The sequence below is a fragment of the Chryseobacterium sp. JUb7 genome, assembly GCF_024806495.1.
GTDB lineage: Bacteria > Bacteroidota > Bacteroidia > Flavobacteriales > Weeksellaceae > Chryseobacterium.
Genome location: NZ_JANUFF010000002.1, coordinates 1 through 115343 on the forward strand (window position 1 = coordinate 1; position 115343 = coordinate 115343).

Annotated in this window: 93 protein-coding genes; 38 read left to right on the top strand and 55 right to left on the bottom strand. The window is 35.9% G+C overall.

Annotated elements, in window-relative coordinates; translation table 11 throughout:
- Positions 1-327: 327 nt before the first annotated feature.
- The 8 genes from M2373_RS03645 to M2373_RS03680 form a co-directional block, all read right to left on the bottom strand.
- Entirely contained in the window at positions 328-519 is a 192-nt protein-coding gene (locus M2373_RS03645) for a hypothetical protein (protein ID WP_259107621.1), read from the bottom strand.
- A gap of 174 nt (positions 520-693) precedes the next feature.
- Positions 694-1935: an MFS transporter gene (locus tag M2373_RS03650; RefSeq protein ID WP_259107623.1), complete on the bottom strand. Its 1242-nt coding sequence runs from the start codon at positions 1933-1935 to the stop codon at positions 694-696.
- Between the two features lie 79 nt (positions 1936-2014).
- Positions 2015-3583 (bottom strand): ribonuclease Y, encoded by a 1569-nt coding sequence (gene rny / locus M2373_RS03655; RefSeq protein WP_259107625.1) that lies wholly within the window; start codon positions 3581-3583, stop codon positions 2015-2017.
- A 228-nt stretch (positions 3584-3811) separates the two neighbouring features.
- On the bottom strand, positions 3812-4099 hold the full coding sequence (locus M2373_RS03660; protein WP_259107628.1) for a cell division protein ZapA: 288 nt from the start codon (positions 4097-4099) through the stop codon (positions 3812-3814).
- Positions 4099-4401 carry a hypothetical protein gene (locus tag M2373_RS03665; RefSeq protein ID WP_259107631.1) on the bottom strand — a complete coding sequence of 101 codons (303 nt, stop codon included), beginning with the start codon at positions 4399-4401 and terminating at the stop codon, positions 4099-4101. The genes M2373_RS03660 and M2373_RS03665 overlap by 1 nt, the downstream gene beginning before the upstream one ends.
- A 138-nt stretch (positions 4402-4539) precedes the next feature.
- Entirely contained in the window at positions 4540-5322 is a 783-nt protein-coding gene (locus M2373_RS03670) for a porin family protein (protein WP_259107633.1), read from the bottom strand.
- A gap of 3 nt (positions 5323-5325) precedes the next feature.
- Positions 5326-6057: a bifunctional demethylmenaquinone methyltransferase/2-methoxy-6-polyprenyl-1,4-benzoquinol methylase UbiE gene (ubiE, locus tag M2373_RS03675; RefSeq protein WP_259107635.1), complete on the bottom strand. Its 732-nt coding sequence runs from the start codon at positions 6055-6057 to the stop codon at positions 5326-5328.
- Positions 6058-6060: 3 nt separating this feature from the next.
- Positions 6061-6630, bottom strand: coding sequence for a hypothetical protein (locus M2373_RS03680; protein WP_259107637.1), 570 nt, complete (start codon positions 6628-6630; stop codon positions 6061-6063).
- Positions 6631-6732: 102 nt separating this feature from the next.
- Here M2373_RS03680 and M2373_RS03685 point away from each other — a divergent pair, with 102 nt between their 5' ends.
- Both M2373_RS03685 and M2373_RS03690 read left to right on the top strand, forming a co-directional pair.
- The gene (locus M2373_RS03685; RefSeq protein ID WP_259107640.1) at positions 6733-7800 is read left to right on the top strand and encodes a 3-oxoacyl-ACP synthase III family protein; all 1068 of its coding nucleotides are present in this window, start codon (positions 6733-6735) and stop codon (positions 7798-7800) included.
- Between the two features lie 68 nt (positions 7801-7868).
- A complete protein-coding gene (locus M2373_RS03690; RefSeq protein ID WP_259107643.1) occupies positions 7869-9074 on the top strand; it encodes a metallophosphoesterase in 1206 nt (401 codons plus the stop codon).
- A 177-nt stretch (positions 9075-9251) separates the two neighbouring features.
- Here the strand turns inward: M2373_RS03690 and M2373_RS03695 are convergent, their stop codons facing one another.
- Both M2373_RS03695 and M2373_RS03700 read right to left on the bottom strand, forming a co-directional pair.
- A complete protein-coding gene (locus M2373_RS03695) occupies positions 9252-10004 on the bottom strand; it encodes a polysaccharide deacetylase (protein WP_259107645.1) in 753 nt (250 codons plus the stop codon).
- Between the two features lie 85 nt (positions 10005-10089).
- Positions 10090-11055 carry an NAD-dependent epimerase/dehydratase family protein gene (locus tag M2373_RS03700; protein ID WP_259107648.1) on the bottom strand — a complete coding sequence of 322 codons (966 nt, stop codon included), beginning with the start codon at positions 11053-11055 and terminating at the stop codon, positions 10090-10092.
- A 92-nt stretch (positions 11056-11147) separates the two neighbouring features.
- On the opposite strand from M2373_RS03700, the gene ggt reads away from it, so the two are divergent.
- The 9 genes from ggt (at position 11148) to M2373_RS03745 (ending at position 19627) form a co-directional block, all read left to right on the top strand.
- Positions 11148-12833, top strand: coding sequence for a gamma-glutamyltransferase (gene ggt, locus M2373_RS03705; RefSeq protein WP_259107652.1), 1686 nt, complete (start codon positions 11148-11150; stop codon positions 12831-12833).
- 91 nt (positions 12834-12924) lie between these two features.
- A complete protein-coding gene (locus M2373_RS03710) occupies positions 12925-13353 on the top strand; it encodes a DUF4268 domain-containing protein (protein WP_259107655.1) in 429 nt (142 codons plus the stop codon).
- Between the two features lie 152 nt (positions 13354-13505).
- Positions 13506-13820 carry a hypothetical protein gene (locus M2373_RS03715; RefSeq protein ID WP_259107657.1) on the top strand — a complete coding sequence of 105 codons (315 nt, stop codon included), beginning with the start codon at positions 13506-13508 and terminating at the stop codon, positions 13818-13820.
- 149 nt (positions 13821-13969) lie between these two features.
- Positions 13970-14788 (top strand): DUF2314 domain-containing protein, encoded by an 819-nt coding sequence (locus M2373_RS03720; protein WP_259107659.1) that lies wholly within the window; start codon positions 13970-13972, stop codon positions 14786-14788.
- Between the two features lie 92 nt (positions 14789-14880).
- Positions 14881-15450, top strand: coding sequence for a Crp/Fnr family transcriptional regulator (locus tag M2373_RS03725; protein ID WP_259107662.1), 570 nt, complete (start codon positions 14881-14883; stop codon positions 15448-15450).
- A 171-nt stretch (positions 15451-15621) separates the two neighbouring features.
- Positions 15622-16359 (top strand): SDR family NAD(P)-dependent oxidoreductase, encoded by a 738-nt coding sequence (locus M2373_RS03730; RefSeq protein ID WP_259107665.1) that lies wholly within the window; start codon positions 15622-15624, stop codon positions 16357-16359.
- 172 nt (positions 16360-16531) lie between these two features.
- Positions 16532-17371 (top strand): SDR family oxidoreductase, encoded by an 840-nt coding sequence (locus M2373_RS03735; RefSeq protein WP_259107667.1) that lies wholly within the window; start codon positions 16532-16534, stop codon positions 17369-17371.
- Between the two features lie 423 nt (positions 17372-17794).
- The gene (locus tag M2373_RS03740) at positions 17795-18709 is read left to right on the top strand and encodes an AraC family transcriptional regulator (RefSeq protein WP_259107669.1); all 915 of its coding nucleotides are present in this window, start codon (positions 17795-17797) and stop codon (positions 18707-18709) included.
- 39 nt (positions 18710-18748) lie between these two features.
- The gene (locus M2373_RS03745) at positions 18749-19627 is read left to right on the top strand and encodes a hypothetical protein (protein WP_259107672.1); all 879 of its coding nucleotides are present in this window, start codon (positions 18749-18751) and stop codon (positions 19625-19627) included.
- A gap of 49 nt (positions 19628-19676) precedes the next feature.
- On the opposite strand, the gene gldG is transcribed toward M2373_RS03745, so the two are convergent.
- From gldG to kbl, 4 genes are all read right to left on the bottom strand, one after another.
- Entirely contained in the window at positions 19677-21347 is a 1671-nt protein-coding gene (gene gldG, locus M2373_RS03750) for a gliding motility-associated ABC transporter substrate-binding protein GldG (protein ID WP_259107675.1), read from the bottom strand.
- Positions 21348-21351: 4 nt separating this feature from the next.
- Positions 21352-22080, bottom strand: a complete 729-nt coding sequence (locus M2373_RS03755; protein ID WP_259107677.1) for an ABC transporter permease — start codon at positions 22078-22080, stop codon at positions 21352-21354.
- Between the two features lie 102 nt (positions 22081-22182).
- Complete coding sequence (locus M2373_RS03760; protein WP_259107680.1) at positions 22183-22734, bottom strand: CopD family protein; 552 nt, start codon at positions 22732-22734, stop codon at positions 22183-22185.
- A gap of 205 nt (positions 22735-22939) precedes the next feature.
- Positions 22940-24136: a glycine C-acetyltransferase gene (gene kbl, locus M2373_RS03765; RefSeq protein WP_259107683.1), complete on the bottom strand. Its 1197-nt coding sequence runs from the start codon at positions 24134-24136 to the stop codon at positions 22940-22942.
- Positions 24137-24298: 162 nt separating this feature from the next.
- Here kbl and M2373_RS03770 point away from each other — a divergent pair, with 162 nt between their 5' ends.
- Positions 24299-25177 (top strand): cupin-like domain-containing protein, encoded by an 879-nt coding sequence (locus M2373_RS03770; RefSeq protein WP_259107686.1) that lies wholly within the window; start codon positions 24299-24301, stop codon positions 25175-25177.
- Positions 25178-25313: 136 nt separating this feature from the next.
- Here the strand turns inward: M2373_RS03770 and M2373_RS03775 are convergent, their stop codons facing one another.
- The 3 genes from M2373_RS03775 to priA form a co-directional block, all read right to left on the bottom strand.
- Positions 25314-27239 (bottom strand): M1 family metallopeptidase, encoded by a 1926-nt coding sequence (locus tag M2373_RS03775; protein ID WP_259107689.1) that lies wholly within the window; start codon positions 27237-27239, stop codon positions 25314-25316.
- A gap of 81 nt (positions 27240-27320) precedes the next feature.
- Positions 27321-28793 (bottom strand): D-alanyl-D-alanine carboxypeptidase/D-alanyl-D-alanine-endopeptidase, encoded by a 1473-nt coding sequence (dacB, locus tag M2373_RS03780; RefSeq protein WP_259107693.1) that lies wholly within the window; start codon positions 28791-28793, stop codon positions 27321-27323.
- A 160-nt stretch (positions 28794-28953) separates the two neighbouring features.
- The gene (gene priA, locus M2373_RS03785; RefSeq protein WP_259107696.1) at positions 28954-31401 is read right to left on the bottom strand and encodes a primosomal protein N'; all 2448 of its coding nucleotides are present in this window, start codon (positions 31399-31401) and stop codon (positions 28954-28956) included.
- A gap of 104 nt (positions 31402-31505) precedes the next feature.
- Here priA and M2373_RS03790 point away from each other — a divergent pair, with 104 nt between their 5' ends.
- Positions 31506-31976, top strand: a complete 471-nt coding sequence (locus M2373_RS03790) for a hypothetical protein (RefSeq protein WP_259107700.1) — start codon at positions 31506-31508, stop codon at positions 31974-31976.
- Here M2373_RS03790 and M2373_RS03795 read toward each other — a convergent pair.
- From M2373_RS03795 to M2373_RS03815, 5 genes are all read right to left on the bottom strand, one after another.
- Positions 31973-32881, bottom strand: coding sequence for an AEC family transporter (locus M2373_RS03795; protein ID WP_259107703.1), 909 nt, complete (start codon positions 32879-32881; stop codon positions 31973-31975). The genes M2373_RS03790 and M2373_RS03795 overlap by 4 nt on opposite strands.
- A 197-nt stretch (positions 32882-33078) precedes the next feature.
- A complete protein-coding gene (locus tag M2373_RS03800) occupies positions 33079-35562 on the bottom strand; it encodes a glycosyl hydrolase 2 galactose-binding domain-containing protein (RefSeq protein WP_259107706.1) in 2484 nt (827 codons plus the stop codon).
- Between the two features lie 162 nt (positions 35563-35724).
- Complete coding sequence (locus M2373_RS03805; RefSeq protein ID WP_259107708.1) at positions 35725-36387, bottom strand: copper homeostasis protein CutC; 663 nt, start codon at positions 36385-36387, stop codon at positions 35725-35727.
- A 115-nt stretch (positions 36388-36502) separates the two neighbouring features.
- Positions 36503-37498, bottom strand: a complete 996-nt coding sequence (locus M2373_RS03810; RefSeq protein WP_259107711.1) for an isoaspartyl peptidase/L-asparaginase family protein — start codon at positions 37496-37498, stop codon at positions 36503-36505.
- A gap of 35 nt (positions 37499-37533) precedes the next feature.
- Positions 37534-39789: a glycoside hydrolase family 20 protein gene (locus M2373_RS03815; protein WP_259107714.1), complete on the bottom strand. Its 2256-nt coding sequence runs from the start codon at positions 39787-39789 to the stop codon at positions 37534-37536.
- A 105-nt stretch (positions 39790-39894) separates the two neighbouring features.
- On the opposite strand from M2373_RS03815, the gene M2373_RS03820 reads away from it, so the two are divergent.
- Positions 39895-40698 (top strand): DUF4197 domain-containing protein, encoded by an 804-nt coding sequence (locus M2373_RS03820; RefSeq protein WP_259107717.1) that lies wholly within the window; start codon positions 39895-39897, stop codon positions 40696-40698.
- 339 nt (positions 40699-41037) lie between these two features.
- Positions 41038-41307, top strand: a complete 270-nt coding sequence (locus M2373_RS03825) for a hypothetical protein (RefSeq protein WP_259107719.1) — start codon at positions 41038-41040, stop codon at positions 41305-41307.
- Positions 41308-41361: 54 nt separating this feature from the next.
- On the opposite strand, the gene M2373_RS03830 is transcribed toward M2373_RS03825, so the two are convergent.
- Positions 41362-42015 (bottom strand): CoA transferase subunit B, encoded by a 654-nt coding sequence (locus M2373_RS03830; RefSeq protein ID WP_259107721.1) that lies wholly within the window; start codon positions 42013-42015, stop codon positions 41362-41364.
- 122 nt (positions 42016-42137) lie between these two features.
- Here M2373_RS03830 and M2373_RS03835 point away from each other — a divergent pair, with 122 nt between their 5' ends.
- From M2373_RS03835 to M2373_RS03845, 3 genes are all read left to right on the top strand, one after another.
- Entirely contained in the window at positions 42138-43940 is a 1803-nt protein-coding gene (locus M2373_RS03835) for an ABC transporter ATP-binding protein (protein ID WP_259107722.1), read from the top strand.
- A 16-nt stretch (positions 43941-43956) separates the two neighbouring features.
- A complete protein-coding gene (locus M2373_RS03840) occupies positions 43957-44091 on the top strand; it encodes a hypothetical protein (RefSeq protein ID WP_259107724.1) in 135 nt (44 codons plus the stop codon).
- A gap of 93 nt (positions 44092-44184) precedes the next feature.
- A complete protein-coding gene (locus M2373_RS03845; RefSeq protein ID WP_409013181.1) occupies positions 44185-44637 on the top strand; it encodes a hypothetical protein in 453 nt (150 codons plus the stop codon).
- 158 nt (positions 44638-44795) lie between these two features.
- On the opposite strand, the gene M2373_RS03850 is transcribed toward M2373_RS03845, so the two are convergent.
- The gene (locus M2373_RS03850) at positions 44796-45497 is read right to left on the bottom strand and encodes a CoA transferase subunit A (protein WP_259107725.1); all 702 of its coding nucleotides are present in this window, start codon (positions 45495-45497) and stop codon (positions 44796-44798) included.
- Positions 45498-45671: 174 nt separating this feature from the next.
- Between M2373_RS03850 and M2373_RS03855 the strand changes: the two genes are divergently transcribed.
- The 3 genes from M2373_RS03855 (at position 45672) to M2373_RS03865 (ending at position 47642) form a co-directional block, all read left to right on the top strand.
- Complete coding sequence (locus tag M2373_RS03855; RefSeq protein ID WP_259107727.1) at positions 45672-46163, top strand: DoxX family protein; 492 nt, start codon at positions 45672-45674, stop codon at positions 46161-46163.
- 178 nt (positions 46164-46341) lie between these two features.
- Positions 46342-46719: a hypothetical protein gene (locus tag M2373_RS03860; protein WP_259107728.1), complete on the top strand. Its 378-nt coding sequence runs from the start codon at positions 46342-46344 to the stop codon at positions 46717-46719.
- Positions 46720-46955: 236 nt separating this feature from the next.
- A complete protein-coding gene (locus M2373_RS03865; protein WP_259107729.1) occupies positions 46956-47642 on the top strand; it encodes a DUF3667 domain-containing protein in 687 nt (228 codons plus the stop codon).
- Positions 47643-47896: 254 nt separating this feature from the next.
- Here M2373_RS03865 and M2373_RS03870 read toward each other — a convergent pair whose 3' ends face one another.
- Entirely contained in the window at positions 47897-50638 is a 2742-nt protein-coding gene (locus M2373_RS03870; RefSeq protein ID WP_259107730.1) for a fibronectin type III domain-containing protein, read from the bottom strand.
- Positions 50639-50932: 294 nt separating this feature from the next.
- On the opposite strand from M2373_RS03870, the gene rplS reads away from it, so the two are divergent.
- Positions 50933-51289: a 50S ribosomal protein L19 gene (rplS, locus tag M2373_RS03875; RefSeq protein WP_007846341.1), complete on the top strand. Its 357-nt coding sequence runs from the start codon at positions 50933-50935 to the stop codon at positions 51287-51289.
- A 294-nt stretch (positions 51290-51583) separates the two neighbouring features.
- Here rplS and M2373_RS03880 read toward each other — a convergent pair whose 3' ends face one another.
- The 5 genes from M2373_RS03880 to rpsA form a co-directional block, all read right to left on the bottom strand.
- Positions 51584-52579 carry an alpha/beta fold hydrolase gene (locus tag M2373_RS03880; RefSeq protein ID WP_259107734.1) on the bottom strand — a complete coding sequence of 332 codons (996 nt, stop codon included), beginning with the start codon at positions 52577-52579 and terminating at the stop codon, positions 51584-51586.
- 84 nt (positions 52580-52663) lie between these two features.
- Complete coding sequence (locus tag M2373_RS03885) at positions 52664-53644, bottom strand: DMT family transporter (protein WP_259107736.1); 981 nt, start codon at positions 53642-53644, stop codon at positions 52664-52666.
- A gap of 133 nt (positions 53645-53777) precedes the next feature.
- Positions 53778-56384 carry a T9SS-dependent M36 family metallopeptidase gene (locus M2373_RS03890; protein WP_259107738.1) on the bottom strand — a complete coding sequence of 869 codons (2607 nt, stop codon included), beginning with the start codon at positions 56382-56384 and terminating at the stop codon, positions 53778-53780.
- A gap of 173 nt (positions 56385-56557) precedes the next feature.
- Positions 56558-57994: a T9SS type A sorting domain-containing protein gene (locus M2373_RS03895; protein ID WP_259107740.1), complete on the bottom strand. Its 1437-nt coding sequence runs from the start codon at positions 57992-57994 to the stop codon at positions 56558-56560.
- A 155-nt stretch (positions 57995-58149) separates the two neighbouring features.
- Entirely contained in the window at positions 58150-59940 is a 1791-nt protein-coding gene (gene rpsA, locus M2373_RS03900; RefSeq protein WP_259107742.1) for a 30S ribosomal protein S1, read from the bottom strand.
- Positions 59941-60496: 556 nt separating this feature from the next.
- On the opposite strand from rpsA, the gene M2373_RS03905 reads away from it, so the two are divergent.
- Complete coding sequence (locus M2373_RS03905) at positions 60497-61804, top strand: DEAD/DEAH box helicase (protein WP_259107744.1); 1308 nt, start codon at positions 60497-60499, stop codon at positions 61802-61804.
- Positions 61805-61914: 110 nt separating this feature from the next.
- Here the strand turns inward: M2373_RS03905 and M2373_RS03910 are convergent, their stop codons facing one another.
- A complete protein-coding gene (locus tag M2373_RS03910; protein WP_259107746.1) occupies positions 61915-62808 on the bottom strand; it encodes an SMP-30/gluconolactonase/LRE family protein in 894 nt (297 codons plus the stop codon).
- Between the two features lie 266 nt (positions 62809-63074).
- Between M2373_RS03910 and ccoG the strand changes: the two genes are divergently transcribed.
- A complete protein-coding gene (gene ccoG / locus M2373_RS03915; RefSeq protein ID WP_259107748.1) occupies positions 63075-64517 on the top strand; it encodes a cytochrome c oxidase accessory protein CcoG in 1443 nt (480 codons plus the stop codon).
- Positions 64518-64537: 20 nt separating this feature from the next.
- On the opposite strand, the gene M2373_RS03920 is transcribed toward ccoG, so the two are convergent.
- Positions 64538-65419: a helix-turn-helix transcriptional regulator gene (locus tag M2373_RS03920; protein ID WP_259107750.1), complete on the bottom strand. Its 882-nt coding sequence runs from the start codon at positions 65417-65419 to the stop codon at positions 64538-64540.
- A 145-nt stretch (positions 65420-65564) separates the two neighbouring features.
- Between M2373_RS03920 and M2373_RS03925 the strand changes: the two genes are divergently transcribed.
- The 3 genes from M2373_RS03925 to M2373_RS03935 all read left to right on the top strand — a co-directional run bounded on the left by M2373_RS03925 (position 65565) and on the right by M2373_RS03935 (position 68516).
- Positions 65565-65909 (top strand): MerR family transcriptional regulator, encoded by a 345-nt coding sequence (locus M2373_RS03925; RefSeq protein WP_259107753.1) that lies wholly within the window; start codon positions 65565-65567, stop codon positions 65907-65909.
- Positions 65910-66185: 276 nt separating this feature from the next.
- Positions 66186-66995, top strand: a complete 810-nt coding sequence (locus tag M2373_RS03930) for a C-type lectin domain-containing protein (RefSeq protein ID WP_259107756.1) — start codon at positions 66186-66188, stop codon at positions 66993-66995.
- Positions 66996-67256: 261 nt separating this feature from the next.
- On the top strand, positions 67257-68516 hold the full coding sequence (locus M2373_RS03935) for a helix-hairpin-helix domain-containing protein (RefSeq protein ID WP_259107758.1): 1260 nt from the start codon (positions 67257-67259) through the stop codon (positions 68514-68516).
- 310 nt (positions 68517-68826) lie between these two features.
- Here M2373_RS03935 and rluF read toward each other — a convergent pair whose 3' ends face one another.
- From rluF to M2373_RS03965, 6 genes are all read right to left on the bottom strand, one after another.
- Positions 68827-69549 (bottom strand): 23S rRNA pseudouridine(2604) synthase RluF, encoded by a 723-nt coding sequence (rluF, locus tag M2373_RS03940; RefSeq protein WP_259107761.1) that lies wholly within the window; start codon positions 69547-69549, stop codon positions 68827-68829.
- Entirely contained in the window at positions 69549-70121 is a 573-nt protein-coding gene (locus M2373_RS03945; RefSeq protein ID WP_259107765.1) for a hypothetical protein, read from the bottom strand. Before M2373_RS03945 ends, rluF begins: the two co-directional genes overlap by 1 nt.
- Positions 70121-70819, bottom strand: a complete 699-nt coding sequence (gene truB / locus M2373_RS03950; RefSeq protein WP_259107768.1) for a tRNA pseudouridine(55) synthase TruB — start codon at positions 70817-70819, stop codon at positions 70121-70123. The genes M2373_RS03945 and truB overlap by 1 nt, the downstream gene beginning before the upstream one ends.
- A gap of 41 nt (positions 70820-70860) precedes the next feature.
- The gene (locus M2373_RS03955) at positions 70861-71679 is read right to left on the bottom strand and encodes an undecaprenyl-diphosphate phosphatase (RefSeq protein WP_259107771.1); all 819 of its coding nucleotides are present in this window, start codon (positions 71677-71679) and stop codon (positions 70861-70863) included.
- Between the two features lie 90 nt (positions 71680-71769).
- On the bottom strand, positions 71770-72069 hold the full coding sequence (locus M2373_RS03960; RefSeq protein WP_259107772.1) for a DUF3098 domain-containing protein: 300 nt from the start codon (positions 72067-72069) through the stop codon (positions 71770-71772).
- Positions 72070-72071: 2 nt separating this feature from the next.
- Positions 72072-72971 (bottom strand): ABC transporter permease, encoded by a 900-nt coding sequence (locus tag M2373_RS03965; RefSeq protein WP_259107774.1) that lies wholly within the window; start codon positions 72969-72971, stop codon positions 72072-72074.
- 92 nt (positions 72972-73063) lie between these two features.
- On the opposite strand from M2373_RS03965, the gene rsmA reads away from it, so the two are divergent.
- Entirely contained in the window at positions 73064-73834 is a 771-nt protein-coding gene (rsmA, locus tag M2373_RS03970) for a 16S rRNA (adenine(1518)-N(6)/adenine(1519)-N(6))-dimethyltransferase RsmA (RefSeq protein ID WP_259107776.1), read from the top strand.
- Positions 73835-73924: 90 nt separating this feature from the next.
- Here rsmA and M2373_RS03975 read toward each other — a convergent pair whose 3' ends face one another.
- The 9 genes from M2373_RS03975 to M2373_RS04015 form a co-directional block, all read right to left on the bottom strand.
- On the bottom strand, positions 73925-76306 hold the full coding sequence (locus tag M2373_RS03975) for a choice-of-anchor L domain-containing protein (RefSeq protein WP_259107779.1): 2382 nt from the start codon (positions 76304-76306) through the stop codon (positions 73925-73927).
- A 148-nt stretch (positions 76307-76454) separates the two neighbouring features.
- Positions 76455-80036 carry a choice-of-anchor L domain-containing protein gene (locus tag M2373_RS03980; protein ID WP_259107781.1) on the bottom strand — a complete coding sequence of 1194 codons (3582 nt, stop codon included), beginning with the start codon at positions 80034-80036 and terminating at the stop codon, positions 76455-76457.
- Between the two features lie 170 nt (positions 80037-80206).
- The gene (locus M2373_RS03985; protein ID WP_259107783.1) at positions 80207-82810 is read right to left on the bottom strand and encodes a choice-of-anchor L domain-containing protein; all 2604 of its coding nucleotides are present in this window, start codon (positions 82808-82810) and stop codon (positions 80207-80209) included.
- 182 nt (positions 82811-82992) lie between these two features.
- The gene (locus M2373_RS03990; protein ID WP_259107786.1) at positions 82993-84843 is read right to left on the bottom strand and encodes a choice-of-anchor L domain-containing protein; all 1851 of its coding nucleotides are present in this window, start codon (positions 84841-84843) and stop codon (positions 82993-82995) included.
- A 280-nt stretch (positions 84844-85123) separates the two neighbouring features.
- Entirely contained in the window at positions 85124-85654 is a 531-nt protein-coding gene (locus tag M2373_RS03995; RefSeq protein ID WP_259107789.1) for a DUF1003 domain-containing protein, read from the bottom strand.
- A 9-nt stretch (positions 85655-85663) separates the two neighbouring features.
- Positions 85664-86434 carry a TIGR02757 family protein gene (locus tag M2373_RS04000; protein WP_409013182.1) on the bottom strand — a complete coding sequence of 257 codons (771 nt, stop codon included), beginning with the start codon at positions 86432-86434 and terminating at the stop codon, positions 85664-85666.
- Between the two features lie 7 nt (positions 86435-86441).
- Positions 86442-87356, bottom strand: coding sequence for a ribonuclease Z (locus tag M2373_RS04005; RefSeq protein ID WP_259107792.1), 915 nt, complete (start codon positions 87354-87356; stop codon positions 86442-86444).
- Positions 87357-87484: 128 nt separating this feature from the next.
- Positions 87485-88072, bottom strand: a complete 588-nt coding sequence (gene rdgB / locus M2373_RS04010) for an RdgB/HAM1 family non-canonical purine NTP pyrophosphatase (RefSeq protein WP_409013183.1) — start codon at positions 88070-88072, stop codon at positions 87485-87487.
- A 94-nt stretch (positions 88073-88166) separates the two neighbouring features.
- Positions 88167-88997, bottom strand: coding sequence for a CPBP family intramembrane glutamic endopeptidase (locus M2373_RS04015; protein ID WP_259107795.1), 831 nt, complete (start codon positions 88995-88997; stop codon positions 88167-88169).
- Between the two features lie 110 nt (positions 88998-89107).
- Here M2373_RS04015 and M2373_RS04020 point away from each other — a divergent pair, with 110 nt between their 5' ends.
- From M2373_RS04020 to M2373_RS04040, 5 genes are all read left to right on the top strand, one after another.
- Positions 89108-89803 (top strand): hypothetical protein, encoded by a 696-nt coding sequence (locus M2373_RS04020; protein ID WP_259107797.1) that lies wholly within the window; start codon positions 89108-89110, stop codon positions 89801-89803.
- Position 89804: 1 nt separating this feature from the next.
- Positions 89805-90530 (top strand): hypothetical protein, encoded by a 726-nt coding sequence (locus tag M2373_RS04025; protein ID WP_259107800.1) that lies wholly within the window; start codon positions 89805-89807, stop codon positions 90528-90530.
- 112 nt (positions 90531-90642) lie between these two features.
- On the top strand, positions 90643-91827 hold the full coding sequence (locus M2373_RS04030) for an MFS transporter (protein ID WP_259107803.1): 1185 nt from the start codon (positions 90643-90645) through the stop codon (positions 91825-91827).
- A 265-nt stretch (positions 91828-92092) separates the two neighbouring features.
- Positions 92093-93688, top strand: a complete 1596-nt coding sequence (locus M2373_RS04035) for a peptide chain release factor 3 (protein ID WP_259107805.1) — start codon at positions 92093-92095, stop codon at positions 93686-93688.
- A gap of 184 nt (positions 93689-93872) precedes the next feature.
- Entirely contained in the window at positions 93873-94691 is an 819-nt protein-coding gene (locus M2373_RS04040) for a methyltransferase domain-containing protein (RefSeq protein WP_259107808.1), read from the top strand.
- 73 nt (positions 94692-94764) lie between these two features.
- Here the strand turns inward: M2373_RS04040 and M2373_RS04045 are convergent, their stop codons facing one another.
- Both M2373_RS04045 and M2373_RS04050 read right to left on the bottom strand, forming a co-directional pair.
- Entirely contained in the window at positions 94765-97032 is a 2268-nt protein-coding gene (locus tag M2373_RS04045; RefSeq protein WP_259107811.1) for a reprolysin-like metallopeptidase, read from the bottom strand.
- A gap of 4 nt (positions 97033-97036) precedes the next feature.
- Positions 97037-97411: a hypothetical protein gene (locus tag M2373_RS04050; protein ID WP_259107814.1), complete on the bottom strand. Its 375-nt coding sequence runs from the start codon at positions 97409-97411 to the stop codon at positions 97037-97039.
- A 431-nt stretch (positions 97412-97842) separates the two neighbouring features.
- Here M2373_RS04050 and M2373_RS04055 point away from each other — a divergent pair, with 431 nt between their 5' ends.
- Positions 97843-98805 carry a DUF4349 domain-containing protein gene (locus M2373_RS04055; protein WP_259107816.1) on the top strand — a complete coding sequence of 321 codons (963 nt, stop codon included), beginning with the start codon at positions 97843-97845 and terminating at the stop codon, positions 98803-98805.
- Positions 98806-99080: 275 nt separating this feature from the next.
- Here the strand turns inward: M2373_RS04055 and M2373_RS04060 are convergent, their stop codons facing one another.
- A complete protein-coding gene (locus tag M2373_RS04060) occupies positions 99081-100220 on the bottom strand; it encodes an acyl-CoA dehydrogenase (RefSeq protein WP_259107819.1) in 1140 nt (379 codons plus the stop codon).
- Between the two features lie 276 nt (positions 100221-100496).
- Between M2373_RS04060 and M2373_RS04065 the strand changes: the two genes are divergently transcribed.
- Together M2373_RS04065 and M2373_RS04070 are read left to right on the top strand one after the other, a co-directional pair.
- Positions 100497-102278: a long-chain fatty acid--CoA ligase gene (locus tag M2373_RS04065; protein WP_259107820.1), complete on the top strand. Its 1782-nt coding sequence runs from the start codon at positions 100497-100499 to the stop codon at positions 102276-102278.
- 111 nt (positions 102279-102389) lie between these two features.
- On the top strand, positions 102390-104108 hold the full coding sequence (locus tag M2373_RS04070; RefSeq protein WP_259107823.1) for a WG repeat-containing protein: 1719 nt from the start codon (positions 102390-102392) through the stop codon (positions 104106-104108).
- Positions 104109-104191: 83 nt separating this feature from the next.
- Here the strand turns inward: M2373_RS04070 and M2373_RS04075 are convergent, their stop codons facing one another.
- Complete coding sequence (locus tag M2373_RS04075; protein WP_259107826.1) at positions 104192-104968, bottom strand: zinc ribbon domain-containing protein; 777 nt, start codon at positions 104966-104968, stop codon at positions 104192-104194.
- A 3-nt stretch (positions 104969-104971) separates the two neighbouring features.
- Entirely contained in the window at positions 104972-106069 is a 1098-nt protein-coding gene (locus M2373_RS04080; RefSeq protein WP_259107829.1) for a Nif3-like dinuclear metal center hexameric protein, read from the bottom strand.
- A 62-nt stretch (positions 106070-106131) separates the two neighbouring features.
- Between M2373_RS04080 and M2373_RS04085 the strand changes: the two genes are divergently transcribed.
- Both M2373_RS04085 and M2373_RS04090 read left to right on the top strand, forming a co-directional pair.
- Positions 106132-106959 (top strand): ion transporter, encoded by an 828-nt coding sequence (locus M2373_RS04085; RefSeq protein ID WP_259107832.1) that lies wholly within the window; start codon positions 106132-106134, stop codon positions 106957-106959.
- A gap of 44 nt (positions 106960-107003) precedes the next feature.
- Positions 107004-107162 (top strand): hypothetical protein, encoded by a 159-nt coding sequence (locus M2373_RS04090; protein ID WP_259107835.1) that lies wholly within the window; start codon positions 107004-107006, stop codon positions 107160-107162.
- A 59-nt stretch (positions 107163-107221) separates the two neighbouring features.
- Here M2373_RS04090 and M2373_RS04095 read toward each other — a convergent pair whose 3' ends face one another.
- From M2373_RS04095 to M2373_RS04105, 3 genes are all read right to left on the bottom strand, one after another.
- Positions 107222-109183, bottom strand: coding sequence for a T9SS type A sorting domain-containing protein (locus tag M2373_RS04095; RefSeq protein WP_259107838.1), 1962 nt, complete (start codon positions 109181-109183; stop codon positions 107222-107224).
- A gap of 134 nt (positions 109184-109317) precedes the next feature.
- Positions 109318-111981 (bottom strand): fibronectin type III domain-containing protein, encoded by a 2664-nt coding sequence (locus M2373_RS04100; protein ID WP_259107841.1) that lies wholly within the window; start codon positions 111979-111981, stop codon positions 109318-109320.
- A 176-nt stretch (positions 111982-112157) separates the two neighbouring features.
- Entirely contained in the window at positions 112158-115328 is a 3171-nt protein-coding gene (locus tag M2373_RS04105) for a T9SS type A sorting domain-containing protein (RefSeq protein WP_259107844.1), read from the bottom strand.
- Positions 115329-115343 lie beyond the last annotated feature (15 nt).

The following is a 115343-nucleotide window of genomic DNA, read 5'->3' on the forward strand; positions in this document are numbered from 1 at the left end:
CCACCCCCCCCCCCCCCCCCCCCCCCCACCCCCCCCCCCCGCCCCCCCCCCCCCCCCCCCCCCCCCCCCCCCCCCCCCCCCCCCCCCCGAAACCCAAAAAAATAGCGAGTGCGGAAAGCGGGAAAAAGCTTCTGGAAAAGAAGAAAGTTCTGGATTTTTATTTTTTTACCATCCCGTCAAAAATTCTTTGAATTTTCGCCCCCTCCAGAAGAGGAAAATTTTGGAACAGCAAACAGAATTCTATAAATTACAAAAACCTTTTGGAAGGTCCCAAAAGGCTTTTGCTTATTAAATGTGGAAATGTTTATTTCTAATTGAAATAATTTCTTATACAACCGACTGATCGCAAGTATATACCTGTGGGCAACCAATGTATTTTCCGCAATACATAGGACCTGTTACAGCACCTGCGCAATCACATCCGCATTGAGATAAATCCGGGTTTCCGCTTATCCCTCCCGTAATGTTTTTAAGATCGGCTTTTTTTAATTTTGTCGCGTTTTTCAAAAAATTTTGCATGTGAATTTTGGTTTTTGAGATTATAAATATAGTTTTTGTTACTTTTCAAAGTTAAACAAATATTAATTATACAACACATAATTAATTATTATTTTTTATAATTTATTTGTTTTGTTACACTTAATGTTTATAAAACGGAAGATATAATTTAAATATTTCTTAAACAAGTTATAATTATTCTGTAAATTCAAGATCTTTGTTATGGGTCTCAGATATCGTTAATGAAGAATAAAAAGCCAGCCCAAATACGATTACTCCTACAATGGCAGCACTTATAATAACCGAAAAATCATTCTTAAAAAAATCAAAACCGAAAATCATCACCGGCACCAATCCACGCACCATATTCGGAACAGTAGTGGTAGCGGTATTTCTGATATTGGTCCCGAACTGCTCTGCCGCCAGTGTTACAAACATCGCCCAATAACCTGTCCCTAAGCCCAGCCATACACAAAAAAGATAATATTTCGTTTCCGTATTTGTATTTCCGAACAGCATTAAAGCAACTCCGATAATTGTTGTGACCAACATATAAAAAATCGCCATCTTACGGGATTTTAAGGCATGAGAGATAAATCCACTCGCTAAATCTCCGACAGAAATTCCTACATAGGCCCACATAATTGCCTTTCCGGGACTTATTTCTTTAATTCCCAGTTCAGGAGCAAACTGATTGGCTAAAACTGCCAGAATTCCGATACAATACCAGGTCGGCAATCCTATGGCAATACATTTTAGATACCGTATCAATCGGTCTTTATTGGTGAAAAAAGAGAGAAAATTACCTTTTGAAACCGACTGAGTTTCAATATTCTTATAAATCCCTGATTCTGAAACACTGATTCTTAAAAACAGTAATAAAATCCCAAGAACACCTCCGATGATATAAGAAATATTCCAGCCCCCTGCCAGCTCCACCGTTAATTGAGCAACCACAGCTCCCATTAATCCGAATCCGGCAACAACAGAGGTTCCTATTGCTCTTAAATTCTTTGGCAGGCTTTCCGAAACAAGGGTAATTCCGGCCCCAAGCTCTCCGGCAAGACCAATTCCTGCAATGAATCTTAAACCGGCGTATTGATACACTAAATGTTCTTTAGGAAAATAAGGTAAAAATCCACAGGCAATATTGGCCAGTGAATAGACCAGAATAGAGCCGAATAAAACCGAAAGCCTTCCTTTTTTATCCCCGAAGACACCCCAGAAAATACCTCCGAGAAGAAGCCCTACCATCTGAGCATTGAGAATAAAAGTCCCGTCGACATCCGGATTTAACCCTAAAGCCTTTAAACTTGGAATCCTTACAATACCGAACAAAAGCAGGTCGTAGATATCTACAAAGTAGCCTAAAGCAGCTATGACAACGGGAATAGAAAAAATAAGTCTCATTTTTGAGGACAAAGAAAGTTCTTGCATCTGAATTTTTAAATTTTGATAAAAATAAAAAACCTTTCAATTACTTGAAAGGTTTTTATAAAATATCTTGATTTGATTATTATCTTGCAATATTCACAGCTCTCGTTTCTCTGATTACTGTTACTTTTACTTGTCCCGGATAAGTCAATTCATTCTGAATTTTTTCTGAAATATCATACGATAACTGAGAAGCTACTTCATCATTCACTTTTCCGCTTTCTACCATTACTCTTAATTCTCTACCCGCCTGGATTGCATATGCAGAAGAAACTCCCTCAAAACTCAATGCAGCAGATTCAAGATCTTTCAGTCTTTGAATATAAGATTCCAGCACCTGGCGTCTTGCTCCCGGTCTTGCTCCTGAAATCGCATCTGCTACCTGAATAATCGGTGATAATAATGATGTCATTTCAACTTCGTCGTGGTGAGCTCCAATGGCATTGATAACTTCAGGATTTTCACCATATTTTTCGGCCCACTGCATACCTAGCAAAGCGTGAGGAAGTTCAGACTCCTGCTCAGGAACTTTACCGATATCGTGTAAAAGACCTGCTCTTTTTGCCAGTTTCACATTCAATCCTAATTCAGCAGCCATGGTTGCAGCAATATTCGCTACTTCTCTTGAGTGCTGTAATAGGTTCTGTCCGTATGAAGAACGGTATTTCATTCTACCTACGATTTTAATAAGTTCCGGGTGTAGACCGTGAATTCCTAAATCAATGATGGTTCTCTTACCTACTTCAATGATTTCTTCCTCGATTTGTTTTCTGGTTTTTTCTACAACTTCTTCAATTCTTGCAGGGTGAATTCTACCATCTGTAACCAATCTGTGAAGTGATAATCTTGCAATCTCTCTTCTTACAGGATCAAAACATGAAAGCAAAATAGCTTCCGGAGTATCATCAACAATAATTTCCACTCCTGTTACAGCTTCTAGGGCACGGATGTTTCTACCTTCTCTACCGATAATTCTACCTTTTACTTCGTCAGATTCAATATTGAAAACAGATACTGAGTTTTCAATAGCCTGCTCTGTTCCGATTCTCTGAATGGTTTGGATAACGATCTTTCTCGCTTCACTTTTAGCATTCAGCTGAGCTTCTTCCATGATGCTCTGAACATGTGCCTGAGCTCTGGTTTTAGCCTCTGCTCTCATGGTTTCCACCAATTCAGCTTTGGCTTCCTCTGCAGTATAATTAGAAATTTTTTCAAGGATCTCAACCTTTTTGGCCGTTGCCGTATCCAATTCCTGTTGTTTTCTCTCTAAAATCTCTGTTTTCTTCGCATAATCTGCAATCTGCTTATCAAGGTCTTTTTCAAGTTTTCCTATCTTGCTAAGCTCATCATTCAGCTTATGCTCCTTGTCTTTCGTTCTTTTTTCAACCTCCTGCATTTTCTTTTCACGAGACTGAATGTCTGCATCATGCTGAGATTTTAATTCAAGAAATTTTTCTTTAGCCTGTAGGTTCTTTTCTTTTTTTATGGATTCAGCTTGTACGTTAGCTTTTTCTATAAGGTTTTCGGCATTCTTTTTTGCATCATCTATAATAAATTTCCCCTTAGTATTCAGTGAGCTTTTAGAGAAAAGTATCCCTATCACTGCACCGATTACAAGGCAAATAACGCCGACTATAATGGCTGTTGTCATAATCTATATTGAGTTTTAATTGTCTTTACAATGTTAATAAAAAAAGCCTACAACAATTCAGTGATATAGAGTAAACTCCTAATCAACACGATTTGAACTGATTTCCACTGTCTGTAATCCGGAGAACCGGCGCGCCATTCAATGGACATTTGTTCGGTAATTGTTTAGCGTTGAGTTTACCTTTAATGTGTTAGAATTATTGTAGGCAGGTTTTTTCGGGAAAAAAATCTATTTCCCAATTTCATTCAGCGACTGATTAATCTGTATTAATCTTTCGTTGGTAGAATTTATATTTTTTTCGTAGTTCATAGACGTCACTTCAGCATTCGTTCCCAATTTCAGGGCACACATCGCCAAAGCATCTTGTTTGTCTCTCACATCGAAGTTCTGTTCAAAATCTTTAATCATATTCTCTATCTGCTTCCCCACTTTACGCAAAGTCTCTTCCTCTGCTGCCGGTACGTTCAGCGGATATACTCTTCCGGCAATGTTGATGGTTATTCTTCTTACCTCCATTATAATCCACTGTTTTGAAGCTGTGCAATACAGAAATCTATTTCTTTTACCAATCTGTTGATGTGGTTTTTCATCAATCTGTTATGTTCAGGATTTCCTGATATTGCTGAATAAAGTTTTATATTTTTTTGTTCTTCTGCTAATACCTGAGTTCTTTTTCTTTCGTCATCATACCTCTTCTTCAGCTCTTCATGTTCAATACTTAATTCTGAGAACTTTTCAGTAAGATTTTTATAATTTTTTTGTAAAAGCAAAATCTTTTTCTCTAATTCTGAAAAATTGTTTTCTAAATCTTGAAGCATTTCAGGTTTGTATATTCTAACTATTAGCAAAAATAACAAAATATTAATACTAACAAAAATAAAACTCCCTATATTTTAATAGTGCAACAAAAAAGGAGATACAAAAGCATCTCCCGTTTATCTTTAAAAAGTATTTTCTTATTCAAATTTCAATACGAAAAATACCGCTCTTGTCTGTAATGTAGACATTGCAGAGGCCCAATAAGGCGGTGTATTGGCATTATCAGCCACTTTCTCATTATTCATGATAAATGTGCCTCTGATTGCCGGTGTCAATTTAAATTTGTTGAAATAAAACTGAACACCCATTTCCGCAGACCAAGCAAAATTGTGTGTTGTAGATCTGAAAACCTGCTGCATATTGTCATCCGTAGAATCCGAATTTGACTGAAGGTTTACAATATAGTTTACCCCACCCGCAATATAAGGTCTTGAGTTATACCATCTTTGCCCATGGAACTCCAGCAACACAGGAATATCCACCAAAGTAGACTTCACCTCTCTTACTTTATCTTTTTCGGTCAATGGAATTGGAATAAACGGATCATTCGTTAAAGAACCTGCCGCGTATTTATCATTTGATTGGGTATTAAAAGTCAACTGCCTCTGAGCAAATTGCAAGCCTGGTTCCAATCTTAAATCTAAATAATCGTTAAGTCTCCATTTACCGATCAATCCGGCTCCGAAACTATAACTTTCTTTAGAAGTAACAAGATTTTGGTTACCTTCCATACCGTATCTTGGATCTAAAACAATACGGTAGTCTAGTTTGTTCCCGTTCAAATAAAAACCCCAACTGAATGTCTGTTGATCAAACTCCTCCAACTTATCCATTCTGTTTCGGGTTCTGAATTGCGCATCTGCAAAAAACGCAATATTTACTGAGGCTAAAACCAGTGCTTTTAATAAAAATTTATTCATAGGTTACTTTGTTGCTTTATAAATTGTGGCTATACCTAAACTTAGTTTTTTATATTCAACTTTTTTAAATCCTGTATCTAAAAGAATTTGCTTCATCTTTTCCCCGAAAGGAAACGCATTTACAGAATCCGGAAGGTATGTATACGCCCTATTATCTTTAGAAACCAGTCTGCCGATGGCAGGTAATATATTTTTGAAATAAAACATATAAAATGGCCCCAAGAACCCCTCAACCTTTGAAAACTCCAGTATATAAACACTCTTGTTATCTTTAACTACTCTTCTTAACTCTGCTAAACCTTTTTTAAGATTTTCAAAATTCCTTACTCCAAATGCAACGGAAACAGCATCGAATCTATTGTCCTCGAAAGGTAAATTTTCTGCATCTCCCTTTTGCATGGAAATTTTGCCGTCTAAATTAAGTTTTTTTATTTTAATAACGCCAACATTTAACATTTGTTGCGATAAATCTAAACCAATTACTTTTGCATTGGTTCCTTTTTCAATCGTGATGGCAAGATCTCCCGTTCCAGTAGCCACATCCAGCACTTCCTGAGGGTTGTCATTTTTCATCATTTTCACCAATGTATTTCTCCATAAAACATCAATTTTCATGGATAAAACATGATTCAGTAGATCATATTTTGGTGCAATATTGTCGAACATATCCTCTACCTGACTCTTCTTCGTCGCCTCAGAATTGTAGGGAGTAACTTTGGTAATATCTTTTGTCAAAACTTAAAACTTGTAATATTCTTTATAATAATTAAGGTAATCCTGTTTTCTGAAGATCTTAGACCTTGATTCAACCTGCTGTATATTTTTGATCATTTTATCATAATCTTCATCTACATTATAGTAAAAATCATCCGTGTACAGCTTGTTAAAATGTCTGGCTCCTCCTAAATACGGTTTCCCGTCAATAATGGTTTTATCCAACGCCAAAAGTAATGAATCTTTTTTAAGATTGTATCCATAATATTGATCGTTGATATAGTAATCCTGATGGGCAATATTAATAAGCCCACGAATTTTTTTCACTTCGAATGCAGAATCAAACAGCATCTTTTTATTCTGATCAAAAACTTTGATAGAGTTTTTGCCGGTGTTCAGATCTACCGAAACGGTCTGCCCTGCTGCGATCGTCCCCTCAGATCCGTTATTAATTTTATAGTAATATGTATTGGGAGTAGGATTATCTACTACATAATAGTTTTTTTTGGCTAAAAAAAAGAAGTAAATCCCAAAAGCGACGATAAACGCCACAACTGCAATGAGTAAGCCCTTTAAAGAAGGATTGTTTTTCATAAGACTGTAAAGTACAATTTTTGCAAATTTAATAATATTTTTAATTCTTTCTTATTAAGATTAATTATTAACTTTGCATCTTTAAAAAAATCATTTAAACGAATGCCGAATACGATCATAATTGGTTCTGGATCTTATCTTCCTAATAGGGTTATTGGTAGAGACTTTTTCTTAGGTTCAGAGTTTTATTCAGAAGACGGGGTAAAGATTGAGAAACCTGCCGAAGAAACTATTGCAAAGTTTGTAGAAATTACAGAGATAGAAAACAGGAGATTCATTGAGGACGACCTTTCAAATTCACAAATCGGTTACGAAGCTGCAAAAATTGCTATCGAAGACGCAAAAATAGATCAGGAAGAATTAGACTATATTATCTACGCCAGTAATTTCGGAGAAGTTACGGTAAACGGATACGCTGATTTTATGCCGACTATGGCTGCAAGAGTGAAAAATAAACTGGGTATTAAAAACAGAAAATGCATTACTTATGATATGCTTTTCGGATGCCCGGGCTGGGTAGAAGCTATGATCTTAGCGGATACTTTAATTAAAGCCAAATCTGCAAAAACTATCCTGGTAATCGGAGGTGAAACATTAAGCAGAGTGACAGATCCTTATGACAGAAACAGAATGATTTTTGCTGACGGAGCCGGAGCTGTAGTGGTAAAAGCTACTGACGAAGAAAATGTGGGTATTATCTCTCATAATACAATCTGTGACAATGGTCCCGAGCTGGATTATCTTGCCAATGGCTCATCGATCAATAAAGAATCTGACCAGACCCGTTTATTCGTAAGAATGCAGGGAAGAAAAATTTATGAGTATGCGTTGAAAAACGTTCCTGCTGCTATTAAAGAAACCATTGATAAAGCAGGTCTTTCTCTTGAAGATATCAATAAAATTTTAATACACCAGGCGAATGCCAAGATGGATTACGCCATGATCGACAGACTTCATAAGCTTTATGATGTCAAAGATTATGACCATAACGTATCTCCTATGACTGTTCAGGACTTAGGAAATACTTCTGTAGCAACGATTCCTACCATGTTTGATTTAATAATTAAAGGAAAAATGCAGGGTCAATCGTTTAAAGATAAAGGTAACATTGTGATGACTTCGGTAGGTGCCGGAATGAACATTAATGCTATCGTTTACAGATTTCCTTAATTAATATTTAATTTAAAATATAAAAAAGCACAGGGAAACTATTCTTTGTGCTTTTTTTACACTTAATTATGCAAAGAAATTTTTTAATTATTGCAGCGATCTTTTTGTTTTTAGAAATCTATATCTATCAGGCAATAAGAACCTTAACAGACAATTTCTGGATCAGAATCGGCTATTGGACGGTTTCACTGATTATTTACGGAGTTTTCGCTTATGAAGTCACGCATTTCAACCGAGCGGACAAAAGCATGGTGAGAGCACAAATCATGATCTCATTATTTTTGGTTTTCATTTTACCCAAAATATTCGTAGTCTTATTTCTGCTGATTGATGACATTTTCAGAACCGGAGGCTACTTAATCGGATTAACACGCCCGACAGAGAACTTTTTCCCGGAGAGAAGGAAATTCTTAAGCTTGGTAGGCTTAGGATTGGGAGGTGTTCTTTCTGCCCTTTTTATCGATGGAATTACATTTGGAAAATACCGCCACAAAGTAAGAAGAGTAAGAATCAATTTTGCCAATCTTCCCAAAAGCTTTAAAGGCTATAAAATCGTACAGATTTCAGACGTTCACAGCGGCAGTTTTTCGGATCCTAGCAAATTGGAGCACGCAATCAACCTGATCAACGAACAAAATCCCGATCTTGTTTTATTTACAGGAGATATGGTGAATAATGTAGCGGATGAGTTCAAGCCTTTCATTCCTTTATTTTCAAAAATAAAGGCCAAGGATGGTAAGTTTGCGGTACTCGGAAATCATGATTATGCAGATTATGTAACCTGGACTTCATTAGATGCCAAAAAGAAAAATCTTGACACATTAATAGATTACGAGAAACAGGCCGGTTTTGACATGCTTCGAAACGAGCACAGAGTAATAGAAAAAAACGGTGAAAAATTATATATTCTAGGAGTTGAAAACTGGGGCTTAAAGCCTTTTCCGCAATTCGGAAGACTGGATGATGCCCTTAAAGGAGTGCCTGAATCGGCAACTAAAATTTTGATGAGCCACGATCCTACCCATTTCGATTACGTGGTAAAAAAACACCCTGGAAATGTTCATTTAACTCTTTCAGGACATACACACGGAATGCAGTTTGGTCTGGATCTGAAAAACGTAAAGTGGTCGCCCGTACAGTATAAATATCCAAAATGGGCCGATTTGTATGAAAGCGAAGGAAAAATGCTGTATGTCAACAGAGGCTTTGGTGTATTGGGATACCCAGGAAGAGTGGGTGTATTGCCGGAAATTACGCTTTTTGAATTGGCTTAATTTTTTATCTCACAGATTTACACAGATGTTCGTGGAATAATTTATAGATAGGTTTTTGGAATTTATGTTGAAATTATTTCTCGCAGATTTTGCAGATTAAGCGGATTTTCATCATATCAATCTGAAAAATACACACAATCATCTGTGTAAATCCGTGAAATCCGCAGGAGAAAAAACCTAAAAAATATAATCTTTCATACGGGAAGTAGCCATTTCTTTCTCGTTGATCCAAGTAAGGAGGGCATCCAATTTGTCCTCCATTTTTTTACCCGAATTCATCCTTCGGTAAAAAGGAATTTCAAAGGCATATTTACTGAAGTCCGTGAATTGCCATGTGTTGAGATAAATCAGCACAAAGTCATCATTCTTTAATGTTTCAAAAACCATATTCTGGTAGTATTTCATTGGCAGAAGCTGAAATACAAAATCGTTATACGGCAACTGGCTGTACGGAGAAATACTTTCGGGAACGACACTCAATCCATCCTCTTCAGTGATTTCCGTATCTCGTTTTAAACGCTTAAAAGGAAAAAGAATATTGGCATTGTCAATATTCGACACGTAATTAAATTCCAGAAGCTTTAAATCCTCCTGTGGAAGTTTATGATCCTTCTGGCGAATTCCTCTGATTTGTTTTTCTAACAATTCCTGAATGAATTTCTTTGAATCATCAATTTCCTGAAGACTCGAATTTTTGTTGTAAAAAGCAATTTCATGCCCTTTGGATGAAATTGCTTTTATAAGATTCTGAAGTTTTTGAGCGATAGAAATTTCAACAAAAAAACTTCCTTTAACATCATGAATATCTAAAATTCTCAAAATTGCTTTTGTATTACCTTCTGAAATCTTCAGTCTTTCTTCATCGGAAATCTGAACCTCATTTTTAGTATCAGCTTCAATATTTACGATGTTAAAAGTGAATAATATCATTTAAATTAAGTTTTAGATAAATTTTATAAAAAATTAAAAATCAGATGTTAATAAGTATTTTAATTAAAGTTTAACTTTAGATAAATTAATTTTTATCCAATTTTACTTTAAGATTCTTAATCATATCTTTTGTCATTTCAGAAATTCCAAAATCATAGGTCAATCCCCAGTCTTTCTTTGCTACAGAATCGTCAATTGATGCCGGCCATGAATCTGCAATTTGCTGTCTGAAATCAGGCTTATAATCAATCTCAAATTCAGGAATTTCTTTCTTAATTTCTTCCGCCAGTTCTTTTGGAGTGAAAGACATTCCACCCAAATTATAAGACGAACGAACCGTCAGGCTTTCCTTCGGAGCTTCCATTAATTTTAATGTTGCATTAATTGCATCATCCATATACAACATCGGCATTCCTGTATCCTCAGAAATAAAACTTGTATATTTCCCCTCCTCTATCGCTTCGTAGAAAATCTCTACGGCATAATCTGTTGTTCCACCACCTGCAGGTGTTTTCCATGAAATAAGTCCCGGATATCTGATACTTCTTACATCTACTCCATACTTGTCAAAATAGTATTCACACCATTTTTCACCAGCCATTTTAGAAATTCCGTAAACAGTAGTAGGATTCAATACAACATCCTGTTCTACATTTTCTTTTGGAATTCCTTTTCCAAAGACAGCGATTGAACTTGGCCAGAAAATCTTTTGAATAAGTCCTTCTTTTGCCATTTCACAAAAATGAAGCAAGGGCTCAAGATTTAATTTCCAGGCGAAAATAGGCTGCTTTTCTGAAGTTCCTGATAATAATGACGCTAAGTGATAAACTGTGGTGATTTCATAATCTTTTATAACCTGCTTAACCAGTTGAGTATTGGTAACGTCCATTCTTTCGTAGTGTCCTGCGGAAGTGATTCCTTTTTGCCATCTGTCAAGCCCTGAAGCCACCACATTATCGGCTCCGTGAATTTCAACAAGTCTGTTTGTAAGTTCGGTGCCTATTTGTCCCAAAGCACCGGTAATGAGTATTCTTTCCGTATAAGATTCCATTTTGTCTTATTATTAAATTGATCAAAAGCAAAAATAAATATTTTAGACCCCATATTAAAACAAAATTGTAAATTCGACTGTAAATTTTGCAGATGAAAAAGATTATTATTTCGCTTGTACTGTTTTCACAGTCGTTTTCAGCACAATACACAGATATCAATATTGTAAAAGAAGTTAAAGTAAAAAACAAAGGTGTCGTAGTTTCTGCACATCCGCTTGCCAGTGAAGCCGGAGCCAAAATTCTTAAAATGGGCGGAAATGCCTATGATGCAATTACAGCAACACAGTATGCACTCGCTGTTGTTTATCCTCAGGCCGGAAATATTGGTGGTGGTGGTTTTTTAGTCGGTGTAAAAAATACCGGTGAAAAATTCACTATTGATTATCGTGAAACAGCCCCAAAAAAGGCTTCAAGAGATATGTATCTCGATAAAAACGGTAAAGCCAATACCGATTTATCCCAAAACGGAAGACTGGCAGTAGGTATTCCGGGAAGTATTGCAGGTTTTTATGCTACTTTAAAATATGGTAAGCTTCCGATGGATCAGCTAATCCAGCCTGCTATTGATCTTGCGGAAAAAGGGTTTGCGATTACCGAACTGGAAGCTGAAATGTTAAATTCCCAAAAAGAGAAGTTTCAGAGACATAATAAATCAGCTATTGTTTTTGTAAAAGATACACCTTGGAAAGCAGGCGATATTTTAATTCAGAAAGAATTGGCTGAAACCTTAAAATTAATTCAAAAACAAGGGTTAAAGGGATTTTATGAAGGAAAAACAGCAGATCTTCTGGTTTCTGAAATGAAAAAAGGAAACGGAATCATCACTCTGGAAGATCTGAAAAACTATAAGGTTGCAGAAAGAAAAGCCTTAGAATTCGATTATAAAGGGAGCCATGTTGTTTCTATGCCGTTACCTTCCAGCGGAGGAATTCTTCTGGCCCAAATGCTGAAAATGGCCAGCTATGAAAATCTAGAAAAATATCAGCAAAATTCTACTCAGGCAGTTCAGATCATGGTAGAAGCAGAGCGAAGAGCTTATGCAGACCGGGCAGAATATATGGGAGATCCTGATTTCATTAAGGATAAAACGACTTATTTACTATCGGATGATTATTTAAAAAACAGATGGAAAAGTTTCAGTTTTAACAAAGCAACTCCAAGTTCTGAAGTCGGAAAGATCATTAAACAACCTAACGAATCAACAGAGACAACTCACATTTCTGTTCTTGACAAGGATGGAAATGCGGCAGCAGTAACGACTACTCTTAACGGTTTATACGGAAGCAAAGTGGTAGTTTCCGGTGCAGGATTCTTTTTAAATAATGAAATGGACGATTTTTCCATAAAACCGGGTGTTCCGAATATGTTTGGAGCTGTAGGCGGGGAAGCCAATGCTATCCAGCCTAATAAAAGAATGCTATCATCGATGACTCCAACGATCATCCTGAAAAACGGAAAACCTTATATGGTTGTCGGGACACCGGGCGGAACAACAATCCCAACGTCTGTTTATCAGTCGATTGTAGATGTTGTTGATTTTAAACTGAATACCAATATTTCTGTTAATGCTCCAAAATTTCATCACCAATGGCTTCCCGAAACAGTAGCTTTTGAAAAGAATTTCCCAGAAGCAACCATTAAAGATTTGGAAAAACTAGGATATAAAGCCGAAAGATGGGATCGTATCGGAAAAACAGAAATGATTACCATTGATGACAACGGAACCATCCATGCAGTTGCAGACGGCCGTGGGGATGATTCTGTGGCGGTAGAATAATTTATCTTCATTCTAAATGGTCATTTAATAAATGACCATTTTCACTACATACTCATTTGCCTTTTTGCTTTCAAATTATTAAGTTTGTTCCATGTTCAGTAAACAAGAAGCACAGCAATTAAAAAAAGAATTTTGGACGGCTTTTGGAAAGTCATTTCCGAGAAAGTGGTTATTATATGACACCAAGATAAAAGATTTTTCATTCAAGTTTTATGCAGATAATAAAAAAGCTGAAGTTTCTTTGGATATCGAAATGAAAGATGAAATTTTCAGAGATGCTTATTATAACAAAATCTGGTCGCTGGAAGATATACTGAAAGATTTTATAGGAGACTTCAACAAGGAAGAATCTTATACATTGGAAAGTGGAAAAGTAATCAGTAGAATCTGGGTTGAAAAATACGGAGTTTCGATCTTCAATAAAAATACCTGGCAGGAAACTTTTGAATTTTTTGTTGAAAAAATGGATGGATTTGAGAGGTTCTATTATGAGTATGAAGACTTTATAAAAGATATTTAAATAATAAAGATTGTAATACCTTTTTAATTTTAGTTTCTTAAGATAAATTTCCCAATCAAAATCTATAGTGTTCATCCATTAAAAGCACGACAAATCGAGCTTGATTCTTTTTTAAAAGAATTTAAGAATTCATAAAAATTAAAAAATACATCATGGAAATCAAATATTGCTGGCGATGCAGAATGGATGTTCCTATGCTTGACAAAAAAGAAGGGGAAATTGCGTCAAATCTATTAGCGGAAGGGTTTCAGGAAGCAAAAAAAATGATGAAAAACCCAATTTCTGAAAACTTCAGGAAACTACTCGATTATTACAAAGATGTAACAGGTTTTGAAGAAACCAACCCAAATGCAATTATGCATCATTTTATAGATCTTTATGGTCCTGACTGTGAAAACTGTGGCAAGCCCTACAGAACAAAAGCAGCTACCTACTGCCCAAAATGTGGCAATAAAAGAAAACTTTAAGAATATTTTACACAATATTCAAACCCTTGTTTAAATATTTTCCGTATTTTAGTCAAACCAAAAGTATCAGATCCTGTTTATTCATCATGCTTTTAGCAAAATAATTCTGATATTTTCTTTAAAACTAAATCACAAAATATTTAAATACAATGGAAAACAATCCAATATTTTTTGCGGATGGTGCAGATTCAAAAATGATTGCAGCTTATCAAAAAGCTCAGGAAACATTCAAATATTTCTGGAGAGAACAGTCTTGGGAATACAGAAGAATTATCCCGGGGCTGAATGTTTCATGTGTAAAAATTGCTTTTACTCAGGAAGATTCAGGATCCGAACATCCAATCGTTGAACATATGTGGATCAATAAAATAGATTTTGACGGAGATCATATAAAAGGCTACCTTATCAATGAACCTAATGAACTGACGAATATTCAGGTTGGAGATTATGTAGAAGTTCCTCTGAATGAGATCAGCGACTGGCTTTTTGCCATCACTCCAAGTACAAAAAAAGCAACCGGGCTTTCAAAATTATTTTCATCTTCTGCAGATCCTTTACCAAAAACGTACGGTGGATTTACCATTCAGAAAATGCGATCCGATATGTCTCCGTCAGAGAAAAAAGACCATGATAATGCCTGGCAGCTTGATTTTGGTGATTTTAATGACATTGAAGTCGTTCACGAGCAAAAAGAAAACCCCGAAAATCTGTTGGAACATCCGATGAGTAAAAACATGCAAGAAAATTTAGTTAAGTTTTTACAGGATCATCCTGATGAACTTATCAATGCTGACGATAACGGATTAACCTTACTTCACAAAGAAACGATTGCCGGAAACAGGAGCTGTGTAGAGACTATTCTGGCGGCAGGAGCTGATAAAAACAAGCAGACAAACAAAGGAAAAACGGCTTTAGATTTTGCGAAACAACTGAACTGGGAACATCTTATTCCCATTCTGGAAAATTAATTATACGGAGAAACTTCACGGTTTCTCTTTTTTATTGTTCTTTTTTACCAAATGGCAAATGATCTACTGCTAACTTTAATTAAATTGCGTTCATGAAAGAACTATTTGATTTTATTTTACGATTCGGGAATCTGAATCAACAGCAGATAGATTTTATTGCAAGCAAAACAACAGAACTGAACCTTTCTAAGGAAGAGTACTTTTCTGAAGCCGGAAAAATTGCAAAACAGGTAGGATTTGTAGTCGACGGGATTCTTAGAGTTTGCTATTACAACAACAAAAGCGAAGAAATTACAAAATATTTTATCGAAGAAAATAATTTGGTGGTAGATCTTGAAAGTTTTGATAATCAAATTTGTTCAAGTGCTTATGTTCAGGCTGTGACAGATTGTAAGATGATCATCTTTCAAAGAAAAGACTGGCTGGAGCTTTTACAAACCATTGTTGGTTTTGATGCGATTGTTCATAAAATTATTTCACGGGCTTTAATGCAAAAAGTGGAAAGAAGAAGTCCACTTGTTTCGGAAGACGGAACAACCCGTTATCTTAAGTTTCTGGAGATCTACCCTACTGCAGTGAACAGAATCCCACTCTCTTATGTTGCTTCTTATTTGGGAGTTACGCAATCTTCGTTAAGCAGAATCAGGAAAAACATTAAATAGTTTGACTGGAAGATAGAAGTTTGAAGTCAATTCTAACTGCATATTTTCCGATCAGTAGTAAACTTCCAGCATCCATCTTCCAACTTCCTTCCAAAAAGCTCTCTTTTTGCCAAATGACAAATGCCACCTTATTTAATTGATGCAATTTTACATCATCAATTAAAACAAAAAATGAAAACAGTATTAATTACAGGAGCCAACAGAAGTATTGGCCTTGAAACAGTAAAACAGCTTTCAGCAAAAGGATTATTCGTTTATTTGGGAAGCCGTAATCTTGAAAATGGAGAAACCGTCGTAAGAGATCTTAAGAAAGACGGATTTCAGAATATTAAGGCAGTTGAAATAGACGTTACCAATCCTGAATCTATTTCAAATGCTAAAAATATCATTGAAAAAGAACAGGGAAAACTGGACATTTTAATCAATAATGCCGGAATTTTAGGTATAAATCCACAAACTGCATCTGAAACTTCCATTAAAGACATTCAACAGGTCTTTGACACCAATTTTTTTGGAGTAATCAGCGTAACCCAGACTTTTTTAGATTTACTTAAAAAATCAGACAGCCCAAGAATCAGCAATATTACTTCAGGTCTCGGATCTTTAACCCTACACAGCGATCCCAACTGGAAATATTATCATGTAAAAGGAGCAGCTTACGGCCCGTCAAAATCAGCTTTAAATGCCTATACCATTGTTTTAGCTTATGAATTACGAGAACTGCCGTTCAAAGTAAATGTAATAGACCCTGGTTATACCGCAACAGATTTCAATGGTCACAACGGACCGGGTTCTGTAGAAAGTGCGGCATCTTTCATCATTAAACATACTCTGACAGATGAAAACGGGCCTACAGGACAATATTTCAGTAATGATATTGAGGATGAAAACGGAATCAGTCCGTGGTAAATTTTGTAAAGCAATCAAAGGATTTAAATATCATTGATTATACATAGAGAAACTTTAAGGTTTCTCTTTTCTTTTTTAGTAGTCACGATTCAGTTACATCATTCGTTGATTGGGCTACTTTTACCTCATGTCATCTTGCCATCTTTGTATCATCATTTAAACCAATAAAAAAATGGAAACAAAAAAAGTATGGTTCGTGACAGGAGCTTCAAAAGGTTTGGGATTAGCCTTAATTAAAAAATTGCTAGAACAGAATTATCGTGTAGCTGCAACAACAAGAAATACAAAGTCTTTACTTTCTGAAATCGGAGAAAGTTCGGATGCATTTTTGCCTCTTGAAGTAAATCTAACAGATCCTGAAAATGTAAAATCGGCGATCGTAAAAACAATTGAACATTTCGGGCAGCTGGATGTCGTGGTCAATAATGCAGGTTACGGACAAATCGGTACTCTGGAAGAGCTTTCCGACAAAGAAGCAAGAGCCAATTTCGACATCAATGTTTTCGGAACACTGAATGTAATCAGAAATGCAATGCCTTATCTGCGTCAGCAAAAATCAGGACATATTTTCAATATTTCTTCAATTGGAGGGTATTCAGGAAATTTTCCGGGTTGGGGAATTTATTGTGCTACCAAATTTGCCGTTGCAGGATTGACAGAATCGTTAGCGGAAGAAATTAAGGGTTTCGGAGTGAAAGCTACAGTTGTTTATCCCGGATATTTCAGAACAGACTTCTTAAGTAAAGACTCTGTAAAAACACCTGAAAATGTTATTGAAGAATATGAAACAGCAAGAAATTCCGAACAGGCTCACCTTGATGAAATCAACGGAAACCAACCGAACGATCCTCAAAAAGGAGCAGAAGCTCTGATCGCAATCAGTGAAGTGGAAAATCCACCGGTGCATTTCTTATTAGGAAGCGGAACTGATGAATTTCTAAATAATAAGATTAAAACGATCACAGGGGACGCTGAGAAATGGAGTAAACTGACGTTTTCTACTGTAATCTAATTCTTTTAACTGAAAAATCCTTCGAGAACCTCAGGATGACTAACCGTTATAATTTATACACAAAGTTTAAACAGTGTCATCCTGAGCCTGTCGAAGGATCTTTTAATCATTTTTCAAGTATTCGATTTTATTAAAAGTATTCCTAACCATCATAAATCCTTCGACTGCTTCGCGCTCAGGATGACAACCATAATACTATTTTTGCAATTGATGCTGAGAAATGAGTGAGTTGATATATTCTGCTATAATCTAATTTTCTTAACTGAAAATCCTTCGAGAACCTCAGGATGACAGACTCTAATACTAATTGTTATAATTTATACGCAAAGTTTCAACAGTGTCAGGCTAAGGCTCTCGAAGCCTTTTCCACTATAATCATTTTTACATTTATACTTTTACAAAAAAACATTTAACTTAGTCATTATGAAAAAGGCATTTCGTTTTAATTCACTTTCTGAGTTTCATATTTTCTGCAATCTTCCGAACCCTGAACATCCTTTGATCAGCCTGATAGATTACAGTAAGGTCAACTATCCTACTGATGATACCGAGTTGAGATGGATTCAGAATTTCTATTCAATTGGCCTGAAAAGGAATGTCAATGCTAAGTTCAATTACGGGCAGCAGGAATATGATTTTGATTCCGGAGTCTTATGTTTTGTTTCTCCGCTTCAGTTTTTGAGCCTTGAAATGAAACCTGATGTTGAAGTAGAGCCCACCGGGTACTTATTGCTGATTCATCCCGATTTTCTCTGGGGAACTTCCCTGATTAAAAAAATAAAGTCTTATGAATTTTTCAGTTATCAGATCAATGAAGCGCTTTTCCTTTCGGATAAAGAAGAGAATATTATTGTTGATTTGTTTAAAAATATTGAAAAAGAATATCAGACAAATATCGATAAGTTCACACAGGAATTGATTGTTGCCCAACTGGAACTGTTCCTGATTTATGCCGAACGTTTTTATGAACGTCAGTTTTTCACGCGAAAAAAATCCAGCCACGAACTTTTAGAAAGATTTGAGGAAGTTCTTTCCCAATATTTTGAAAACGGAAACCTCATCGAAAATGGAATTCCTTCGGTGAAAACCATCGCTGAACAAATAAATATTTCACCCAATTATTTGGGAAGTTTACTACGAATTCACACGCAACAAAATACCCAACAGCATATTCAGAATAAAATCATCGACACCGCAAAAGAACGTTTGAGTACAACGAATCTTTCTGTAAGTGAGATTGCTTATGAACTGGGATTTGAGCATCCGCAGTCTTTTAGCAAGTTGTTTAAGCAGAAGGTGAAGCAGTCGCCAGGGGAGTTTAGGAGGTTGTTTAATTGAGGAAAAATACTTATGTTTAATCTTTAATAAAACTATTATATGTCAATTAAAATTAAACAAATTGATCTATTTAAAGATTGGGTAGGATTAAAGAAAGTTGAACTAGAATCAAAAAATTTCATCACTGATGATCTTGATGACGATATGATATCAATCTTATATTTTACACTTCAGAATAGAATAATTCCTAAAAAAAGAAGAAATATATTTAAATCAAATATCTTTCATTGTCCTGATGTGTTAATTAATAATTTAAGTTTTTTAGAGGAAAAGATTAGAAACGGTGAAGAGCTCCTACCTCATCAGAGTAAAAGATTAGAAAATCTCGAAGATAAAGATGGACTTCTTTTTGACTGGAATATCTTTCATTTACATCTTGGAACTACATTAGAAAGTGATGGATTTGTACAGAGAACAGGTCCTTTACTATATTGTATTTTTGATGACCAAAATGCATATTTTATTCAGATCTTAAATCATGGGCAATGGACTAATCAAGGCTTATTAAAAATAATTCATGAAAACTGGCCACAAACAATTAAAAACTTCAGAATCTGTGAAGGGCAAAATGTAACGTTAACACATAATCCTAGTGATAGTGAAATAAACGATTTTAGAAAAGCAAATATTAATACTTTGATTAAAGTTGATGAGAATGTAATATATTTGGGCCCTGGATTCGGGTTCACATCTTCAGGACATAGTGCTAAGGCAGTACAAAATCATATACGTAACAAAAATGCATTAAACGATTTTCAAGAGTTATTAGTTAAAAATACAGAACAAGAATTGTTAAAATTATTTGGAAGCTTGGAAGTTATCAAAATAAAAGAGTTAGAATTATCAATGATGAATCATCAAGAAGGTTTTAAATTAGTTGAAAAAAATAATAATCTAGAATTGTTTTTGAAACAATAAGTAATACAAAATAAAAAAGAGAAGCCAAAAACTTCTCTTTTTCTATATCTTATCCAAACTTCTTCTTTCTCAACCAGAAGAACAAACCTCCCAAAATACCGATAATCGCTAAAGGAAGCAGCAAATTAAACCATTGCCAGTTGTTTTTCTCTTCTGTAATTCTCTGTCGGTCGAGAAGACGCTCTTCGATGTTTCTGTTTCGAAGTTCCATCAGGTTGCTGTCATCCAAAAGATAGTCGAGAGCATTTCTTAAGAACTGTTCGTTTCCGAATTGTTCGTTGGTTAGCATATCAACTCCTAAAGGTAATGGCTGCCCTTTGATCACTTTATTTCTTCCTACATCTCCGTCTGCAATGACGATCATTTTATTTTCAGGGCTTGTTCCTTTAAAACCAGGATATGATTTTCTCTCAATTCTTGAAGCATAAGCAGAATTAAATTTCCCTTCCAAAGCTACCGCATAGATTTTTGGAGTGCTTGGTTTTTCCATTTGTCCAAGACTGTCAACACTAGCGATTTCTTTAAGATCAACATAATTCGGAACCTGTTTCAACAATGTTCTTTCACTCGATTCAAAAAGAACTCTGGTCTTTATATTTTTTCTTCCGCCCAAGGTATCAATAGAAGTCGGAAATTCGAATTTTACAGGATTGATATTTTTCGTGATCGGATCATTCTTTTCAGCAATTCCTAGCGGGAAATAAGGCCACGGAAGACTTGTATATTGTGGGTTTCCGCCAACTTCACCAGTCACCAGTCTCAATAAAGCAAATTTCTTCACATCTTTCACCAGTGCAGGATTGATTCTGATACCGTAGTTAAAGAAAAAGTCCGTCATATTAATGTCTACAGGGAAAGGCATTACTTTCTTAGATCGAGTCAGTGTATCCATTTCAGCATTTACAGCATCGATCATCCAAAGTGTCTTTCCTCCACCCATGATGTATTGATCAAGAATCACTTTCTCATTATCCGTGAAAGCTTTTCTAGGTTTTGCAATGACTAAAGCATTCATTTGCTTTAACAATGGTACATCAGCTAAGCTCAGTTCGGTTTGATTTTTAGGAATAATAGGACCTGCATCATAATTTTCAGTGGCCAGATGCATAAATCCCTGGAATTCTTCAGGACTCAGCTCATCGTGATTCACTAAAATTCCGATTTTCTTTCTTTTGTCAACCGCAATATTTTTGATGTTTGAAACCAGGTTATATTCTAAGTTTTCAATGGATTTTGTCAACTGCTGATCTGCATCAATTCCGGTCTGCTGAACCACCAATGGAATAGATACTCCTCGGTCACGGTACTTCACAACCGCATAAGGAAACAGATAAATCTGAGAAACTTTCCCGTCCTTTACATCTGGAAGAACAGAGGGCTGCATTCCCATAGCCATCAGGGTATCCTGAGGAATTTTACTTTTGATGGGATCGATGAATTTAAAATCAATTTTTGGATTAATTTTTCTGAATTCTTCCAGCATAAATTTCGTTTCACTCTGCAGCTGCTTAAAACTGGCGGGAAAATCTCCTTCCAGATAAACATCTACGGTCACCGGTTTTTTTATGGATTCCAAAACCTTCACCGTATTATCAGAAAGGGTGTATCTTTTTTCTTTGGTTAGGTCTAATCTGATTCCTGAAATAGCAAGAATAACAACCAACGGTAAAATAACAAACAGTAAAATTCCGAATGGCGATTTGAATGATATCTTCTTCATAATTCTACTTCTTTTTATTGATAAAATGGTTGGACAAAACTAGAGTAACCCCAATGATTAAAACAAAATAAGCCACATCTTTAAAGTCGATAAGACCTCTTGTAAAGCCTAGGAAATGTTGATAAAAACCAAAATTCTGTAAAATAAAATCGGCACCTCCCAATAATTTGTAGCTTGCCAGCTGCTCGATTCCGAAATACATGATAAAACACATGAAAACACCCAACAGGTAAGCCATGATCTGATTTTGAGAAAGCGAAGAAGCCAAAATTCCAACTCCTGAGAATGATGCAATTAAAATAATTAATCCAAAATAGCTTCCGAAGGTCATTCCAAGATCGATATTTCCTTCCGGAACACCTAAAACATAAACGGTATAAAGGTAAATCAATGATGGAATCAAGCATAAGATTCCAACAACCCAAACAGATAAAAATTTACCCAGAACCAGATCTGAGATTTTCAAAGGTTGAGAAAACAGCCAGTTTAATGTTCCTGTTTGCTGTTCTTCCGCAAAAGTTTTCATTGAAAGTGCCGGAATGATAAACATCAATAACCAAGGTACTAAAACGAAATAACTTTGTAAAGAAGCCAGTCCGATGTCAAAAATATTGGAATCATTCTCGAAAAAAAATAAAAACAGTGTCGCTATCAAACTGAAAGCCGCAATGATAATCCAAGCGCTCCAATTTCCAAAATAGCTCCAAAGTTCCTTTTTAAAAATTGCAAACATGTTTTGTAGTTATGAGTTATACGTTTTTAGTTATGAGTTCCTTAGTTACTTGTTGAGTGTTGCTTCAACCAACTCATAACTCATCATTCATAACTTATAACTTTATTTATTTTTCTTGTTTTTATTAACCAGTTTAACAGTCATCATGATTAAAAATACCAAAACGAAAAATCCGGCAATTAATTGCCACCAGTATTCAATTACCTGAGTTTTTAAAATGACCGTGAAGACCACCAGAAACAAAATAAAGGTTGCGATTTCGTTGGCCTGTCTCAGCTTGATATTAGCTGTTTCCAGAGTATTTCCGTTGAGTTCTTTTAACTGTAAAACTTTTTTCCAGCACCAGTAATGATAAACCGCCAATCCGATCAGGAAAGTAAGTTTTAAATGAAACCAGGGCATTTTCATTAATCCTGTATTTAAGAAAATCATGACCAATCCGCAAACTGTCATGATGACCCCGGCCGGAACAGTAATAATATTCCAAAGCCTCCGAGCCATAAAGGTATACTGTTCTCTTAAAATTTTCTTTTTATCCTCAGCAAATTCATCGGTATCTTTATAGTAAACAAAAATTCTCACGAGATAAAAAATACCCGCAAAATAGCTTACCATGAATATAATGTGTAGTGCTTTTATTATCGTGTAAAGCATTCAGAAAAAATTATTGGCAAAGATAAGTTTTTATATATTCTTTAAGAATAAAAATTCTTTTATAAGAAAAATATAATTTATGTAAAAAATGCTTCGACTTCGCTCATCATGATACCGCGAATACTAACTGTTTTAGAGTCAATTTGTAGCGGTGTCATGCTGAGCCTGTCGAAGCATCTCAATATTATTTTAAATCAGATTAAAATTAAGAAATAACACCTAATTCCTTTCCTACTTTTTCAAAAGCTACAATTGCTTTATCCAAATGTTCTCTGCTATGTGCTGCAGAAAGCTGAACTCTGATTCTCGCTTTTCCTTTCGGTACCACAGGATAGAAGAATCCGATCACATAAATTCCTTCATCCATCAGTTTTTCAGCCATTTTCTGAGCCAAAGGTGCATCGTAAAGCATTACCGGAACAATCGCAGCATCACCGTCAGGAATATCAAAACCTTTAGCTTTCATCTCTGTTCTGAAATATTCTGCATTTTCCATTACTTTGTCACGAAGAGATGTATCTTCAGAAATCATATCCAATACCTTTAAAGCAGCACCTACGATTCCCGGAGCTAAAGAGTTTGAGAATAAATAAGGTCTTGAACGCTGTCTCAACATATCGATAATCTCTTTTTTACCTGAAGTAAATCCTCCTAAAGCACCTCCAAGAGCTTTCCCTAGTGTAGAAGTGATGATATCTACTCTACCCATTACCTCATTTGCTTCATGAGTTCCACGACCTGTTTTACCGATGAAACCCGTTGCGTGAGAATCGTCAACCATTACCAAGGCATCATATTTATCTGCCAAATCGCAGACACCTTTCAAGTCTGCAACAATTCCGTCCATTGAGAAAACGCCGTCTGTCACAATAATTTTGAAACGGTGATTTTTTTCAGAAGCAGCAATCAGCTGAGCTTCAAGATCTGCCATATTATTGTTTTTGTAACGGTATCTTGCAGCCTTACAAAGACGAACTCCATCGATGATTGAAGCGTGGTTCAGTTCGTCAGAAATAATTGCATCTTCTTCTGTAAATAGCGGTTCGAAAACACCTCCGTTGGCATCGAAACAAGCCGCATAAAGAATAGTATCCTCTAATCCTAAAAAGTCCGCAATTTTTTGTTCCAACTGCTTGTGAATATCCTGAGTTCCGCAGATAAAACGTACTGAAGACATTCCATAACCATGAGATTCGATCATATCCTGAGAAGCTTTCATTACTTCAGGATTGTTTGATAATCCCAGATAATTGTTGGCACAGAAGTTCAGAAGCTTTTTTCCATTGGCTTCTATTTCTGCACTCTGCTGAGAAGTAATGATTCTTTCTCTTTTATAAAGCCCGTCGTTATCAATATTTTGTAGTTCGTTCTGTAAATTTTCAAGATACTTTTTAGAGATCATTTTAGATAATTTTTTTGATGTGCTAATTTAGTAAAATCACCGTAAAGTATCCGCTTTTATGATTTTTATTCTGGTCTGTTTAAATAAATATCTTAATTTTTAATCAATAGTCTATAATTTAAGTAGACTAATTACTATATTTGTTTCTTTAAAATCAGGAAAATGATATTATCACCAGTACAAAAAATTAAAAATATATCATCACGCGAATTTCTTAATACTTATCTGAAACCGGCAAAACCAGTAGTTTTAAAAGATTTTGTAGACCCTGAAAGTCCGGCTTTTAAAAAATGGAATTACGACTATTTTAAGGAAATTGCCGGAGAACACAAGGTCAATATTTACGGAAGCGAAATTGAATCGCTGGACAGAGTTGCCAGCAAACCTATCGGACAAAGTACATTCTCAGATTATCTCGACTTAATCACTTCTTCTCCTACTGAACACCGTTTATTTTTATTTAATTTATTAAGTATCAAACCTGAGCTTAAAAATGATATTCATTATAATGATGTTACCAAAGGAAAAATATTAAAATGGCTGCCTTTTATGTTTTTCGGAGGTGAAGGTTCTATTACAAGAAACCACGTTGATATTGACATGTCTCATGTTTTTATCACTCAATTTCAAGGAATTAAGAGGATTTGGCTTTTTCCCTTGGAACAATCTGATTTACTTTATAAGCTTCCCTATAATTTCCACAGCATCACCAATATAAAAGAACCCGATTACAATGAATTTCCGGGTCTGAAATATATCAATGGCTACGAAGCTGTTATCGAACCCGGAGAAACCCTTTATATCCCTTCCGGCTGGTGGCATTACATTCAATATGAAACCGAAGGTTATTCTGTTTCCATCAGAGCTTTGCCATCAAGCTGGCTTGAAAAATGGAGAGGATTTAAAAACCTTGTCCTCATCAGACATTTTGATAATGTGATGAGAAATCTATTTAAGGAAAAATGGTTCAGTTTTAAAGTAAGAAAAGCGACAAGAAAAGCCAACCGCGCTATTAAAAGACAAAAAAGTTTTCAGATATAAATTCAGAATATTAATCATAAAAACAAATTACAATGGAATTATTTTATGCAATGATCTCAGCAGAACGGTCACTTCTTTCGTTCTATCCTATCGTATAACATTTGAAAACGGGCAACTTTAAGTTGCCCGTTTTTATTTATTTCTTTAAAAATTTAATTTTTTTGCCTTTTATACTGAAAATATAAGTCCCAGGAATTAATTCTGAAATATCAATCGGTTTTCCCGGTTTGTACATTTCTTTTCTAACCAATTTACCATCAGTAAAATGAATGGTAAATTCTGCTGACCTGCCAACTCCTCTCAGATACAATTCATTTCTGGCCGGATTCGGGTACAAGGAAAATTCATCAGCGTTGAACTCTGTGGTAGATAATGTATTATCCTGAATAACCGTTGAATTTTTCTCAAGCATCTGGTATTCATAATTAAACTCAACACTTGCTACTGTAAAAGGTATCGTTTCTGTAAAGTATTGGTTATTTGATGTATTGTTTAACGCAAAGTAAGCCACCTGACCGCCTGTTCCGTTTACTTTTATCGGCAAAGGCATTTCAAAAAAGCTTACACTTGAGCTGCTCTGAGTCTGAGAAGCTTTAAATGCAATCTGATTTCCAACCTGCCTCCATCGGATATCATAGGTAGGATACCCTTCACCATACACCCAATCATTAAAAAATCCGGTAAAATCTTTTCCTGTTGACTGTAGTAAAGAAGCATTAAGATCAGCCGTTCTGGCATAATTATAGGCTAAATTCGGTCTTGCATGGTAATCTTTAATCGCCTGATAAAAAGCAGTTTCGCCCAGCACCCACTTCATCATTCTTACAATATAGCCTCCTTTTGAGTAAGATAATCTGCCGCTAAAAATAGCTCCGATATTTCCTAAATTGGCATCAGCAACATATGTACTTCCACCCGGAACACTTGTTATATAATTTTTTTCACCTAATAAATAATTCAGAAATTCGGTGTTGGTCATTAACAGTTTTTCATTGGCCAGATGCTGTCCGAAAGTAGCAAAACCTTCATTCAGCCAGATATCATTCCAGGCTCCGCAGGTTACTTTATCGCCAAACCACTGATGGGCCAGTTCGTGGGCAATCACCGTTTTACTCCAGGCACTCATTGATGAGATCGTCTGATGCTCCATACAGACACCGTTATACTGAAACTCCATATGACCATATTTTTCATTTCTGAACGGATACGGACCGAAATAGGTTTCAAATGTATTCATGATTTGTTTGGTCCAGTCAATATCTGCCATAACAGAGGCATTAGTAACAGTTGTCGGATATACATAATTTACAAAAGGAAATGGCGGACTTCCCATCGTGTCATTAAGTTTAACAAAATTCGTGATAGAAAGCGCAATCAAGTAAGCAGTTGTCGGGTACATTGTTCTCCAGAACGTCAGTTTCTGTCCGTTTGGCAGAGCCGTTTCCGACATCAGCTTCCCATTCGCTGCCACACTATACTGAGAAGGTGTGGTAATTTTAAAATCAAATCTGTCGATTTTATCGTTCATACTTTGTTTGGTCGGAAACCAATCCTGCGCACCATAGGGTTCATTTAAAGTAGAGAGAATTGCTGTTCCGTTTTGAGAACCTGTAGAAAAAGCATTATTATCTAAAGCTGGAGCTCCTGAGTAATGAATAGTGAGTGAATCGAGAACATTTGCCGGAAGAGCAGACTGAAAATCAATTTTGAGCTCCTTTGTCGGAAGCTGTTGAAAAACCAATGAAGTTCCATGATACTGTACCTGTGAAACTGTTAAGGCATTGGCCAGATCAAAATAGATACTACTCATACTCTGATTGGGTTTAAAATGGGAAGTCACCGATCCTGATATATTATAAACAGAAGGATTTAAGCTAACGTCCATTCTCTGGTACTGCAAATCGTAGTTCAGCGTATTGGGATTAATATTATAGGTGATCATCTTATTGGTAAAAGACTTCATTTCCTTTGCAATAAGTCCTTTTTTTTCAATATTATGATCCTGACTGTAGAATTGCTGAATGAAAAGCGTGCTTAAAACTAAAAGATAAAATTTTCTCATATTCAGGTATATATAATCAAAGATAAAAAAAACCTTCTAATCATTGATTAAAAGGTTTTTATAATATTAAAATAAATATTTTTAAAGGTCTAAAGCCGGCTCAAGAATTTTTTCCATTCTCTTTTTTACCATATCTACAGATCCTGCATAATTGTTTACCATCAGAGAGAAAACCAGCGTTTTTCCGGAGTTTGTTTTCATATATCCCGCTAATGTTTTTACTTTATTCAAAGTACCTGTTTTAGCAAAAACCTGTCCGTTTCCTGTTCCGTTGAACATTCTTTTCAATGTTCCGGACTGACCTCCAACCGGTAATGATGTAAAATAAGACTTATAATATTTCTCATCCATTAAAGATGTCAGAAATTTCACCTGAGAAATGGGAGTTACGTTATTGGCTCTCGACAAACCGCTTCCGTCCATATAATTTAAGCCCATCATATCAAATCCTTCATTTTTCAAATGCTCAGTAACTACTTTTCTACCCGATTCTGACGTCTGATCTCCTAGAGTCTGGAATCCTACCGTCTTCAATAAAGCTTCTGCCAAAGAGTTATCACTGTGTTGGTTGGTATAAAAAACGATATCACTTAAAGTCGGGGATTTATACGCTGAAACCAGTTTTCTGCTCTCCGGGCTCGCATCTGTCATTTTAGGTGTTACTTTTCCGGTAACAGCGACTCCGCTTTTCACGAGTGTTGTTCTGAAAGAATTGGCTAAAAAAGCCGGCGCGTCAGGTAATTTTGTTGTTAAAGTTCCCGGACCGTCATATTTTTCAGCATACACCATCTGGTTCATATAAGGAGAAACATAGAAAAATTTCTTGTCCCCTGAGAAGCTGTTTCCTTTCTTTACGATCAGTTTTTCATTTGCCGGATTGATCTCACGGGTTGTACCTGCCGGTAAGTAGTAATTATTATTTTCCAACCAAACAACATTTTCCGGAAGTCTTGAAATATTACCTTTGAAAAGCGCTGTCTGAATTATAATATCACCATTTACCTTTTTGATTCCCTCGCGAGAAATTCCACTTACGAAATCTGAAACGATATCTCTGTAAGGAGCAGCTCCTGCCTTATTGGTTCCCAAAGACGGGTCTCCGCTTCCTACAATATACAGATTACCATTCAGTACTCCGTTTTCATCTATATTTCCGGAGTATTCCAACTGGGTCATCCAACGATAATTTTCACCCAAAACATTCAAAGCCGTTTCGGTAGTTAATAATTTCGTTGTAGAAGCCGGAACCAAAGGAGTATTTTCGTTGTACGAAGAAATGACCTTCTTCGTTTTAGGGTCATACACTACGAATCCCCAGGTCGCATTTTTCAGCACCGGGTCGCTCATCATTGTGTTTACATTAATATCTACAAGTTCTTTTGGCGACAAAACTGTCTTTTCTACCATTGAAGTAATGGGAGAAGGTAAGTTTAAAGAATTTCTTTGATTGTCATATGCCTGAGAATATAGAACTGTAGAAACGGTAGACTGTGCAAGGAAAAATCCTGAAGCCAATACCGCTGCGCTGGAAATATATTTTCTGAAATTTACCATCTATTTTTTCATTTTCTTACACTTTGGATAGGTTAAAAATCAATGGGTTAAATTGAAAGTTAAAAATCCAAACATATAATCAACGTTCAAAAGTAGAAAATATTGCTATAAGTAGGTTCACGGGACTCTTATAAAAGGCTATAAAGTTTGTTAAAAATTGTTAAAAATCCACAAAAACGTCTTTTTTAATACTTTGGTAAGCAATAATTTCATCGAATTCTTTTAGACTTATCAAAACCTGCTTTTTATATTCTTCATATTTTTTCCCACGCGGAAGCTTCAGCATGATCTGAAACTGATACAAATTATTAAGCCTTGCGATCTGTGCCTTTTCCGGACCTAAAACACAATCTTCAGGAAGATATTTTCTTAAAATTGAACCTAAAAACTGAGAGGCCCGGTTTACTTTATCCTCTTTCCTGTGCTTAAGCTCAATCATAATTAATTTTGTAAAAGGAGGATAATGAAATTTCTGACGTTCAGTTAAAATATATTTATAAACCTTTGCCGGATTATTCATTTTAATTAACTGAAAAACAGAATGATCAGGATTATAGGTCTGAATTAAAATTTTTCCTTTTCCGGAAACTCTTCCCGCTCTTCCGGAAACCTGAGTGATTAGCTGATAGGCCCTTTCCTCCGCTCTGAAATCCTGAACATACAGTAAAGAATCTGCTTTGGGTATTCCGACCAGCTCGATATGATCAAAATCCAGTCCTTTGGAAATCATCTGAGTTCCCACAACAATATCGGTCTCCTGATCTTCAATTTTCTCGTATAATTTTTCGTAGGCAAATTTCTTTCGCATAGAGTCTACATCCATCCTGTCTACCTCATTATCCGGAAATAATTTAGAAACCTCTTCGTGAATTTGTTCCACTCCTACTCCTCTTTCATTCAGGTTTTCAGAATAACATTTCGGACAGGTCTTCGGTTTTGAAGCTCTTTGGCCACAGTAATGGCATTTCATTTCATTGGCAGCCTTGTGATAAGTCATCACAACATCACAATTGGAGCAGTAATTTACATATCCACAGCTCTCACATTCTATTACATTTGCATACCCCCGACGGTTATGAAGAACAATAGCCTGATTTTTTTCTTCTAGAGTTTTCTTAATTGCATCAATGAGCTGTAAAGAAAAATTTCCGGAAACTTTTTTGGAATCCTGAGCTTCTTTAAAATTAATTAACTCATATTCAGGAAGATTTACATTTCCAAAACGCTCTTCAAGAAAAATGTATTTCATTTTATCCTTTCTGGCGTTATAGTAACTTTCGACAGAAGGTGTTGCAGAACCTAAAATGGCTCTTGCATTATAAAATCCCGCCAAAACCAGGGCAGCATCTTTGGCATTAAAAGAAGGTGAAACTTCTCTGGGTCTGTACGCAGAATCATGCTCTTCATCAACAATAATCAACCCTAAATTCTGAAAAGGTAAAAACAAAGAATTACGGGTTCCGATGAGGATTTTAATATCATTTTGCCTCATTCTTCTCCAAACCTCAACACGTTCAAAATCTGTCAGCTTCTGGTGATAAAATCCCAGCTGCCGGCCGTATTTTTTTTCCAGTCTTTGGGTAATCTGCTTCGTCAGTGAAATTTCAGGAAGTAAAAACAGAACGTTTCTTCCTTCCTGGATGGATTCTTCGATTTTATCTAAATAAAGATGTGTTTTCCCTGAAGAAGTTACTCCGTGAAGAAGGACATTTTTTCCTTCATCAAATGCTTCATCAATTTCACTTTTTGCCGTTTTCTGGGCTTCTGAAAGTTCCTCGATCTCTTCAATCTCTCCATCATAGCTTTCAATACGGTCTTTCTGCATATAATATTCTTCTACAAGATCTTTATCTGCTAAAGATTTGAAATGTGAACTTCCAAAATATCCGTCTTCAAACAATTCAGACTTTTTGATATGATGATCCGGATTTTCTGTCTGCTTCTCTAAAATATGAAGGAAAAGGTCTTTTTGTTTTCGGGCCTTATTCAATTTTAAAAGAATTTCTGTAAGATTCTGATTGCTTAAAACGCCATCTCTGATCTTAACATAAGCAACTTCTTTCGCTTTATATTTTTCAGCAATTTTTTCATCGATTTCAATATACTGCAGATCAATCAATGAATTAATCGTTTTGATGATATCTTTCTTGGCAATAAAAGCCTCAATATCACTAAGATTAATAAGCTGACGAACCTCCAGTGCCTGAACAAGATACATTTCATTTACATCAAGGTTTTCGAAATCAATCGTGACATTTGGTTTTAATTTTAAGTACGTTTCACTTTCCAGTTTCAAGGAAGAAGGAAATGCAAAACGGTAAATTTCACCTAAACCACACAAATAGTAATCTGCAAGCCAGTTCCAAAATTTAAGCTGTTCCTGCGGAACTATCGGTTTATCGTCCAAAAGGCTGATTACTTCTTTTACAACAAAATTTTCCGGAACGTTGTCATGAAGTTCAAAAACAATTCCGGTATAGATTTTCTTCCCTCCGAACGGAACCAAAACACGCATTCCGGCCTGAATTTCGGATAATAATTCTTCTGGAACTTTATATGTGAAAGAACCTTTTAAATTAAGTGGTAAAATTATTTGAGCGTATTGCAAAGGAAATATTTAAAGTGTAAAATTAGATTTTTCTTTAGAGAACTGCAATATTTTCTATATTTATCGTTCTTGTATCAACTTAATTTTTACCATTTAAACTGACCATGAAAAAAACTTTTGTATTGCTATTTTTATTTTTGCTGATCATTACTCAAGCTCAGGAAAAAACGTCTTTAAACAAAGGGGAAATTATTATTCCTATTGGTAAAAAGCTCTTTCTTAAACCAGAAATCAAAAATGATAAAATCGTAAACTTTGAAATTGTCAAAGAAGAAAATGTAACCGAAAAAATAGATCTCTTTGGTATAATGAAAAATTTTAAAAAAGATAATATCAAAGATAACAGTATTAAACTTACATTTTCTGAGGCCCAAATGATGACATCCTCTATTTATGCATTATTTATCATCCAAAAAACAGGAAAAAAAATGATCTTTAAAGCCAGAATAAGACTGAAAGGAGACCCTCAATATCATCCAACTTCTATTTTGCCATCTGTAAGCAACTCTGCACACGTAGAGCAATGGCGGGATAATATTGACTCAATTATCCTATCTGATTTTGAATTAAATTAAAATATTGATTCAATAATTTGATACCAGACTGCTGAAGTAAAAAGTCCTACGATGATGCTGAAACCAATCGTCAGATTCGCCAGTTTGGTATTGAGCCTGAATTGTTCTGCGATAATACTGGCCGTAACAACGGTGGGCATAGCAGATTCAAAAATGGTAATTTTTGCGATATTCCCTTTTATTCCCAGCAAAAAAGCTAGACCTAAAGTGATTGCAGGAGCTACAATCAGTTTGTAAAACATTGATGCCGACATTTGAGGAATCAGTTTTTTCCAGCCACTGAATTTTAATTGTAACCCGACAGAAAATAAAGCCAGCGGACTTACTGTTGCTGACAATTTATCAAAAAAAGGCTCTGCCAAAGTGAAATCTATAAACTGAGATAAGGCTAATGCTGCAATACATCCGACCAGTGGAGGAAATGTAATTAATCTTTTCAGTATAAAGATAGCACTTACTTTTCCGGACTTGCTTCCCCCTTTTACAGCAGCTATAATTCCCATTGTTGAAAGAGAGAAAAACATGGTCTGATCACAGATAATCGCAATACTGAGAAGGCTTTCTCCGTAGAATGCTAAAATCAACGGAAAGCCTATGAATGACGTATTACTATAACCGCTTACCAATTCCAAAGTGCTTCTCGATCGTCTTGAATATCCTTTGCTTTTGCTGTAAAACATCATAAAAAAAAAGCAAAAAACAGACGTTAAAAATGTGGCCACAATCGGAAAAAGCATTTCCGTTGTCCAGTGAACTTTTGGGAGATATTTAAAAGAAACAGCCGGAAGGGCAAGATAAAGAATCCAGGTATTAATGCCTTTATGAGCATCGGGATGGATAGATTTTGTTGCCTTGAAAACCATTCCTGCGATAATACACACTGCAATCAGAACAAAATTTACCATAATGATGAGAAAATATGCTGCAAATTTACGGCTGATTTTTCAGTTAAGCATGAAAACTGATATTTTTTACATAGTTTTTGTATTCCAGCGAAGAAAAAGCTTAAGCTTTGCTCAGACTGGTAATGTTTAAATCTTTATTTTATTAAAAATTTTCAGGCTGAGCAGATTGAAAAGTCCTTATTAAAGTATTTATTTTGTTAATTCATCGCATCCCAAAGGCTCATCACCTCAATCTTCTCCAATGGTTTTGAAAGTGTAATTCTTTTAGAAGTTTTAGGAAGCAGATCAAAGAAGTTATCGCTAAAATGAGTATCTCCAAGCAAATAAACATCTTTCGCCAGGATATCTGTGGAAACTTCAATTTCTGTTGCAGAAATCTTTTTGATTTTAAGATTAGGTTTCGTGAGTTTTAAATCCTTTGGTTTGGTAAAAAAATGAATGTTTTGAGCAATGACTTTTCCTTTTCCATCTTTCAAAATTAAACTTAAAAAAACTTCACTTTTATCTTTATGTTCAATCAGGTTTTCAATTTCAATCGGGTCTAATTTTACAAATCCATCCAATGTTTTTCCATTTGAAACAGAAGATATTTCGGTTAAAATTTCGCCATTGAATCTAATAACCTGTGTTTCTAAATAAATATCATTATATTTTTTCAAGTCATCATTCACTGCGTAAAAATTTAAAACTCCATCCTTTTCTTCAGTCAAAATCATCTGATTTTCAAAACTCCTTTTGATCTGATAATGCAAGGCTTTCCAGTTACCTAAATAATCAATTGAAGACCAGGAAACCACCGGCCAGCAGTCATTGAGCTGCCAATACAACGTCCCCATATTATAAGGTTTTGTACGACGGTGTGCTTCAATGGCAATCTGCATTCCACGTGCCTGAAGCAATTGGGAGATATAATTGTATTTCACAAAATCTGCAGGAATTTTGTAATCCCTTTTCATGTAATTATCAATGATTTCCCAACCCCGGGAGTGTTTTTCATGAGCTTTTATTGTTCCGTTCTGTACATTAAGATCCGGACTCCCTGAAAACATAGATTTTGTAGTTTCCAGCGTTGGCATTCCCTGAAACCCATATTCAGACATGAAACGCCCCACTTTTTCATTATATATTTCAAACGGCTGCTCTCCCCACCAGACTCCCCAATAATGAGAATCTCCTTCAGTCAGACTTTCTTTATGCCCCCAGCCGATAGATGGTGAACTTGGCCAGTAAATCGTTTTATCACTGGTCGCATATTTTTTTATCGCATCGGGTATAACCTGATGAAAAACTTTATTATAATCCTTCCAAACCTGTAAAGAATCTTCTTTTGAATACTTGAACTGTTTTTGGTATCCCCAGTTGACAATTGCTTCATCAACTTCATTATTTCCGCACCATAAAGCAACTGAAGGGTGATTTTGAAGGCGGTTGATCTGATCTTTTACTTCTTGTTGTACATTATTCAGAAAATGCTCATCTGCCGGATAAAAGCTTCCTGCAAACATAAAGTCCTGCCATACTAAAATTCCGTTTTCATCACAAGCTTTATAAAATTCGTCATCTTCATAAATTCCGCCACCCCAGATCCGGATCATATTCATATGTGCATCCTTCGAATCTTTGATAAGTTTCTGATATTTTTCTTTTGTAATTCTTGGTGAAAAGCTATCAGCAGGAATCCAGTTTGTTCCTCTCACATACATCGGATTTCCATTAACTTTAAAATAAAATGACTTTCCTTTCGAGTCTTTTTTCTGAATTAATTCAACTGTTCTCAATCCTATTCTTTCACTTTTTTCAGCTATAATTTTGGAATCCTTCTGCAGAGAAATCTTCAGATTATACAAATTCGGATCTCCCCATCCGTTGGGCTGCCATAGTTTTGGGTTTTTAATCTGATAAGGAATTGAAATTTTATTTAACCCGGATTTTAGAGAAATATTTTGAGATTTATCATTAATTAAAATAGAATATTTCCCTTCTTTGTCAGCAAAAATTTCTGCGTGAATATTTAAATCAGCATTTTGCCTGGTGATATTTTTCTGTTCAATTTTCAGATTTTCCAGTTTCGCCTGATTCCAAAAATTCAATTCAACCTCTTTCCATATTCCTGACGTCACCAATCTGGGTCCCCAATCCCATCCAAACTGATACTGTGCTTTTCTCACAAAGCTTCTTGGAGATTCCGGCATGGTGAAAGGAACTTTTTTGGCTAGTTCTTTTCCTACATTTACCGCAGATTTGAATTTAATCTGTAAAATATTTTCCCCAGCATTTAACTTTCGCTTCACTGGAATTGTCCATTTTCTGAACATATTATCTGTAGACTGTAACAGTTTCCCATTTAAGTAAATTTCAGAAAAAGTATCCAGACCATTAAAAACCAAATCGATATTCTGATTCTCAAGCTCTTTAGCCGAAATCATAAACGAAGTCTGATAATCCCAGTTCTCATTTTCTACCCATTGAACTTTCTTCTCATTTTCATCTTTATAAGGATCGGGAATTATTTTGTTATTCATCAGATCCAAATGGACTGTTCCCGGTACCGATGCTTTGAGCCATTTGTTGTCTTTTGAATTTTTGAATTGCCATTTTTCCGAGGATAAATTCCGCTCAGAAAATTGAGCGAATACTATATTTTGAATAAAAAAGAAAGAAAAAAGTAGAGTTTTGTTCATTATAATTATTTAATTCAGCATAATATCTAAGCACCACCTTTGTCATCCTGAGCGCGAAGCAGTCGAAGGATTTCAGCTATAAAATGAAACCTCATCCAGAGTTCTAATACTAAGTTTAGATCCTCTCAATGACAAAGGAGATGAATATTTTATAATTAAGACTTATTTATTCTTCAAAGCAACCACCTCATCGGCATTTGCAAAAGCACCTCCATCAGTAATCGCGGAAGAATGAAAATAAACAGCTTTTGTAAATGCTCTCAGCTCTTCAATATTCGTAGAGCGCAATCCGCCACCTACAAGGATTTCGATTCTTCCATCAGATAAGTCAACCAGTTTTTTCAGATTCTCTTTACCTTCCGAAACATTGGGTTTCTGACCTGAAGTAAGGATTGTTTTAAAACCACATTCTATTACTTTTTCCAGAGAATTCTCCAAATCGTCAGCTCTGTCAAAAGCGCGGTGAAAAGTACACGGATAAGGTTTAGCCAATTCTACCAGCACTTTATTCTGTTCAATATTCACCTCATCATTTTCATTTAAAATTCCAAAGACAAAACCATCGACCTGTAAAGATTTTAACTGAACCAGTTCAGATTTCATTTGTTCGAATTCTTCATCAGAATAGGTAAAATCACCACCACGGGGACGTATCATGACGAAAATCGGGATATTTATTTTTTCTCTAATCTGCTTTGCTGTTTCAAAGTCTGGTGTTGTTCCACCTTCACTCAATCCGTCACAAAGTTCTATCCTGTCGGCTCCATTTTCAAAAGCGATCATTGCGGACTCAGGATTGAAACATGCTATTTCTATTTTTGACATTTAGGGTTTAGGGTTTAGGGTTTAGGGTTTAGGGTTTAGGGTTTAGGGTTTAGCAAAAATAATATCTAATATCTAATATCTAATATCTAATATCTAATATCTAATTTTTTACACCTTATTTCAAAGCAAACTCAGGTTTCTCAAGACGGTTTCCTTTTTGGTCATACACGGCGAAATTAAATCCGTCCTGAATACAGTATGAACCGTATTCACCCTTTTTGTTGATCGCAATAAAACCAACCTGAATATCTTTTAAGTTTTTATTTCTTCTCTTGGTAATCTGTACAATCCTTTCCACGGCTTCTTTACAGGCCTGTTGTGGCTTTCTTCCCTGTCGCATCAGTTCAACAACCAAATGAGTACCTACCGTCCTGATCACTTCTTCCCCATGACCTGTTGCTGTAGCTGCGCCCACCTCATTATCTACAAATAAACCGGCTCCTATGATTGGAGAATCGCCTACTCTGCCATGCATTTTGAAAGCCATTCCACTGGTTGTACATGCTCCGGAAAGATTTCCCTGTGCATCCAGAGCGATCATTCCGATGGTATCATGATTTTCAATATTGACGATAGGCTGATATTTACTGTCTTTCAGCCATTCTTGCCACTCTTTTTCAGATTCGGGAGTGAGAATATTTTCTTTTTTAAAACCTTGAGAAACCGCAAACTGTAAAGCTCCGTCACCCACCAGCATCACATGCGGTGTTTTTTCCATCACGGCTCTTGCAACGGAAATCGGATTTTTAATGTTTTCAAGACAGGCAACAGATCCTATATTATAATTCTCATCCATAATACAGGCATCCAATGTCACTCTTCCGTCTCTATCGGGGCGACCACCATAGCCAACACTTCTTTCACTCGGATCATTTTCAACCAGACGAACTCCTTTCTCCACAGCATCCAAAGCCCTTCCTCCTTTCCCAAGGATTGTCCAGGCTTCTTCATTGGCTTTCAAACCAAAATTCCATGTGGAAAGAACAATTGGTTTATTGATTATTTTTGTATTGTTTTCAGGTAAATCTTTAGCAATTAGATCCAACGGATTCAATAATAATGCAGATGATGCTAAAGCTGTATGTTTTAGAAATTTTCTACGTGAAGACATTTTGTTTAAAGTTTAAAGTTTTGGGGTTAAAAGTTTTAGTTTGCTCCGATTTCATCTACGAAAAGCCATGCTTTTGAGTCTGCTCCCGGATTTCCAGCCGGAATAATTCCTGCATTTTCTATTTTAACTTTTATATATTTTGAATTTTGATTTCCTACGTTAAGTTTAATTTTTCCTTTTGCATTTTTAATTTCTTCTCCACCGATCTGTTTAATCATTTTGAAATTCTTATTATCATCAGAAACAAATACCTTTGCTGATTTCGCCAGATGAATCCAGCTTCCTTTATTTTCTAATGTATTAAAATAGATCTCATTAAATTGAGTTTTCTGCCCCAGATCAATCGTTGCCACAACATCTTTCCCCTGAAAGCCAAGCCAGGTTGTTCCCAATTGTCTCTGATTTCCAATAATACCATCAACTAAATTGAAAGCACCATTATAAGAATAATTTTCGCTAGGTTGCTGCTCTAATGTTATTTTCTTCCCTGTCGTTTTTGACACGATAAACTGTTGTGATGAAATGGCACTTTTTAAGTCTCCATTTTCAAAATAGGCAGATTTTATTCCCATAGATTTTGTAACAGGAACCGGATTCTGATAAACCTGAGAATTTGAACGGGGATCTGTTCCATCTAAAGTATATCTTATACCATTTGCGTTTTGTGACGTTTTTAGCTCGTAGACAACGGAATTATTTTCTGAAACAGCTTTTCCGGTAATATTATAAATACTTTTCGCGTAATTTACGCCCATTTTATCCAATACTTTGAATTGAGAAATCACTCTTTCCTCAAATTCTTTATAATTTTTGGGATCTGAGGTTCCCCATCCAACCTCTGACAAAGCCATCATTCTTGGCAAAACCATATATTGAACCTGTTTAAAATCAAGAATATATTCCGTCCATAAATTCGCCTGAACCCCTAAAATGTATTTCGCCTGTTCTGCATTCAGTTCTTCAGGAATCGGGTTGTAAGAATATACTTTTTCTAAAGGTACAAAACCTCCGAAAGCAGGTGGTTCAGTCTGTGGATCTCCCTGATAATAATCAAAATAACAATAGGAAGTTGGGGTCATTACAGCAAAATGTCCTGTTTTTGCAGCTTCCACTCCACCTTTAATTCCTGTCCAGCTCATCACAGCTGCATTGGGAGCCAATCCGCCTTCGAGAATCTCATCCCAGCCGATAATTTTCCGCCCTTTTTTATTGACATATTTTTCTATCCTGTGGATGAAGTAACTTTGAAGACCGTGTTCATCTTTTAAATTATTTTTCTTAATTAATTCCTGACAGTGAGCACATTCTTTCCATCTTGTCTTCGGACATTCATCCCCACCGATATGGATATACTGAGAAGGAAAAAGCGTCATTACTTCATCCAAAACATTTTCAAGAAATTTGAACGTTTCATCTTTCGGACAAAAAACATCATCGAAAACACCCCATTTTGTTGCCGGCTCGAATGGACCTTTTGTGCATGCTAACTCTGGATAAGCCGTCAAAGCAGCTAAAGCATGGCCAGGCATTTCAATCTCAGGAACCACGGTAATATGTCTTTCTGTAGCGTATTTTACAACATCTTTGATCTGGTCCTGAGTATAAAAATATGGCCCGTATGGTTTTCCGTCAAAAGTATTGTCTACGTAAGCTCCGATCATTGATTCTTTGCGCTTTGAACCCACCTGTGTCAGTTTCGGATATTTTTTAATTTCAATTCTCCAGCCCTGATCGTCTGTTAAATGCCAATGAAAAGTATTCAATTTATACATGGCTAAATAATCAATGTATTGCTTCACCTCTTCAACTGTGAAAAAATGACGGCAAACATCCAAATGCATTCCTCTCCATGCGAATTTCGGCTGATCTTCGATTTTCATTGCAGGGATCTTTCCTGCATCTTTATATTGATTAATAATTTGGATTAATGTTTGAAGTGCCAAAAAGTAACCCTGTTTAGTGTAAGATTTGATAGAAATTTGTTTGGGAGTTATTTCTAAAACATAAAACTCCTTATTCTGATCAACATTATTTGCTTTTGGAAGCTGAGAATATACCAAATGTGCTTCTGATTTTCCGGAATTCTGAAATTTCAGATTTGCACCTGCCTTCTTTTTAAAATATTCCGTTTCTTCTTTTGGCAAATCGTTATTTAACATAATAACATTAGAAATAGTAAAATTTCCTTCATTTATTTGCACTTTTTGAGGATAAGGAATTAGATTCAGTTTTTTTTGGGAAAAAACTGAAGTTGAGACTAGTATAAAAAATAGTAAAAAGGCTCGTATCATGGGATTTGATTAAGGTTTTAGCTAATATAATTATTTTCTGAAAACTTCAACAATCTTTTTAACTTATTAAAAAATAAAACATCTAATTTTGCATAAAAATAGACGATGAAAAAAACTTTTTTTCTGGCAGCCGGATTATTAATTTCGGTATCCACACAAGCACAAATTTTTGATGTTATAAAATCTACTGTTAAAGATAAAACCGGAATAGATCTCAATACTCCTGTAAAAAATAACAGTACAACCAATACTGCTACTCCAAAATCCAATACAACTTCTCCTGTAAATCTTGGAAGTCTGACTTCTACTCAAATTTCATCAGGACTCAAAGAAGCTTTAAACCTTGGAGTATCTGAAGGAGTAAAGAAACTGGGCGTTACCGACGGCTTTTTAAAAAATGAAGCTGTGAAAATATTAATGCCTGAAAAATTAAGAAAAGTAGATACGACCTTACGTTCTTTAGGTTTGGGAAGCTTGGCAGATCAGGGGGTAAAACTATTAAACAGAGCTGCTGAAGATGCAGTAACGGAAGCCACTCCTATTTTTACAAATGCGATTACTTCCATGACGATTACAGATGCAAAAAACATTCTGCTGGGCACCGATAATGCTGCAACAAGTTATCTGCAGGGAAAAACCCAGAGCCAGTTATTTACAGCGTTTCAGCCTAAAGTAAAAGCATCGTTAGGAAAAGTAGGTGCAGATTCGGTCTGGAAAACAATAATTTCCAAATACAATACATTGACAGGGCAATCTGTAACCACAGACCTTAATGAATATGTAACTACAGAAACCATCAACGGGGTATTTAAAATGGTAGCTCAAAAAGAAAGCGGTCTTAGAAACACACCCGCCATGAGAACAACAAGTATTCTACAAAAGGTTTTTGGCGCGCAGGACAGTAAATAGTATTTAGAATCTACATACCATATTTAAACTCTGCTGTTATCACGGCAGAGTTTATTTTTTGAATAACAACAAATTGTTAAAAAAGTCTTAAAAAAAGCCCATTACCAGAAGTGTTTAATAAACTTTAACATAATAATATTTCACTTTATATTGAATACTTTTCAATCATTCATTCATTTTAACAGAATAACGATATTATATAATGTTAAATCATCAAATAATTTCTGAAGAAAGCTTTTTATCATTTACAAGTTAACAACCACAAAATCAATTAGAAAAACTACTGTTTTCCATAAGTTTATTATCCTTTATTATTTATTTTTGTAAAAACTAATATATATGACATTTAATGAGGCATTAAAATGCAAGAAAAAATTCATCACCGATTCCAGTAATTATACTCAAAGTCTTTATTACTGTTTAATAATTCCAACGAAAGAAGAGGAAGCGGAAAGATACATTCATGACTTTAAACAATTACCTTCTAATTTTATCGATGAAAGTTGTAAAAAATACACAAAGGATACAGAATTCAGAGTAAAGATAATTTCTAAAAAAGACTGCCAGCCAATTCAAGAAGAAATACTTGTCGGCAGTTTAGCTAAATAAGCTGTTTAACAATTAAAATAAAAAAACCTTGTCAGTGACAAGGTTTTTATTTTATTAAAACTGCATCTCAGGAATTTCACCTTCGATAATCAGATCTGCTTCTGTAGATTGGATAATGTGTTCCACTGAAACTCCCGGTGCTCTTTCCACCAGTCTGAAACCTGCAGGAGTAACATCCAGAACCGCCAGTTCGGTAACCACTCTCTTTACACAGTTAACTCCCGTTAAAGGAAGTGAACATTTTTTCAGAATCTTACTCTCTCCGGCTTTATTTACATGCATCATCGCAACGATAATATTTTCTGCAGAAGCCACCAAGTCCATGGCTCCACCCATACCTTTTACCATTTTTCCCGGAATTTTCCAGTTGGCAATGTCTCCGTTTTCAGAAACTTCCATAGCTCCAAGAATGGTAAGATCTACTTTCTGGCTTCTGATCATTCCGAAACTGAAAGCTGAATCGAAGAACGATCCCCCTTCCAATATGGTAATAGTCTGTTTTCCGGCGTTGATGATATCTGCATCTTCTTCTCCTTCAAAAGGGAAAGGTCCCATTCCCAACACTCCGTTTTCACTTTGAAATTCTACTGAAAGATTATCCGGAACGTAATTCGCAACCAATGTTGGAATTCCGATTCCTAAATTTACATAATATCCGTCTTTAACTTCTTTGGAAATTCTTTGTGCAATTTGTTCTTTAGTTAGCATAGCTTAATCTTATCCTGCCAAATTAGCCATTTTTTCAGAATTACGAAATACTTTCTTTCTTAACCTATGATAAATTTTGCTTCTCAATTTGTCGTAAATTTGTGGACTTTTTAATTTTACAAATGAAAATTCTATTATACTATCTAAAACCTTATAAATGGCTAATCATCGCTTCGCTTTTATTAGCTTCTGTAAATCAAGTTTTCTCACTGTTTGCGCCTGCTATTACAGGAAATATACTGGATAAACTGGTTACTCATCCCAATTTTTTTGATAAAGAGAAACTCCTTCCGAGAAATATGAATGAATACCTCTATGGGACTGATATCTATCATGGTGTTTTTTATTTCCTGGGTCTGCTCGTAGGTACGGCAATGATAAGCAGGATTGCAAAAGCATTTCAGGATTATGTAGTGAATGTAATCATTCAAAAATTCGGTGCTAAAATTTTCACTGATGGGTTAAAACATTCTATGAGATTACCCTTTCAGGAGTTTGAAGACCAAAGAAGTGGTGAAACACTTTCAATTTTGACTAAAGTACGTGAAGATTCAGTGAAATTCATTAATAATTTCATCAATGTATTTTTTGGAATTCTGGTAAGCATCATCTTTGTTTCAGTTTATGCAATACGTCTGCATTGGTCGATCATGCCTGTTTATGTGGTCGGTATTATCTTTATTGCTGTTGTAACCAATTTATTAAGCAAGAGAATAAAAACCATCCAGAAAAATATCGTAACCGAGACGACCAATCTTGCAGGAAGTACTACAGAAAGTCTTAGGAACATCGAAATTGTGAAAAGTCTGGGTCTTACCAATCAGGAAGTGGAACGTCTGAATAACAACACTTATAAAATTCTGAATCTCGAACTGAGAAAAGTGAAAAGCATTCGTTCTTTAAGCTTTGTACAGGGGACTTTGGTTAATTTTTTACAGCAAACGATTACTTTCACCCTATTGTTGCTTATTTTCAAAAATGTGGTAACGCCGGGACAATATTTATCATTGATGTTTTACGGATTCTTTATTTTCGGTCCGATGCAGGAAATCGGAAACATTATCATTTCATATCGTGAAGCACAGGCATCACTATTCAACTTCGACAGAGTGATGAAAAAAGAAATAGAGCCTAAACCTGATAACCCAAAACGAATCGGTGCTATTGAAGAACTGGAATTTCAAGACATCTCATTCCAGCATCAGACCGCTCATTATAAAGCGCTCAGCTCGATTTCTTTTAATGTAAAAAACGGTGAAACAATTGCATTTGTAGGCCCGAGTGGTTCCGGTAAAAGTACATTGGTAAAACTGCTTGTCGGCTTATACAGACCTCAGGAAGGTTCAATTTTTTACAATAAAATTAATGGAAAAGAGTTTGATTTTGATGAATTGAGAAATCAAATTGGATTTGTAACCCAGGATACTCAGCTTTTTGCGGGAACGATAAAAGAAAACCTTCTGTTTGTTAATCCTTCGGCAACAGACGAAGATTTACAATTAGCCCTAAAAAAGTCAAGCTGTACAGGTCTTTTAGAGCGTGCTGAAAACGGAATAGAAACTGTTATAGGTGAAGGCGGATTAAAACTAAGTGGTGGTGAAAAACAAAGAATTGCCATTGCCCGAGCATTATTGAGAAAACCTCATCTTCTTATTTTTGATGAAGCTACGTCTGCGCTAGACAGTATCACTGAAGAAGAAATTACAATGACGATAAAAGAAATTTCTAAAGAAAAAGAGCAAATTACGGTTCTTATCGCCCATAGATTAAGTACAATCATGCATGCTGACCGGATTTTTGTTCTGGAACGCGGACAGATTGTAGAAACCGGTTCGCATTTACAGTTAATTGAAGAGAAGGGACTGTATTATGCGATGTGGAGACAGCAAATCGGAGAAAGGAAAATCGCAGAAACTTTGATTTAAGCTAAAACTAATTTCCATGAAAAAACTTTTAACCATTCTCATCTTAGCATTTTCTCCTTTGATTTTTGCTCAGGGATCAAAGGAGCGTAACTGGATTTTAAAACTGAACGCAGCCCAGCTGGTTGACGCCGTTTCTTATCCAACCCTATAAATCTCCGCTGAAAGAAAACTTAACCCTTATTTCGGTGTAAATGCCGAGATTGGGTATCAATTATATGATTTCAGCAAACCGGATACCATATTATTGAAATCAAAAGGTTTTAAAGCTAATATTGAAGGTCGGGTTTATTTATTCAAACTGCTCCAATCAAGAATTCAGTCTAAACGCAACGAATTTTATGTCGGATTACAATTATTTTACAGAGAAAATGAAAGTACAAATTCTGTAGATTACTCGCCAAGAGAGGATGAAACAAAGCTGTATGCTGATTATTTCGGAACAAAAAGAACAGCCAGAGGATTTAATATTACTTTTGGAAATCAAATTTCAGTGTCGGAGAAAATAATTCTGGAACCGTTTATCGGATTGGGAATGATGAATCGAAAGATAAATAACAGCGATATTGAATATAATGAAACAGAGGATACCAGAAACGGAACAGGTTTAAAACCGCTTTTTCAAAAATTAAATCTTGAAGAAAGCTCCGGAAATCTTTTTAATTTCTGTTTTGGATTGAGGATCGGATATAGATTGTAGAGGATGGAAGTTGGATGATGGATGCTGAAGGTTTACATGATTGCGGATAAGATTTCTCATCACGTTACTTTTCTTCAGAAGAACAAATTTGGTCATTATAAAAAATTACCCCGAAATCAATTTTCGGGGTATTATTTTTTAAGAAAACTGTTTAAAGATTAGTCTCTTTTTCTAACAGTTCTTTGTTCTATTCTTTTTTCAAACTTCTCGCCCTGGAAAATTCTCTGAATCATAATTCCAGGAATATGAATCTGGTTTGGATCCAATTCTCCCGGTTCTACTAATTCTTCCACTTCAGCAATGGTAATTTTTCCTGCTCCGGCCATCGGATGATTAAAATTTCTTGCAGATCCTTTAAAAATAAGATTTCCTGCGTGATCTCCTTTCCATGCTTTTACAATTGCAAAATCTGCTTCGTAAGCATGCTCCAGAATGTGAGGTTTTCCTTTAAAATCTTTTACTTCTTTCCCTTCAGCAACTTCAGTTCCAAAGCCTGCAGGTGTATAAAAAGCAGGAATTCCGGCTTGTGCTGCTCTGCATTTCTCTGCCAAAGTTCCCTGTGGTGTAAGCTCAACTTCCAATTCCCCTGAAAGCATCTGTCTTTCAAATTCTGCATTTTCTCCTACATAAGACGAAATCATCTTCTTAATTTGTCTTTTATGAAGCAGTAATCCCAATCCGAAATCATCAACTCCCGCATTATTTGAAATACAGGTAAGATCTTTTACATCACTCTCTACCAATGCATTAATTGAATTTTCAGGAATTCCGCAAAGACCAAACCCGCCCAACATTAATGTCATTCCGTCATTAATTCCTTCAATGGCTTCCTTTGCATTTTTTACTCTTTTATCTATCATGAAATATTAGATTTTCTGTTGGCTTAAATTTAATAATTTTTCTCATATTATCCGATATTCAGTCTTTTTTGACATGATTAAATTAACTTTTTCTATTTTTGGCCATCTATAGAATACACAAGTATTGAATAATTTCAACCCGTAAAAGATTTAACCCTCATAAATTTTATACAAATGCAAAAAGAAAATTTTAACAAAATTGGAGATGTTTTTTATGTAATCTGCAGAATCAGTATCGGATTATTTTTTTTTATAACAGGCTTCAATAAATTATTCCATCCCGTTTTTCAGGGCTATATGCTAAAAACAATTACAAGTCTGGGATTCAGTAACCCTCAGTTTATGGCACACTTTGTTGCTGCGAATGAAATGATTTGGGGATTGTTTTTATTAATAGGTTTATTCACCAGATTCAGCTCTTTAGCCTTAATTGTGGTTATGCTGGTTGCCCTTATTTCAAAAGACATCCATTCTATTCCTACAGAACTGATCCCGATTGATCCCAAAGTAGGAACCCGACCGATGGATAGCTTTACATGGCTCAGCTATTTCTTTTATTTACCACAGGTTTTGTATATTATGATACTGGGACTCTTTTCCTTATATGGTTATAAAGCGTTTGGAATTGATCGGTTTTTAAAGAAAAAGGTTAATCCTTATCAATAAAATAAAATCGGGAGGAAATTTAATTTCCCCCCGATTTTTTTAATATTCCTTCATCTATTGGATCGCATCCAATCCTGTTTTAAATCTTTCGGGATCCCGTTCTAAATTTATATATTTTAATTCATCGTGGTCTGATTTTGGTTTAATGCTACTTACACCATCACAAATATTTAACATTATGGAAACGAAAGAGATTTCAAGAATTGCTCTTGGGGCATTTCTTATTACTGCAGGAATTGGCCATTTAACTTTTGCCAGAAAAGAATTTCAGGCTCAGGTTCCGGAATGGGTTCCTTTAAAAAAAGATGATACTGTAGTTTACTCGGGAATTGCAGAAATAGCACTGGGCGCCGCATTGATTGCTGCTCCTAAAAAATATCGAAAAAGAATGGGACAATTTGTGGCAGGATTTTTTGCGGCTGTACTTCCCGGAAATATTGCTCAATACCAAAACCGAAGAGATTCATTTGGTCTTAATACCGACAACCAGAGATTGGCAAGACTTTTTATGCAGGCTCCGCTGATCGGTTGGGCTTTAAAATCAACTGATGATTAATATAGATCGGGAAAATGAAACTTTCCCGATTTTTGTTTGTGAAAGTATTCGTGTTATAATTGGATTGCCGTGTATCCCTGCTTTAAATGGTTCCTTCAGTGCTTTTTTTATATTTTATTTCTTCCCTATTATTGAGCTGAAAATTCCAGTCGGAAAATGAGTATTAAAAACTACACTAAAGTGTAAAGTATATTCAAAATTATTTGTCTTGTTTTGCTCTCAAAACTGACTTAAATATGAGTGAAGAATTTTGTTCAAACTGTAAGCAAACTGTAAAACCCAAAAGAATCGATGGCCGCTACATCATCCACGAAATTGAACATGTTTTGCATTTTGAAAGAGGCATTTTATATACAATAAGAGAATTACTGATAAGACCGGGAGAAAATATTAAAAATTTTATTACTGAGAACCGAAGCAGATTGGTAAAACCCATTATATTCATTATTGTAACGTCACTAATTTATACTTTAATCAGTAAATTCTTTCACATAGAGGAAGGCTATATCAAACTTGATGCAGAAGGATCTCAAATGCAGTCCATTAATAATTGGGTTCAGAGCCATTATGGGTATTCAAATATTATAATGGGCGGCTTTATTGCTTTCTGGCTAAAAATATTTTTCAGGAAATATGATTACAATTTTTTTGAAATATTGATTTTACTTTGTTTTATCCTGGGTATGGAGATGTTGATATTTTCTGTTTTCGCTCTTTTTGAAGGATTAATTAAATTCCCTTTGATGCAGATTGCGGCAGTTATTGTCTTTATATACTTTTCCTGGGCAGTCGGGCAATTTTTTGATAAAACAAAAGTATCAAGTTATGCAAAAGCTCTGGTTTCCTATATATTAGGAATGATAACATTTGGACTTTCAATAGGCATTGTAGGGCTTCTAGCCGGTTTAGTGATGAAAAATTAGAAAGACAAGAATTTCGATTTATTATTTATTCGATTTTATTGCCTGTTAAAAAAATAGAAAAGAGGCTGTCTCAAAAGGTAAACCAACGCTCTGAGAATTCCTTAAATGACAAAAGTTGTCAGATAGGAGTCCGAGAGAAGGGGTACTTTTGAGACAGCCTCTTCGTGTTTTTGAAAATATCTGTTATGGTTTGATTGGATTGCTATCCAACCCTGTTTTAAATCATTCCTTCAGGACTCTTCTTTCTTATTAATTTATTGAATAATTAATTTTAAAGTAAATAATTTTCTTGAATGAACTTTCACAAAATAGACTCCTTTCGGAAGATTTTCATTCACCAGAGAGAATCTTTGATTTTGTACGTTTTCAGATTTGTACAATAGATCTCCGTTGGCTGAAAGTAATTCTATTTTTTCGATTGGATAATCACTTTTGATGAATGTCGGTTGTCCCGGTTTTGTCGGATTTGGATATAAAACAACACTTTTTTCATTGGGATTTTTCACCTCACCTGTCCCTAAAGTTGCTCCCTGAACCTGAAACTGAACTCTGTTTGAAACCTCAGTATAAGAGTCATTAGTAAACATTACCATATAATAATTTCCGGGAGTTGTAGGAACTGCAGAACCTGTAATTGCTTTTGTTCCCTGTGCAACACCGTCAAAATAGGTGTACGAAACAAAGTTATCATCCGGAATCTGAATATTCTGAGGATAAATTCCCAGCCAATCCTTAATAATTCCCGGCGAATCCGTCCACGAAGCTGTAATATTTTCGCCCAATGTATAAACCGGTTTATTGATCCAAAGTTCTGTTACAATATCTCCGACTTTGAAAAACACTTTTTCCCCTACCGTTGTATATCCATCTTCTAAAAAATACTGAGCATAATAATATCCTTTTGGAAGACCTGTAAAATTCAGGGTTCCTGTAGCCGTTGTTACATAATCCCACTTAACAGAAGGTGTTGGTCCGGGAACCTGCCCCATTTTATAAATTCCGATCCAGTCTTTTGATAAATTGGGTCCGTTATTGAAATTCACAACTACCGTTCCGCCTACAGGATAGGTATCTGAAGATGTATTTAATACCACTTTCGGTCCTACATAAAAATTCTTTCTCGGTGTAATTTCCGTATAGCCGTTATTGGCAAAAAATCCTGCAAAATACTGTCCTTTATTAGCTATCCCATTTGGAAAAGTCGCCGTACCGGAAGTTTGTCCGTTGGTATAAAGAAATCCTTGAGACGTTACAGAAGTTGGGTTCTGACCTTTTTTGTAAATTCCAACCCAATCCTGCTGATTTCCGGGACCGTCTGTAAATGTAGCCACAATAGGTTCATTTTGCGTGTATTCGGTTTTACTTAAATTAAAAGTAGGATTTGAAACCACACTTCCTGTCACTTCAAACTGTTTAGGGTCACTCCAGTCACTCCACTCCAAATTTCTGTCTCTGTAACGAACTTTCACGTAATAAATCCCGTTTGTAATTGAGTTTGAAGCAATGGTCGCTTTTGTAATATCAACCCCTGCATTTAAATTTTTGGTCTTGTCAGGATTCCCGCTCCCTTCTTTTCCAAACCAGTTTTCATAATCACGATACAGTTCTTTTTCAATCACTGAAAAATCGGCAGCTTTACTGATTAAGAACTGAGTTGTATTGAGCAGTTCTCCGTTTGTCGTGGAAAAAGCACTCCCATTTAAAGTTAACGGTAATGTAACCGGTGCCGAAAAAGTATTGGTAATAGAAGGTTTTACAGGTTTCGGCTGATTTTTATATCTGTGGAAACTATCGATCAGTTCATTATTTTTTTTAGTATAAATTCCTCCGATCGAGTAACATTCTACATCTACTTTTGCGGTAGCAACATCTACTTCTACAATTTGATAGGTCCAGTCTGTTAATGTTTTCTGAACATCATCAAAATCCTGCTCGTTTGACATTCCCCAATACTGGTCCCATGCTACTCCACCAGAAATAATCTGATAATTTGGAGATTCTTTCAACTGTCCTCTATGATACAAATGATGGTGTGCCCCTACATGCATCAGATATTTACCTGAGCTTGTCAAAAGAGGAACAGCATTATTTCTAACCCAGGTTGAGATATCCCCGACATATTGCTCTGCCTGATAAGGTCTGTGGCTTAAAGAAATAATCCAGTCTACGGTAGGATCATTGTTTGCTTCATTTAAAATCTGCTGAAGCCATGTTTGCTGTGCTGAACCTGTATGTTCTGAGCTCAAACTTACAAACAGTACATTTCCGGCTTGCTGTGCATAATAATTCTCATTTCCCGAGGAAATATTTTTATATTTAATTTCATCAATATAGAAGTGTGCATAATAAGAATTCATTCCCAAACTTCCATATGTTTCGTGATTTCCAACTGTGGTCTGGATCGGAAGATATGGTGACAGTTTAATATTCTTTTTAAAATGAACGTTTTCATAATGATCCAGAGTTCCTACATCCACCTGGTCTCCCACCATAAAAGTCAAGGCAATATTATCAGAAGGATCCGATGTAGGTCCGAATTTTTCCTTTAATTTCTTGTATGCATTTAAAGTTAGGGTATCATATCTTGGTTCTGCCTTGATTTGGTTGTCGCCCATAATCAAGAAACGGATTTTCCCATCGGCAGTAACAGGCTGCCCCGGTAAAGGAAGCGTTCTGAAATTGTAAACCGCAGATTCGCTTGTTCCTGTTTTTATCTTATAATAATACTTTGTATTTGGCTGTAAATTGGTGATTTTAGCTGTGTGGTAATAATAATTGTTATTATATCCTGTATCTGAAAAAATATTGGTTGTTCCGGTTACGGTAACATTCAAATTAGCAGGAGTAGTTCCATAAGTAACTGTGGTTTCGTTGTTTGACGACGTTTTCCAGTTTACGATCATTGAACTTGGCGTCGGATTTTGCAAATAGGGAAACAAAGTCTGCCCAAATGCCATCTGGACGGCAAAACAAAAAAAGAATAATACATGTTTCATTGTAGTACAGTTTAAGTGGTATAAATGTTTTAAAATTGTGTATTGATCATTTGAAAAGCATTGATTGATTGCTTTTTATCATCGGGCAAAAGTAGACTTCCCATATAAACTGTATCTGATGGGAACTTAAAAGAAGTGTTAAGTTTTAAGACCAAATCGGACAAAAAAATTATTGTTTTTAGTATATCATTTGTTTGGAATATTTAAAAACTATTTCATATATTTGCAACCTGTTATTCAACCTCTGACGAAGTCCGTGTAAGTTGCTTAGCCTTAACATTTTATTTATTAATAATGGATTTATTAAAGTACGTACAAGACAAGTACATTACAAAAAAAGAATTCCCTGAATTCAAAGCTGGTGATACCATCACTGTGTATTACGAGATTAAGGAAGGTCAAAAAACCAGAACTCAGTTCTTCAAAGGAACAGTTATCCAGTTGAGAGGTACAGGTTCTACAAAAACTTTCACAATCAGAAAAATGTCTGGTGATGTAGGTGTAGAAAGAGTATTCCCTATCAACATGCCAGCTCTTCAAAAAATTGAAGTTGACAGAAGAGGTAAAGTTAGAAGATCTAGAATCTACTACTTCAGAGACCTTAGAGGTAAAAAAGCGAGAATTAAAGACGCTGCTTACAAGAAGAAATAATTCAGACAACAATACATACGAAAAGAGACTGCTAATTTTTAGCGGTCTCTTTTTATTGGGGAGCTTATGAATTATTGAAGGGCTTCATCAGGCTAAGCCTGACAAATAAAAAGTTGGTATTAGAGATGCCAGGCTAAGCCTGTCGAAGTCTATTTTTCATAGAACTTATAAACTTCCTTTATTCTCGATTTTTAGCAACTCCATCAAAAATTCTTTGAATTTTCGCCACTCCTTCAAAGGATGGGAGATTCATATTCAACCCTTTAAACTTCCAACATCTGCTTTCCCACTTTCCTACTTTATAAATTCATATAACGCATTCCAGAATTTATCGTAGACTTCGATGTGCGGAAGATGTCCTGTATTCTCAATTTCAACTAATTTGGATCCTGCAATCTGTTGCTGTGTTTTCTTACCCAATTCCTGATATTGTCCCATTTTCGGCTGCAGTTCTTTTGGAGCTCTGTCTTTTCCGATTGCCGTTCGGTCTCTTGTTCCGATAATTAATAAGGTAGGGATTTTGATATTTTTAAACTCATAGCAAACCGGCTGATTGTAGATCATATCTGAAGTCAGGGCAGCATCCCATGCCACTTTCGGATAATCAGCATGTAAAGTCCAGCCTGCAATTAAATCCAGCCACGGCTGATATTCTGATTTCCATTTATTGTCGTAGTAGAACTTTAACTGGTAGTTTTTGTAAGACTCAGATGTATTTTTTAATTCTGACTGGTAAGCCTGATCAATCGTCTGGTAAGCAGCGAAAGTCTTATAATCTTCTAATCCTATAGGATTTTCTAAGATTAATTTTTCAACTTTTTCCGGATAGAGCAATGTAAATCTGGTTGCCACCATTCCTCCCATCGAATGTCCCAGTACAATTAATTTATTTATTTTCAGATCATCCAATATAGCTTTGGTATTGTCTGCCAATTGAGAAAATGAAAATTGATAATGTTCAGGTTTTGAAGATTTTCCAAACCCGATCTGATCAGGAATAATCACTCTGAAACCCTTATCTGATAAATCTTTCGCTGTTTTCTCCCAATACGCTCCGTTGAAATTTTTTCCATGAAGAAGCATTATAGTTTTTCCGTTTGACTTTTTGGGCCGCACATCCATATAAGCCATTTTAAGATCATTATTCTGAGATTTAAAATTAAGAAAATGAACTTCGTAAGGATATTGATAATTGGTAAGTTCTGCATCCAAAGGTTTTACCTGAGAAAACATCATACCAGGCGCAATCGATAGCATTAAAACCGCAACAGCATTTTTAAAATATTTCATGAAATTTATTTTATTTATTAAAATTAAAAAAACCGCTTCAAAAGAAACGGTTTTTACTATTATTTTTAATTTAAATACTGTTTTTTATGATACTTCTGCTACTACAAGCTCTTTTTTGGAAGGTAAATTCATTAAAACAATGGCAAAAAGAATCAAAGCAATTCCTACCCATTGAATAAAAATAACTTTCTCACCCAACAACACAAAAGCCATCGTTACTGAAACCGGAAGCTCCAGCGACGAAACGATACTCCCCAATCCCAGTCCTGCATTCGGAAAACCTACATTGAATAAAATAGGCGGTATAATCGTTCCGAACAGTGATAAAATCAATCCATATTTCCAAAGGATCGAATAATTAAAAGAATGGATATGCTCTGTATTTTCTGTGAAATTCATATAAAATGACTTTAATCCGTCAGAATATAAAGGTCCGATCTGTGCAAAAAATAAAAATACAAATACAACAATTGAACCTCCACACAACATAATAAAACTCTTTCTGAAAACAGGAAGATGCGTGGCCAAAGTATTGGATGTGAACATCGTCAATGTGTATGATCCGGCTGCCATTAATCCCCAGAAGATTCCATGCCAATCGATTTCTATACTTTCATTGACAAGATTTGTTGCCAGAACAGTTCCTATCAAAACGATAATAACAGAAATGACTTTTCTGGCATTGGGTAATTTTTTAGTGATAAAACTTTCTACCACCACACTAAACCAAACCGACTGCATTAAAAGAACAATCGCTATCGAAACATTAATATACTGAACAGCAATATAATAAAATAAACTTGTACACCCTAAAGATGTTCCGGCAAGCATTAGCGTTCTTACTTCTTTAGCCGTTGGTGATGACAGTTTTTGTTTTGAAGTCACCGTCTGTATGAAATTCAGAATTAAAAGACCTGCCAGACCCAATATAAATTGTGATGTCGTCACTTCTGAAGTAGTGTAACCATCATGGTAAGCCAACTTTACAAAAGTTGCCAACATCCCATATATACTCGCACCAATTCCTACAAATAAAACTCCTTTTAGTATATTTTTCTTCTTCATAATTATTTTTCAGAGCCTGCAAAGGTACAATATATTCGGTAAACTACTATACAGCATGGATATGATAGATAAATAGAATCGGCGCGAGCTTTGCTCGCGCCGATTCTATTTGGAATTGTATGTATTATATTTATTATTTTTTCACAATAACTTTAGAGGTAGCATCAAAACCTAAGCCTTTTACTTTTACCATATACGTTCCGTTGATCAGCTTATCCGTAGAAATAGCTTTTTTAGCATCCGGAGAAATTTTATCTTCTGAAGAAACTAATTTTCCTGACATATCGTAAATTTCAACACTTACTTTTCCTAGTGTGCTGCTTGGGAAATTGATGAAGAATTCATTTTTCGCAGGATTTGGATAGATTGAAACTGTATTTTTTACAGCTTTCACTTCATTCGTAGATAATGAAGCACAATCATCCGGAATATCAAAGCTTTCAACCTGATCATTAATATTGGTTTTAACTCCCGCAGAAGCATTCACCCCTAAACCTCTTTTTGCAAAAGTATTCCAGATCATACATCTGTCTGCTCCACCGGTTGTTACCTGATCAGCAGCAATGATTGCATTTCTTCCGTCAATAAATGTCGGATTACAAATCTGAAGTTTCAAGGCGTCAGTAACCAATTGTAAAACTCTTGAGCTTCCATTTGTAGCATTAGCCGTCACATCAGAAGCGTATCCGTATTTTTCTACATATTTCCAGTGAAGATCCCACAGCATTGAGGCCCAGACAAACCCGATAGAATGTACATCCGGAACAATAGCAGATCCGTTATTATACTCCATTCCGTTCGTATCACCATATGTAAAATTATTAATGGTAAAATCAGGTGAATATTTCGCAGGTCTTATTCCACCTCCTGTGATCGCCTGCCCGGCTGCGTATGTTCCCATACCTCTTGCAACAGATGCATTATCTCCCGGCTTATTTGTTAACATTAAAGCAAAGAAATCCGACCATCCTTCTCCCATCTGCTCTTTATCTGCAGATGAACTTAGGCAGCCATAGCCTGTCCCTGTCAATCGGTTAGAAATACCGTGTCCATATTCATGAGTTACGATACCATTATCAAAACTTCCATCCGGAGTTACACTTGTCGCAGGATCATTCTTTAAGGTTACGTTCACTGTTCCTGAAGTTAACTGTGATTTGATATAATTTCCTTCTGCATAACTAATCAATACTGAAGGAATGGTAACCGTAGGATCATTTCCTGCCATATTGCCAATCGTAGATCCGTTAGCAGCATTATTATAAATAACAGCAGCTGTAGCACCAGCATCCTGCAGGTTTTTGGATTTGATAACGAAAGAGCAGGTTCCTCTTTCAACCAAACCAATTTTTCCGGTAAGCGATCCAGCCGGTAAAGCTGTACATCCGTCTAAAACAGAAGACAACTGCACATCTCCTGTTACTCCTGTTGCATTTAAAGCCATACCATATTGAGCTGTTCCTGCACCTGGAGTACGGGTAACGGCTGCTCCCGGAGCATTATAAAAGAACAATCTGTTAACAGTAGACCACATATACATCTGCATTCTTGGATTATAGTAATCCGGTGGAGAAGCAAAATTCGCATTATTGGTTCCACCTCCATCCTGAGCTTCCGCGAAAACTCCGTCATCATCTAAACCTCCTTTTCCAAAATTATTCCATTGGAAATTTCTTGCTGATTCTGTAAATCCAAACTGATAGAAAACATCGTGGATTCTATTATTTAAGTAAAATAAATTGGTAATTGATGCATTTTGGTTGTAAGCTGAGTTTCCATTTATACTAAAAGGAAAGTCAAAACTTCTTGTAGCTCCTCCATCCGGAGACAAACCGGGATTATTGGTATTTGCCGTATCTTCATATGCATATACATTATTTCCTCTGGTATTGGTATAATGGGTAGTACCGTCAGAATGCCATCCTTCAGGTGACGCATTCAGCATCCAGGGATTTGAAATCACTGATCTTGGTCCAAATGTAGCAGCTTCAAGAGGTAACGGAAATACATTGTATGATGCGTTATCCGGAGCAAAGAATACGAAATTCTGCTGAGCTTTATTTTCAGCTCCCACAAGCTGATGAGTATCTGTAAAATGCTGGTGAGTAAGGTCCGAAGAGTAAGCATCAGCATTGAAATTACATGATAATGTTAAATTATTTTTTTCAAGTATTCTACCATCATTAGCGTCGACAAGAATATTCCAGTAATTTGCAGATTTTGGTTCTCTCAAAATGTATTCATATGCCAAACGTAATTTATCATTGGCATCATAATGATATACAAGTCTTTGTTTTGCCGATTTACTGTCGCTTCCGGATTTTTCCAGAAAGCCTAAAATAGTAAAGCCGGAAATCTCTGTATTTCCAAGTTCTTCTGCAATTTTTTGAAGAGCTGCACTTCTTGTTACTGTAGCATTGCCGGGTCCTGCTTCCTGATAGTTTTTCACAAAATTATCAGAGAAGTAAGTAACTTTATTATTCTTAATAAGAGCTGTTCCTACAGAACTGTACACAGGAAATCCTTTATAAGTCTGCTGAAATTTAACAACATCACTGTTTAAAGATTTTGACTGATCAACATTATCAATGATAAAATTGGTAAGGTCTGATTTTTTATATTCTCTGATTTTATTTTGAGAAATATATTCCTTAATTAATTTATCGTTGTCCTGAGAAAACAAAGTTGAAGGAAACACTGCGAATGCCGCAAATAAAAGAGGTAGAATTATCTTTTTCATATAAACTAATAAAGGCGCTAATTTACAAATTATTAACAATCAGGAAACATATAATTTATAAAATTAAATAACATTTTAATTTATTTTTAATAATTCTAAAAATACCCTCTGTAAAATAATTCTAAAAACTGAACATATTAAAAAAAAGACTGTCTCTGGGACAGTCTTTAGTGTTATTTTTTAATCAATTTCTCAGAATAGATTTCGTTTTTATCTGTAAGAATATTAACGATATATATTCCTTCTTTGCTAGAGCTGATATCAATATCAATTTCTTTTTCATTCCTTATTATTGCTGTATAAACAGTTGTACCAGAAACATCTACAACCTGAATTTTTCCGGATTTAACAGCTTCTTTCAGGATTACTCTAAATAATCCCGTAGTAGGATTTGGTGTAATTTTCAAAGATGTATTTTCAATTTTAGGAGGTGTGCTTGCTGCAGCTTTCGTACAGGCACCCAAATCAATATCCCAGTCAAGGAAAGGAAAATTATTCCAACTCATAGCTTCAACAGCACCGTTAGCAGTTTGATACTGAATAGACATAACAAATTTATATTTTCCTGTAGCACCAGGAGGTAAACCATAATTTGACGGATAAATTACATAGTTAAAACTTCCTGCAGCCCCAAAAACAGGTGTCGCAGAAATACTATAATCATTTCCTGTGTCAATACTCCTTAAAACTAATTTACTATTGATATAAGTGGCTCCGGCCGGAAGTGAAATACTGCCGCCTATATGAGCCTCCGGTGGCATTCCGCACCCTGAAGGTTCATAAAAAAACATGACTTTGCCAACAGAAGAATTACACAAGCCATTGACTACTCTTTCAAAATCCTCTTCGATGGTATTACCCCCATATAAATAAAGGAAAAACTGGGGTCTTGGAAAATATAATTTAGGTAATATCCCGAATTCAGGATCACCGGTATTTGTTTCAACGGAACCTGTATAGAATCCACCTGCACTGGCAATAGCAGCTCCCGCAGCACTAGATTGTGCGTCAGGGCTCAAATGCATTACAGCAAATTTTGCATTTCTAACGGTCTTAAATTGATTGACATTATCAAATGCTGCAGGAGTATTTGGTATTGCATTATTATAATCCACAAGATGAGAGCCAAAAGCTAAGTTTCCGGTATTTCTCGAGCCATCGGTAATAAGAACTACAAACAATTCAGAACTTGGATCAGGAGCCAATGTAGTTTGTGAACTTACAATTCCAAAGTTCGGATTACCATCTATGGCATCTCCTATCATACCTAATGATTCATGAAAAGCCTGACCTCCGATCAATCTTCTTTCTATAAACTTCTCAACAAAAGTATCATTTGTAAAATCACTCTCTATATAGATTCTTGGTATATAATTAAAATTTACGGCATTATGTAAACCTGTTCCATAATGAACTACCGCAAACCTATTTCTAAGATCACAAGCTAGCAGGCGCTGTATCAAATTTACAGTAGTTGTTTTCATCTCTGCCCAGCGAACGTCATCCATTGTGGATCCATCATCTATTACAAACAGATAATCTCTTTGAGCTTTCAGTGAATTCCAGGATACGAGGAATGTAAAAAGGAAAAATAAAAATGTTTTTTTCATAGTTAAAAGTTTGTTATTTAAATCGATTAAAAATAATAAATTTTTCTTTATATGGTGATATATTAAAAAAATAAATCATTATTAATGAAAACTAAAAATCCAACCATAAAAAAAGCCACTCAAACGAGTGGCTCAATATTATAATGAATTAAGGATTATTTACCTTCTTCCATTTTTCTTTTCAATTCTGCTAAAGCATCGATATCTCCAAGAGTTGATCTTTCTTCGTTGTTTGAAGAAGAAGATACATTTCTAGAAGAAGAGTCTTTCACATTTTTCTTCTCTTCATCTCTGAAGATTCCTGTGTGAGAAACTACTACTCTTTTGAATTCTTTGTTGAATTCGATTACTTTAAACTGAGCTTCTTCACCTTTTTTGATTTTAGATCCATCTTCTTTCTCTAATAATCTTGATGGGCAGAAAGCTTCAACTTCAGCATCTTCGAACTGTACAGAAGCACCTTTATCGTGTACTTCTACCGCTTTACCAGCGTGGATAGTTCCTTCAGCATATTTAGTTTCGAATGCATCCCAAGGGTTGTCAGTCAATTGCTTGTGACCTAGAGATAATCTTCTAGCCTGGATGTCTAATTCAAGAACTACAACATCTAGTTTATCACCTACTGCACAGAACTCAGATGGGTGCTTGATTTTCTTAGTCCAAGAAAGATCAGAGATGTAGATTAAACCGTCGATACCTTCTTCTAACTCTACGAATACACCAAAGTTTGTGAAGTTTCTTACAGTTCCTACATGCTTAGATCCTACAGGGTACTTAGTTTCGATGTTCTCCCATGGATCTTTAGATAATTGCTTGATACCAAGAGAGATTTTTCTGTCTTCTCTATCTAAAGTTAATACTTCAGCTTCAACTTCATCACCTACTTTCACAAAGTCACCAGCAGATCTCAAGTGAGTAGACCAAGACATTTCAGAAACGTGGATTAATCCTTCTACACCTGGAGCGATTTCTACGAATGCACCATAGTCAGCAAGAACTACTACTTTTCCTTTTACTTTGTCTCCAACTTTCATGTCAGCAGAAAGAGCATCCCAAGGGTGAGCTTCTAATTGCTTCATACCCAATTGGATTCTTGTTTTCTCATCATCGAAATCAAGGATAACAACTTTTACAGTCTGTCCGTCCTCAAGGATTTCAGATGGGTGGTTCACTCTAGACCAAGAAAGGTCTGTAATGTGGATCAATCCATCAACACCTCCTAAGTCAATGAATACACCGTAAGAAGTGATATTCTTAACAGTACCTTCAAGAACCTGACCTTTTTCAAGCTGAGCGATGATTTCTTTTTTCTGACCTTCGATATCTGCTTCGATCAATGCTTTGTGAGATACAACTACGTTTTTGAACTCAGGGTTGATTTTCACAACTTTGAACTCCATAGTTTTACCTACGAACTGATCGTAATCTTTAATTGGCTTAACGTCAATTTGAGAACCAGGTAAGAATGCTTCGATTCCGTGTACGTCAACGATCATACCACCTTTAGTTCTAGATTTTACAAAACCGTTAACGATTTCTCCAGTTTCGTGAAGTTCGTTTACTTTATCCCAAGCTTTAAGCGTTCTTGCTTTTCTGTGAGATAACTGTAATTGACCAGTTTTGTCTTCTCTTCTGTCAACCATTACTTCTACCTCGTCACCTACACTTAGGCCTTGGTTGTAACGGAATTCGTTAAGAGAAATAACACCTTCTGATTTGAAGTTGATGTCTACGATAGCTTCTTTGTCAGTTAATCTTACTACTCTACCAACTAAAACGTCGTTATCGTTTAGGCTGTTAAGAGATCCGTTGTAGATTTCTTCTAAATCGCTTTTTTCTTTTCTCGCATCTGCATCAAGACCTGATTCGAAAGAATCCCAATCAAATTGTTCTGGTGCTACGTTTTGGTTTAAAATAACCTCTGCTGAATTTGTCTCTTTTGACATTTTCTAATAAAATTTGTATTCCTTCTTTTTTAACGGTTTGAATAAATGCGGATTAAAAAATACGGAAGTAATTAATTATAAGTAATTTACTCGTCAAACCTTTTCGCCACAAAAGTGGGTGCAAAGATATAAATTTTATTTCAGATAAACAATAATTACCATCATTCTCAAAACAAGCACAACTCACTGAAAATCAAACACTATTAAAAGCCGTTAGGAGTAGAGATGTCATGCTGAGCCTGTAGAAGCATTCATTATTAAGAAAAAAAGAGAGTTCAAAGCCCAGACAAAAATAGATGGTATTGCAGACCACTGCTATCACAAACCTAAATCCTAGCCCGGATTGCAACGGCATCCTTTTGGTTTGCGGCCGGAGCGAAGCGGAGGCTGTAACCCAAAAGATATAGTGAAAAGCCGGAAAAGCTTCAAAATAGTTGCTGGTTTATAGATTCTTTACTTTCGTTGCCCTTTATTGTAGATGACATCCAAAAAACATTAAATTTAGAACTAAGAACGAGTAACCAGCAACCATCAACTAAATCCTTATCTTTGCACCATGGAACTACAATCAATTTATCAAAAACTGCAGATTCAGGATATGAATCAGATGCAGAAATCTACATATAAAGCAACAGAAAATCAGCAGGATGTTGTTTTACTCTCTCCTACCGGTTCGGGGAAAACACTGGCTTTTTTATTTCCTGTTCTTCGAAATCTGAAAAAAGATGCGTCTGGAATTCAGGCTCTGATTTTGGTTCCGGCGAGAGAATTGGCTTTGCAAATCGAGCAGGTTTTCAAAGCGATGGGAACAGATTTTAAAGTTTCTGTTTGCTATGGAGGTCATGATAAAAAAATTGAAGTTAATAATTTAATTGAAGCACCAGCTGTTTTAATCGGAACTCCGGGAAGAGTCGTTTATCACTTAAGAAACAACAATTTTGATCCGAAAACGATTCAGACTTTGGTTTTGGATGAGTTTGATAAAGCTTTGGAGCTTGGTTTTCATGATGATATGGAATTTATTTCCAATTCATTGAAAGATTTATCACAACGAATTTTAACCTCTGCAACAGCGATGGATGAAATTCCGAAGTTTACAGGATTAAAAAATGAAAAACTGGTTGATTTTCTAAAATTAAGTGACGTAAAACCGGATATTCAGTTGCGAAAAGTAATGACTATTTCTGAGGAAAAACTGGATACTTTATTTAATTTGATTTGTAAAATAGGAAATAAAAGAACCTTGATTTTCTGCAATCACCGTGAAGCCGTTGACCGTATTTCCGATCTTTTAGCTGAAAAAGGAATTGACAGAGAAACATTCCACGGCGGAATGGAACAGGACGAAAGAGAACGTGCATTACTGAAATTCAGAAATGATTCTGCGAGAATTTTAATTACAACCGATCTTGCATCAAGAGGATTGGATGTTCCCGAGGTTGAATCAATCGTTCATTATCAGCTGCCTCCAAAAGAAGATGCTTTTATTCACAGAAACGGTCGTACCGCAAGAATGAATGCGAAAGGATTTGCCTATTTAATTATGAAAGCAGAAGATAATTTCCCTTTCATTAAAAATGATACTCCGGAAGAAAGTGTTATCGGATTCAATAAAATTCCTGAGAAAACACCTTTCCAAACGATTTACATCAGTGCCGGAAAAAAAGACAAAGTGAATAAAGTAGATATTGTTGGATATTTACTTAAAAAAGGTGATCTTCAAAAAGAAGAACTTGGGCTGATAGAAGTAAAAGACAACACTTCTTATGTTGCCGTTGCAAGAAATAGAGTGAACGATGTTTTGAAAAGATTGAGTCACGAAAAATTAAAAGGCAAGAAAGTGAAAATGGAAGTGGCCTATTAATAAAGAAAATTGTCATTGCGAACCGAAGGTGAAGCAATCTCAAAAAATAAATTAGTCTTTAATAAATTGAGATTGCTTCGTCGCTTTGCTTCTCGCAATGACATTTAATATTATTTCACTCCCTTTACTTTAGTCGGCAAAGTATACACCGATTTTGATGCCGTAATAAATAAAATATCATTATGTTTTCCTCCGAAAGTCACGTTTGAAGTCCATTCTTCTTCAATCGGGATATGATAAATTTTCTTTCCCTCTCTATTAAAAATATGAACTCCTTTTCCGGTAAGATACAGATTTCCGTGCTTATCTAAAGCCATTCCATCTGAACCCATTTCACAGAAAAGTCTTTTTTCGGACAGTTTTCCCTCGCCAAGAATATCATATACATAAGTTTTTCCAGCATCAATATCCGAAACATATAATTTTTTAAACTTCTCGCTGCCTACAATGCCGTTAGGCTGAGTAAAAGTTTCCAATTTAACGACATTCCCGGCTTTATTTCTGTAATACAAACTCTTGTTGGGAGTTTCTTTTTTGAAATTCACCCAATAATCCCTTTCATAAAGAGGATCGGTGAAGTACATTCCTCCGAATTCGTCATTCCATACATCATTAGGGCCATTTAATCTTTTCCCTTCGAAGTTTTTTAAAAGAATCTGAACTTTTTTATCTTTCGATATCTTCCAGATTTCACCGTTGTCATCAGAGCAGGTGATCAGGTTGTCATCTTTGTCGAAATGAGTCCCATTAGCCCTTCCGGTTTTGTTCAAAAATTCAACAACCTTATTGGTTTTCCAATCCCAATAATAAATTTTATCATTCGGTTGGTCTGTAAAATATACATTCCCTTCTTTATCCGAAGACGGCCCTTCCGTAAAACTAAATTTATCCGAAACTTTCTCCGGTTTTATTCCATCATAAAACATTGTGTTATAATTTACTGATTTGCAATTTACTAATGCGAAAACCAAACCAACTAAACTTATTTTTAGGATATTCTTCATTCTGTATCAATTAGCGGACGCAATTTACGATAAGAAAATCCGGTTTCAAAGATTATTTTCTCATTTTGAAACATTAAAATACAAAAATACAAATGTCTCAATTGTACTATTTAAGAAGTAGATAATATTAGTAAATAAAGCATTTAATAAAGAGCTTTGCAGAGGAATAGATAAGAAATAAATATCAATTCCAAAACACATTAAAATGAGTATTTATTCAAAATAAAAGTATTCATTTTACAACTTTCAATTAAAACTCTAAGACGATGAGCGTACAGTCCGATAATTTTCAAACTTCAGAAATAGATTATGAAGATTTCAGAAACTCGGTGGGCACAATGGATCAGGCCGGAAAAAGAAAATGGGTATTTCCCCGAAAACCAAAAGGAAAATACACCAACTACAGAAACTATACAAGTTATGCTCTGCTGATTTTATTTTTTGGGCTGCCTTTTATAAAAATCAATAATAATCCTTTCTTTTTATTTAATGTTATAGATAGAAAGTTTTTCTTACTGGGTCAGCCGTTTTATCTTCAGGATTTTTTTATTCTGGCTCTGGGAGCAGTCACTTCAGTAATATTCGTCATGCTTTTTACGGTCGTTTTTGGAAGAATTTTCTGCGGCTGGCTTTGTCCGCAAACTATCTTTATGGAAAATGTTTTCAGAAAAATTGAATATTGGATCGAAGGGGACCGAAATAAACAGATGAAACTCGACAGACAGGAATGGGATGCTGAAAAAGTCAGAAAAAGAGTGACTAAATGGTCGGTATTTGCACTAATTTCGGTTATAATTACTCATTTCATGTTTATCTATATTGTCGGATATGAAGAAGTTTTCAGAATAATGATAGAAGGACCTGTCGATAATTCTTTAAAATTTTTAGGAATGATTGGCTTTGCCATGACTTTTTATTTTGTTTTTGCATGGCTTCGTGAGCAGGTTTGTACACTCATCTGTCCATACGGAAGACTTCAGGGAGTGCTAATAGACAAGCAAACCATCAATGTACACTATGATTTCAAAAGAGGTGAAGGGCGTTCGAAATGGAGAAATAATGAAGACCGAAAAGCTGTTGGAAAAGGAGATTGCATCGATTGCCATCAGTGCGTCGTAGTTTGTCCCACTGGTATTGACATCAGAAACGGACAACAGCTGGAATGCGTCAACTGCACCGCCTGTATCGATGCCTGCGACGAGGTAATGGAAAAAGTAGGGCTCCCTAAAGGTCTAATCCGATATGCTACAGAAGCTGAAATTGAAAATCAGGAGAATTTCAAATTTACTTCAAGAATGAAAGCTACTGCCGCTTTTCTAGTTCTGTTAATCGGTTTTCTTGGATTTTTAATGTACGACAGAGGTTCTATGGAAGCCAAATTTATAAAACCTGCCGGATCTACATTTTTCATCAAAGACGGAAAAATAACCAATACATTTATCTATACTCTACTCAACAAAACCAATGAGAAAAAGGTATTAACCATCAAAGTTTTACACCCCAATAATGCAGAGATCAATTATTTCGGTTCGGATAAAATTATTTTAAAAGGTGATGAAATGCTGAAAGGAAATATCAACATTACATTTCCTGAAAAAGATATGAAACTATCAAAACAGAATATGGAGATTGGTGTGTTTGATGAAAAGGGGGAAATGCTCGATTCTTTCGAAACGGTATTTGAAGGACCATTCAAACTTTTACTATAATGATAAACTAATAGCCAAAACTAAGCCTTATATTTCCTTATAAATTGCGTGGGAGTCATTCCGGAAGTTTTTCGGAATACTCTCACAAAATAAGAATATTCTTCATACCCCAATCTGAATGCAATTTCCACAAGACTTTCATCAAGATACATCAGCATTCTTTTTGCTTCCAAAACAACCCTTTCTGTAATAACATCAGTCGCCGTTTTCTGAACAACAGTCTGAATAATTCTATTGAGATGCTTGGCCGAGATCCCCATCATCGAAGCATAAAATGCGATTGATTTTTCAGCAGTAAAATATTGTTCAACCAGATTTTCAAAATCCTGATAATGCTTAAAGTAAGAAAGGCTTGCTGATGAAGCAAGATGATCAAAATCTTTTGAAAACTGTCTTGCCGAGTGAATGAAAATCTGAGACATCAATGAAAGAATCAAACCATTCCTCATGATACCCTGAGAAAGATATTCATTTTGAAGCTCCAGAAACAGAGACAGTTTTTCGTTTAACTCATCTGCATTTAGCTGAAGTTTCCTGGGGGAAGTTACAGAACCGAAAAAAGGAAAATTCCTCAATTTCTGATTGACATAATGTATTTCATAAAACTGCTGCGAGCAAAAGAAAATATATCCTTCAATATCTTCCGAAAGCTCCCAACTGTGAATCTGCCCGGGAGACATAAAAAACAGACTTCCTTTAGAAACATTATATCTTTGAAAATCTATTTCGTGAACACCCGTTCCTTCAGTGAATAGAATAGTCGCATAAAAATCATGACGATGCGGCTTTTCAAGATGACGATGTCCCACTACCAGATGGTTTCTCATCGTGTTAAAATAAAAATCAGAAGTATCCTTACCCGCCTTAAAAAGATCAATATGAAGCACCGAGATAGAATCCATTTTTTTATTTTTAATTTAAATCAAAATTAACGAAAATAATATTGTCAAAAATCCTTTATAATAAACAGTTTAAAAGCATAATACCGCTCTATATATTTGTTGTGTTTTTTAAAAATTTTTATCTTTGAACATTAGGATTCTAAAAATGAAAATAAACTTACCCGATAAACTGTATTATTCAATAGGAGAAGTAGCAAAAGCTTTCGATGTAAACACCTCACTGATACGTTATTGGGAACAGGAATTCCCTATTATTAAGCCTAAAAAAAATAAGAAAGGAAACCGATATTTCACACCTGAAGACATTAAAAATCTCCAGATGATCTATCACCTGGTAAAAGAAAAAGGCTACACTCTTGATGGCGCCCGTATTGCACTGACCACAAACAGTAAAATTTCCGAAACAGTAACGATAATAGACAGACTTGAGTTTATCCGGGCCGAGCTTTTAAAACTTAAAGATTCTCTGGCTGAGAAAGACACTGAATAATTTCTACATTAAATAATATAAAAAGCATCCGAACGGATGCTTTTTTTGCAGTGTACAGTATTTGACATCCTGATTATGTTTACTATGATGATAATTAAGATGACTTTTCGCCTTATTAAATCTCATTACTTCAAAATTTACTTACATAGATAGCAATAAAGATTTTTTTTCAATCAAAAGTGAATAATTTCATTTTAAAATAAAGCAATATCATTATTGATATTGCAATAATAATTAATTATAATTACCTTTGTTTCAACCAAAATATAATATGTTATGAAAAATACAATTAATATGATAATAAATTTATCAATAATGCTATTCTCAACCTGTGCGTTTTCACAAGTAGGCATCAACACCTTAACACCTACTTCCACACTTGATATTAATGGAACTTTAAGAGTTAGAGATATCCCTGATGGAGATATTAATGATAGCCTTGTTGTAAAAGACAGCAACGGTAATATAAAAAAAATCGGAACGATAGCTGAATTTTATAATTACCATGTTCCGAATGCAGTGAACACTTATACTTTAGGATATGAACCCGTACCGGTAGCAGACAGAGATCTTACCGCGACAACTCCTAACGGAGGTGCAATCACAGAACTAGGCTGTAAACAATTTAGTGATAATGATCATTATTATTGTGCTTACAGATATACACAGTCACTTAGTTGGCCCCAGGCATTTCTATTAGCGGCAGAAATCGGTGGCTATATGACTACACTAACTTCAGATGCGGAAAGAGTCTGGGTAAATCAAAACATCGTTAATGCCTCAACAGGTTATAATTTAGACAGAAGCATATGGATTGGCTACCGAAAAATACAAACCCCTGGAAACCCTGTTATATTTCAATGGATAACCGGAGAAGATTTCATTGGAAACTGGGATGCTAATGCAAACTTTCCATTTGTAGAACACTGGTTTAGCCCAGGTGAACCTAATAATGCCAGCAACACTGAGGGAGCCACTGAAGTATTGCCCTTAGCATCAGATGTAAACAGAAGGTGGAACGACCGTGCTTATACTCCGGCAAGTACAACTTCTCACGTTCAACTAATTGTAGAATTTGATGAATAAAAAACAACATCCTATCTCACACATATTTATATTTAATGGGCAGTATTTATTTACTGCCTGTTTTTTTTAGATTACACCACACCTTTTTGTTCTTTAAAGAATCTTTATTATACATTTTTTCAGTTTATTTTTTTAACGATAGAGCTTAAATTATAGTTCAAAACAATTTAAACGTAACTCACTCATTGCTAATAAATCATATTATCATTAAGTTTACTCTATGATGAAAAAAGCTATTACCAAAAAGTTGCATTTCTAGGAATGCTGTTGATTATTTTATTTGTTTTTCAAAAATTCACAGGCAAAGAAAAAGAAGATTTTTCCGGTGTGAAATTTATCTCTGAAAATAATATTCGTATAAATCTAGCCGAATTTAACCCCAATGACCTTGATAATACACAATGGGAACAATTAGGATTTACAGAAAAACAGATATCTACGATCCTTAATTATAAAAAAATTGTCGGAGGAAAATTCATTTCCAAAGAGCAGTTCAAAAAATGTTTCGCTGTATCTTCTGAGAAATATTCAGAATTGGAAGCTTACATTCTGCTTCCTGAGACCAATAAAGAAGCAAAATCTTCCGGTTTTAAAAATTTCGACGGCAAATCTTTAATCATTAGAAATAGTTTTAACCCTGATCATTATTCCCAAAACGACTGGATAAAATTGGGATTCAGTGAACGCCAAGCAGAGGCTATTTTAAAATATAAAAATTATCTGGGCGGAAGTTTTGTAAGCAAGGAAAAATTTAGAGAATGCTTCATCATTAATGACGAAAATTATATAAAGCTCGCTCCTTATTTAATTCTTCAGGAAAAAACACCGGAGCATTTTAAAAATTATACTAAAAATACAAATGTCGGAAAAAACAAAATCCGATATCATGTGTTTGATCCAAACACATTGGATATTGAGGGGTGGCAAAGCTTAGGATTTTCACAAGGACAATCAAAAGTGATTGTTAATTATCGGGATCGAAACCTGAAAGGAAGCTTTAAAAATATAGAAGATATCCAAAAGTGTTTCGTCATCTCCGCTGAAAAATTTGAAGAAATAAAGCCTTATATCCAACTTAATCCCTCAACTTTGACAAAAACTGAAAATGAAAAGTCTGAAATGAAACAGGAAAAAACAGACTTTTCAAAAGTTGATTTGAATACAGTGACCTTTAAACAACTCTTAGAATTCGGATTTGATGAAAAAGCTGCCGGATCAATGCTTGGTTTTAGAAAAAAACTCGGTGGATTCGTTAATAAAGATCAAATTTTAACGACTTATAATATTGATAAAGAATTAATGCAAAAACTATTATCTACGGCTCAACTTAACACCTCAAACGTCATCAAATATACATTATCTGAAGCTCCTGAAGAGTGGCTGAAAAACCATCCTTATTTCAAATATTCAGCAGATAGAATTATTTTTTACAGAATCAGCGAAAAGGATGAAAAGAAAATCTGGAAATTGCTGAAAATAAAACCTGAATATGAACTTAGAATGAAATGGTATCTGAAATGATCCGTCTATCATTTTTAATTTCAAAAATGCTTCGAGAGCCTCAGCATGACACCGTTATACTTACTCTTTAAAAATTAAAGTAGATATAATGTCCATGAGATTCCCGAAGCATAAATCGTTATAGCAGTATTTTGAAAATCAAAAAAACAGCTCGCATATTCAATGTCAGTTTGAAATTTCAAAGTGTAAAATTTTGACCGTTGCTTTAAAAATTTCAAGCAGTTCGTATTCGCAATGTCATACTGAAGCTCTCCAAGCATTATTAACGAAAAATACAAATCAATACACTTTTGCTAATATCATCCTGCTTTTAATCAAAAGTTTTGCTTGACCCTTCAAGAAGTTTATTTAGCTGGGAAAGTTCCTCATCTGTCAAGTCCCTCCATTTTCCTACCGGGACATCAAGTTTAATATTCAGAACACGAATCCGTTTCAGTTTTTTCACTTCATATCCGAGATGTTCACACATTCTTCGAATCTGTCTGTTTAACCCTTGGGTAAGAACAATTCTGAAGTTCATATCATCTATTTTTTCCACTTCACATTTTTTTGTGACAGTGTCTAAAATAGGAACTCCATTTCGCATTTTTTCAAGAAATCTTGGATTAATAGGCTTATCAACCCTTACAATATATTCTTTTCCGTGATTATTTCTAGATCTCAGTATTTTATTTACAATATCTCCATCGCTGGTCAGCAGAATAAGTCCTTCACTCGGCTTATCCAATCTTCCGATCGGAAATATTCTTTTGGGATGGTTGATGTACTCAATGATATTATTTTGCTCCCGTTTTGTATCTGTGGTACAAACAATACCTACAGGTTTATTAAAAGCAATATATACATGATCTTCTTCCGGTTCACGGATCGGCTTTCCGTCAACTTCAATTACATCTTCATCGGAAACCTTTGTTCCCAGCTCAGGAATAGTACCATTTATTGTTATTCTGCCTTCTTCCAAAAGTTTATCGGCAGCTCTCCTCGAGCAATATCCAACTTCTGATAAATACTTATTAATACGTGTTTTTTCCATTAATCTTCTCCGTAACCTGTATAATTTTTATTGCTGAAAATAGTCACTCCATAACTTAATCCAATAAAGAATGGATTTGAATTTCCTAATTTGTGGTTTTCAAAAACGAGACCTCCTTCCTGACTCAATCTTTTTGAATAAGATACCTGCATCCCTAGTCTCAAGCCCCAAAATTCAGAATCGGACACTACAGAATTATTGATTTGTTTTCCATAATTAACATCTATATAAAAAGGGCGGTCACCGGGTGCAAAAATAAACTTCGGCTGAATAACCCAATAAACCAAATGATAATTATCTTCAATAAAGCTATATCTTAAACCTGTTCCAAGTGCAAAGTTAGGAAGAAAATTATAACCTCCCACTGCTGTAATTCCATATGTGAGTTTATGAGGCGCTTTAGGCTGAATATATTGAGAATTATTGGGTATTTCTTTTTCCTTCGCCAGATTGAAACCCATATGTAAAGAAGGATTGAAATAGAAATCCATCTTCTGCTTTTTTGTTTCTTTATCTTGTGAAAAAGTAAACACAGAAATACTGAAAGTCATTAGAAAAAGTAACTTTTTCATCATAAGCTTTCAAATCTGAATTCGCTTTCCAAAAACTGATCTGTTGCATTTTCGATGGTATAATCACCGATCTTTGTTCTTCTTAATTGTGTAAGATAGGCGCCAACACCCAATTCCTGGCCAATATCATGAGCAAGACTGCGAATGTAAGTTCCCTTTGAACATCCTACGGTAAAACTTACCAATGGAAAATTAATTTCAATATCTTTAATATAAAAAATAGTGGTTTTTCTGGATTTCATTTCTACCTCTTCTCCTGCCCTTGCCAGATTATAAGCCCTTTGTCCATCAATTTTTATCGCTGAAAATACGGGTGGCTTCTGATCTATCTCTCCTACAAATTTTTCCAAAGCTTCTTTAACCAATTCCTCGGTAACCTTTGAAATATCCTGTTGCAGGATTTCAGGCTTTTCGGTGTCATAAGATTCTGTCTGAACTCCAATTTTTATTTCAGTCCAGTATTCTTTTGGCGCATCCTGAATTTCGGAAATCTTTTTGGTGAATTTTCCACAACAAACAATAAGGAGTCCTGTGGCTCTCGGATCTAAAGTTCCGGCATGACCGATTTTGAATTTTTTAGGCAGATTAAACTCTCTCTTGAGTTTATATTTCATTTTATTGACTGCCTGAAAAGAAGTCCAGTCCAAAGGTTTGTCTAATAAAAATATGTATCCTGATTGCAGATCTTCAGCTGTCATGAATTTATAGGTAATGGGTAATTAGTAATTTTTTAATCTGATTATTTGAAAAAATAAAAGTAAATCAATAAAGCAATTCCTACAAAAATACGATACCATCCCCAAGGTTTGAAACCATACTTGTTAAGCACTTCAATGAAAGCTTTAATTGCAATTAAAGCAACAATAAACGCCACTACATTTCCAACAATAAAAATTGTAATGTGATCCTGTGAAGCCATAATCATTTCATATCCTTTCTGAGGATTAGCTGTTTCCTTACCCCATGTTTTCACAAAAACCGAATATACCGTCACCGCCAACATGGTAGGTACTGCCAGAAAAAATGAAAACTCAGCCGCAGCTTTTCTTGTTAATCCCTGTGCCATACCTCCAATGATAGAAGCTGCACTTCTACTCGTTCCCGGCATCATCGCAAGACACTGCCAGAAGCCTATAGTGACTGCATTTTTAATGGAGATTCCTTTTTCATCATTAATTTTAGGGTTTTTGAACCATTTATCGGCAAATAAAAGAACCACTCCTCCCAATACCAAAACAGATGAAATAGCAATCTGATTTCCAAGAACCGCTTCAATTTTATCATCCAGTAAATATCCTAAAACCAATGCAGGAATCACCGCAAAAGCTAATTTATAATAAAACTTAAGATTATTAAGATCAAAGAATTTTTTCCAATACGCTACCACGACCGAAAGGATGGCTCCAAACTGAATGGAAACCTGAAACATCTTTAAAAACTCATCTTCGGGTAAGCCCATTAAATTGGCTGTAAAGCCCATGTGTGCCGTTGAAGAAATTGGCAGATATTCTGTTAGTCCTTCAATGATGGCAATAATAATTGCTTTGATTAAATCCATAGTCTATCTAAAAATTTAAAGATTAAGAGATTTTGAAATTCAGATGATTCTAAATTTCGCCATTTCTTAATCTTCAAAATAAGTTTATTGTTATTTTCTTTTTAAAATCGCATAGCCTTCAATCACAAATCCTATGACCACAAATAGCGGAGCAATTCTGATTCTTCGGATTGAGAAGATACCGTCATTCCAGGAATTCGGGTCAAATTTACCATCTACAGTGTTGGCATCAGATCCCATCATCAGTAGAAAACCTACCACAATAAAAGCAAGACCGATAAGCATCCACTTAAAGTTTTGCTGTCCGAAATAGAACGTGTTCTCCTGTGGAGTTTCAGTAGTTTCCTTACCAAAACTTGCGGCGGAAAATTTATTTGTTTTTTTGCTCATTTTTAAGAGTAATATAAATCGTCAACGTTTGATTTTAAGAATCTCCAGGTTGCCACAATTGTACTGAGTACAGAAATAAATATTCCCACTCCGAATACCAATATCACCAACCAGAAATACTGCTGATTATCCTGAACGAATGCTGAACCGATCTGGCTTGTAAAATAATACCAGATTCCACATAATGCCAGAAGTCCGATAGCAGAACCAATGGCTCCCAAAATAACCGCTTCGATAATGAAAGGCTTAAGAATAAATCTTCTCTTTGCTCCTACCAGCTGCATGGTTTTAATGATAAATCTTTTAGAGAATATCTTCAGCCTGATTGAATTATTAATCAGAACCACAGCCAATACCAGGAACAGGATAGAAAATCCTAAGATCCATTTTAAAATTCTGCTCAGGTTGTTATAAACATCCACCATCAGGGTGCTGTCGTTTTTAACATCAATAATCCCCGGAACAGATTTGATCGCTTTTATAGCCTGATCAATTTTTGCAGGATCTACAAATTCAGGTTTTAGGGCAATTTCTATGGAAGATGGAAAAATATTTTCTTCGAAAAGTGCATCACTATCGATTCCCATACTTTTTTTAGCTTCTTTGGCAGCCATTTCTCTTGTGATGTAAGTGGCTTTTTTTACCGGAGCTAAAGTCTGTACCTCTTTGAAGGTCTCGGCCTCCATTTTTGCGATTTTTAAAGAATCTTTAGCATCATAATTTTCATCAAAGTACGCATTCACAACAAGCTGTTCTTTGATATAGTCGGAATATTTCTGAGCATTAATTAAAATAAGTCCCATTAATCCCAACAAAAATAACACTAAGGCAATACTTATTACTACAGTAATATTGCTAGACCGAAGTCTTTTCTTATTAAATTCATCTACAGATTTAGCCATTAATATTAAAATTTTTGGCTAAAATAGAAAAAAACTTCCGAAATTTGGGAACGAAAAAGAGAAAATCACTGTTAATAAAATCATAAAAAACTTTGAGTGTAAAAGCAAAAAAACATCTTGGTCAACACTTTTTGACGGATGAAAACATCGCAAGAAAAATCGTAGAAGGTCTTAGTTTTGAAGGCTATAAGAATGTCATGGAAGTAGGTCCCGGAATGGGAGTTCTTACCAAATATCTTTTGGAAAAAGACCAGAACATCTATCTTGCAGAAATAGATAACGAATCTATTGAATACTTGAAAAACAACTATTCGAGCATTACTGAAAACACATTTTCAGGAGATTTCTTAAAGCAGGATTTCAACTTTATTAATGAAGAACAGATTGCTATTATTGGTAATTTCCCGTATAATATTTCTTCACAGATTTTATTTAAAATCATCGATTATTACGAACTGATCCCTGAAATGGTGGGTATGTTTCAAAAGGAAGTAGCCGAGAGAACAGCTGCCGTTCCGAGAACAAAAGACTACGGAATTCTTTCGGTTTTAATACAGGCCTATTATGATACCTCGTATTTATTTACGGTTCATGAAAATGTTTTTAACCCTCCTCCAAAGGTAAAATCAGGGGTAATAAGACTGACAAGAAATCCTAAAGAAGGCTTGGCCGGAAATGAAGTTCTGTTTAAACAAATTGTAAAAGCAGGATTTAATCAAAGAAGAAAAAAGCTGTCTAATGCTTTAAAAATCCTGAACATTCCTGAAGCTTTGAAAACTCATGAATTCATGGATAAAAGAGCTGAAGAGTTAAGTGTTGCGGATTTTATCAACTTTACCATACTTTGGAAAGAAAATCAATAATAATTTATTCCTGATTTAACTTCCAATTTAATAAAAAAGCCTTTCAAATCAAATTGAAAGGCTTTTTTGTTTTGCATTATCTGAATTATATTATTCTCTGTTTTTTAGCATAATCCATCCGGACCAGTTCATCTGAGCTTTTGATTTTGGATATTCAAAATTGAACTTGTACCAGTACGTTGCGGTAGAAAGTTTCTTACCACCAAGCGTACCATCCCAGATCGGAGTATCTTTTGTAAATCTGAAAATTTCAGATCCGTATCTGTCGTAAACAGATCCTTTAAAGTTTTTGAAACTGCCTAAAGCCGTAAGATCAAGCACATCGTTGATACCATCCTGATTTGGCGTGATGATATTCGAAATATTGAAGGTATAGAAATCCAGAGTCCCCACGCAATGTGTCCCTACTCTTCTCACCTGAATATTGTAATTGGTATTATTTTGTAATCCATTAAATACATTTGAATCCTGCCACGTTACTCCTCCATCAACAGAATATTCTAATGTAGTAGGTGTATTATTCATTGGAGGGTTTTCTGCTGTAACGGTTAAAGTATTACTTCCATAATCTATGTTTGTAATAAAAGGAAGAGCCGGTGCTGCAACCTTAGCTTCAAAAGTTCTTGTACAATATCCGTTATCAATCGCTACGGTATACAGTCCCCACTGATCTACTACGATCGTCTGAGTGGTTTCTCCTGTACTCCATAAATATTTATAGTTAGGTCCTGCTCCGGCATCTAAAACTACTCTGTCTCCCAAACATACCTGAACATCTTTTAGTGAAGAAACAATTTCCGGAACCACCTCAACAGTAATGGTAGCAGGCTGTAAAGATTTACATCCTTTCGGTCCGATTGCATATACCGTAAATGTAGTGGTATTGTATAAAGTCACAGTCTGAGCATTTACCGTTCCCAGGAAGTTACTCCATAAATAAGTCGTTCCTCCGGTCGCTGTTAAATCCACTGATTCTCCCGGACAGATTTTTAATTTTGAAGCCACTACATGCGCTGTAGGGGTTTGTTCTTTCTGTAGGGTTAATTCTATCGTTTTACTACAGAAGCCTCCATTAGAAACTACTACATAAAGGATCTGACCATCATTGCCATTATAATTTAAAATATTCTGAATGTAATTTGCATTTTGAGCCACAGCATCTGCCTGGTTGACGTAAAAACGGAATATAGCTCCCGGCGTTGTGCTGATTAACGGCATCGCCCCTGAAAGGTCATAAGTTGTAATATCAGGAGTTGTACACAGCAGATATGTCGCGTCGTTGGCAACAGGAGTTTCGCCTCCGTTTATTTTGATGGTTGCCTCTCCCGGACATGGACTTCCCGGATAAGTCACCTGAATTTTATAATTTCCTGATTGAGTAGCGGTAATGACATTGGTAGTTGCTCCTGGTATTAGTGTACCATTGAAAAACCACTGATAAGACATATTCGGGTCGCTTACAGAAGCCGTAATCACCTGAGGAACATTATCACAGACATTGATCTGATCGGGTAAAGTAGCTCCTGTAGGATCTAATAACTCTACCCCAATATTGAAAGATCCTCCTTCCAGAAATACTGCAGAATCATAACTTCTGTCGGTAGCATCGGCAAGAACCATCTTGAAATGGTAAGATTGCCCTGGCGTTACTGTAGCCGTAGCAGTAAGAGGAATTGTTCTACCACTAAAATTGGTTTCTATATTTGCGGTATTATATCCTGCAAAAAATGCTGGATTTACAGCAGCACAGTTGAGAGGATTTCCGCTAAACTGAGTTGACGGACGAATATTGGTTACACTCACCGGACCGGCCCCACTTGGCAAAACGGCCATATTTTGATAAGGACCTCCTGTAGATGGTCTTAATAACAGCGCAAATGCATCCGAATAGTTACAAGGGAAATTTCCGGTATACTCTTCGGAAGCAAATAGATAATTAAATCTAACCTGAGATGACGTAGGTACGAAGTCAAACTCTAATATTACCGCATCCTGTAAGGGAACTATAGGATTGGTCGCAGCAACCAGATCCGGATCACTTCCGGTTCCTACATTGAAACCACCGGTACTGATAGGTGTATTTACATCAATATATGTATTTCCCGCTTCGGCAGCTTTACCGGTCATCAGGATAATACCATCTTTAAAAGGAAAATTGGTAGTTCCTTTATGAAAATATCCCCAGGCTCTGTCGTTATTACTTGCCGCCAGCCCCGGCGTTACCACTACGTTGGAAACATTGGGTGTCACACAAGAGTTGGTACCTGATGAAATCAGTATATCTTTCACCAATTGGGTGATATTATAACTTGTTGCAGCGTAAGAAGGAGCATTAACATCGATAAAAGCACCTGCTTTTTTATCTAAGCCGGGTCTTGGCTTCATGTTAACTTTTCTGGGTGGAAGATTTTGTGAAAAAAGAAAATTGGACGAGACTAAAAATAAGGAAAGTAGTAGTAGATATCTCTTCATAATATTTTTGTTTCAACAAATTTAATTTTTTTTTATACATCCCACATAGATATTTAACTTTTTTTATCATAAAAAACAAAAGTCTCCCAAATATGAGAGACTTTAGAATTATATAAATTTTATTTTTAATTTTTCGTTAATTTTCGAATTAATTTCTATTCTTTAATAAAATCCATCCTGTTCTTAATTCAAGTTTCTTGCTGGCAGGGTTTTCCCATTGAACTCTGTACCAATAAGTAGCCGTAGGTAAATTAACACCTCTGATACTGCCTCGCCATACTGCATCAGACTTGGTAGCTTTAAACATTTCCTGGCCATATCGGTTAAAAACAGAAGCCGCAAAATTATTATAGTTGCTTATTCCTGAGAAGTCTACCACATCATTTTTACCGTCTGCATTTGGCGTAATTACATTAATAACAAAGAATGTATAGAAATCCAATGATGTATCACAGTTAGCGTCTTTTACTCTTACTTTAAGATTATAATTCGTGTTGTTCAATACATTATAGAAAACGTTTGATGCCTGCCATGTCACTCCTCCATCAATAGAAAACTCAAGAACTCCTCCTGTAGGATTCGTTGTGGTTAAGGTAAGTACATGATCGAGATAGGTAACATTTGTAAACTTAGGCAGATCAGGGTTCAATAGCTGTGCAGTGTATACTTTAGAACACACTCCATTGCTTATCGTCACTGAGTAAGTTCCTACAACATTTGTAGATATTGTCTGTGTCGTTGCTCCCGTACTCCATACATAAGTATAATTAGGTCCTGCTCCGGCGTCTAAAACACCAGTATCTCCTTCGCATACATATACATCCTCCAATGTAGATTCAATAGCAGGCACTACTTCAATCGTAAGAGTAGCCGGATTAACAGAACTACATCCGTTTCCTCCCAATGCATACACAGAATAGATAGTTGTTATTGTAGGAGAAACAATTTGGGTATTCCCATTTCCTGTAAGACCTATCCAGTTATAGGTAATTCCTCCTGAAGCTGTTAAAGTAACCGATTCTCCCGCACAGATTTTTGTTTTTGAGGCAGCTATCACAGCAACAGGTGGTCCGACAAGTACGGTTACCGTAGCAGGATTAGCAGATACACATCCGTTAGCACCTACTGCATATACCGTGTAAGTAGTTGTATTCGTAGGAGAAACAGTTTGGGTATTTCCATTTCCTGTCAATCCTACCCAGTTGTAAGTTACTCCTCCTGAAGCTGTTAATGTAAGAGATTCTCCCACACAAATTCTTGGAACTGAAGAAACAACCGTAGCTACAGGCAGCGTTGTATCCTGAGCAACATTTACTGTAGCAGTATAAGTACAGTTTAAGTTTCCTGGCTGGGTTACATTTGAAACTGTTAAAGTATAAGCTCCGCCAGCATTTACAACCGGAGTTAATGTATTTGCCCCGGAGACAATATTTCCTCCTGTAGTCGTCCATGTAATAGTAGAGCCAGTAGGAACAACAGATGCCGATGCATTTAAAGTGACCTGATTTGTAGTACAGGTTATTGTTTGTGGCGTCGCTATTGTTAATGTTGTCTGAGGGGTTGATAATAGCTGCAGGGTAACTACATAACTACATCCTCCGTTTTTCACCAATACATAGATCGTCTGATTCCCTGCACTTACATAAGCTGTAGGTATTGGAATAGTATTCGTATTTGCGGCGTTGGCATCTGCCTGAAGTACATAATAAGCAAACGTGGCAGTACCCGCTGAAGTTATCTGTGACTGAGCTGAAGTCAAATCATAAGTGATTCCTCCCTGCTCATAACATTTTAATAATGTTGCATTCTGAACGGTAATCGGCTGAGAAACTTCAATCGTAATTGTTGCCGGATTCTGAGAAACGCAACCATTGGCTCCAACGGCAGTTACGGTGTACGTTGTCGTAGCTGTTGGAGAAACGGTCTGTGTATTTCCTGTTCCGGTTAACCCTGTCCAATTATATGTTGCTCCTCCGGAAGCAGTCAGGGTAACTGATTCTCCGTTACAGATTAATATTTTTGTTGCAGTCAGACCTGTTGTAGGCGGCGCACTGTCTCCAGTCACCGTGACAGTTGCCGTCGCATTACAAATCACATTACCCGGTTGATAAGTATTTGAAATAGTAAGTGTATATGTTCCTGCTACATTCACTACAGGGTTTAAAGTATTTCCTCCTGAAACAATATTTCCTCCTACTGTTGTCCAGTTAAATGTAGATCCCGTGGGATATACAGATGTAGAGGCATTTAAAGTTATCTGTGAATTAGTACAGGTTAAAGCAGTCGGCGGAGCAATGGTGGCTGTCACCTGGGGTGCTTTTACCAGTTGCAACTGAGCTACTTTTGAACAGAAACCCGTTCTTACCCGTACATACACGGTCTGCCCACCCGCACTTGAATAAGCGGTAGGAGTAGCAATAGTACTCGTATTTCCTGCGTTGGCATCCGCCAGGTTGGCATAATAAGAAAATATTGCGCCCGGCGTTGTACTTATGGCCGATTGTGCAGATGTTAAATCATAGGTAGCATTCCCCGGAGTATAACACGCTGTTAATGTTGCATTCTGAACTGTAGGACTTGTTCCGCCTACGACAGTTATACTTGCGCTACCCGGACACGTATTTCCAGCAATAAAAACCTGAACGGTATATACACCGGGCTGTGTTGCCGTATAGCTTGCTCCAGTTGCTCCGGGAATAGGAGTTCCGTTCAGAGACCAGATATATGTTGCACTTGCAAACTGGGTAGAAGCAGTGAACGTCTGAGGCGCATTATCACAAACATTAATAGATGACGGAAGAGCTACTCCTGCCGGATCTAAAATCTGAACACCGATATCAAAAGATCCCGCTTCCAAAAATACTGCAGAGTCAAAATTTGTATCATCATAATCAGCCAATACCATTTTAAAATGATAGGTCTGACCAGGTATTACTGTAGCTTTTGCTGTCAACGGTACAGTACGCCCGTTAAAGTTGGTTTCAATCTGAGGGCTGTTTAAACCTCCGAAATATTGTGCATTTTTGGGTCCGCAGGCCATTCCTGCTGGAATAATATTGGTAACACTTACCGGTCCGGCATTATTGGGAAGAACCGCTAAGTTGGTATATGTAGGATCTGTTGATCTTTTAAGCAATAAAGCAAAACCATCTGAAATATTACATGTAAAATTATTCTGATACTCTTTTGAGGCAAATAAATATCTGAAAGTTACTTCTGTAGAGTTCGGAACGAAATCAAATTCTATAGAAGTAGCATCTTTTAACATGCTGATAGGAACATTTAAAGCCGCCGCAAGATCAGCATCTCCGCCACTTGGCAAAACATCACTCAGAGTTCCCTGAAATGTATTTCCTGCTTTTGAGGCATATCCTGTTGTAAGCACAATTCCTTCTGCAAAAGGGAAATTGGTGGCTGCTTTATTAAAATACCCCCAACTTCTGTTGGTAGCACCTACTGCTAAATTAGGAGAAACAGTGATATTACTTACATTCGCATTGGAACAGGCTGATCCACCGGAGATCAAAATATCTTTTACCAATTGTGAAATATTATAGTTTGATGCCGGATATCCTGCTGCATTCACATCTATAAATGCTCCAGCTTTCATAGACTGAGATGAAGGTCTCTGAACCGTTCCCACCCTATCTCTACTTTGCGAAAAAGTAAAGGTACCGATGAAAGCAAAAAACAAAGCCAAAAATAAACTTCTTGTCCTCCTATTTAACATTTTATATTATTTTAAACAAAAATACTATTTTTTTTGATTGAAATTTACGTCTTAACAATTTACATTGTTATTAATATAATCTTATTAATAGTAAAATATCAATTCTACTTTTCCTCTATATACGAAAAAAGGCTAACAAATCGTTAGCCTTTTTATCTATACTTATTATTTTATTCAAAATTTTTCAGTAAAATCCATCCTGTTTTTACAACAATCTGTTTTGTTGCCGGATCTTCAAATGCAATCTGATACCAATAAGATGCCGTAGGAAGACGTTTCCCCTGGAAGTGCCCGTCCCAATACGGTGTTATTTTTTCAGCTTTAAAAACCTCTCTTCCATACCGGTCGAATATTGAAGCTTTGAAATCCTTATACATATTAATTCCCCTGAAATCGATGATATCGTTTTTGTTATCACCATTCGGAGTAATTACATTCTGCATTACAAAAGTGAAATACTCTAAAAATCCTTCACAACTTGTATTTTTAACTCTCACTCTGATGGTAATCAGTTTATTTTTAGGAATATTGGTGAATATATTCGAATTCTGCCAGGTCATTCCGTTGTCTGCTGAATATTCAAGAGGTCCGTTACTTGGATTGCTCGCCGTAAGCACCATATTACCGTTGTTGTTGTAGTCTACTTTGGTAATTTGAGGAACCACTGCCTGAATAACCTGCACGGTATATATTTTTGAACATACTCCATTATCAATCGTTACAGAATAAGCTCCCGGTGTTGCCACAGTAATAGTCTGAGTCGTTGCCCCTGTATTCCATACATATTTATAATTTGGACCTGTACCTGCGTCAAGAGTAATATTATCTCCGACACAGATATGCACTCCTTTTACATTTGAAACGATAGCCGGTACCACTTCAATCGTAACTGTCGCAGGAACCGCAGCCTGACATCCGTTTGCCGCTGTTCCAGTAACGGTATAAGTTGTTGTTGTATTCGGGCTCACGGTCTGTGTACCTCCGTTTCCTGTAAGTCCGGACCAGGCATAAGTAACAGCTCCGGTTGCAGTAATGATCACAGATTCGCCCTGACAGATTTTATATCTCGGAGCAACTGCTGTAATAACAGGCTTCACTTTATCTTCCAAAACAGTTACAGAGGTTGTAGCCGTACATGTTCCGCCAGGCTGATAAGACTTCGTAATCGTTAAAGTATATGTTCCTACCGAATTTACAACAGGGGTCAGCGTATTTCCGCCTGAAACAATATTTCCTCCTGCAGAAGCAGCCCAGGTAAATGTAGAACCTGCAGCATATACCGATGTAGAAGCATTCAATGTGATCTGTGGGCTTGCACAGGTAATTTTTTCAGGAGCAGCGATAGTAGCTGTCATTTGTGCTGCTTTCACCAATTGAAGCTGTGCTACTTTAGAGCAGAAACCTTTGGAAACATTCACATAAATAGTCTGTGCTCCTGCACTTGAAAATGATGTCGGAGCAGCAATATTGGAAGTATTTCCGGCAACAGCATCCGCCTGATTCACATAATATTTAAATACAGCACCTGAAGTAGTACTGATAAATGACTGAGCCGAAGTAAGGTCGAAAATAGCATTTCCAGTCGTATAACAAGCTGTTAATGTCGCATTCTGAACCGTAGGGCTTGTTCCTCCCACAATCGTAATTGTTGCTGATCCCGGACACTGGCTTCCCGGTACTGAAACTTTGACTTCATATACTCCGGGCTGTGTAGCTGTATACGTTATATTAGTCGCTCCCGGAATTGCAACTCCGTCTTTGTACCACTGGAAAGTCATTCCCGGAACGGTAGAAACCTGTGCTTTCAATAACTGCGGAGTATTGTCGCACATATTGATCGTATTAGGCAGTAAAACACCGTTGCCATCTGTAATTTTGATCCCGATATCAAACGATCCTCCTTCCAGGAAAACAGCCGTATCATAAGACGGGTCTTTTGCATCGGCCAATACCATTTTAAAGTGATAGGTCTGACCAGGAATTACATCCGCCACCGCTGTTAAAGGAACCGTTCTTCCCTCATAGTTTGTTTCAATATTGGGATTACTGTTATATCCTGCAAAGTAATTTTGATTGATTGCGTTACATCCTCCAAAACCTGTAATTTCCGGGTGAATATTCGTCATACTCACAGGACCTGCATTATTCGGAAGAATTGCCATATTTACATAAGGACCACCCGCAGCAGGTCTCAGTAAAAGAGCAAAACCATCTGAATAACTACATGGGTAATTACTTGTATACTCCTCCGAAGCAAATATATAGTTAAATTTTATCTGATTGGAGTTCGGTACAAAATCAAATTCTAAAGAAACCGCATCCTGCGTTGTAACCGTAGGATTAATCGCTGCTATAAGATCTGCATCACTTCCTGTCCCAATTGTTGAACTCGCAAATACTGCAGTATTCCCTCCGTCTTTTGCTTTCCCCGTAGATAAGATAATTCCGTCTTTAAAAGGAAAATTGGTAGAAGCCTTATGAAAATATCCCCAGAATCTGTTATTATTCGTGACCAAATGATCTGGAGACACTGTAACATTACTTACATTGGGAGTCGAGCAGCTCGTTCCTCCGTTGATAAGAATATCTTTCACCAGCTGTTCAGGTGTAAAGCCAGAAGGAGCGTAAGAAGCAGCATTCACATCAATATACACTCCTGATTTTTTATTGAACGTTGCTGAGACATTTTTCGGTGGTTTTCTGGGAGCTTCCTGAGAAAATAAAGACCCTGAAACCAACACAAATACTAATAAGAAAAAGTAGTTTTTCAACATAAATTTTAACATTTTATTGTTGTTTGTTCAAAAATACTATTTTTTTGAATTAAAAATTGAATACAAACCCTCTAATTATCAATAATAATTTAATTTATTTCAAATCTTAACAAATAGCAGATAATCTATCTAAGAAATAATAAAAGAAGACCAAAAATATCAGTCTTCTCCTATTAAAAATTCTATTTTATATTTTTCAGTAAAATCCAGCCGGTCTTTAAAACGGTGCTTTTACTCACGGGATCCTGATACTCCAATTGATACCAGTAAGATGCTGTCGGGAGAGGTCGTCCCAGAAGAAAACCATTCCAACGGGTTTCTTTTTTATCAGCATTAAATATTTCTTTTCCATAACGGTCAAAAATCACTGCTTTAAAATTTTTATAATCACTGACTCCTTTAAAATCAATAAAATCATTGACTCCATCACTATTGGGAGTAATTATATTCTGCATTGCAAAAGTAAAATAAGCCACATATACTTCACAGCTTGTACGCACTACACGAACACGGATAGGAATCTCCGTATTTTTCATAACATTCGTAAAAACATTTGATGACTGCCACGTAAAACCATTATCTATAGAGTACTCCAGCTCTCCGTTGCTTGGATTTGTTGCAGTGACAGTCATTACTCCATGATTGTAATCTATCTTTACAATCTCCGGAACAAGAGCCTGTATCACTTGTGTTGTAAAAGTTTTGGAACAGATTCCATTGCTTATTGTCACCGTATAAGTCCCGGGAGTATTTACAGTAATGGTCTGGGTAGTCGCTCCCGTGCTCCACAAATAGGTATAATTTGTTCCTGATCCGGCATCCAGCAGAATTTGATCTCCGGAACATATCTGACCACCCTGAAGATTGGAATAAATCCCCGAAACAGTATTCACAGTAATACTTGCCGATTGGCATTCACTACCAGACACGAAAGTTTTCACCTCATAAAAACCTGCCTGATCTGCCATATAAGTTGTATTATTTGCCCCTGGAATGGGATTTCCGTTAAAGTACCACTGAATAACCGCACCGGGAACATTACTTGCTCCCTGAGCGACTAAAGCTTTAGGAACATTATCACAGATATCAATGGTATCAGAAAGCGGATTTCCATTGGCATCCACTATCCCCAGTCCAATTTCGAAAGAACCGCCTTCTATAAATACGGCAGAATCTTCAAACCAATCTCCAACATCCCCTATTACCATTTTAAAATGGTATGTTTCACCAGGCACAACCGCAGCCGTAGCAGTTAAAGGAACCGTCCTGCCGCGATAGTTGGTTTCCGTCATTGCTGTGTTTAAACCTCCAAAAAACTGTTCGTTAACAGGACCGCAGGCAAAATCGGAAGGAAGAATATTCTTAATACTTACCGGACCTGCCCCGCCTGGCAGAATCGCCATATTGGTATAAGCCGGATCACCGTTCTTCTTGATCAGTAAAGCAAATCCATCTGTATAATTTCCACATGCATAATATGGACTGTACTCTCTGGAGGCGAAAATATAATTAAACGTCAGCTGACTGTTCGTTGGTACAAAATCAAATTCAAGAAAAACAACATCACGGATTGGAGCTCCCGGATTGATTGCCGTCTGTAAATCAGCATCAGTACCCGAAAACAATCCCGTGCTTACTGTCTGCTGAAAAGAATTACCTCCCATTCGGGCATTACCATTCGTTATCACAATTCCGTCTTCAAAAGGAAAATTGGTAGTTCCCCGATGGAAATATCCCCATGCCCTGTTGTTATTTGAAACCAGATGATTAGGATATAACGCAACATTTGAAACATTAGGAATAAAACAGTTCGAACCTCCCGCAATTAATATTTTTTTGACAAGATCATCAATAGTATAGGCAGAAGGAGCATACGAAGGATCATTAATATCTATAAATGCTCCCGCCATCAAACTTGCTTCTGTAGGCTTTTCCGGGATTAACTTCCGGGATATTTTTTGTGAAAAAACTGAAACTGAAACCATCAGGAACAATAAGAGTAAAAGATAATTTTTCAATCTATAATTCATCATTTTTGTTATTATTTTCACATAAATACTAAAAATATTTATTTATGATTAAATTATAATTAATGAAGCCAATCACCCTTTAATGTGTAATATTTTATATAAAAAAAAAGAAAACAATATTTTAATAAAGCTCATATGAAGTTTATTAAAATATTATTTTCAAATATTAAATTATTTAGAAAGTCTCTAAAATAGTGAATTATAAATTTTGAAGAAAATTTTAATTAAAATAACAAAAGACATATTTAATTTATACTACAATAAATCAATATGATATAATATATTAATCTTTATTCAGTTCTTCAATTTTATTTTGAAGTTCTAAAATTTTATCCTTTAATGTCTTAATCTCGTTTTTATTTGAATTGATATTGCTTTTTAGCATAACATTTTTCGCTCTCTCGATATGATCTTCATCTTCTTCATCTTCATTAATTTCTTCAATATCCTCCTGAATATCCTCAATATCTTCGTTGATCTCTTCAATATCCTCGCTGATTTCTTCGATATCCTCCTGAATGTCTTCAATATCTTCACTGATTTCCTCAATATCTTCCTGGATATCTTCAATTTTCTCATGGCTTTTATTGACTGACATCTGAATAAATATCGCCAGATAAATAGCCTCAAGAGAAACTACTGTTGTAAGAATAAGAAGCATTTTATCAAATTCTACAATCTTAAGTAAGGGTAATAAAAAAGAAGTAATAAAAAATATTGTATGTGCAATCAATGATGGAATCGAACCGATCCACCAAGTAATGCCATTCGCAATTCTTTCTAAGACATCTATTTTTTCTTCGTTTTTTTTCATCGTGTTTATTTATAATAATTCTTTTGTCACTCCCAATCCAAACAATGCAAAATCATATTTCGCAGGATCTTTTTCATCAAGCTTTCTGATAGCCAGATCCAGTTCTTCCACCGTTTTCCAGTCATTTTGGGTTCTGGAAACCAAGCCTAATTTTCTTGAAATATTTCCTGTGTGTACATCCAGTGGAATAGATAAATATTTCTGATCTATATTTTCCCAAATTCCAAAATCAACTCCTCGCTTATCTTTGCGGACCATCCAGCGAAGAAACATGATAATTCTTTTTGCCGAAGAGTTTTTATAAGGTGAACTTACATGCTTATGGCTCCTGTGTTTTTCAGTTTCCAAAAAACTGCCTCTGAATCTCTCAATAGCATGCTGAAAATTCGTTTCTGTGTCACTAACTGTAAACAGGCTTTCAAGACTATCATTTTCTTTATAAATTCTACTGAACTGTCTGATAAAATAAGTAAAATCTTCCCCGTTAAATGTCCGGTGTATACTTTTATCCTGTATATTTTTAAGATCATTTTCCGAATAATTCATTACAAAATCATAGGGAGAATCCCCCATAATCGCCAACATTTTTTCAGCCGAATTGATGATAGATTTTCGGTTTCCCCAAGAAATGGTAGCCGCCAGAAAACCCGCAATTTCAATATCCTGCTTCAGCGAAAAACGATGCGGAATCTGGATAGGATCATTTTCTATAAAATCGGGCCTATTGTACAGATCTGCCTTTTCGTCTAAGAAGCCTTTCAGCTCTTCAAAATTCAACATACAAATTTTAAATTTTCACAGGCTCCAGAGCCTTTGGTAAAAATGAATTCGGAAAGACCGTTCTGGCTTCATCCGTAAATACCGTCAAATCTCCGTACCGGTTTGAAAAATGTCCCAGAATTAATTTTCCGACCTCAGCTTTCCTCGCTATTCTTGCTGCTTCCAATGCCGTTGTATGGCCTGTATAATCTGCCATTTCCTTCAAATCGTGTAAAAATGTAGACTCATGATAGAGAACCGTCACATTTTTAATAATCGGAATGACACTTTCCAAATATCTCGTATCGCTGCAGAAGGCATAAGACACCGATGGTTCCGGATTTGTCGTCAGCTTCTCATTTTTAAGAATATAACCGTCACTTAAGACAAAATCTTTCCCAGCCTTGATATTATGATAATCACAGGTTTCAATCTCATCGTATTTAGAAATTTCTTTCATATTCAGATGTCTGTCTTTTGGTTTTTCTCTGAAAAGATAACCGTTACAGTAGATTCTGTGATCCAACGGAATGGTATATACTTCTAACCTGTTGTCTTCATAAATTTTTTCTGAATAATTTTTATCCAGTTCATGATAAACAACTTCAAAACCACGGTGTGTTTCCGTGATGGTAAAGATGGTTTCCAACATATTTTTAATTCCTTTCGGACCGTAAACATGAAGCGGTGTATCTCTTCCCAACAATCTGAAAGACGCAATAAGCCCCGGCAAGCCGAAACAGTGATCTCCATGAAGGTGAGAGATAAAAATATGATTGATTCTTGAAAATTTTGCTTTTGCTTTTCTCAACTGAACTTGAGTTCCCTCACCACAATCGATAAGAAAATGTCTTTCTTCCATCTCCAGCAGCTGTGCAGTCGGTGAAGAATTGATCGTGGGAATCGCTGAATTAAAGCCTAATATAGTTAAATAAGTACTCAAATCAAAAGTTTATTATAATGACAAATGTACGGATTTAGGTTAAGGTTAAAAATAAGATTTCTGTTTAGGCTGATATTAAAATTAAATTTAAGATCGTAAAATTACAATCTATTAACCTCAGCCTTCAGCTATTTTTTATCTTTTAAAAAATCTAAAAATAAATCCAGAGCCTGTTTTCTGTGGCTTATTTTGTTTTTATCCTCAGGATTCATTTCTGCGAAAGTCATTTCATGTCCTTCAGGAACAAAAATAGGATCATAACCAAAGCCTTTGAAACCTCTATTCTCAGTCAATAAATTTCCATGAGCTCTCCCGTCAAAATATTGGGCTCCATTTTCATCATAATAGCATAAAACAGTGATGAAATAAGCCTTTCTGTTTTCCACACCTTCCATTTCGCTCAGGACTTTTTCAATGTTCTTTGCAAAATCATGATCTCCGGCATAGCGCGCCGAGAAAATTCCGGGTCTTCCGTCCAAAGACTCTACCACCAAACCGCTGTCGTCTCCCAAGCTTGGAATTCCTGTTTTCTCAAAGCAGTATTTAGCCTTAATTAATGCATTCGCATTGAATGAATCTCCATCTTCCACGATTTCTTCGTGAATATTATAATCGGTAAGACTTTTTACGATAAATCCGTTGCCTAAAATCTGTTGTATCTCTTCTTTTTTGTGTTCGTTGTGGGTTGCCACCAGTAATTCCATATCCAATTTCATTTTTTTTATTTAACATGAGATTCACAAATATTTTTCACGAACCGCACCAATCTCAATTTGTGATCAGTACAGGCAGTATTATTTGTGTTTAAAATTAAACTTCGGAGTAATGCACCTTGTATTTCTTCATAAAAAGATAGTAGAACAAAGAAAAAAGTACAATTCCGATAAGTAATATAATCCATTCAGATACTTTAAACGCATCTGCAAAACTTTCATTTTTAGTGTAAGTAATCAATAACGATGAGCACAGATTGTTGAAACCGTGCAGCAACATGGGTAATAAAAGAGATTTTGTTTTATAATACACCAACCCTAAAACACAGCCCAGTAAAACAGCTCCAACAAATTGCCACGGATTCCCGTGAACCAATCCAAAGATCACCGATGAAAAAACAATAGCCTTCCAAGGTTCTATACCTTTATTCATTAAACCTTTCTGAATAATTCCTCTAAAGATAATTTCTTCAAAAACAGGCGCCATGATAACTGCTGTAATAATCATCACTACAGGATCATCCGTCAGCTGACCCATTAATCGATTAAAAAACTCGTAATATTCTCCGAAAAAAGGTCCTGTTGTCGGAATTTGGGAAGTAATAAATTCTGCAATAAACATCATCCCGATCATCATCGGAAAAATCAACAGATAGGTGTAAAAATTGGTGGGTGAGAAATTGAAGTTAAGTCTCTTCTTTGTAGTCGGTCTTACAATGAAAAAATCGAAAAAAGCAATCGCCGTTGAAAACCCGACCGCATTGGCAACCGTGAGATACCATTCTTTGATAGACAGGTTTTCACCGAAAACAATTTTCCAAAAAGTACTGAAAAAAGATACGAACATTGTTCCTATGAATAATCCTCCTAACAGAACAACTCCGCCGATCCATGTGAATGTAAATTTGGGATATTTACTGTTTTCCATGTTATTTCTTGTAAAAATTTATTGAAAACAAAGGTAATTTTTTTGAAAGCTTTAGACAACTAAAAACGGAAATACTTATTTTCGCCTATTCATCACAATCACATAAAAAAATGAATCCGGAAACACCATTTCCAAGTATAAAATCCGAAATCAATCAATGGGGAGCTTGGCTTATTCAAATAACACTGCTCGGATTACTGCTGTTCAGTTTTGTATTATTTTTTTTGCTGCCCATCTACGGTATTTATAAAAGAGGAATTACAGTGATGTTGTGGCCTTCTGTCATCTGTTTTTCTATATCCTTTTTAATTTTAATACCGGCACTTAGATATTATTTTTTTAAAAGACATCAGCTTGCCCGTGAAATTACAGTAACTGAAAAAGGACTTCTGTTTTATAATACCAAAAAAGAAGTCACCGAAAAAATACTATATTCGGAGCTCTGCTCATCCGGTCAGGCTTTTGACATCAAAACAGTAAATACAATGAACTCAGGAATTATTCCGCTCCTTGAAGTTTATGTTCAGCCAGAAAGCCATGAACCTAAAATGATACGCCTTGATATGAACCTTCCGTTACATGTTGTGAACAATAAATATGAGCTATATGCTCATTTTCTTCAGGGAATCTCTGTTTTCAGACCGGATCTCAAAATTGATCCGATAGTATTACATAATTATTTAATTGACAAAGACTCTTGGAAAACCTCTCCAAACGGGAAAATATCCTGGGTTTTAATTCTTGGTTTACTTATCTTTTTAACTGCCATCATTATAGGAATTATATTTTTAACATCAAACGGTTGATATGAAGGAGAAATTTCCAATAATAGAGTCTGAAATTAATTCCACTCTTACTTTTACAGCAAGAGTTGCCACTTTTATTTTCTTTTCAATCATCATATTTACCATTGTCGTATTTCCAATCTATGATATTTTCCAAAAAGGAGTTTTGTATCAACTGAAACACAGAACAAGTATGTTTATGATCCTTATGATCATTGAAATCGGGACCATTTCGGGATTGTATGCACTTGTTAAATTTTATTTTAAAACCAGACATCTGAGATCCCATAAAATAATAGTGAATGAAAAAGGAGTTGTACATTACGACTCAAACGATGAGATCATAAAAACAATTGCCTATGCTGATCTTACGTATGCTGAAAAAATTTCTTTTAGAAAAGATGTTTATTCAGAACATGCAAACCAAAAAACACTGGCTAAAAAATTAGTTGTACATATCAAAGATCCAAAAAACACTGTTTTACAAATGGTTATAGATATGAATTTGGATTTAACGGTGCTTAAAAACAAACATTTACTGTATGCCCATTTTATAAACGGAATACGAATATTCCGTCCTGATTTACAAATTGATCCGATTGTATATTCTGACTATTACATTAATGAAAAAACGTTTCAATATGACAGAACCATTCGAAAAGGATATCTAGGGGGAATGATTATTCTGGGGATCATCACTTTTGGACTGATATTTCTTCTTTTTATTATCTTAAAAATATTGGTGTAAGATCACATGACCATTACTTTTCCTTCGCTTATTTAAATTTTATATTTTTTTAAGGTAAAATTTCCGTGTAAGCTATTTTTATGAAGTAACTTTGCACCTTAATTTTTTCAACATGGATAGTTTAGTAAATCGGTCAGAGAATGTTAACTTATCCTTGCTTACTTATGTGTGTTTTACTTTTGTAGGATATTTCATCATAGGATTATCTCTGTCTGTTCTTCCGATTTTTATTAATAAAAATTTAGGTTTTAGTTTGGTCGTTGCCGGCTTAGTCATCAGTTTACAATATGTATCTACATTTTTCCTGAGGGCATATTCCGGAAAAATCATTGATGGGAAAGGTCCGAAACCTGCAGTATTGTTTAGTATGCTGAGTTTTTCTTTAACCGGTATTTTCTTAATAATAGCCTATTATTTTAAGCTTTCACCCTTTATCAGTCTTTCTTTTTTGGTGGTTACACGTTTACTCACCGGCTGTGCCGAAGGGATGATTGGTGCCAGTCCTATCAACTGGGCGATTATGGCAGTTGGTGAAAAACATACTGCAAAAATCATTTCATATAATGGTGTTGCCTGCTATGGTGCTCTTGCCATTGGCGCTTCGCTGGGAGTAACAATTGAGCACGAATTCAGCCTTTACGGAATTGGAATTCTTTCCATCCTGTTAGGAATCCTTGGCTTTCTTTTTGCAAAAACCAAAGAAAATAAAACCAATACCAATCCTCAGGAAGCTCAGTCGTTCTGGAAAGTACTGGGAAAAGTTGCCCCTTTTGGGGTTTGCTTAGCGTTGGGCGGAATTGGATTTGCAAGTATTTCAACTTTTATTACATTATATTACAATTATTTTCATTGGAATAACGGAGCTTTATGTCTTAGTATTTTCGGAGGACTATTTGTCGCAGGAAGATTGGTTTTCAGCAATGTGATCAATAATTATGGTGGAATTAAAGTAGCGATAGCCTGTCTGTTCGTAGAAACCATTGGGCTTTTAATTATTGCCTTTGCAACAAATTCTCAGATGGCACTTTTGGGGGCCGGAGTTACAGGTTTGGGATTTTCATTGATTTTTCCTGCATTGGGGGTTGTTGCCATCAAAAGTGTTTCTCCTTCAAGTCAGGGCTCTGCATTGGCCGGATATGGGCTTTTCATCGATCTTTCGCTAGGTGTCGCCGGTCCGTTAATTGGGGGGGTTGCAGACATTTACGGAATGAGCTATATTTTCCCTTTTAGTGCTGCCATGGTGTTTATTGGGCTCGGATTGGCCTATTTGCTTAAAATGAAAACTTTAAAGCACTGATTGCAAGAATATTTATAAAAATTAAATAAACGCTTTATTTAGACTACAAAAGTCGCAAAAGATATTTTTTAAGCCTATTCTCAGGTTGACAAAAACGAACTAAATAAAAAATCATTTTTTATTAAACAAATGTGCACTTCTATACGTAAAGAATTTGATCTTAAATTGCTAATGTGTTAAAAACTTTTGTGCCCTTTGCGGTTAAAACAAATTCAATTTTCAGGATTCGACAAAATTCACGATTTTTGCAACTTCAATACACGATATGTCAGACTTAATCAAAGAAATAGAAAAAAGAAAAACCTTCGGAATTATCTCCCACCCCGATGCCGGAAAAACCACTCTTACAGAAAAGCTGCTGCTTTTTGGAGGGGCTATTCAGGAAGCTGGTGCGGTAAAATCCAATAAAATAAAAAAAGGAGCCACCTCCGACTTTATGGAAATTGAAAGACAGAGAGGGATCTCTGTGGCTACTTCCGTATTGGCTTTTGAATACAGAGACCACAAAATCAACATCCTGGATACTCCGGGTCACAAGGATTTTGCTGAAGATACCTACAGAACCTTAACTGCGGTTGATTCTGTAATCGTTGTAATCGATGTTGCCAAAGGGGTTGAGGAACAGACTGAAAAGTTGGTTCAGGTTTGTAGAATGAGAAACATTCCGATGTTGGTTTTCATTAATAAACTGGACCGTGAAGGTAAAGACGCTTTCGATTTGCTGGATGAAGTTGAGCAAAAATTAGGATTAACGGTTTGTCCGCTTTCATTACCAATTGGTATGGGAAGTGATTTTCAGGGAATTTACAACATCTGGGAAGACAATATCCAGTTGTTCCTTGAAGAAAAAAAGCAGAAAGTAGGTGAAGCGATCAAGTTTGATGATATTAATGATCCTACCATTGATGAGATTATTGGTGAAAAAGCAGCCGCCACTTTAAGAGAAGAGCTTGATCTGGTACAGTCTGTTTATCCTGAATTTAATCGTGAAGATTATATGAAAGGAGATTTGCAGCCAGTTTTCTTTGGTTCGGCTTTAAATAATTTTGGAGTTCGCGAATTACTGGATGCTTTCATCGATATTGCACCTATGCCACAGCCTAAGGAAAGTGATATACGTTTGGTGAAGCCTGAAGAAAACACTTTCACAGGATTTGTTTTCAAAATTCACGCGAATATGGATCCTAAGCACAGAGACCGTTTAGCTTTCGTTAAAATTGTTTCAGGGGTATTTAAAAGAAATGAAAATTACCTGTTGGTAAGAGAAGGTAAAAAAATGAAATTCTCTTCTCCGAATGCATTTTTCGCAGATAAAAAAGAAGTGGTAGACGAAAGTTTCCCGGGAGATATTGTGGGTCTTCATGATACCGGAAGTTTCAGAATCGGTGATACACTGACTGGTGGTGAAAAACTGAGCTTCAAAGGAGTTCCTAGTTTCTCTCCTGAACATTTCAGATATATCAACAACAATGATCCGTTAAAAGCTAAGCAATTGGCCAAAGGTATCGATCAGCTGATGGATGAAGGGGTTGCACAGCTCTTTACTCTTGAAATGAACAATAGAAAAATCATCGGAACGGTAGGAGCACTTCAGTATGAAGTTATCCAATACCGTCTGGAGCATGAATATGGAGCAAAATGTACATACGAACCTCTTTCCATGCACAAGGCATGCTGGGTCGAGGCCGATGAAAAATCTGAAGAATTTAAAGAATTTGCAAGACTAAAACAGAGATTTTTAGCAAGAGATAAATACAATCAATTGGTATTCCTGGCAGATTCATCATTTACAATTCACATGACTCAGGAAAAATTCCCGAATGTGAAGCTTCATTTCATCAGTGAATTCCAGAATAGCTAATTAAACAGTTTAAAATAAACAGCAATCCGTTGAAAATTTCAACGGATTTTTTATTTTAATAAATCAATAAATTTTCTGATAAAACAAACACTCTTTTTAAAACTTTGTATATTTGATATCAACAGAATACAATGAATAACTTCAATATTTATTAATTCTGTAAAAAACATCAAACTACATCACCATGGAAAAACAAACGATTATCTCAGGCTTTCAACAAGTCGACAGTTCCGAATATGAGTATTTAATACAGTTTCTTGAAAATGTTGCAGCCTATCCCATTGTTAAAGAAAGTCTGGAATTACAAATAAAACTGCTGAACCTAAAACCGGGTGAGCATGTACTTGACGTTGGCTGTGGCATCGGTATTCAGGCACTGGAAATGGCAAAACAGGTAAATCCTACGGGAAAAGTAACCGGTACGGATATCAGTTCTGTAATGATTGAATTCGCAAAAAGTAAAGCATCTGATTCTGATCTGCCTCTTGATTTTTTTGTAGCAGAAGCAGACACTCAGCCTTTTCCGGATCAAACATTTGACGCTGTAAGAACTGAAAGGGTTTTAATGTATATTAAAGATACGCAAAAAGTACTTAAAGAATTTAAAAGACTTCTTAAGCCAGGTGGACGGCTTGTAATATTTGACCTGCACTGGGACGGAACTCTGCTGTCTCATAAAGATAAAGCACTTACAAGGAGAATTATCCATTACGTTACAGATCATCTTCCCAACGGTAATGTAGGCACAGATATATATTTTCACTTAAAAAATAATGGCTTTAAAAATGTAGAAGTAAAGCCATATGCTTATTTCGGCAATGATGAGATACTTCTGAAAATTGTAGAGAAAGCCTATATAGGAATATTACAAAAAGGCATTTCAGACGGAGTATTTACAGAAACAGAGATTAATAACTGGTGGAAGTCTTTATATGAAGATGTAGAAGCCGGAACGTTTTATATATCTTTTCCTGGATTAATCGGATATGGAACAAATGACTAAACAGTCATTTTAAAACTCAAAATAAAACCGTTCAACTTTCGCTGAACGGTTTATTTTTTATTGGTGAGTTCAATTATTTATTGATCAATAATTTTTTAGAGATTTTCTGATCATCTTTATCCACCTGAATGATATAAACTCCTGATGGAAGATCTGATAAATTCACTTTTTCCAGAATTTTGCCTCCATTACGGGAAACTTCTTTTTTAGGATTTACCAATTTTCCATCCATTGCGAATACCGTGTAAGAAATATTGGTTTTAGAATCTGATTCTATGGTAAATATTCCTTTAGAAGGATTCGGATAAATTTTCAATCCGTCTTCTTTTTCAAGTTCGTTTGTAGACAGGTTAGAATTGATGGTAAAGTTGGTTGTATTAACATTTAAAAATACATTGTCCACTGCTTTAATCATAATTCTGGCATTAGAAGAATTTCCCAGTCCATTTGGAACTGTAAATGTATAAGAGCCATTATTTGGAGTACTTGCTACCAATGTATTAGGGAATGTAAGACCGCCATCCATTGAAATAAGAATACTTACGTTGGCCGTATTTACAGGAGCAGCATTGGTATTAGCTACATTCCAGGTAATGGTCTGCTGCTGACCGGCTGTCCATGTAATACCTGCAGTATTCTGAGAGCTTACCGTAAAAGGTCCTGCAGCGGCTGAAACAGTAAGCTGAATATCATCACGTCCGGTCTGCCCGCCTACCGGATTATTATCTCTTACCAACAATGAGAAATTAAGCGTTCTCGCTGCAGTAGATAATTTTTCCCATGATCTGTAATTTGAAGCTGTTAAAATAGAAGGGTCATAGCCTTCAATAATTGTTGACAGCCTAGGGAAATATCTCGTCGGCGAAGTTGTTGCCCACATTGATCTGAACATAGGCCCTACTGTATTGGTAGGTCTTGGCGGCATTAAAGCAGCTCCAGCATCAATTTGTTCCCAGTTGTAGGTAATGGCATTCCCATCAGGATCCGAACCTGCTCCCGTTAATGCAAACGGTGTTCCGATAGGAATCGTTCTGTCGGGTCCGGCATTGGCAGTTGGCTCATTATTTCCTGTAGCTGTATTTACTCCGCAGTTTCCTGCTCCTGTAATTCTGAGATACATCTCACGAATGCTTACACTGTGAAAATAGGCATCACTGTTGTTTTGTACATTGGGCGGACAAATTCCGGCATATCCCATAATCGAACTTGCACTTCCCGGTTCTATCGATGTCGCCGTGTTTCTGTTGCAGGCATTATTCTGAGTATGGTTGGCTCCAAACTGATGTCCCATTTCGTGAGCTACATAATCAATAACAAAAGGGTCTCCCACTGGGGCAGCAGATCCTGTAACTCCACCTGCTTTTACGTTGTTATTACAAACGGCCGGCGTATATGCCAATCCGTTATCATTCCCTTGTGAAGCCTGGAAAAACACATGTCCGATATCGTAATTATTTACTCCGATTGCATTATTGGTCACTGTAATATTTTCATCGATCATTTGCCCTGCATCGAGTGCATCAAAAGTATCTGTATTAATGAAAAACAATGCATCTGTATTCGCGATCAGCTGAAGGGTTACTGAAATATCATTTTCAAAAACCTGATTAAGGCGTGCTACTGCAAGGTTCACAGCAGCAAGTACTGCTGCTTTTTTCTGAGCATCTGTTCCGGCACCTACTCCGGCCTGTTGGGCAATATAAGCTGTATATTCTGTAGTGGTGGTAATAGCAAGCCTGTATCTTCGCAATAAACCGTCGATAACCGTTTTATTCTGTAGCCCTCCGTTTGATGCCTGCTTAAGAATCTCATCTTCTTTAAATAAGCATTCGAATCTGTTTTGAGAAGATGCATTTTTACGGTCATACACCATATAAATCTTATTATCATGAGAATGAGAATCTATATAATATATTCCTTTGGTATTTTTTACGACCGCATTAAGTCCGAAATAAGGATCATATGTAAATCTTATGTTGCTTGTCGGTTCTCCGATTTTAGTTCCGATATATGATTTAATGTCCGAATATCTTGACTGAAGCTCAGGATGCATAGTAGAAGCTTCATATACTTCATAGGTATCAAACGTTCCCTGATCATTAGGAAATTTTATCAATACTCCTTTTGCTGATGATATCTTGGATCTGTCCGGAGCTGTGGATAACTGATATTTAAGTTCGTTCGTATTAAGGCTTAAAAGCTCATATCCTGAAACTTTTATACTCCTTTCTCTTGAATCTCTGACATTTTTTTCAGAAACTTTTGTCCATTGATTCTGCTGTGCTAATGCAGACCCCGATATCACGAGAAAGCCTGCCAGAAATAATAGTTTTTTTTTCATAAATTCAGTGTATTAGGTTCAATTTTATTTTTTGTGGTTTATTTAAAATTTTAATAATAAGAATGGGATTCAATTGTTTATTTTCTTTATACTCATCATTTTCAACTTCTTTATAGGTAACCCATAACGTTGAGCCGTCAGATTCTATTTTTTCTACCTCAATGTCTCCATTTTTTAGTGTTTTCATTCGCGGCTTTAATACCAGAAAAAATTCATTCTCATTTTCCAATACAGGAATCGGAGTCGATCTGGAATATTTTGAATCATTCAGCTTTTTGTATAGCTCTTTGATCTCTTTTGTGGTTTTAACAACTGTTGATTCTTTTAAACCACTGCTGGCATTCAGTCTTCTTATTTCTACAAACTCTATCTTTTTCAAATTTTGTTTTTGTTGATTAAAAGACGAAACACTTTTCAAATTAACACAAGAAAAGAACAATACAACAGAAAAAAACGATAAACAAAAAATTTTCCTTATCATATTCATAATAAACAAATATATTAATTATTTAAGTAAAACTTCTTAAACTAAGTTAAGTTCTTATAAACAAAGAATTCATTGAATTATTTATTTGAAAAATTCAATTTTTGGTGATGATATGCATATTTTAATTATATATCCTTTTATTAATTATAATAAACGGGTATTAAAATTTTTCTAAATCAATAGAAATAATTTGTAAAACAATTGTAAAACAATTACAAAAAACTGATTTAAAACCATTTACAAATTTACCAATACAATACATTTCTTTTACAATCGGTACAAGAAGTTCACTGCTAATTTTACTTCATCAAAAAATTAATCTTATGAAAAAGTTCATACTTATCGCCGCAGTTTCCTGCACTTTCGTGATGTGTAAAAAAGGAGAAACTACCCATTCTCAATTTGAAAAAGCTATAAACTCCGCAGACAGTGCCGCAACAGAGGCATCTCAAACCATAAATAAGGTAAGTGATCAAGCCCATAAAGCTTTAGACTCTGCGAATATTAAAATAAAAGAATTTGAAACGGTAAAAGATGATGTTAAGGAAAAGATAGAAAATACCTCCAAAAGTATTGATTCATTATCCAGTAAAATCTCGTCAACAAAGCTGGAGTCTAAAACAGAAAAGAAAGATTCTGCGGAAAAAAAGAACGAAAAAATTTTTGTCAATGTTCCCGCTCCGAAAGTGATCAAAGAAACCAAAATCATTTACAAAGATCAGCCTAAAAAGGAAAATTACGAGATCACTGCTGCAAAAAACAGAATGGTAAAATCCGGATTCATTTCCATCAATACAGACAATGTAGACACCGCAAAAGAAATTATTAAAGACGAAGTAAAAAGAAACAATGGCTTTATCAAAAGTGAAAATCTTTCTTATGCTGTCACCGAGCCTGTAAGAAATACGCCTTCATCCTATTCCGGAACCGACCAGAAAATCTATGAGATACAGGTAAAAATTCCTATTCAGAATTTTGATGATCTTATGAATGATCTAAGCAAGATCGGGGATGTTGAAAATAAAAATGTAGAAGTTTTTGGAAATAATTATGCGGAAAATTCGATCTGCAGTGTATCAATTACCTTATCCGACAAAACAGAACTTCAGAAAGAGCCCAATACCTTTGGTGAAAAATCTCTGGCTGCCCTATCTTCCGGATGGGAAGTGATTACTTCTATTTTCCTGTTTATCCTCCCTTTGTGGCCGCTGCTGTTAATTGCCGGAATCGGATATTACTTTTACAAAAAAAGGAATAAAAAACTACCTGACAACGATACTAAATAAAATTTTAAAGTAAATCGCAGTGATTTATTTTATTTTAATAATATTTTAATCAAAATTTCAGATTTATAAAAAGTCTTATTTCTAATTTTATAGTAGTCTTAAAAGTACTAAACATCAAACTCATTATATCCTGAGGATATTTTTAGAATTGATAATAAGACTTCAGCTTTCCAAACTGTTTATGACTAAATAATATTATATATTTTGTGGTTCGTGTGAATGTAAAAAGGCTCCCAAAACTGAGAGCCTTTTACTATTTCAAATAAAGTAAGCAGTTACTTTGCAATGCTTCTTGAGATAACGATCTTCTGAATTTCAGAAGTTCCTTCATAGATCTGAGTGATTTTGGCATCTCTCATTAATCTTTCTACGTGATATTCTTTCACATATCCGTATCCACCGTGGATCTGTACCGCTTCAATAGTGGTATCCATTGCTACCTGAGAAGCGTATAATTTCGCCATAGCTCCGCTTTCAGAGATATCTTTTCCTGCATCTTTTTCACACGCAGCTTTAAAGCAAAGCATTCTTGCCGCTGTAATCTGAGTTGCCATATCTGCCAATTTGAACGCAATAGCCTGGTGATTGATAATTTCTGTTTTGAAAGCCTTTCTTGTTTTAGCATATTTCAGAGCCAATTCATAAGCTCCGGAAGCAATACCTAATGCCTGAGAAGCAATACCTATTCTACCTCCATTTAAAACTGCCATTGCAAAATTAAATCCGAAACCATCTTCTCCGATTCTGTTTTCTTTTGGTACTTTTACGTTGTTGAAGATCAAAGAGTGCGTATCACTTCCTCTGATACCCAACTTATCTTCTTTAGTACCTACTTCGAAACCTTCCCAGCTTCTTTCAACGATAAATGCGTTAATCCCTTTGTGTTTTTTCTCAGGATCTGTTTGCGCAATGACGATATAATACGTTGCTGTTCCACCGTTTGTGATCCAGTTTTTGATCCCGTTTAAAAGGTAATAATCTCCTTTATCTTCTGCAGTTGTTTTCTGAGAAGTAGCATCAGAACCAGCTTCAGGCTCAGAAAGAGCAAAAGCTCCGATAACCTGTCCGCTTGCCAAAGGAGTAAGATATTTCACTTTTTGTTCTTCAGAAGCGAATTTTTCAAGACCCGCACAAACCAATGAATTGTTTACAGACATTACAACAGCTGCAGAAGCATCTATTTTTGCAATCTCCTCCATCGCCAAAACATAAGAAACACTATCCATTCCGGCACCGCCGTATTTAGGATCCACCATCATTCCCAAAAGCCCCATTTCTCCCATTTTCTTTACCTGTTCAGTAGGAAATTTCTGGTCGCGGTCTCTTTCGATTACTTCGGGTAATAGTTCGTTTTGTGCAAAATCCCTTGCAGCCTGCTGAATCATCAGCTGTTCTTCCGATAAATTAAAGTCCATAAAAATTAATAATTAGATGGTCGCTAATTTACACTTTTTGAGCAAATCTGAAAATAGAATTAAAACTTAGTCACGAGAGCTCTTAAACCGGCAACCAGAAGGCTGTTCAAAGGTTTGTTGTAATTTTTAAATTATCTTTAAAATATCATTCAAACCACAATTATTATCCAATATATTATGGCAAACATTTAAGTATTTTCTAATTAATAACTTCTGATTTCATCAATTAAAAAAAATGCTTATATTTAAAATCCTTTAACTATTACTTAAAAAATCATGACAATCAAAAGATTATTCGATATACCTCATTATGCCCTGGAAAAATATCCTAAATCGGATATGTTTGTAACCAAATATCATGGCGAGTGGAAAAAAACATCTACTCAGGAATTTATTAACCAAGGGAATAAAATATCAAGAGGACTTTTAAAATTAGGAATAAAACCTGGTGACAAAATTGCTCTTATTACAACCAATTCCCGTACAGAATGGGCTGTAATGGATCTTGGGCTTTCTCAGATCGGTGTCGTTTCTGTGCCGGTATATCCAAGTATTTCTCCGGAAGATTATGAATTCATCTTTACAAACGCTGAAATACAGTATTGTTTTGTTTCTGATAAAGAGCTTTTCAACAAAGTAATGAAGGTGAAACATAATATCCCTACTCTACAGGGAATTTTCACTTTTGATAATGTAAGCGGAGCCGCTAACTGGAAGGAAATTCTTGATCTTGGTGAAGATGATTCTACCCAAATCGAAGTGGAAGACCTTTCAAAAGCTATAAATCCTGAAGATCTTGCTACCATTATCTATACTTCGGGAACAACAGGAAGACCTAAAGGGGTAATGTTGACCCATCATAATATCGTCTCGAATGTTCTGGGTTCTATTCCAAGAATTCCGAAAAAAAGAAGCCTGGATTATAAAGATACAAGAGTGTTAAGCTTTTTACCCATCTGCCATATTTTTGAAAGAATGCTTTTTTATCTTTTCCAGTACAATGGCTTTTCGATTTATTTCGCTGAAAGCATAGAAAAAATGGGTGAAAACGTAAAAGAAGTGAAGCCTCACTATATGAGCGTTGTGCCTAGACTTGTAGAAAAAGTATACGATAAAATCTATAACACAGGATCTTCTGCAGGCGGCTTGAAATCAAAAATATTTTTCTGGGCTTTAAATTTAATTTCCAAAAAGAAAACCGTAACCGGACCTTCAGGTTTAATGGAAATAATTGCTGATAAATTGGTTTTCAAAAAATGGCGAGAAGGTCTGGGAGGAGAAATCATTACATTGGTTTCCGGTTCGGCAGCATTATCAACAAGGCTAAATTTAATGTTCCAAAATGCGGGAATTCCTATTCTGGAAGGCTATGGCTTAACAGAAACATCCCCGGTTATTTCGGTTAATACCTTTGGAAAAATGAAAATCGGAACCGTTGGCTTACCTTTGGATAACCTAAGCGTAAAAATCCAGGAGGATGGCGAAATTACGGTAAAAGGACCTTCTGTTTTTAAAGGGTATTTCAAAAATGAAGATATGACCAAGGAAGTATTTACGGAAGACGGATACTTTAAAACCGGAGATATAGGGCATGTTGACAGCGACGGATTTTTACAGATCACAGACCGTAAAAAGGAAATGTTTAAAACTTCCGGCGGTAAATATATTGCTCCTCAAACGATTGAAAATTTAGCAAAAGCTTCTAAATTTATCGAACAGATCATGGTGGTTGGTGATGGTGAAAAGATGCCTTGTGCACTGGTGCAGCCTGATTTTGAATTTGCAAAAAGCTGGGCGATGAGAAATAATTTAAATGTTGGCTCTACTCCGCAGGAAATCGCAAAAAGTACCGAATTAAAGGAAAGAATTGAGAAAGAAATTGACGGAATCAACGAACACCTTGGAAACTGGGAAAAAATCAAAAAAATAGAACTTACCCCTGAAGTCTGGAGTATCGATGCGGGACTTTTGACCCCAACTCTAAAACTGAAGAGAAAAGCGATTAAAGAAAAATTCATTGCTCTTTACAATAAGATGTACGAACATCACGAATCATAAAACATACGCTGCTTCACACCGAAGCAGCTTTTTTATTGAAAGCAAAAGATAATGCTGTATATTTGATCATTACATTTTTTAAATAACTAATACCTTCCTATTTTTCAATAAATGAAAAAAAATATTCTCTCCGTAAAGTTTATTTCATTGGCTTTTATCAACCTGGCCGTTTTTTCATATTCTCAAAAGAAACTGGAAACCGATAAAAACGGAAACCTCATCAAATCAGAATATTCAAAACTTCAAAAAGAAAAAGGGTATGATGGCATCAGCCAGTTTGATACCATCAGCCTTCATCCTGTCTTGGTATATGCTTCTACATTAAAGAACAATCAATTCGGGATTATTGATATTTATGGTAAGGAAATACTCAAAAATGAGTATCAAGCTATTACAGGAATGTATAAATCAACCAGTCCTTTACCTGAATTTCATGATCATTTTTTCCTTCAGAAAGATTACAAATGGGCCATTGCTGACAATTACGGAAAAATAATAACACCATTCATTTACGAGACGCTCATCTATGAAGAGCATGAATATATTGAAAGACCTGCTTCTTCAAAAAGATATCGTGTTTCTATATATAAAGATTCTATTTTTAAAGCCAGAACTGATGCCAGTTATATATTTTTAAATACAAAAGGAGAAAAAATACAGCACACTCAGCGGCAAGGCAATGACCGGCTTCAATTCAGGACAAAAAAGAATCCTGATAACTATGGAGTTCCTAAAAATTACGGAATTGCAAAGCCTTTATCTGACAATTTATTTGAAGTCAGTAAAGACGAAAAATTATTCGGCCTTTATGATAAATCTTTGAAAAAACTTATCCTTCCCGTAGAATTCACATACGTTGCCTTAGGAAAAAATGTACCGTTTTTATCTGCGAATAAAGCTGAAGGCACTTATGCCTATGATATGAAAGGCAACTTAATTTTAAAAGAACCAACCGGTTATTTTTTAGAGGGTGGAAATAAGAATACACCTATTATTATTGTTAATAATCTAAATAAAAAGGCAGCTATTTATTCAAAAAGTTTCAAGCCGCTAACGGATTTTATTTATGACAGAGTTTCACCTTACAACTATTTTTTAAAAGGAACGATAGAAGGAAAAACTCCAAAAGAGACCAAGACTGTTTTAATGAATCTGGAAGGAAAGCCTATTAAATTCAATGTTGCTCCTGAAGATGTAATTTTCAGAAACAACAGCTACGACGATGTAAATGAAGCGTTTATAACTTTACGAAAAACCAATAAACTGGCCATTGTCAACAACCAGGGCAAAGTGATTTCGGATTTTATTTATGACGAAATTATTCCTGAATGTTTCGTAGCCCCGGGCAAATCAGGAATATATGAAGAATATTTTATGACAGCCAATCATCCCAATCATTTTATTTACTTTAAAAAGGACAATAAATATGGGATTATGGATAATGATTACAATGTTATTCTCAACAATACATATGACATGATTACAGAGTCTATGATTGATAATTTTATATATATTGCAAAAAGAACTTCTACAGGATTAAAATGGGGTGTTTATAATGTAGCTGAAAGAAAAGAGATCATCGCCCCACAATTTGATGATATGATTAAAAATTCTGAAAACTTTTTTATCGTCAATGCCAATGGAAAATATGGGATTTACAATATTCAGGGAAAAGAAGTTCTGCCGGTTCAGTACAGCAGCAGACTGAGTGTCGATAAATTATTTAACGGAATGTATTCTTTTTACGAGGTTTACAAGCAGCCTTTTGCTTATCTGGATTCTCTGGAAAATATTATTAAAGTGCATGTACAGTCCGCCGATATTCATTAATTGAATATTCAGATCACGTACATCACCATAAAAAAAGCTGCTTCAACGATGAAGCAGCTTTTATATTTTTATAAAAACAATAATTAGAATTTAATTACCGTTTTCATTCTTTCGTTTTCTTCCATTACCAATTCATCATCAACAAGGATTTTTCCTGAATGTTCATCGATAATAATTTTCTTTCTCTGAGCAATTTCCATTTGCTTCTGAGGCGGGATCGTGAAGAAAGATCCTTTCGGAGCTCCTCTTTCCAATCCTACAACTGCAAGACCAGTTGGAGAACTCGTTCTGATTCTGTTATAAGAAGCTAATAATCTCTCATCGATTTTACCAGCATATTCTTTAGACTGCTCAATCAGATAATCTTCTTCTTTCTGAGTTTCAGAGATAAGACCTTCTAATTCTTCTTTCTTGAATTTCAAGTGATTCTTAAGATCGTTGATTTTTGAGTTCAACTCATCCAGAGTTTCGTTTTTGTGAGCAATTTTAGCACCGAATTCTTTGATTCTCTTCTCAGAAAGTTGAATTTCAAGTTCCTGATATTCAATTTCTTTACCTAAAGCTTCAAATTCTTTATTGTTTCTTACGCTATCCTGTTGAGACTTGTATTTTTCAATTAAAGATTTTGCATGGTTAATTACTTCATGCTTCGTTTTGATCTGATCGTCCTGATCTTTGATGTCTGCATGAAATTTTTCAGCTCTTTTTTCAAGACCTTCGATTTCAATCTCAAGATCCTCTACTTCGATTGGCAATTCTCCTCTTGTATTTCGGATTTCGTCCAATCTAGAATCAATGATCTGCAAATCGTATAAAGCTCTTAACTTCTCTTCAACTGAAATATCGTTGGTTTTTGCCATATTTTAAATGAAATAATTTACCGGGTTTGTTTTCTCAATAGATTTTGAGATTGCAAATGTACTAAATTTTTGTGATAAAATTTCAAATAATTGTTGAGTAACAAATTGTTCTGATTCAAAATGTCCTATATCACAGATCAGCATTTTGGATTCTGCGAGAAAAAAATCGTGGTATTTGATATCTCCGGTAAGGTAAACGTCACATTTTTTGGAAATTGCAGATCGGATCCCACTTGCTCCGGAACCTCCCAAAACACCTACTCTTTTAATTTTTTTATGAGTAAAATCAGAATGCCTTATGATTTCAAGGTTGAATTTTTCCTTTACGAATTTCAGAAAATCTTTTTCATCCATCTCTTCTTCAAGTTCACCATAGATTCCCAATCCTGAATATTGATTTTCATTATCCAGACTGTGAATCTGATGGGCAACTTCTTCGTAAGGGTGTGCCGATTTCATTGCTGCAACAATCTGTCCTTGTTTATAGCTTTCAAAAATAACAGAAATCATATCTTCATCAGCATTTTCACGGATATTTTGCTGTCCTGAAAAAGGATTTGACCCTTCTGTCGGTCTGAAAGTTCCTTTTCCATTGATGGTAAAACTACATTCATCATAGAAACCAATATTTCCCGCTCCTGCTGAAAACAAAGCTTCCTTTACCTGTTCGGACTGATCTTTCGGGACAAAAACCGTTAATTGTTTTAAGTTGTTTTTTTTAGGCTGAAGAATTTTTAGATCTTTCAGTCCCAACTGATGACAGATTCCTGCATTGACTCCAAAAAAATCATTATCCCAGGCTGTATGAATGGCATAGATGGCTACTTTATTTTCAATAGCCTTTAAGACTGCCCTTTCAACATAATTTTTTCCCGTTAACGATTTTAATCCTGAAAAGATAATAGGATGAAAACATACTATTAAATTACAATTTTTCTGAATGGCCTCATCTACAACATTTTCCAAAGCGTCATGACACACCAGAATTCCACTCACATTGCGCGTCGGAACTCCACATAATAATCCTACGTTATCAAAATCTTCTGCCTGCTGAAGCGGAATACGCTTTTCTATTTTTGAAATTACTTCACTTATTGTCATTTTATTCTGTATGTTTGTTACGAAAATAGGGATAATTTGTTAATTTTAAAAAAACATTAAAAATGGAAAGAGAGCACAACCTTGTTCCCGAAGATGTCCTTTGGAAAAGGTTTCTTTACCGAATTATTTATCGTTCCGACACCAAACTCGGAAAATTATTTGACATTATTTTATTAGCCCTGATCCTTATCAGCACACTCATCATCATGATGGAAAGTGTTCCCCAACTGGATAAGAGATTTCATTATACTTTTATTATTCTTGAATGGATTATTTCTGTATTTTTCACTGCCGAATACTGGAGCAGAATCGCGGTATTAAAAAATAAAAAACATTATATATTCAGTTTTTTCGGAATTATTGATTTTCTGGCTCTGGTTCCTTTTTATTTAAGTTTCTTTTTCCCTGTTACCAAATATTTTTTGATTTTCAGAATGCTGAGAATGCTCCGGGTTTTCAGAGTTTTTAATCTTCTGGATTTTATGAATGACGGTACTGTCATTGTAAGAGCTTTAAAAAACAGTTCAAGAAAAATCTATATTTTCCTATTGTTTTTAATCATTTTCTCCGTCATTGTAGGCTCACTGATGTTTATGGTAGAAGGAGGAAGACCCGGATTCGAAACGATTCCCCAATCGATTTACTGGGCCGTAGTGACTGTAACTACCGTGGGCTATGGTGACGTATCACCCATTACTCCGATGGGAAAATTCTTTGCGGTGGTTTTAATGCTTGCCGGTTATTCCATTATTGCCGTTCCTACGGGAATTGTAACTGCGGAAATGAGAAACAAAAGGCAAAACCTCGAAAAAATATGTGAGCGTTGCGGAAATGAAGATATTGATGATGATGCAAGGTATTGCAAACAATGTGGCAAGAAATTAGCTTAGTTTAAAATATCAATTCAATCTATTAACTAAAATATCACAAAATCATGGAACCAAAAAAGAAAAATAAGCCAAACAGTTTAGTTATTATACTTTTTGCTTTAATTGTATTAATGATCATCATTTATTTTATACTTGCAATGTTTTTCCCTACCGTCTTCGAGCATATGAACACGGGAGACATACAACCCGTTCCTAATAAATAAATAAATAATGGCTGTCTCAACATTGAGACAGCCATTTTATTCATCAGATTTCAGATGAATTATTTTTTGATTGCTTTAACAGACTGTTTAGTGCCGTCCTTCATGAATAAGGTTACAATATACATTCCGGTTTTTAATTCATTCAAATAAATTGCAGAGCCCGGTTTATCTACCGTCTTTACTAATCTTCCTGAAATATCATTTATAGAAACAGATTTTACACGATCTGCATCTGAAATATGAAGTACCTCTGTGAACGGATTAGGATAAACTTTAATAAGATCTTTATCTTTCACTGTTTCTGAAGTTCCCAATGAATTATTATTGATGTTAATCGTAAATGTACCTTCAGCTTCATCTGTATAGCCACTGAAATTTCCGACATTAATATAGTAAGTAGTTCCTGCTGCTGTAGCAATGGAAATTGTTTCGGTATCACCTCCTCCGGCATTGTCTACGGTGCCTTCACACACCAGATTATTGCAATTTCCGGTGTAAACTCCGATCTGAGAATCAAAATCACTTCCTGAAGGCAATGAAACGCTGATATCATATGTATTTCCGTCTCCTACAAACGTAAACCATGTTCCGTCATTCATTCCGTCACTACAAGCTGTAATAAATCCGTTATTATTTGTTGCTCCTCCTCCATCAGACTGTGTATAAGTATATGGAAATGCAGAAGCCATTATTGCTCCGGAACACGCATCATTCACTGGCGGTGGCGGGAATGATCCGATACAGATATCAAAACTCTGATTCGATCCGTCCCCATAATAACTGTATACTCTGACGTAATAGGTATTTCCCGGTGTTAATCCGGAAACCGTTCCTGATGCCGGATCAGAACATAAAATACTGTTTAAGCTGCTGCAAGAGCCTCCCAGTACCTGAAAATACGTATCTGTATCATTTGTAGTTGTACCTATAGAAACGATATTGCTAAGTGATATTTTGTGAGTAGCTGCTGTTGCCACAAATTTAAACCAAACATCGTCATCAGGATTACCAAAACAAGGATCCGGTAGCTGTCCCGAGTCTGTAGCACCGATTGTATACCCTGAAGTGACAGTTCCACAATTGAGATCAGGATTTACCGTTAATGTAATAGCCCCTGCGCAATCATCGTTTGAAGGAACAGGTGGCATCGTTTCAAAAACATTTTCAAAACATCCGGAAGATTCTCCTGCTGATCCTACAGCTACCACTTTAACATAATGCAGGGTAGACGGAGCAAAAGGGACAGACGGAGTAAAGCTATTGGTGGCTACAGCCTGTTGATTGACAACATCAGTTCCTCCGGGAGTCGTTCCTATAGAAATTTTATAACCTGTAGCCCCACTTGAAGCATTCCATGTGATGGGAGAAGATAAAGGAACAAAAGCAGCATTATTTGCAGGCGAGGTAATCACAGGACATCCCGGAATAGCGCTGGCTGCAAGACCTTCAAAAGTGATAACCGATTTATAATCTACAAGGTTTCCCATCTCCGGAACCGCAGGATCAGGATCTAAAGAATCATCTCTGAAATAAATAGCTGAGTTTGAAGCCCCACTGTACACATACATCGCTTCATCATTACCATCATATCCCTGGGAGTTTTCCTCTGCAGCTACGACAATATTTTTCAGATTATCATACGGAAAAGGAGTTGCAAATGTAATTGCCACTACTCCGTTATTATTGCTTACGCTTCCCGCATATACCTGAGTAAGCTGAGAAAGCGGAACCCAGTCTGATTCTGAAGAAAAGGTACTTTTGGTAGTAAGTCCCAGATAAACCACCCAATCCGAAGAGCTTGCAATAGAAGACGAAGGATCCAGATAGAATTTCAATCCTGTTATATTACCTGCTGCATTCGCATTGATTTCCTGTTTTGTGAAAATCTGCTGTACATAGGAATATCCATAATACGTACTTATCGGAGCAACTCCGACATCAGTACTTCCTGTACCCAGACTTATCTGAGCACTCAAAGTCATGCCTAGTGTGAGCAGGCACGAGAGTAAAAATTTTGTCATAAACTAATTAATTTGCTGTGAAGCCTAAAATTAGCAATAAACTCTTAATATTTCTCAAAAATTTGAAATATTATAAAAAAATAGCGGCTAAATTAGCCGCTATTCATTAATTTATAAATAATTATGAATTAAATTTATTTTTTAATTACTTTAATAGTTTGTTTAGAACCATCTTTCATTTCTAAAGTAACTAAATACATTCCTGATTTCAATTCCCCTAAATGAAGTGTAGAATCCGGATTAGAAACTGTTTTCACCAATCTTCCTGCGATATCTGAAATAGATGCAGATTTCACTTTAGAAATATCTGAAATATTCAATACATCAGCGAAAGGATTCGGATACACTTTAATGGTGCTTTTAGAAGCAGAAGTTTCGTTGGTAGCCAAGCTGCTTGCGTCATATGCAGAAACCTGGAACTGACCGTCTAAGTTACTTGTGTTTCCGGAATATTTCCAAACACTTACATATACTGTAGACCCTGGAGTCTGGCCTGTTAACGTAACTCTTGAGAATCTGTTTGATGCACCATTGATATCATCATTACATCCTAAAGATGTAAAGCTTCCACAAGTTCCTGAATACACTTCCATCACAGAATCAATAAATGGTGATCCGGCAACTGCCGCTGTCTCAATCACAACGTTACCACTTGCAGGGATTACTACAGAATACCAAACATTATTATTTATATTAGAAGCAGCTGAAATACAGCTTGCAGATCCATCGTTAGTAGCTCCAATGTTTGATGCATTTATTGCTGTAGAAGCAAAAGTTGTTCCTACCGTTAACGCTAACGGAGAAGCACAGTTATCATTCGTAATTGATGTAGCCAACACATAAGGACCAGTCCAAGCACTCTGATCAGAGCTGCTGCAACGAGATCTTACCCAAACATTATATGATGTAGAAGCAGAAAGATTTGCAAGAGACTGTGAAGTTCCATTAATCGCAGTATAATTTGGCGAAGTTGTGGAAACCGGTGCCGTACTGCTTGTGCTGTAATAAAGATCGTATCCGTTTGCAGGAGCTGTTGCAGGAGCTGTCCATGAAATATCAGCTGATGAAGTTGTGATATTAGCACCTGTAATATTTGAAGGCTCAATACAAGATGGAGCAACCTGCATTTTGAAGTCATCAACTCCTAAATACCAAGGCGAACCTGTAGAAGAAACGTTTACAGCAAAATAATAGTTCCCTGTAGTTGCAGGCGTATAAACCACTTTATACTGAGTATAGGCAGTTGTACCCTGAGTAGATGTAATAAACGAACCGATAGAAGTAGCTCCGTTAATAGACGGTGTGTTATTCACCTGAACATCTCCTGTGAAACCTGTATATGAACTTGAAGTACCGTTGGTATTATAATAGAACGAGAATTCATAAGCAGTTCCTGCTGTTAAAGCAAAACCAGGAGTCCAAAGCTGACTTGCCGTTGTATTACTATACGGAATAGTCATATAGTTTGGTGCAGACTTCGGTGCATTATATGTTGTAGACGAAGTACTCATTGAGCTCCAGTTTGTCGTACCAGCAACTGCAGACCAACATGTCGGAACAATTCCTGAACCTACTGATGATAAAGCATCAAAGTTTTCTGTCCAAGGAAGTGTAGTGATCGCATTTGTACATAATGTGGTGAAATTTCTTTCTGTACAGCTAGCAGAAGTATTAGTTGCAGTATAAGCATTAACCGTGTAATAGTATTTCGTTGCTGCAGCTAATGATGTCGGGAACGTGTAAGAAGTAACGTTTCCTAAATCTACATTATTCAAAATGTTTGTACCTCCGGCAGTTGTTCCCACAGAAACTCTGTATCCTGTAGCATCAGTTACAGCTCCCCACGTAATCGTAGGCGTTAAAGCAACACCCGTTGCATTATTTGCAGGTGCAGATACCGTAGGACATCCGATATTTTTCGTCGTAAAATTCATTTCAGAACATCCTGAAGACGATCCGTTTGTATTATATGAGCTTAACGTGTAAAAATACTGCTTACCATACAATAAAGATGAAGCAAATGCATAAGAAGTAACGTTCCCAAGATCTACGTTATTCATAACGTCTGTTCCTCCTGAAGTTGTTCCCACAGAAAGTCTGTAACCTGTAGCATTTGATATTGCAGTCCATGAAACTGTAGGTGTTACAGAAGTTCCGGTTGCACTATTTGCAGGTGATGAAACTGTAGGACAGTTAGGATAAAGACTTGCTGCCAATCCCAGGAAAGTAACATTGGATTTTCTTGCTGTTCTGCTGGTGGCTGCCGGCGGAGCAAAAGGATCCGGATTCGTCGAATCACTGGCATAATAGATACTCGTGTTAGACGTTGACGAGTAAGAATAGAAATTCCCTGAAGATCCGCTGTCATATCCGGATTTGTTCTCATCTACAGCTACCACTAAGTTATTGATGTTATCATAACTGAATGGCGTTGCAAAAGTAATTTCCACTACTCCGGCATTGTTTGTTACCGTTCCTGTAAAGACCTGAGTAAGAGCAGACGGAGCAACCCAATCTGTACTTGAGCTAAAACTAGTTTTCGTAGTCGTTCCCAGGTATACAGTCCAATCATTGGAATTTGCCAAACTTACTGTTGACGCACAGTAAAATTTCAATCCGGTAATATTTCCGGCCGCATTCGCATTAATTTCCGATTTTGGAAATATTTGTTGAGAATAAGTATATCCGTAGTAAGGATACACGGGGTAATAGCTTGTAGTAGTGCCACTACCCAAAGTGATTTGTGCAGACGCGCCCATCCCAAGCGCCATCATGCACATTAGTAGAAGTTTTTTCATACTTAGTAAAAAATAAAATTAGGAAGGCTAATGTATGAATTTATTTAATATAATTTACTATTTATGGTATTTTTTTATTTATTAAACAAGCATTTAACTTATTTTAATATTAATTTGAAATAAAAAATAGCGGCTAAAATTTAGCCGCTATCTCATTACTTAAAAGTATTTAAAAATTATTTTTTAATCGCTTTAATCGTTTGTTTTGAACCATCTTTAAGCTCAAGAGTGATTAAATAAAGTCCTGAATTCAGCTCACCCAATTGAAGCTCCGAAGAAGGATTTGCAATTGTTTTCACCAATCTTCCGGCAATATCCGTCACAGAAACCGACTTCACTTTTGAAATATCAGAGATATTCAAGACATCCACAAATGGATTCGGATATACTTTAATGGTATTTTTAGCTCCCGAAACCTCACCTGTTGCAAGCAATGAACTATCATAAGCCCCAACCTGAATAGGACCGTCAGAACCTGTAGGATTATATCTCCATACACTTACATAAATCACTTCGCCAGGCGTTCTTCCCGTTAAAGTAACTCTTGAGAACAGATTTGAACCGGATGTGATATCGTCGTTACAAGAAATCTGAGTTAAAGATCCACAAGTTCCGCTATAAGCAGCCAATAAAGAATCTGTAAACGGAGACCCTGAAACAGCACCCGTTTCAATCGTCACACTTCCTGAAGCCGGAACAACTACTGTAAACCAGATATTGTTTACAGAGTTTGTACTTTGACAGGTTGATGTAACATTCGTAGTAGCACCAGCGTTAGTCGTATTGATCGCAGCAGTCGCAAAGCTTCCTGCTACCGTAAGAGAAGTAGCTCCTGCACATTCATCATTTGACGGCGGCGGCGGTGGCGTACCTACACAGATATTAAAGTTGTTATTATATCCGGCACCATTGCTGTTATATACTCTCACAAGATAGGTTTCACCTACTGTAAGTCCCGTTAAAGAAGTACTGTTTGTTGTTCCGCATTTAATACTTGTAGGTGTTGCACAAGATCCGCTAAACACCTGAGTGTATAAACTTGTAGATGAAGAACTGCCTGTAGACACAACATTTGACAGAGTAATCAAGTGCGAAGTACTCGTTGCTACGAATTTATACCACACATCATCATCAGGGTTCCCCGTACAAGTTCCCACGGGAATATTTGAAGCAGTTGCTCCCAACGTGGTACCGGCTGTTGTAGCCCCACACGAAAGATCAGGATTTACTGTTAAAGTAACTGCTGTAGCACAATCTTCGTTTGAAGGCATCAGTGCAAACGATACCGGTCCTACCCAAGAGCTCTGATCATTTGCTGAACAACGTGATCTCACCCATACATAATAGGTATTTCCCTGGCTTATATTAGAATTAATTACATAATTGGTTGCTAAAACCCCAGTTGCATTAGGCGTTGAAATTGATGTAGGCACTGTACTTGAAGCACTGTAATATACATCATAACCATTGGCAGGAGCAGCCGTCGGAGCTGTCCAGCTAACTCCGGAAGTAAGATTGGTAGTCCCTGTAATCACTGGTGAAACAGGCACTGCACAGGTAGGAGCGTTTTTAATCTCAACATCATCCAATAATACATTGTCATAGAAATATCCGTTTCCGGCTACATCTTTATCAACCACAAATCTCACCTGCACTGTCGTACCGATATAAGCAGCCGGTAATACAACACCTTCCGTTCTCCATAAAGAACTATTTGTGGAAGAAGTAAATATTGTTTCCCACGTTGTTCCCGCAAGTGTTTTAACCTGTACGGTCAATTGGTTATTATCATATGCAGGCTGAGTAGTTCCCGTTGCAGTTGACAAATGATTTTTAAACCATTTAAACTGAACATAAGGAGCTGATAAACCTGCAATATCGACCTGAGGAGAAGTTAAAGTAACATCATGTACTCCTGTATATGGTGAAGAAGCATCTACCCAGGCAAAAGTACCGGCAGCTGCTCCATTATTTGTTGTCCCATAATCCGGAGTTCCGCTAAATAACCATAAAGCATATCCTGTATTATTTGTACTTGAAGTAGACCAACAGGCAGGCAGAGCTCCACCACTAAACGTTTCAAGGAACGGTGCCGGTAAAGTTCCACAAACTGTTGTGAAATTTCTTTCCGTACAGGTTGCAGAATTACTTGATGCACTGTAAGAAGATACAGAATAGTAATATTTTGTAGACGTTGCCAAAGGAGTCGGCAGCGTATATGTTGTTACATTTCCTAAATCAAAATTATTGACAACATCAGTTCCTCCTGCTGTAGTCCCCACTCTTAATCTATATCCTGTTGCCTGCGGTGCCGCCGTCCACGTAAAAGTAGGAGTCAGAGAAACTCCTGTTGCATTAGAAGCCGGAGCTGACACTGACGGACAAGGAATTGTAGTCGTTGTAAATGCCGTACTCGTACATCCCGTTGCAGATCCCACTGCATTTTTAGGGATTACTGTTAAGTAATATTGTGTGGAATAGGCTAATGGAGTTCCTGCAGGAACAGCATATGTAGTAACATTACCCACATCTACATTATTCATAACATCTGTACCTCCAGGCGTTGTCCCTACACTGATTGCATAGCTTGATGTAATCGCTGTTGAAGCCCATGTAAAAGTAGGGGTAACAGACACTGCAGTAGCATTATTAGCCGGAGCTGAAACCGTAGTACAAGAAGGAGGTGTTGTTGGCGGAGGCACTGTAGCATCAAATGCTATTACAGGTCTTCTGTAATTTGAAGTTGTAAGAGTTGCTCCAAATGCACTGGAAGTGTTTAAATACTTCGTAGTATTGCTGTTCGAAGTGTTGATACAGCTTGAACCGTATTCATAATCCCAGGCAATAGTAGCAGCCTGTGCTGTTGTCTGTACATATTCCAGATAAACAGCAAGATTACTGCCTGAAGTATATACAAAATTGGTAGCATGCTGAAATTGCTTAAAACCGGCAGAACTTCCCACAGCCACATCCGGATTGGAATCATACACCAATGTTGCCGTTCCGGTTTCTGTTGCCCAGTCCGGTGTTCCGGATCCAAAATCGGTAACTGATGTATTTTTCAGATAGATTTTGAAAGTTGTGGTAGCATTAAGGGTCCCTGAAGCAGTCAACCTTTTAAAATAAGTAGACGTAATAGTCCCGTTAGCGATATTAACCAACTGTGAAGCCGGAATAATAAATGCCGTTCTGTTTTTGTTATTCGCAGTAGTGGTACTGTTCATAGGACCATATGTATTCGAAGAGAGTCCCGAGGAGCACGTAGTCAATGTAAAACTTTGCGCCAGATACATTTGACAGGTAAACAACCCTATCAATAGCAGAAAGAGTAGATTTCGTTTTTTCATACTTAGTAAGAATAT

Coding starts and splice junctions, on each gene's coding strand:
- M2373_RS03650 (WP_259107623.1), bottom strand. CDS start 1,935: ATGCAAGAACTTTCTTTGTCCTCAAAAATGAGACTTATTTTTTCTATT.
- M2373_RS03870 (WP_259107730.1), bottom strand. CDS start 50,638: ATGAAACATGTATTATTCTTTTTTTGTTTTGCCGTCCAGATGGCATTT.
- M2373_RS03690 (WP_259107643.1), top strand. CDS start 7,869: ATGCAAAGAAATTTTTTAATTATTGCAGCGATCTTTTTGTTTTTAGAA.
- M2373_RS03975 (WP_259107779.1), bottom strand. CDS start 76,306: ATGAAGAGATATCTACTACTACTTTCCTTATTTTTAGTCTCGTCCAAT.
- M2373_RS03665 (WP_259107631.1), bottom strand. CDS start 4,401: ATGCTTCAAGATTTAGAAAACAATTTTTCAGAATTAGAGAAAAAGATT.
- M2373_RS03840 (WP_259107724.1), top strand. CDS start 43,957: ATGAAAAAACTTTTAACCATTCTCATCTTAGCATTTTCTCCTTTGATT.
- M2373_RS03720 (WP_259107659.1), top strand. CDS start 13,970: ATGGAAAACAATCCAATATTTTTTGCGGATGGTGCAGATTCAAAAATG.
- M2373_RS03850 (WP_259107725.1), bottom strand. CDS start 45,497: ATGATAGATAAAAGAGTAAAAAATGCAAAGGAAGCCATTGAAGGAATT.
- M2373_RS03825 (WP_259107719.1), top strand. CDS start 41,038: ATGACATTTAATGAGGCATTAAAATGCAAGAAAAAATTCATCACCGAT.
- M2373_RS04000 (WP_409013182.1), bottom strand. CDS start 86,434: ATGTTGAATTTTGAAGAGCTGAAAGGCTTCTTAGACGAAAAGGCAGAT.
- M2373_RS03755 (WP_259107677.1), bottom strand. CDS start 22,080: ATGTTTGCAATTTTTAAAAAGGAACTTTGGAGCTATTTTGGAAATTGG.
- M2373_RS03885 (WP_259107736.1), bottom strand. CDS start 53,644: ATGAAGAAGAAAAATATACTAAAAGGAGTTTTATTTGTAGGAATTGGT.
- M2373_RS04055 (WP_259107816.1), top strand. CDS start 97,843: ATGAAAAAGTTCATACTTATCGCCGCAGTTTCCTGCACTTTCGTGATG.
- M2373_RS03790 (WP_259107700.1), top strand. CDS start 31,506: ATGAAAAAAACTTTTGTATTGCTATTTTTATTTTTGCTGATCATTACT.
- M2373_RS03965 (WP_259107774.1), bottom strand. CDS start 72,971: ATGGCTAAATCTGTAGATGAATTTAATAAGAAAAGACTTCGGTCTAGC.
- M2373_RS04045 (WP_259107811.1), bottom strand. CDS start 97,032: ATGAAAAAAAAACTATTATTTCTGGCAGGCTTTCTCGTGATATCGGGG.
- rdgB (WP_409013183.1), bottom strand. CDS start 88,072: ATGAAATTGGATATGGAATTACTGGTGGCAACCCACAACGAACACAAA.
- M2373_RS03855 (WP_259107727.1), top strand. CDS start 45,672: ATGCAAAAAGAAAATTTTAACAAAATTGGAGATGTTTTTTATGTAATC.
- M2373_RS04025 (WP_259107800.1), top strand. CDS start 89,805: ATGAAGGAGAAATTTCCAATAATAGAGTCTGAAATTAATTCCACTCTT.
- M2373_RS03865 (WP_259107729.1), top strand. CDS start 46,956: ATGAGTGAAGAATTTTGTTCAAACTGTAAGCAAACTGTAAAACCCAAA.
- M2373_RS03960 (WP_259107772.1), bottom strand. CDS start 72,069: ATGAGCAAAAAAACAAATAAATTTTCCGCCGCAAGTTTTGGTAAGGAA.
- M2373_RS03775 (WP_259107689.1), bottom strand. CDS start 27,239: ATGAGAAAATTTTATCTTTTAGTTTTAAGCACGCTTTTCATTCAGCAA.
- M2373_RS03990 (WP_259107786.1), bottom strand. CDS start 84,843: ATGATGAATTATAGATTGAAAAATTATCTTTTACTCTTATTGTTCCTG.
- ccoG (WP_259107748.1), top strand. CDS start 63,075: ATGAGCGTACAGTCCGATAATTTTCAAACTTCAGAAATAGATTATGAA.
- M2373_RS04020 (WP_259107797.1), top strand. CDS start 89,108: ATGAATCCGGAAACACCATTTCCAAGTATAAAATCCGAAATCAATCAA.
- M2373_RS03685 (WP_259107640.1), top strand. CDS start 6,733: ATGCCGAATACGATCATAATTGGTTCTGGATCTTATCTTCCTAATAGG.
- M2373_RS03895 (WP_259107740.1), bottom strand. CDS start 57,994: ATGAAAAAAACATTTTTATTTTTCCTTTTTACATTCCTCGTATCCTGG.
- M2373_RS03770 (WP_259107686.1), top strand. CDS start 24,299: ATGATATTATCACCAGTACAAAAAATTAAAAATATATCATCACGCGAA.
- M2373_RS03955 (WP_259107771.1), bottom strand. CDS start 71,679: ATGGATTTAATCAAAGCAATTATTATTGCCATCATTGAAGGACTAACA.
- M2373_RS04075 (WP_259107826.1), bottom strand. CDS start 104,968: ATGGCAAAAACCAACGATATTTCAGTTGAAGAGAAGTTAAGAGCTTTA.
- rpsA (WP_259107742.1), bottom strand. CDS start 59,940: ATGTCAAAAGAGACAAATTCAGCAGAGGTTATTTTAAACCAAAACGTA.
- ggt (WP_259107652.1), top strand. CDS start 11,148: ATGAAAAAGATTATTATTTCGCTTGTACTGTTTTCACAGTCGTTTTCA.
- M2373_RS03925 (WP_259107753.1), top strand. CDS start 65,565: ATGAAAATAAACTTACCCGATAAACTGTATTATTCAATAGGAGAAGTA.
- truB (WP_259107768.1), bottom strand. CDS start 70,819: ATGACAGCTGAAGATCTGCAATCAGGATACATATTTTTATTAGACAAA.
- kbl (WP_259107683.1), bottom strand. CDS start 24,136: ATGATCTCTAAAAAGTATCTTGAAAATTTACAGAACGAACTACAAAAT.
- M2373_RS03745 (WP_259107672.1), top strand. CDS start 18,749: ATGTCAATTAAAATTAAACAAATTGATCTATTTAAAGATTGGGTAGGA.
- M2373_RS04070 (WP_259107823.1), top strand. CDS start 102,390: ATGAAAAAAAATATTCTCTCCGTAAAGTTTATTTCATTGGCTTTTATC.
- M2373_RS03740 (WP_259107669.1), top strand. CDS start 17,795: ATGAAAAAGGCATTTCGTTTTAATTCACTTTCTGAGTTTCATATTTTC.
- M2373_RS03730 (WP_259107665.1), top strand. CDS start 15,622: ATGAAAACAGTATTAATTACAGGAGCCAACAGAAGTATTGGCCTTGAA.
- M2373_RS03725 (WP_259107662.1), top strand. CDS start 14,881: ATGAAAGAACTATTTGATTTTATTTTACGATTCGGGAATCTGAATCAA.
- M2373_RS03835 (WP_259107722.1), top strand. CDS start 42,138: ATGAAAATTCTATTATACTATCTAAAACCTTATAAATGGCTAATCATC.
- M2373_RS04095 (WP_259107838.1), bottom strand. CDS start 109,183: ATGACAAAATTTTTACTCTCGTGCCTGCTCACACTAGGCATGACTTTG.
- M2373_RS03795 (WP_259107703.1), bottom strand. CDS start 32,881: ATGGTAAATTTTGTTCTGATTGCAGTGTGTATTATCGCAGGAATGGTT.
- rluF (WP_259107761.1), bottom strand. CDS start 69,549: ATGGAAAAAACACGTATTAATAAGTATTTATCAGAAGTTGGATATTGC.
- dacB (WP_259107693.1), bottom strand. CDS start 28,793: ATGGTAAATTTCAGAAAATATATTTCCAGCGCAGCGGTATTGGCTTCA.
- M2373_RS03660 (WP_259107628.1), bottom strand. CDS start 4,099: ATGGAGGTAAGAAGAATAACCATCAACATTGCCGGAAGAGTATATCCG.
- M2373_RS03710 (WP_259107655.1), top strand. CDS start 12,925: ATGTTCAGTAAACAAGAAGCACAGCAATTAAAAAAAGAATTTTGGACG.
- M2373_RS03830 (WP_259107721.1), bottom strand. CDS start 42,015: ATGCTAACTAAAGAACAAATTGCACAAAGAATTTCCAAAGAAGTTAAA.
- M2373_RS03820 (WP_259107717.1), top strand. CDS start 39,895: ATGAAAAAAACTTTTTTTCTGGCAGCCGGATTATTAATTTCGGTATCC.
- M2373_RS03985 (WP_259107783.1), bottom strand. CDS start 82,810: ATGTTGAAAAACTACTTTTTCTTATTAGTATTTGTGTTGGTTTCAGGG.
- M2373_RS03980 (WP_259107781.1), bottom strand. CDS start 80,036: ATGTTAAATAGGAGGACAAGAAGTTTATTTTTGGCTTTGTTTTTTGCT.
- M2373_RS03890 (WP_259107738.1), bottom strand. CDS start 56,384: ATGAAAAAGATAATTCTACCTCTTTTATTTGCGGCATTCGCAGTGTTT.
- M2373_RS04100 (WP_259107841.1), bottom strand. CDS start 111,981: ATGAAAAAACTTCTACTAATGTGCATGATGGCGCTTGGGATGGGCGCG.
- M2373_RS03995 (WP_259107789.1), bottom strand. CDS start 85,654: ATGAAAAAAAACGAAGAAAAAATAGATGTCTTAGAAAGAATTGCGAAT.
- M2373_RS04035 (WP_259107805.1), top strand. CDS start 92,093: ATGTCAGACTTAATCAAAGAAATAGAAAAAAGAAAAACCTTCGGAATT.
- M2373_RS03680 (WP_259107637.1), bottom strand. CDS start 6,630: ATGAAAAACAATCCTTCTTTAAAGGGCTTACTCATTGCAGTTGTGGCG.
- M2373_RS03860 (WP_259107728.1), top strand. CDS start 46,342: ATGGAAACGAAAGAGATTTCAAGAATTGCTCTTGGGGCATTTCTTATT.
- M2373_RS04040 (WP_259107808.1), top strand. CDS start 93,873: ATGGAAAAACAAACGATTATCTCAGGCTTTCAACAAGTCGACAGTTCC.
- M2373_RS03920 (WP_259107750.1), bottom strand. CDS start 65,419: ATGGATTCTATCTCGGTGCTTCATATTGATCTTTTTAAGGCGGGTAAG.
- M2373_RS03670 (WP_259107633.1), bottom strand. CDS start 5,322: ATGAATAAATTTTTATTAAAAGCACTGGTTTTAGCCTCAGTAAATATT.
- M2373_RS04060 (WP_259107819.1), bottom strand. CDS start 100,220: ATGGACTTTAATTTATCGGAAGAACAGCTGATGATTCAGCAGGCTGCA.
- M2373_RS03760 (WP_259107680.1), bottom strand. CDS start 22,734: ATGCTTTACACGATAATAAAAGCACTACACATTATATTCATGGTAAGC.
- gldG (WP_259107675.1), bottom strand. CDS start 21,347: ATGAAGAAGATATCATTCAAATCGCCATTCGGAATTTTACTGTTTGTT.
- M2373_RS04080 (WP_259107829.1), bottom strand. CDS start 106,069: ATGACAATAAGTGAAGTAATTTCAAAAATAGAAAAGCGTATTCCGCTT.
- M2373_RS03945 (WP_259107765.1), bottom strand. CDS start 70,121: ATGAAAAAGTTACTTTTTCTAATGACTTTCAGTATTTCTGTGTTTACT.
- M2373_RS04105 (WP_259107844.1), bottom strand. CDS start 115,328: ATGAAAAAACGAAATCTACTCTTTCTGCTATTGATAGGGTTGTTTACC.
- M2373_RS04090 (WP_259107835.1), top strand. CDS start 107,004: ATGGAACCAAAAAAGAAAAATAAGCCAAACAGTTTAGTTATTATACTT.
- M2373_RS03910 (WP_259107746.1), bottom strand. CDS start 62,808: ATGAAGAATATCCTAAAAATAAGTTTAGTTGGTTTGGTTTTCGCATTA.
- M2373_RS03700 (WP_259107648.1), bottom strand. CDS start 11,055: ATGGAATCTTATACGGAAAGAATACTCATTACCGGTGCTTTGGGACAA.
- M2373_RS03935 (WP_259107758.1), top strand. CDS start 67,257: ATGCTGTTGATTATTTTATTTGTTTTTCAAAAATTCACAGGCAAAGAA.
- M2373_RS03645 (WP_259107621.1), bottom strand. CDS start 519: ATGCAAAATTTTTTGAAAAACGCGACAAAATTAAAAAAAGCCGATCTT.
- M2373_RS03810 (WP_259107711.1), bottom strand. CDS start 37,498: ATGTCTTCACGTAGAAAATTTCTAAAACATACAGCTTTAGCATCATCT.
- M2373_RS03905 (WP_259107744.1), top strand. CDS start 60,497: ATGGAACTACAATCAATTTATCAAAAACTGCAGATTCAGGATATGAAT.
- M2373_RS03800 (WP_259107706.1), bottom strand. CDS start 35,562: ATGAACAAAACTCTACTTTTTTCTTTCTTTTTTATTCAAAATATAGTA.
- M2373_RS03815 (WP_259107714.1), bottom strand. CDS start 39,789: ATGATACGAGCCTTTTTACTATTTTTTATACTAGTCTCAACTTCAGTT.
- M2373_RS03735 (WP_259107667.1), top strand. CDS start 16,532: ATGGAAACAAAAAAAGTATGGTTCGTGACAGGAGCTTCAAAAGGTTTG.
- M2373_RS03930 (WP_259107756.1), top strand. CDS start 66,186: ATGAAAAATACAATTAATATGATAATAAATTTATCAATAATGCTATTC.
- M2373_RS03695 (WP_259107645.1), bottom strand. CDS start 10,004: ATGATATTATTCACTTTTAACATCGTAAATATTGAAGCTGATACTAAA.
- rplS (WP_007846341.1), top strand. CDS start 50,933: ATGGATTTATTAAAGTACGTACAAGACAAGTACATTACAAAAAAAGAA.
- M2373_RS04030 (WP_259107803.1), top strand. CDS start 90,643: ATGGATAGTTTAGTAAATCGGTCAGAGAATGTTAACTTATCCTTGCTT.
- rny (WP_259107625.1), bottom strand. CDS start 3,583: ATGACAACAGCCATTATAGTCGGCGTTATTTGCCTTGTAATCGGTGCA.
- M2373_RS04015 (WP_259107795.1), bottom strand. CDS start 88,997: ATGGAAAACAGTAAATATCCCAAATTTACATTCACATGGATCGGCGGA.
- M2373_RS03880 (WP_259107734.1), bottom strand. CDS start 52,579: ATGAAATATTTTAAAAATGCTGTTGCGGTTTTAATGCTATCGATTGCG.
- M2373_RS03715 (WP_259107657.1), top strand. CDS start 13,506: ATGGAAATCAAATATTGCTGGCGATGCAGAATGGATGTTCCTATGCTT.
- M2373_RS04065 (WP_259107820.1), top strand. CDS start 100,497: ATGACAATCAAAAGATTATTCGATATACCTCATTATGCCCTGGAAAAA.
- M2373_RS03805 (WP_259107708.1), bottom strand. CDS start 36,387: ATGTCAAAAATAGAAATAGCATGTTTCAATCCTGAGTCCGCAATGATC.
- M2373_RS04085 (WP_259107832.1), top strand. CDS start 106,132: ATGGAAAGAGAGCACAACCTTGTTCCCGAAGATGTCCTTTGGAAAAGG.